Genomic DNA, 115,343 nt, shown 5'->3' on the forward strand with positions numbered 1-115,343 from the left:
CCCGGAGGAGACGGAGGAGCGGCATTCCATGCTCAGCACCCTGTCACGATCATCAATAACGGCTCGATTTGGGGCGGCGGTGGCGGCGGCGGCGGTGGTCAAGGAACAGTGAACGGATGTAGCAACGGAGGCGGTGGTGGGGCTGGGAGCATTTCTGGAGCGTTCGGAGTTGCTCGGAACGTTGTGGGGCTTTGTACTTCCTCGCAAGCCCCGGTGCCGACAGTACAAAATGGTTCGCCGGGATCGCTCACTGCTGGCGGCGCAGGCGGAAATACGCAAAATACGATAGCGCCGACCGCTGGAAATGGAGGTGGGCCTGGTCAACCTGGTCAACAGGCGGCATCGTTCACGGCACTCAGTCGCTGCCTGAGCAAAGCCGGTGGTTTAGGCGGCACGGCGGGCTACTCAGTAGTCGGCAATTCGTTCGTGACGTGGAGCACGACGGGCGACGTCCGCGGGCCGGTCAACTGATCAATGGACAAGATAGCAGTGTTGGGGCCAGCCGCCAGCACGTTTTTGGGACATGCGGCAGGTACTGACAGTTTGTAGGAAGTTGGGGGCTGAAATGTTAGTAGGGCGAGCCATTTGTGCGGGTAGCCGGAGGACCCATCATGAATTGCCGCGGGGACCGGGCTTGCCAGCTGCGAGGCCGTTATGGTCGGCACCCGGCTCAATATTTCGTGCTCTTACAGTATTCCTGTTTCTAGTCGGTGTAGCTCCGATCGATGTGGCGAGCGCGACGCAGATCATTATCACCTCGGGCACGACCTGGACGGTGCCGAACGACTGGAACAACGCGGCCAACACGATCGAGGTGATTGGCGGCGGCGGTGGAGGCGGCGGGGGCTTCAGTCCTTCGGTTGACGAGGGCGCGGGCGGTGGTGGCGGCGGTGCCTATTCGAAGATCACCAACCTGTACCTGCAGCCCGGTGCTGTCATCACCTATCAGATCGGGTCTGGCGGTTCATGGGGCAACGTGGGAAGTGCTGGCTCACCCGGTGGCGATAGTTACTTCAACGGGGCAGGCTTGAGTTGCTCGAGCCAGTCGGTCTGCGCCAAAGGCGGTGGGGGCGGCAGTATCAGCAGCGGCTACGCCGCAGCGAGCGGAGGTGCAGGCGGCGCGGCCGCCAGCGGGATTGGCAGCGTCCGCTATTCAGGCGGCGCTGGAGGCGGGTCTGGCGCAACCAGCAATGGTGGCGGCGGTGGCGGTGGCGCGGCAGGTCCAAACGGCAATGGCGGCGCAGGCGGCACCAGCGGACAAAATGGATCCGGTGCGGGCGGCGGTGGCAATGGTGGGGGATCAAGCGGCGCGGGTGGAGGAGCCGGGGGCAACAACTACGCCGGCACGGGGGGAGGGTCGGCAGGATCGGCCGGCGTGCCCGGCGGCAGCGGCAGCAATGGCGGTGGCGGCGGCGCCGGCTATTGGAATGGCAGCGCGTGGGTCAACAATGCTGGCGGCAATGGCAGCACCGGCACTGAGTGGGACGCGAGCCATGGTTCAGGCGGCGGCGCCGCCAGCGGTGCCGGCGGCGGTGGGACCACGGTCGGCGCGAATGGATCGGCGGGACTGTATGGTGGCGGCGGCGCCGGTCGGTCCGGCCTCGGCTCGGCCGGGAGTGGTGGTGCGCAGGGCATCATCGTCATTAACTACACGCCTCTTCCTCCGCCGCCGCCACCACCGCCGGGTTCTTCGCTGCAGATCTTTCTGACCAATGGCACAACGTGGACGGTGCCCAGCGACTGGAACAGCTCGAACAATACGATCGAAGTGATCGGTGGCGGTGGTGGCGGTAGTGGCGGCTCCAGCCCATCAGTCGACGAGGGGGCCGGCGGTGGTGGCGGTGGCGCCTATTCAAAGGTCAGCAATGTCTCCCTGCCATCAGGAGCGACCGTTAGCTACCAAATTGGTTTTGGAGGCTCTGGAGGCAATGTTGGAAGTGTGGGATCGACAGGCGGGGATAGCTATTTCAACGGATCTGGATCGACCTGCTCGGCGCAATCGGTATGCGCCAAAGGCGGCGCAGGCGGCGGCATCAGCAGCGGCTACGCCGCAGCGAGCGGCGGTGCCGGCGGCGCGGCTGCAAGCGGACTGGGGTCCGTCCGCTATTCCGGCGGCGCAGGTGGTGGATCCGGTGCGACCAGCAATGGTGGTGGCGGCGGTGGCGGAGCGGCAGGTCCGAATGGCAATGGAGGTGCAGGCGGGACCAGCGGGCAAAATGGCTCGGGTGCCGGCGGCGGCGGCAACGGCGGCGGATCGAACGGTGCTGGTGGAGGAGCCGGAGGCAATAACTATGCAGGTACGGGTGGGGGCGCTGCGGGCTCTGCCGGCGTAGCCGGCGGCAACGGCAGCAATGGAGGCGGCGGCGGCGCCGGCTATTGGAACGGCAGCGCGTGGGTCAACAATGCGGGCGGCAACGGCAGCACCGGCACCGAATGGGATTCGAGCCATGGCTCGGGCGGAGGAGCAGCAAGTGGTGCAGGTGGCGGTGGCACCACTTCCGGCGCAAACGGATCGGCAGGATTATACGGAGGTGGCGGTGCCGGCCGTTCCGGCCTCGGCTCGGCGGGAAGCGCTGGTGCTCAGGGTCTTATCGTCATCACCTATACGCCTGCGTCCAATTCCGGTGGCGGTGGTGGTAATCCGCCCGGTGGTGGCACGTCGATCAGCGCCACGCGCTCGTCGAGTTTTTCTTATGACCCGACCTCCGGGCAACTGACGCAGGAGGTGATTGAGCCCGGCACGCCGGCGCTGCGGCTGCAGACCGACTACATCTATGATGCCTTCGGTAACAAGCTGAGCGCCACCGCCAGCGGAGCCGATATCAGCAGCCGCGCAGCAAGCGCGGCCTATGATGCCCAAGGCCGCTTTGCGGCCAGTGCGACCAATGCGCTCGGACAAAGCGAGAGTTGGCAATACGATCCGCGTTTTGGCAAGCCGACCAGCCATACCGGACCCAACGGACTGACCACGACGTGGACCTATGACAGCCTCGGGCGCAAGATCCTGGAAGTGCGTCCCGACGGCACTCAGACCAGATGGTCCTATCAGTTCTGCAACGGCGTCAACGGCGGCACCGCGGCATGCGTGTCCGGAGCCATCTATCTGGTCGAGGCCATTCCGCTCGCAGCCGACGGTGCCACCCAGAACGGGGCAAGCAGCACTGCCTATCTCGACAGTCTCGAGCGCCCGATCGCAAGCGAGACGCAGGGCTTTGATGGCTCGCCTGTGCGGACGTCCAGGCAGTACGACAATCTCGGCCGGGTCAAGCAGCAGAGCCGGCCCTATTTCGTTGCAGGCGGTGTGGCGCAGTGGGCCACCTTCACCTACGACGTGCTCGGCCGTGTCCTGATCGAGACCGCGCCCGACACCAGCGTCACGCAGCATTCCTATCATGGCCTGGCTTCGACGATCACCAACGCGCTCGGCCAGACGCGCACCGTCAGACGGGACAGCCAGGGCCATGTCGTTGCGCTCACCGACGCGCTGAACAGGACGATCAGCTATGCCTACGGTCCGTTTGACACGCTGGCTCAGACCACCGACGCGGCTGGTAACGCCGTCAAGGCGACCTACGACACCCGCGGCCGCAAGATCGCCAGCAGCGATCCCGACATGGGCGCATGGACCTACGCTTACGATACCGCCAACCAGTTGATCAGCCAGACCGATGCCAAGAGCCAGACGACGGCACTGAGCTACGACAAGCTCGGCCGCCTGATCCAGCGGATCGAGCCGGATATGACGTCGGTCTGGACCTACGATACCGCCCCCCATGGCATCGGCATGCTGGCCTCGGCCAGCGTCACCTCCGGCCAGGGTGCAGGCTATCAGCGCGCCTACGTCTATGACGCCCTGACCCGCCCGGCGCAGGTGGCCATCACGATCGCAGGCTCGGTCTACACCATGTCAGGGTCCTACGATGCCAATGGCCGCCTCAGCACGGTGACTTATCCCTCGGGCTTCAGCGTCAGCTATGCCCACACCAGCCTTGGCGACGTCAGCGGCCTTACAGGTGTCGGCGGCCCGTCATTCTGGACGGCCAACGCCGTCGATGCAGAGATGCGGATCACCCAGCAGACCTCCGGCAACGGCGTCGTCACCCAGCAGGGGTTTGATGCCGCGACCGGCAGGCTGCTCAGCATTCAGGCCGGCTCTAGTGGCAACATCGCCAACTTCGTCTACACCTACGATGCGATCGGCAATCTCCTCAGCCGCACCGACGGTAACGCCGGTCTGGCGGAGAGCCTGGTCTATGACGGACTGAACCGGTTGACGCAGTCGACCGTGACGTTGTCGCCCACGCCGCTGGTGAAGACTTACGCCTATGATCCGATCGGCAACCTGATCACGAAATCCGACGTTGGCACCTACACCTATCCCGCGGCGGGCTCGGCCCGGCCTCATGCGGTGACCAGCGTCGGTGGAGGCGCCATCACTGCCAGCTTCAGCTATGATGCCAACGGCAACCAGACCGCAGGCCTTGGCCGGACCATTGCCTACAGCGCGGCCAACATGCCGATCCTGGTCAGCCAGGGCTCTCGCACCATAGGGTTCGGCTACGATCCAGACCATCAGCGCTTCATGCAGACCGCGCCGGAAGGCACCACGCTCTATTTCAGCGCCTTCGGCGTCCGCGCCGAGCTGCTCGCCGGAAACCAATGGACCGAATATCTGTCGGTCGGCGGCGCCCCGGTCGGCGCGCGCTTCAGCAACACTACCAGCGGCTCGGTCGCGATCCGCTACTTCCACGCCGATCACCTCGGCTCGGTCGCGGTCCTGACCAACGAGCAGGGCGCCGCAGCGGAACGCAATTCATACGACGCCTGGGGCAAGCGCCGCGCGCCCAGTGGGGCCGATGATCCCACCGGCAGCCTGACCAGCCAGACCACGCAAGGCTTCACCGGCCAGGAGCACCTCGCTAACGTTGGGCTGATCAACTTTAACGCCCGCCTGTATGACCCACTTCTCGGTCGCTTCACCAGCGCCGACAGCATCGTCCCCGATCCGTCCGACCTGCAGAGCTTTAACCGATACACCTACGTCCGTAATCGGCCGCTGTCGGTGACCGATCCTAGCGGGCACGATGACTCTGGAGCTTCTTACGTTTCGCAAATAACGATCGGCAACGAAGCTTACTTCTTCCCGCCACCGGGAATTTCGTATCTGACCGGCATCAATGCGGGTGCTTGGTACTCATATCAGGCAACCGTGTCCTACAATTCGATCGGAAATCAGATTCAATATTTGATTTGGCGACGCTCGCAACCTCCGCCCGGGCTGCAGCCAAATGGCACCTTTGTCGACGTGTCAGGAGGCGTCTTTGCTAGTCCGCTTGGGCATAGAACCGGATCGCAGCAAACGGCTGCCCCAACGGTTCCAGCTCAAGCGGTGGCGGCAGGATTCGCGATGGGAAGCAGTTCATATGGATATCTGGGAGCGGCGTCCGCGTATCGGTTCGTCACACCAGCTACAACCTTTTGGGGAGGTTTTGACGATGGCTTCAGGGCAGGATTTCTCGGTAGTTTTGATGATGCCGATACGCTGATCCATGGAACGAGATCTTCAATCACGGGTGCCGTTATCGGGAATGCTGCGGGCGGTCTCTCTGAGTTGGGCGCAGAGATACTTGGAGCAGAATTGGGAGGTGCCATTCTCGGCAAAGTTCTTGGCCGATTGCCTCAGGGTTTGAGCAGAGCTCAGTTCGTTGAGGGATCAAACTTGATAAGAATTAGGGCCGCAGAGTTAGGATTGGGCGATGATATCTTTGTGCACGGAAGTCGAGCTGCAGGAACAGCCACTGCGAGATCCGATATTGATATTGGTATTCGCGTTTCCGAAGCAGAATTTGAAGCATTCTTAAACACTCAATCTAGGCTTGCGTCGCCAAATCCCGGCTCGAGCTTGGCCCGTACCCGCGCCAATGCTGTGGAAAAAGGCATCATTCAGACGGGTGAAGCGAGATTAAAGCCAACTGCAAACGAGTTGCAGCGCATATTCGGAATGGACGTAGATCTTTCTGTTATCCGAAAAGGGGGCACATTCGATCGCGGACCCTATATACCACTAATTGGACCGTAGCTTGGAGATGCACTATGAGTGATTACGACTACTGTAAGATCTACGTGGAAGCTGACCTGTCATATGACAGTCTAAAATCGACGATTGCACGCATACTCGATGCACCGATCGAGTGGCGCTCCATAAAATCGAGCTCAATGAGTGTTGATTGCTACAAGAATCCGTTTAGCAAGGATGGAGAATCGGATTTCATCTCTTGGCCCTACTATCTTGAGGTAGAGGCGAATTCTGGCTTCACGGGACCTGGGTTTGTAAAAGATGTGCAGAAGCTCATTGAGTCACTTAAGTCAGAAGCAATGAAAGTCGCGCCCAGCTGCGACTTTGAGGATCTGTTGAAGATTTAGACCGTGGCTCATACAGCGCACCAGATGATGTTGCCCGATCGAGATCAAGTCGAGGGCCGCCTCTACATAGAACGCCGAGCGTTATCTGAGCGAAGTGCTGCACAAGAGAATGTGTTTGAGTCGCCGGCGTGTCGGCTGGGCAATATCTCGTGCTGCCGAAACCCTTTAGACTGCGCGTGTTAGTTGTAGGGTGGCCATGGCTGCTTTTGGTTGGATGGTGGCGTTGCGCGGCGGAACTCGAAAAATTCAGTTAGTAATGATTCCTATGTTGCTGGCGATGGCGTTGTCCGCGTGCCAGACGATGGAGGAGAGTACCTCGTCGTTCACTTGGGGCACGAGCGCTCTGGAGGCGGGCGCCGCAGCGCAAGCGCAGGCGGCTGTGCGATCGCCGGCTGCGAGCGCGCGCGCGGGCAAGATGTCGGGATCGCCGCTGCTCGATGACAATAGGGGCGGGCCCGCGACCATGATCGAGGGCAGCGGCCGCTTCGTCGGCGAAGCGCCGACGGGGGCGGTGGCGCGGGCGTCCGAGGATGTCGCCGACGGCATCACCATCAATCTCGTCAACGTGCCGGCGCCGCAGGCGGCGAAGACGGTGCTCGGCGATATCCTGGGCGTCAAATACACGGTCGATCCCGGCATCGAGGGGCGGATCACGATTCAGACGCCGAAGCCGGTGGCGCGGGCGGCTGTGATCGATCTGTTCCAGGCGGCGTTGAGGGCCAACAATGCGGCAGTCATCAACAACCGCGGCATCTATCGCATCGTCGCTGCGGACCAGACAGCGGTCTTGGGCACGTATCGCACGGACGACGTGGCCGATGGCGGCGAGATGGTCGGCAATGGGCTGCAGGTGGTGCAGCTGAAATATGTCTCTGCCTCCGAGATCCGGCGCGTGGTCGAGCCGATCGCGCCGCGCGGTGGGGTGGTGCGGGTCGACGACGCGCGCAATTTGATCACGCTCTCGGGCAATCGCCAGGAGATTGCGGCGATGATGGAGGCGATCGCGCTGTTCGACGTCGACACCATGAAGGGCATGTCGTTCGCGCTGATCCCGGTCAAGACCTCGGCGCCCGATGCGATCGCGACCGAGCTTAAGAGCGTGTTCGGCTCCGACCGCGGCGACGGGCCGATGGCCGGCATGGTGCAGTTCGTGCCCAACAAGCGGCTGCGCTCGATCCTGGTGATCTCGCCGCAGCTGGCCTATCTGCGCCGCGCCGAGAGCTGGATCCGCAAGCTCGACGCGCAGGCGCAAGGCTCCGAGAAGCAGCTCTTCACCTACGCCGTGCAGAACCGCCGCGCCCAGGAGCTGGTCGACGTGCTGCAGTCGATGTTCCCCACCGATACGCAGGCCGCGACGACGGCGCGGCGCACGGTCGCGCCGAACTATCAGGACGCGAGCGTGCAGTCGCAGCCGTCTTCCTCCGGCGGCGGCATGTCCGGATCGTCGTCGCCGTCCTTCACCAGCGGCCTCGGCGCGTCCAGCGGCGGCTTCGGCGGCATGCGCAATGCAGCGCCGTCGACGGCGGCGCCGAGCGTCGTGCCAGCGGCGGCACCATCGGCGCCCACCGGCCGCGACGGCGACGCCGACGGGCCGCGGCTGCGCATCGTGGCCGACGAGGCCAAGAACGCGATCCTGATCGAGGCAGCTTCGGCCGACTACAAGCGCGTGCTGCAGGTGATCGAGCGGCTCGACCAGATGCCGAACCAGGTGCTGATCGAGGCGACCATCGCCGAGGTCACCCTGAACGACGATCTGCGCTTCGGCGTGCAATGGTACATGCGCAAGAACAGCTCGAAATTCACCCTGACGGAGGCGGCCTCCGGCGCCGTCAATTCGGTGTTTCCCGGCTTCTCCTACGCGCTGACCGCGGCGAACATCGCGGCGACCATCGATACGCTGAACCAGATCACCAATGTCAACATCGTCTCCTCGCCGTCGCTGACCGTGATGGACAACAAGCCGGCGGTGCTGCAGATCGGCGACCAGGTGCCGATCACGACGCAATCGGCGACCTCGACGTTGACGACGGGCGCGCCGATCGTCAATTCCGTGAGCTACAAGGACACCGGCGTCATCCTCTCGATCATCCCGCGCATCAATGAGAGCGGCCGCGTGCTGCTCGACATCGAGCAGGAGGTGTCGAGCGTGGCGCCGACGACGTCGTCGAACATCAATTCGCCGACCATCCGGCAGCGCAAGATTCGGACATCTGTGGTCGTCAACGACAGCGACGCGCTGGTGCTGGGCGGGCTGATCCAGGACAGCCGCACCACCGGTCGCAGCCAGCTGCCGATCATCGGCGACATTCCCTTCGTCGGCAATCTCGCCGGCAGCCGCGACAACGTGATCGGCAAGACCGAGCTGATCATCCTGATCCGCCCGCATGTGATGCGCAGCCTCGACGAGGCGCGCAGCGTCACCGAGGAATATCGCCGCTACATGGCGATCGAGGGGCCGTATCGCCGCCCGCCGGCGCGCCGCCGCGCCGAGGACACCGGCCGCAGGATTCTCGACTGATGCCGCGCTTCCGCTACCAGGCTTATGGCGCTGACGGCGCGTTCGCGGAGGGGACGATCGAGGCGGCCTCGGCCGCCGCCGCCGATGCGGCGCTGTGGGCGCAGGGCCTGTCGCCGTTCCAGATGCGCAGCGTCGACGGCGGCAGCACTGCATGGTGGAACCGCGAGATCACGCTCGGCGGCGGCACGGCGCGCGGCGACCTCCTGGCCTTCACGCGCGAATTCTCGATCCTCTGCAGCGCCGAGATTCCGCTGGACGACGCGCTCAGGATCGTGCAGGTGCAGACCTCGCTGGCGCGGCTGAAGACCTTCGCCGCGGCGCTGCTCGCCGACGTGCTGAACGGCCGGCCTTTGTCGGAGGCGATGCAGGCGCAGACGCGTGTTTTTCCTGCTGATTACGTCGCGGTGGTCCGCGCTGGCGAGAGCGGCGGCCGGCTCGCGCAGGTGCTGAGCGAGCTCGCTGAGCTCCTGGAGCGGCGCGCCGAGATCCGCGCGCGCATCCAGTCGGCGCTGATCTATCCGGTGATGCTGATCGTGCTCAGCCTGGTCACGCTCGCCATCATCATCGGCGGCGTGATCCCGTCGATGGCGCCGATTTTCACCCAGAGCGGCAAGCCCGTGCCGCTGACTATCCAGGCCATGCTGACGTTGCAGGCGCACTGGCTGGAGATCGTGATCGCCAGCCTCGCCGCGCTCGTGCTGCTCGGCGGCTCCATCGTCTTCGCCATGGCCGATGCGGCGCGCCGCCGGCGGCTCGACCGGCTGCTGCTGGGGCTGCCGCTCGCCGGCAGCTTCCTGCTGCAGCAGGACACCGCGCGCTTCGCCCGCACGCTCGGCACCATGCTCTCGGCCGGCGTGCCGCTGATCCCTGCGACGCGGTCGGCGAGCGAGGTCGTCGGCAACGATCATCTCCGCGCTGGCGTGGAGCAGGCGATCGAAAAGGTGCAGCAGGGCGTGGCGCTGCATCGCGCGCTGCGCGAGACGGCGGCGCTGCCGGCCGTCGCGCTGCAGATGATCGCGGTCGGCGAGGAGGCCGGCCGGCTCGACCGCATGCTGCTGCGCGTGGCCGAGATGCTGGAGAAGCAGCTGCAGACGCGCGTGGATCGCTTCGTGGCGGCGCTGACGCCGGCGATGACCGTCGGCATCGCGCTCATCATCGGCGCGCTGATCATGCCGGTGATGACCGCCGTGCTCAGCATCAACGATCTGGCCGGGCGATGAACAGGCCGGCGACACATGAGCGGGCAGGGACGAGCGACGGATTCACGCTGGTCGAGATGCTCGCCGTGCTGGCGATCCTGGCGCTGACCGCCTCCGCAGCCGTGCCCTTGCTGTCGCGCGGCGCCGGCAGCGTCAGCCTGGATGCGGCGGCCAGCGAGATCGCCTCGGCGCTGCGCGCGACGCGGGCGGCGGCGATCCTGCAGAACCGGGTGATGACGTTGCGCATCGACGTCGACCGCCGCAGCTTCGGCTCCGAGGTGGTGCCGCCGCGCGCCTTCACCACCGGGCTTCAGGCCAAATTGACCTATGCCGCCGCCACGCGAAGCGGCGCGGCCGATGGCGGCTTCCGCTTCTTTCCGGACGGCTCGTCGACCGGCGGCGATCTCAGCCTGGAGCTGAATGGGCGGCGGCAGCGGCTGTGCGTGGAATGGCTGATGGGGACGGTGCGGATAGCCGGGACATGTTGAGGGGGAGGCGATGATGCTGGGATGGACGAAGTTCAGCGATCTGATGAAGCGGCACGGGCAGTGCCGGGCACGCACGCGCAGCGGCGGCGAAGCGGGCTTCACGCTGGTCGAGATGCTGGTCGTGATCACCATCATCGGCCTGGTGATGGGGCTCGTCGGCCCGCGCGTGCTGAGCTATCTGTCGGACTCCAAGCTCAAGACGGCGCGGATCCAGATCCGCAGCCTCGCCTCGGCGCTCGATCTCTACCATCTCGACAATGGCCGCTATCCCACCGCGGCCGAAGGCCTGGGCGCGCTGGTGCAGAAGCCGGCGACGGCGACGAGCTGGAACGGGCCCTATCTCAGCGGCACGCTGGTGCCCACGGACCCCTGGGGCCGGCCCTATGTCTACAAATTCCCGGGCCAGCACGGCGCCTATGACATCGTCTCGCTCGGCCCCGACGGCCGCGAGGACGAGACCACGGCCAACGCCAATGTAACGAGCTGGCAGCAGCCATGACCGCCGCAGCGGCAGCAATCACGCGTGCGACGGATGCCGATGAGGCCGGCTTCACGCTGGTTGAGGTCATCGTCGCACTCGCCATGCTGTCGCTCGGCCTGACCCTGGTCATGAGCCTGTTGTCGACGGGGCTGTCGCGAGCGGGAATGGCCGAGCGGCTGGCCGGCGCGGTCTCGCTGGCGCAATCGGTGCTGGCGCAGGTCGGCACCATCAGTCCGCTGCGGACCGAGACGCGCGAGGGCACGGAGCCGGGCGGCTATCGCTGGCAACTCGCGATCCAGCCCTATCGCGCAACGCCGGCCGAGGACGCGCGGATGGTGGAACTCTACCAGGTCTCCGTCCAGGTCGGCTGGATGGAAGGTCAGGAGCCGCGCTCCTACGCGCTGTCGACGCTGCGCCTCGGACCCAAAGCATCGCGTTCCGCGTCGATCACCGCGGCATCACGGTGAGACATGCTGATGACGCTGCCGCAGACATCCGAGCGTGATGAGGCCGGCTTCACCCTGGTCGAGGTGCTGGTCGCGCTCGCGCTGTTCAGCCTGCTCGCCGTCGTGCTGTTCGACGGCGTCAAGTTCGGCCTGCAGGCCTGGCGCGGCGGCAGCGCCCGCACCGAGGCGTTTCAGCGCGAGCTCGCCGCAAGGGACGTGCTGCGGCGGCTGATCGGCAATCTCTATCCGATGATGCTGGGCGAGGGCGCCGCGCAACGCCGGATCGATCTCGACGGGCAGGCCGAGAGCCTCGAATTCCTCAGCGATGCGCCGGCGGTCTCCGGCGGCGCCGGCCGCTTCCGCTTCAAGCTGCTCGCAGAGCGGCAGCGCGATCGCGTCGATCTCGTTCTGCAGTCGCGCGCGGAGCTGGCGGTCGATCAGGCGCCGGAGCGGACGCTGCTGGTGTCGAACATCGACCGGGTCGAATTCGGCTATGCGCCAAGGGGCACGGCATCGGGAGAAGCGGAGTTCAGCACCAGCTGGCAGCAGCAGATCGAGCCGCCGGGCGTGATCCGGCTGCGCGTCGTGATGCGTCCCGGCGATGGACGGAGCTGGCCGGAGCTGGTGATCGCGCCGCGCTTGCAGGCGGACGTTGCCTGCGTCTATGACGCGCTCACGATGCGCTGCCGCGGGCGTTAGCGGGGGAGAGGCGACATGCCGGTGCTGTCGGTGCTCTGGGGGCTCGCGCTGCTGATCGCGGTGTCGCTGTCGCTGTCCTGGTCGAGCAGCGTGTCGTATAGTCTGGCGCACAATGAGATCACGCAGGCCGGTCTGAGGGCGCTCGTCGAGGCCGGCGTCAACGCCGCCGTCGACGGTCTGCTCGAGCCGAGGGCCGAGCGGCGCTGGCGCGCTGATGGCCGGATCTACCGGCTCGATGTCAATGGGACGCAGCTCGCCATCCGGGTGCAGGACGAGCTCGGCCGGATCGATCTCAATCAGACCGACGAGGCCATGCTCAGCAGCCTGCTGCAATCGGCGGAGCTGGATGCGCAGGCCGCCGCACGCCTGACCGACAAGATCGTCGATTGGCGAACCGCAACGGCGCTCAAGCATCTCAACGGCGCCAAGGACCGCGACTATGCCGCGCGCGACGCCGCCTATCGGCCGCGCAACGGCCCGTTCCAGAGCGTCGACGAGTTGCGCCTGGTCATGGACATGACGCCCGAGATCTTCGCCAGAATCGCGCCGGCGCTCACGGTGCATTCGGGGCGGCAGTTCGTCGATCCGCAACTGGCGCCGCCCGAAGTGCTGCGCGCGCTGCCGGGGATGACGGCGCAGAGTGCGGAGGCGACCGTGGCTGCGCGTGCGAGCATGGACAACAGGGCAGGTCAGCTCGACGGCAACCCGATGACGGCGTTGCGCGGGCGCGCCTTCTCCATCAGGACGGAGTTCTCAGAGGCATCGCGTCGCGTCGTCGGGGACGTCGCGGTTCGGCTGACGGAAAACCCGCAGCAGCCCTATTGGGTGCTGAGCTGGAGCATGAGATGAGGGATCCCATCATGCCGGCCATCGACCACGCTGCCGCGGCCGCCGGTGCTCAGCCCTCCCTGTTCGACATCGATCGCGGCGAGCTGCTGCAGGGGTTTGGCGACTTTCTGCTGGCGGCGAACATCCTCGATCGCATGAGCCTCGATCGCGCTCGCCGGGCTGCGCTGACCACAGGCGACCGGCTGGACACCGTGCTGACCAAGCTCGGGCTCGTCTCCGAGACGGGCCTCGTCGCCGCGCTCTCGAAATATCTGGCGCTCGACCTGGTGCGCATGACCGAGCTGCCGATCGAGCCTGTCCTGCCGGAGCTGGTCGAGGCGGCGTTCGTGCGCAACAACCGCGTGCTGCCGCTCGGCAGAAGCGACGGCCGCCTGGCGGTCGGCGTGACCGATCCGTTCAATCATGATCCGGTGCGCGCGCTGGCGTTCCTGACCGGACTGCCGGTCGACATGCGCCTGTTCACGGCGGCCGATTTCGACAAAGCGTGCAGCGCGCTGTATCCGAACAATGCGAGCCAGGACGAGAGCCGGCTCGGCGGCGGCACCGAGGCCAATGAAGCGGATGTCCAGCGGCTGCGCGATCTTGCCAGCGAGGCGCCGATCATCCGCCTGGTCAATCAGGTCATCGCCCATGCCGTCGAAGCGCGGGCATCCGACATTCACATCGAGCCGAATGTCGACCAGGTGCTGGTGCGTTATCGCATCGACGGCGTGCTGCGCACGGTGCAGGTGCTCGCGGCAGATCTGCGCGCGGCGATCACCTCGCGCGTGAAGATCATGTCGAAGCTCGACATCGCCGAGCGCAGGCTGCCGCAGGATGGGCGCATCAAGATCGCGGTGCGCGGCATCGACATCGACTTCCGCGTCTCGACCATTCCGACCGCCTTCGGCGAAAGCGTCGTGCTGCGCGTGCTCGACCGCAACCGCGTCAGTCTCGACTTCGCCGAGCTCGGCTTCTCCGAGGAGCACATCGCGACGCTACAATCCCTCCTGCAGCAGCCGAACGGCATCATCCTGGTCACCGGTCCGACCGGCAGCGGCAAGACCACGACGCTCTATACGGCGCTGAAGGCGCTGAACAACGCCGAGCGCAAGATCTTCACGGTCGAGGATCCGATCGAATACCAAATGCCCGGGATCAATCAGGTCCAGGTGCAGTCGGACATCGGTCTGACCTTTCCTCATGCGCTGCGCGCGATGCTTCGGCAGGATCCGGACATCATCATGATCGGCGAGATACGCGATCTCGAGACCGCGCGCATCGCCATCCAGGCGTCGTTGACCGGGCATCTCGTGCTGTCGACGCTCCATACCAACAACGCCGCCTCCGCCATCACCCGGCTGATCGACATCGGCGTCGAGTACTATCTGCTGGCCTCGACCCTGAAGGGCGTGATCGCGCAGCGTCTGGTGCGGAAGCTCTGTATGAATTGCGCATCTCCTCATCCGCAGGCCGCGTATTGGGCCGAAAGCTTCGAGCGATCCGCCCCTGATCTGCGCGCGCACGGGGCTACTGACATCCGCCAGCCGCAGGGCTGCGAGGCTTGCGGCCATACCGGCTTCTCCGGCCGCTCGACGATCGCGGAGATGCTGGTCGTGGATGAGGAGTGTCAGTCCCTGGTCCTGGCGAAGGCGGCGGACACGGCGATCGAGCGGGCCGCCCGCGCAGGAGGCATGCAGAGCATGTACGACCTGGGCGTACGAAAAGTCTGGCGTGGCGAGACGACCATCGACGAGGTGCTGCGCGCGACGCGCATGGGATGATGGCGCGGGCGAGCTTGACAGAGGGAGCGGTGAGATGGCGGCATTGCTGAATGCGATGCGGACGGCGCGTCCGGGTGAGCTCATGCAGCGGGCCGCCAACTGGTGGTGCGCGGAATTCCTCAATCTGCTGCCGCCGCTGCTCGCAGTGATCTTGTCCGCAGCAGGCAAGCCGCGCATCGTGCTCGATCGGTGCGAGGGCACGCTGAGACTCCGGCTCACCGATCCGAGATCCGGACTGAACGCCTGCGAGACATCGTCGCTGGACGCGGAGCCGGCAGTCGCCGCGCTGCTGACGCGTCATGGACTCGACGTTCGTGATGTCGAGCTCGGACTGCGCCTGCCCGAGGCGAGCGTGTTCAGCCGCGACATCGTGCTCCCGGCGGAGGCGCGGGGCGCGATCGATGCCATCGTGCCGCAGGACCTGCTGCGCAGGACGCCGTTCAAGGCGGAGGACATCTATTCCGATCACGCTGCGGGCCGGACGAGCGACGGCCGGATCGCGGTGCGCCAATGGGTGACGCGGCGGCAGCATGTGCAGGAGGCGGCCGATCAGCTCCGGCTGCCGCTCGCGCAGTTCGGCTTCGTCGTCTTCGGCGACATGGCACCGACCATCCGTCTCGCGCGCAAATCGGCGGCGCGTCAGCCCTACCGGATCGCGCTCGCTGCGCTGTGCTGCAGCGCTGTCCTTCTTGGCGGCATGCTGGCGGGACTCACTCATGTGCGGCAGCAGGCGGCGCTCGATCAGCTCGATACCGAGATCGCCGTCGAGCGGCGCAATGCGGAGCGGGTGCGGGCTACCATGGAGCAGTTGCGGGAGCGGCGGACAGCGCTGGCGCGGCTGCGCCTGCAGCGCCGCGAGCAGCCGGGCTTGATCGATGTATGGGACGAGGCCACACGCCTGCTGCCGGCACATTCCTGGCTGACCGAGCTGAGGCTGACTGAGGAAGCCAGTGCACGCAGGGTCTCAATCACGCTCACGGGGTTCTCCGCAGCGGCACCCAGCCTCGTCGGCATCCTCGATGGCTCGAAGCTGTTCGTCGATGCCGCGCTGACCTCGCCGGTTGCGATGGATCCGATCGAAGGGCGCGAGCGCTTCTCGCTGCAGGCCAGGCTGCGTACGCCCGATCCCGCCAAGGAGGCAACGCAATGACCAGCCTGTTTCGGCTCGATGCCCAACCCGCGCGCCGCAGCCTGTTCGTTCTGGGGAACTTGGTCGCCTTGGGCTTGATCGTCTGGGGTCTGGTGATGCCGATCGCCGCCATCTTCGCCGAGCGCGATGCGCGCATCGGGGAGCAGCAACGGCTACTGGCACGGTTGAAGGCGGTGGCCGCCCAGGCCTCGCAGATCGAGGCGCTCGCGTCCGAGACGGAGACGCAGTTTCAGAGCGGAGAGTTTCTCACCGGCGCTAATGACAACGTGATCGCAGCCGATCTGCAGACGCGGCTGAAGGCAATCCTCGGCAATGCCGGCGCCCAGTCTCGCGCCATTCAATCACTGCCGGGCCGCACAGTGGATCAGATCAAGTACAGCGGCGTGCGGCTCGACTTCACCGGACCGTTCCCGGCGATGATGCGCGTGGTGCATGCCATCGAGAGCGCGAAGCCCTATCTGTTCGTGTCCAATGCCAGCGTGAAGAGCGGGCCGGCTTTGCGCCAGGGGCAGGTGGAAGAGCCGGTCCTGCAGGCGCAGCTCGACATCTACGGTGCGATCCAATGAGGCTGTCGAGATGGCGCGTGACCCCGCGGCTCGGTGTGATGGCATTCCTCGGCGCGATCAATCTGGTGCTCGGAGCGAAGCTCGCGATGCTGGCGCTGGGCGGCGGTACGGCGGGCGTGCCCCGCGCGGCCTGGGAGGCGGCGTTGCCGCAGTCGATCGCTAAACTTGCCGAGCGACCGCCGCTCGATGCCTATGCCGAGATCACGGCTCGTCCAGTGTTCTCCCGCTCGCGCCAACCCTTCCTTCCCCCGCCACCCCCTCCGCCGCGGCCGGTTGCTGCGCCAGCGGTCCTGCCGCCAATGGTCCCAGCCGATCCCGGCCTGCAGGTGGGCGGCGTCGTGATCCAAGCTGGCAGGAGCAAGGCCTATCTGCAGAGCAAGGGCGGACCGAGCGGCGGCTCCTGGGTCTCGGAGGACGAGTCGTATCAAGGCTGGCAGGTCAAGATGATCGATCCTTCCGGCGTGCGGATCGAGCAGGCCGGGCGCAGCATCGAGCTGAAGCTCTATCCCCGAGATTGAGAAATGCGTCCTTGTGGTTCCTCTGCTGCAGGCGCGCCTGATTGTAATCCCGCGATCAGATCGCGCTTTGCGAGGTGATGGTCGTCCTCGCCGAGCTGGGACCCGGTCTGGATGTCGATCAGCTCAGAGTACTCGTGGCTCAGATCGCCACTTCAAGCGAATGTCGGTATCGGTGGTTGCATCTCCCCGCAACCACTTCTGTCATAACTCACTCACCGTCCCGGTCTAACCGCCGGGACGGATTCCGGGAATGAGGGATTGCGACGGCCCGGGTCGGCTGCGCGCAGCGCTATCGTTAGGGTTCATCGAGAATGAAGGATGGACGTCCTCTCGACAGAACCTTGCCTTTACCACGAATCTGAGGGTCGGACGTTCGCATCGTTCCGGGAGCGCCAGCTAGCTCTTTCAACAATCATCGATTTCTGCATTGGCCGAAAATGACCCAGACTAAGATTTCCGTTTAGTCTGGTTTTGGTTCGGGGAAACTAGCAATTGTCTTCGCCCCACGAAGCCGTCGGGAGCTCCCGACCCAAGCTTCTTACCTACGACCTCCTCATCCGCCGTCTTCGTTTGGCCAAGAGCTTCGCTATCGCGATCGAGGCTTCCTCAGGAAGCCAGCAATGATCGAGCTTGGACTCGAACCCCCGCAATCCGATATGAGCAACAGGACGTCGATCAGCTTGGTCGATTTTGCAGGGATTTCGTCTGCGTTCGCTGGCTTTCGCCGCGCACGATCGAAGGTTTGTGAAGCCGATGCTGTCCAATCGCGGCGCGGAGACGGAGTTGCATATCAGGGAGGCCTTCCGCCTATCGCCGCGCAGAGATCGGCGCGGCGAGATGGCTTCAATGGGGTCGCAGCAGAGATGCTGCGAAAGAGGAGTCCAGTTGCTGGCCGCGCCGGGATCCGCCGCCGCCTGCTTCAATGAGGTCGCAGCAGAGATGCTGCGAAAGAGATTTGCCGTCTCACGTAGTCCGGCACGATCGATGGCGCCGCTTCAATGAGGTCGCAGCAGAGATGCTGCGAAAGAGCCACTATGAGGCGAACAAGCCGATCTACAAAGCGAGGGCAAAGCTTCAATGAGGTCGCAGCAGAGATGCTGCGAAAGAGTGGAGCAGTGAGACTCTATGGCCATTCTCGGCAATCTGCTTCAATGAGGTCGCAGCAGAGATGCTGCGAAAGAGGGGGGGCGCCCCGAAATCGCCGCCACCCGCTCCGAAGCTTCAATGAGGTCGCAGCAGAGATGCTGCGAAAGAGTGGGAAGGGCCGGAGCAGGCGGAGGGGCGGGCGGCATGCTTCAATGAGGTCGCAGCAGAGATGCTGCGAAAGAGGCGGTGGCTGCGCTGAAGGCGTCCGTCTCACAACTCACCCTGCTTCAATGAGGTCGCAGCAGAGATGCTGCGAAAGAGCTTCAGCAGCGCCGGGGCGCTGATGATGTGCGAGAACCCGCTTCAATGAGGTCGCAGCAGAGATGCTGCGAAAGAGCCCTGAAAATCGCCGAGGCGCACGAACGCACAGAACGAACGGCTTCAATGAGGTCGCAGCATAGATGCTGCGAAAGAGCTTCAAAACATCAATCAGAAACAGGATTCCATCCATGGCAGCTTCAATGAGGTCGCAGCAGAGATGCTGCGTAAGAGGACGGCATTCGATCATGGCTTCAGCCACTCTACGAGCTTCAATGAGGTCGCAGCAGAGATGCTGCGAAAGAGCCGAACTCGAACTGATAGCCCCTACAGCGCAGGTTGCTATCGCTTCAATGAGGTCGCAGCAGAGATGCTGCGAAAGAGATGCGCTTCATGTTGTCGCTCCTGGTTTTGCGAAGGTTGCTGCTTCAATGAGGTCGCAGCAGAGATGCTGCGAAAGAGCGCCTGGCCGATCTGTTTCATGGACGTGCGCCTGAAAGCTTCAATGAGGTCGCAGCAGAGATGCTGCGAAAGAGTGTCCAGGGCCCTGTCCGACCCGACCGTGCCGATCGACGCGCTTCAATGAGGTCGCAGCAGAGATGCTGCGAAAGAGTGATGCGACGGCCATCGCCCTGCGAGGCGAAGATGTTGCTTCAATGAGGTCGCAGCAGAGATGCTGCGAAAGAGGTGGTGCCATCGGCCGCGATCACCGGATGGTCGGTGTCGCTTCAATGAGGTCGCAGCAGAGATGCTGCGAAAGAGGGCGGCGTCGAGCGGCGACAGATGCGCATCGTCAGTCATCGCTTCAATGAGGTCGCAGCAGAGATGCTGCGAAAGAGTCGCCGGAGGCGTGATGCCGGTGACTTCGGCGACGGTCGTGCTTCAATGAGGTCGCAGCAGAGATGCTGCGAAAGAGGCCGCGGTTATTTCGTGACCTCGCCACCGCCATGACACGCGCTTCAATGAGGTCGCAGCAGAGATGCTGCGAAAGAGGTCGAGATCGTCGCGGCAATGCATCAGTGCAGCCTGGAAGCTTCAATGAGGTCGCAGCAGAGATGCTGCGAAAGAGTTTGGTTACTTCGTCGGCTCCTGCAACGGTTCGCGTGCTTCAATGAGGTCGCAGCAGAGATGCTGCGAAAGAGATCGTCGATATGGAGAGAGACGCAGGGGATGTTCAAGAGCTTCAATGAGGTCGCAGCAGAGATGCTGCGAAAGAGATCCCGGCGGCACCGCGTTGTACACCCGCTATCCCATGCTTCAATGAGGTCGCAGCAGAGATGCTGCGAAAGAGCCGAGCTTTCCTTGCCGAAGGCGCCGGCGATCTGGGCGCTTCAATGAGGTCGCAGCAGAGATGCTGCGAAAGAGGCTCGGCATGCTCCAGCAGCTCTCGACCTGGGATGCGTTCGGGCTTCAATGAGGTCGCAGCAGAGATGCTGCGAAAGAGAAAGCTTCTCTGCCACGACTGCGCGCCGAAGGGGACCGCTTCAATGAGGTCGCAGCAGAGATGCTGCGAAAGAGAGCGCGGCCACGGGCACGTCAATTACCTGCTTCTCGCCGTGCTTCAATGAGGTCGCAGCAGAGATGCTGCGAAAGAGAATCCTTAACGTCCACCTCTACCGTGGTGGGACGCTTCTTGCTTCAATGAGGTCGCAGCAGAGATGCTGCGAAAGAGGGGGGCAAGATTTCTTTCCAGTTTCGGCGGGAACGGGAGCTTCAATGAGGTCGCAGCAGAGATGCTGCGAAAGAGATGTCTGCGATCGCTGCAAGGGCTATTGCGGTTGCCATCCCGGCTTCAATGAGGTCGCAGCAGAGATGCTGCGAAAGAGGCAGCCGCTTCTAGCGGAGTTCATCCGCGATGAGGCGTTGCTTCAATGAGGTCGCAGCAGAGATGCTGCGAAAGAGAGCCGCCGCCCGCGCGTTTCAGCGCCGTGGCCAAGGAGCTTCAATGAGGTCGCAGCAGAGATGCTGCGAAAGAGATGCTGCGTGTCCCTTTGGCATTCGTTGAAGCGGTAAAAGCGAGGCTTCAATGAGGTCGCAGCAGAGATGCTGCGAAAGAGGGCGCGAAACCCGGTGCGACAACCGCGCGATGCAGAGTCCGCTTCAATGAGGTCGCAGCAGAGATGCTGCGAAAGAGTCGATGAACTTGATGAACTCCGGCGCCGTCGCCTCGGGATCGCTTCAATGAGGTCGCAGCAGAGATGCTGCGAAAGAGAACGGTTATGAGGTCAGCAAGACGTCCGACATCCTCTCGCTTCAATGAGGTCGCAGCAGAGATGCTGCGAAAGAGAGGTTCCTGTATCGGAGTTGCGACAACGGCACACGGGCTTCAATGAGGTCGCAGCAGAGATGCTGCGAAAGAGGATGCCAGCGGCGGGCCAGAACGACGTGCCGGAGCCGCAGCTTCAATGAGGTCGCAGCAGAGATGCTGCGAAAGAGGAGCAGCGCACTGGCCAACGGCCCGCACGCCACGACGCTTCAATGAGGTCGCAGCAGAGATGCTGCGAAAGAGGACGTCACCTTCGGCAGGCGCACGCTGCGAATGGAAAGCTTCAATGAGGTCGCAGCAGAGATGCTGCGAAAGAGCCCGGCGGTGCCAAGCACCACGCTCGCGCCGAACACCGCGCTTCAATGAGGTCGCAGCAGAGATGCTGCGAAAGAGGAAGCTGCCAAGGCCACGGTCGCCGGCGGGCGCTGCGCTTCAATGAGGTCGCAGCAGAGATGCTGCGAAAGAGCTCAACAACATGTGGTGGGTGATCGCCGGCGGCGCGCGGCGGCTTCAATGAGGTCGCAGCAGAGATGCTGCGAAAGAGTAGAGCCCGGGATGCGGGTCATCACCGGAGCCGACCGGCGCTTCAATGAGGTCGCAGCAGAGATGCTGCGAAAGAGCCGCATCGCGTGATGCCGCGCTCATTATCCCGGATGCGACGCTTCAATGAGGTCGCAGCAGAGATGCTGCGAAAGAGACCAACAGCGCGTTCCGCAGCATCTCGTCCTCGATCGCTTCAATGAGGTCGCAGCAGAGATGCTGCGAAAGAGCCCACCCCCCCAACTCTGATTGGAGAGCGCGCCATGCTTCAATGAGGTCGCAGCAGAGATGCTGCGAAAGAGGGCTCGGGGCGCAAGTTGTTCCGAATCCTGGATTTTCGGGCCGAGCTGCGAGCGCTGACGCGATAGCAGGGGCGAGCGTGTTCGTACACCGTCATCATAGGATTCACAATGTCAAACAACAGTCTGGAATCAAACAGTATTTTCGAATGCGAGCGCTTCGGCTGCGAAAGTGGGAATGTCAGCGCTCGCGGGCTGCTCGGCAACGACAGTCCGCCGCGGTCTACTTTACTGCACTCGGCGCCTGGAGGCCATCCCCGACGATTGCATTACCTGTTGCTGCCGATCTGGAGAGCGAGCCTGGCTCAACTTTCGATCCAACGGCAGGTCTCTGCAGACGGGATTGCGGTGGTCGATCTTCCCAGAAGACGTCTCGCCGTATGAGGTCAAGAAGGAGTCAAATCACGATGGCGGTGCGCTTCACGGTCTCAAAGGTCTTGCCGAGGCTCTCGACCCGAGGGTCGACGCGGTCGGCTGGCCCGAGATCGAGGATGAGGATGTGATCGTCGCGGCCGTGGATGATCTCTTCGAGCCGGCGTGACAGCTCTGCGCGACGACGGGCCGTGAGCCGGCATTGGAAGACGGACAGTTGCAGCCAACGCCCGTAGCCGTGCATCAGCTTGAACACGCGACGCCAGCGCTTCTCGTCGGAGATGTCGTAGGTGACGATGTAGAGCCGCTCCTCGATCATGCTCTCACCTCACCAGATAATGCGGATAGTCGGCGATCTCACCATCGAGATGGCGCACCAGCAGCCGGGCCTGCACCTCGAGCAGGCGCCGCATCGAGACGCGATAGCCGAACACCGGATGGGTGACCTCCTGGTCGAGCCGGCGTTCGTAGGCAGCGATGAAGGCACGCTTCGCGTGCGGCTTGAGGTTGACCGCCGGCCCTGCCGCAACGAAGCCGTCGGCCTTGACCTCGCCGTTGTTGACAACCTGGATCACCGTTGAATCAGCCAGGATGGGGCGAAACGGCTCCATCATGTCGAGTGCGAGCGCGGGCCGGCCGAAGCGCGGCTTGTGGTAGAAGCCGAGATATGGGTCGAAGCCGACCGCCGATAGGGTCGTCAGCCATGTCCGCGTGAGCAGTGCGTAGCCGAATGACAGCATGGCATTGACCGGATCGGCCGGCGGCCGGCGCGTCCGCTTGTCGAAGGAGAAGGCAGGGAAATCGCGTGCGCTGTCGCCGAACATGCTCGCGAACATCCGGAAATAGCGCGCCGCCGCCTCTCCCTCGATGCCGAGCAGCTCCGGCTCGGTCGGGGCGTGGGCGGCGCGGTCGGCGAGCCGCGACATCGCGTCCATTGCGGCGTCCCGTTCGGCCTCGTCTCCGGCCTTGAAGTTGCGGCGCAGGAAAACGCGGCTGTTGCGGATCTTGGCGACGACGAGGCTGCGGGCAAAGGCGAGGCAGCGGCGCTCGTCGAAGCCGGCGCGATACTGGGCGATGCGCACGGCGACGTTGCGATGGCCGGTGGACACGGTGTGACCCATCACCCAGCCGCCGGACGAGGCGTAGGTCACCGGGATTTCGTCTCGCAACAATGCGCCGAGGGCAGGCGTGGTGAGCGAGACCGGCCCGTGCAGCACCAACTCGGAGATGTCGCCGAGCGAGACCTCGGTCTTGCCCGCCTCGGTCTCAATCACCAGCAGCTCGCCGGATTTGCCGATTCGGGCACCGGGTTCCTGCACATACAGCGGCAGCGCCGTGTCGCCGGATGGATTGAGTGGGCGAGGCGCGAGCCCGCGCCGGAAGAACGTCACCTCGTCCGGCAGGCAGATGCCCGCCAGCGAGCAGCGCGTGCATTTCGGGCTGTCGACGAGCGGCGGCGGCATGCGACCGGCGGCCGCCGCGAGCCGTAGATCGGCGATCGCGGCGCGCGTGCGCACCCGCAGGGCCTCGTCGAGCACGATGCGCACCCGCTCGCGCGAGCCGCCATACCAGATCGCGCCCTCGCGCACCTTGTAGCCGGCATCTTCGAGAATGAGCGCCTGGGCGCAGACCTGCACGCGCTCGGGCTCATAGGCGCCCTCGGCGACGTGCGGTCGCTTGCCCTTCTTGGTGTCGACAGGCGTGACCGTGCCGTCCTCGCCTTCGATCAGATCCATCTTTCCGATGATGCCGAGCCGGTCCGAGGCGAGCGTCACCGAGCGCGCGGCGAAGTCGGGTCGGGTGTCGACGGCATCAGGCGCGGGCATCTTCCCGCCGCCGGCATCGACGCGCACATGGGCGCGCCGTCCTTCTTCCGTATCGCCGGAATCCGCCCACTCGCCATCCACCCATTCCAGAAAGGCGAGCCGCGGACAATAGACGAATTCGTTGACCATCCGCACCGGCACCAGCGGCGTCTCAGCGGTGGCCGGCGGCGCGGCAAGCTCGAAGGCGAGCTGGGCGGCGGGAAGGGGGGCTGGCTCAATCGGAGTGGACGACATACGAGGCACCTCCGCAAGACTACGTTCTGAGCGCTTCTCGGGTCTGGGCGATCGGGACCGCTCATGCGAGCGGCTGGTATCTTCCGATCGTGGTGGCCATCGACGCGATGACCAGCGAACGGGCTTCGATTCGGCTACTCCCTTGCGGCGAACAATCCGCCGCCCTGGTGGCTGTTGCGGCCGAGCATGATGGGGCCGCGGATCGCCGTGGCAAAGCGCAGGCGGGCATGGGCTGCGAGGCCGCCGCCGTTCGGCAGGCCATTGGAGCAGACGATCTCGATCTCGGCCGGCTGCGGCAGGCTGCGGCGCGCGCATTCGGCGGTGAGGTCGCCGATCAAGGCGGCCGTGGCGTCCTTGCGCCGGCCGGCGTGGCGTGTCGCGAGATAGAGCGTGCGGCTTTCCCACAGCTGCGCCGGCCCGATGATCGTGTCATGCTCGGCAGGTGCGTTCGGCCCCGCCAGCGCGATCACGCCGAGCCGGCCGGCGCGCAAGGTCTCCAGCTTCGACATGGTCGCGTCGAAACGCTCGCGCTCGCCGCGGCCGGGCCTGGTCGAGAGATCGCAGGCCCAGGGCGCTGCGACGATCAGCCGGTCGACGAAGCCGTCGCCGTCGGTATCGTCGGCGGCGATGAAGATGTGGTGGTGCTGGCCAGAGGCGGCGCGGCCGCCATCCTCGCCATGGCCGGAGAACAGCGGCGGGACCTTGTCATCGACGTCGCGCGCCAGCGCCATCAGCGCACGCCTCGCAGCATGGGTCAGTGCCGGGCCATCGGCGCAGGCAATCCTTGCGTCCGTGGGCAGCGCATACATGGCGACATCGCGCAACGCCTCGCGCTCCGGCGCCATCAGCCCGAGCCCGAGATAGCGACCGTCGCCGATCACCAGTGGGCCCGCGAGCGGTTCGGAGAAGGTCAGCTCGACATGCCACAGGCGCTCCTCGGCGAAGCGTGTTCCCGCCGCGAACTCCTCGACACGGGCGCCGCGGGCGGCGAACGGCTCGCGCTGCAGGCGCAACGTCTCCGGCGGCTGCGACAGGCCGGCATGGCGCAGCGACTGCACCAATGCAGCGGCTGCGCGGTTCTGCTCGTTGTGGCGTTCGGTTCCGGACTTGGCTTCCTTCTGCCTGGCGTCGGGATTTTCGCGCGCCGCGGCAAGCTCCTGCGCCAGCCGATGCGGATCGATGCGTCGGCGGGCCGCGCCCTCGGGCAGCGCTACGGGGGTGACGCTGCGCCAGACCCGGTAGCTGGTGTCGTCATCTGCATCGACGCCGTAGTGGCGCAGCATGGCGCGTTCCTCGGCCGGCAGCAGCCGCGTCTCGATGACTTCGCCGGTCTCGGGATCGACGTGCTCCGCGACGAGCGCGCCGGAGAACACGTCCGCGATCTCGACAGCGGAAAACGGGCAGTTCGGCGGCAGCTCGATCAGGATGCGGCGGATTGCAGGAACGACGTGGCGCGAGCCGATCGATGGCAGTGGGACGATGCGGATGCGCGCAGCCTTGTCGGCCTGGGTCGCATCGCGTCCGATGAGGATGCGATCGACGAGGCCCTCGTTCGTGGTGCGCCGCTGCTTGAGCCGCGCGGCCGCCTGATCGCGCAGATGCTCGACCAGCGCGACGGCCCGGGTCAGCGGCCAGACTCCCAGCCTTTGCTCGTCGGTCAATTCACGCAGCTCGAACAGCAGATGTTGCGGCGGGCTGGCATAGGTCACGGGGACGAAGTGCGGCCTGCTCGCCTGCGAGTAGATCTGCTGCCGTCCGCCCTTGATGCTCCTGAAGCGGCCGCCCAGTTCGACGAAGCGGCGCTCCAGGCTCGCCAGCGATCCGGATTGCGGCGATGCCAGCACGATGCCGCCTTCACCAGCGCCGGGGCGATAGATTGCGCGGCCGCGCTGCGCGAGACGCGTCTCGACCTCGTCGGCCGCGACGATCTCGCCCCAGGCCCAGGCCATGTCGACACCGCGTCCGAGCTGGTACAGCCGCTCGGCCAGCGCGCACAGCCGCTGCGCGTGCGACCTGTCATCGTCGAACGGCCACGCGTAGACGAGGTCGACTGCGGAATTGAACAGCAACGGCCTGACCAGCTTGCCGGCTCGGATTTCGGAGATCCGGCGTGGATCGCCGCCGACGGCGTCGAGATCGTTGTTGGGCACGTAGTTGGTGAAGCCGCGGCCGTCGCGCTTGACCGGCGCGGCGATCACCGGCGCCGTCAGCTGCTCCAGCCAGACCAGCGCGGCGCGGTCCTCGGCGGACAGGTGCCGGCCCGACGCCACGCCGGCCACCAGCGCCTGAAACAGCCGGGCCGGGGAGGGCGGCCATTCGGGCCGCCCGTGATAGCGGTCGTCGTGGAAGCGGACGGACAGGAGCAGCGCGTGCGGCATGACCGGCCTCAACTTGCCTTGGCTTTCTTGTCGGCTTTGCGTGCATCGTCCTTGGCTCGTTTGGCGTCGAAGGCGATCCGCTTGCTGGGTCCGCGACCGAAGGCCTCGGTTCTCGATCGCGCATAGGCCAGGACGAGGCCTTCCTCCAGGGCGACGGCGGTCCGCTCGCCGCGACGCCCGACCAGCACCCAATGTGCTGGCTTGTCGATGTCGGGAACCAGCAGGCAGCCCTGCCGGAGGAATGCATCCATCGGCTCGATCGCGGCAGCGAGCGAGAGACCGAGAATATAGCGGCGCAGCAGCTCACCCTTGTCGCCGCCGAGCCGCCGCAGCGCCACCAGATTGAGCGTGACATCGCGCACGATGGGCCCGCGTGCGACCACGCCGCCGACGACGCCGGTGGCGGGGACGTGAACGAAGCCGCGCTGCGCGAGCGGACTCTCGGCCTTGCCTTCGGCCTTCTGCTTGTCCTCCTCCGAGAACACCTCCAAGGCCGCATAGTCGAGCGCCGGGTTGTATTGTGCGGACCGCCTGAGCGGCGTCACGTCCCAGGCGCGCACGACCGATTGCACGATGCGTGGCAGCTTGGCCTGCGTGTCACGGGAATCCCATACGCCGAACACCAGCGATGTCGGTGCCAGCTTCGCAATCGCCGAGGCGTCGTTGTTGTCGAGCAGCAACCGGAATGCAGCCTGCGCCGGCTCCTGCAATTCGGTCGAACGGATCACGGCGTCGCCGAGACGATGGCCGGCGTCCAGGATGGAGAGGATCTTGTCGTTGCCGTATTCGATCTCGATCTGCGGCACCAGCGCCGACCAGGGCTCATGCTTGAAGATCGGCTCCATCCGGTTGGCCTGGCTGCCGACGCTGTCGATCGTCGCAACCCTGGTGCCGTCCGAGAGCTCGTCGATGTTGTAGCCGATATCCGCGTAGGTCGGCGGAAAGATCACGGCGCCTTCGCCTTCCACCGGGACCAGCGTCTGCTTCATGTGCAGCGCCACCGGACCTTGCGGATCATCCGCCCATTTGTCGAGTTCGCTTTCCGTCAAGCCGAGAAGCCCGGTCATACGCTCATCTCCCGTTCTGCGAAGGTGACAACCTTGTTCTTGCCGGACATGTCGAGGCTGAAGACAAATATCCGGTGTGGTATTGTGCCGAGCGAAGCGCACAAGGCGGCACGTGCGAGCATCGGCGTGAGCGGAACGCCCCAGGCCGCATAGCGGACCTTGCGCGTGTCGTATTCGTCGGGGCGCGCATGCTCGAGGCCCCAGGCCGCAAGGAATTCGACCACCGGCGAGGCTTCGACCTGATGACCCTGGTCGTTCAGGGAATAGCCGGCATCGATCGCCGTCCACGCGCCGCGCGGATCGAAGTTGAAGCTGCCTCCCATGGGCGTCACGACGTCGAACGGGCGCGCAATGAGATCGTCCTTGCGCTCCTCCCAGAGCTCGCGAATTCCCTTGGTCCTGATGTCGCCGATGGTCTGCTTCTTCTTCGGCTTTTCGCGAACGCCGAGTAGCATGGCGCGAGCGATGCTCTCTGCCGATCGGTTGCCGGCATAGAGCTTGAAGCTGTTCCGATCCGAGCCGTCGGCCCAGTGGCTCAAGTCGACGACCGGGCGATTGCCGCCACCCAGGCGGATCGGCAATGACATCCGGTCGCCCTTGGCAGCCGGAAACGTGTCGGAGGCGTCGTCGGCCGTGACATCGGCCTCGCCGTCCGCAGCATCCTCTGCACTGGCATCGTTGCTCTCGGATGTCTCGTCGACATAGTCCCTGGGCACCCGGCGCTTCGGCTCGACCTCGGCCAGGAATTCCAGCACGGCTTCGACCGGGCTGACCTCGCCATCGGCCCGAAGGCGAAAAACGATGCGGGCGGGATCGGACCAATCGAACCCGCCGGCGGCATTGCCGAGCAGGATGTCGGCGGCTTCGAGCAGGCCCATGCAGGCGAAAACCTGGCCGGGATTGTGGAGGTCGACGGGAATTGCCTGCTCGGCCATCACGCGCTTCTCGCTGTTCGTTCTTGGCCGTGCTCGACCTCGCGGCTTGCGTCGTTCTCCCGCGAGGCCTTCTGATCGGCGGCACGCAGCAGCGCCTCCCACCAGGCCAGTCCCCACGGGCCCCAGCGACGCTGCAGCCGCTCGAAACGCAAGGCGGCCTCCAGGGCCAGGGCATCGAGATCGGGGCCGGCGCCTTCGCAATTTTTGGTCGAGATCAGCGGCCGCGCCTGGCCGTGGTGTGCAGCGACGAGATGCAGCAGCAGGTCACGCAGGCCATCCGGCAGCCTTTTGACATCGTCGTTACTGTCGATCCTGATCAGGGAGCCGACTTCATGGCGATAGCCGTCGAGCAGCTTCAGCAACACCGGTCCTTCGGTCTTGGCATAGGCCACGCCGCGCGGCGCATTGAACGCGCGCTGCCAGCGCCAGACGTCCTTGCCCTCGTCATGCAGCACCGCGGCAAGCGCGATCATTTCGGCATGGGCCTGCGGCAGGCCGAGCTTTTGCGCGAAGGCGTGGGCGATCGTCCTCACGGCCTGCTGATGATCGCTCAAGGTCTGCGCCCGGATCGAGACGGCTCGCGAATCCTCGGCTTCGGATTCTGCCCGGCTTTCCTCGACGATGAGCCAGCGCTTGGGCTCCTCATCGGCGCCGATCTCCGATGCAAACCGTGAAGCACGTTTCCAGCTGGGCTCGCCGGATGACTTGCCGGCTGTCCTGTTATCTTGAGCTTCGCGGACGCGGAATGGACGCGGCGTCCATGCCTCGTCGGAATCCAGGGTGGCCGGCGGCTCGTCGGCATCGGCTGCCAGCATGCCCTGTTTCGTCAAGCCGCCGAGCTGGCTGCTGAGGACCAGCGTCCGGCCGGGCAGGCGCGCGACGAACCGCTCCTTGTCCCTGCCGTCGAGTCGCGCGAGGTCGCGCAGCGTCCACACGCCGCCGTCGACGAGCTCATCCTTCGCGTCCAGCACGAACAGCACCGCCTCGTCCTTGCCGAGCAAGGCGGGCTTGCCGGCCGTTTCCTGCTTGTCGATGGCGGCTCGCACGGCCGCGATGCGTTCGAACAGCCAGTTTGCAACCCGCGGGCGGGTATCCGCCTCCAGCATCTCGCTGAGCTGCGGCGGAGCGGCCTCGAAGAACGCGTTGATCTCGCTATCGTCGACGGCAACGACGTGCTCTCCCGATTTGCGCACCGGCAGATGTCGGCGCCAGACGATGACGCATTGCGTGTCCTCCTCATCCTCCCAGCCGCGCAGCCAAGGCTGGATCTCCGGCCGCCCGGCATGCTGCTCCAGCGAGGTCATTGACCACGCATCGACCAAAGCGCGGGTGAGGGCAGGCCGCAACGGCGGTTTGGTCTGAGCGGCGTCCAGCCGCTCTGCCGCGCTGGGAAGGGTTCTGATCGCGCCGGGGCTGGCGTCGCTGCTGCCGTCGTCCAGCCGCGGCAAAAGCTCGAACGGCGCGCGCAACCGCGTCAGCCGGTCGGGCCAGGGCTCTGCCGCCTTCGCAGCCGACTTCCTCGGCAACGCCACCACCTCGATCCGGGCCGACTTGCCGCCGCGCCGGTTGACGCGGCCGAGCCGCTGCACCATCCGCTCCCAGGCGACGAGATCGCAGACGATGTGATCGGCGTCGAGATCGATCCCGACCTCGCCGGCCGCGGTGGCGACGAGAAAGGTCGGAGCCTCCGGTGGCTGGCTGTCGCCCGAACCTCCCGTGAAGCCGTGCTGCTCGAGCCAGTGCTGAAGCCCTTCGCGCTCGTGCACGCGCCGCTGGCCGACCAGCAGCTCGGTCGCGATCCGGCTGGACTTGGCGAGCTTCTCGATCCGCTTCCGGGTCGCCTCCGCATCGTCGCGGCTGTCGCAGTACACAAGCACGCGCGCGGGCGTGCGCCCCAAGGCCCAGGCGCGTTCGGCCAGCTCATCGACGAGCGTTGCCTTGCCGTCGAACGCATCGTGGATCGTCAGCGCCTTCGCCGCCCCCAGCCGCCTGGCGACGATCGGATGATGCCGGTCATCCTCATCGAGCCGGAACGTGTCGGCGGGGGGATCATCGCCGCTCGTCGCGCCGCGGCCGCCGCTCGGGGCGCGGCTGGTGGCCGACAGCGACAGCAGCCGGAACGGCGGGATGTCGGCATCCGCTTCGCCATCCGGCCGCGGTCCGTAGCTGCGTTGATCCTGCGCAATGGCCTTCAACAGCGCCTCGAACGGAGGAGCGAGATGCGCCTCGTCGAGCACCAGCAGGGTGTCGGCGCCGAGCAGGCCGGCATGGAACGGCCGCATCCGGCGCGACACGCCATAGCCTGAGAACAACAGCCGCGATCCGATCATATCGACTGTGCCGACGACGATGGCCGGCACCGTCGGATCGGCCAGCCATTCGCGGTTGTCGGCATGCTGGCCGCGCAGCGTGGAGATCGGCAGCGACGCGGCCCCAAGTCCCAGCGCCGCTTTCAATGCGGCTGCCGGCTCGCCGGGCGCATCGAGCACGGTCCTGAAACGATCGGCCTCTGCAGTGGCCTGATCCACCACCGCGCGGCGATCGACGACATAGACCAGCCGGCGCGGCAGCTTGCGGCGGCTGGCCGCATCGGCCAGCGCGCGTGCGATCAGCCAGATCGCGATGACGGAGGTCTTGCCGAGGCCGGTCGGCAGATCGAGGGCGGACGGAATCCGTCCTGCGGCCAGTTCACCGAATAGCCGCTGCTGCCACGGAAACGGCGCCCTGCTGCTGCCTTGCAACGTGGCGAAGGCGCTGTTGAATCTCGCCGTCAGACTCGAAGGCTGCTCAGTCATGAATGACACCTGCGGGACGACGAGAGAGGAGGCCGATCAGCTGGGTGCGTCACGTCTGATGCGCTGGTCAGGCCTTGCCGAGCTTCACCCGTCATGTCGTGCCTCATCCCCGGGGATGATCGTTGGCGACGGTCGACCCTGGTCGCGTCCGTGGCAGGGACTTTGCCCCATGTCCGCTAATCGGGTGCAGAGACCGTCGAATCTGCTATGAATTCAATTGCTCAATGAACGTGATGGATCATGAAACCAGATGGTTCATAAAACTAGTCGAATGCGGCCGAAGAAGTCAAGTCCAGGTAGCAGCGCCTCGGAGTTTCGCTGGTCGGTCGAGCGGCGGCTGGCCTTCATCGAGGAGCGGCTGTTCTGGCTCGGTGAGGCCAACCGCACCGATCTGGTGCGTCAGTTCGGCGTCTCGCTGGGGCAGGCGTCGGCAGACATTGCGCGCTATTTGGCTTTGGGGCCGCGGGGCGTCGTCTACGACAGATCGGCCAAACGATATGTCGCCGAGGACGACTTCCGGCCGGTGTTCGCAACCCCGGACCCGAACCGTCTGCTCGGCGAATTGCGTCTGGCCGAACGTGGCATCGTTGCGCTCGACGACACTGTGCTTGGCGGCGCATCACCGCCATTCGATGCGACGCCTGTACCGCATCGCAAGATCGATACGTCTGTATTGCGGACCATGTTGCGTTCAGTACGCATGAACCTGGCCGTCGACTTGTTCTATCAGTCGATGAGCCGGCCCGAGCCCATCCGCCGCACGGTCGAACCGCACGCCTTCGCGTATGATGGATTCCGTTGGCATGTTCGCGCATTCGATCGTCAGAGCGGCGGCTTCCGCGACTTCGTTCTGGGACGCATCAAAAAGCCGAAGCTGGCGGGCGGCGCCGTCTCCAGCTCGCGAGAGGATGCCGATTGGCATGCTTTCGTCGACCTCGTGATTGCTCCCCATCCACGTCTCACGCCAGCGCAGACTCAGGCCATTGCGATCGACTACGAGATCCGAGGTGGGTCGACGACAATCAAGGTGCGCCGCGCGCTGTTGTTCTACGCGCTCAAGCGTCTCGGTCTCGACGTAGCGCTCGACGCTCGTCCCCCCAACGAGCAGCATATCGTTCTTTTGAATCGAATCGATGTCGATAAAGTCTTAGCTGCTGCGCGGCCGTCTCAATCCAATATCTGACGGGCGAATGGGCTGGATGTCGAGTCGATCTAATGACGCGCAGTTCAACCTACGCTGAATTTCTCGAGTTGAGATCTGGTGGCCTCCGAAGAGTCAGCTGGCAGGCGGTTGATGATAGACGACGGCCCTTGGTCCTATCTCTGACGGGGCGCGCGATAATGGAGGACGAGTGCAGGCCGGGTTGGCCGTGACGGGTTGAAAGCGTCGAGAGAGTTCCTCCGCGCCGTCGCGGAGATCCGCGATGCAGGGACGGAGAGTTGGAGCGCGCACTGGTGAGGGCCGGGCAAGTCTCTATGAGGAGATCACGAGCAAGATCATCGGCGAGCTGGAGGGCGGCCGGGTGCCGTGGGTTCAGCCATGGGGGACGCAAGCGGCGAGAGCGGCCCCGCGCCTAGCCCATGCCTCCCTCTTTCCGGCCTCTTTTGTTTCGGCCAGCACAATGAGCGCGCCCGCCAGTTCTTCAGCGGAGAGCGTGTCAGCTCCGGTTGCAATGACCAATTCTCCCAGCTGGCGCACCTTGCGGGTTTTCAGCCCGCGAGCCTTGTCCTCGCTTACCTTCAGGTCCGCATAAAAGTCCCTTGGTTTGCGCATCGTCGTCTCCATGAGCGGCAATGGAGAATGATAGCTTGGCACCCCGCACAATGCTTTAAGGTCATCAGGACGAGCTGAGACGGGATAGTCCCTCCCGAGAATTTTTCGAGGGAGGGCGCGCTTATACGTCGTTCCGACGTGCGCTTCGCTGTGCCAGTGATTGGATCGCGATGGCGATCTATCATCTTCACGTCAAGGTCATTGGCCGAAGGGCCGGGAGCAGTGCGGTGGCATCGGCCGCCTATCGCTCGGCTTCGCGGCTGCGCGACGAGCGGCTCGGCCGTGAGCAGGATTTTTCGGCCAAGCGCGGCGTCGTCCATTCCGAGGTGATGCTGCCGGAGAATGCGCCGGAGGCCTGGAGCGACCGCGAGCGGCTCTGGAATGATGTCGAAGCGTCCGAGGTCCGGAAAGATGCCCAACTGGCACGCGAGGTCGAATTTGCCCTTCCGCGCGAGCTGAGCGAGGCGCAGGGCATCGAGCTGGCCCGCGACTTCGTTCAGGGCGAGTTCGTCGGTCTCGGCATGATCGCCGATCTCAATGTGCATTGGGACAAGGCCGAGGACGGCATGCCCAAGCCGCACGCCCATGTCATGCTGACGATGCGCTCGGTCGACGAGAGCGGCTTTGGCCCAAAGGCACGGGACTGGAACCGCACCGAGCTGGTCGAGCGCTGGCGTGAACGCTGGGCCGAGCTCGCCAACGAGCGGCTGGCCGAGCTCGACATCGACGCGCGGATCGATCATCGCAGCCTGGAAGCTCAAGGCATCGCGCTGGAGCCGCAAAGCCAGATCGGCGCACCCGCCAAGCGCATCGAGGTTCGGGGCGTTGCGGGCGAAGGGACTGAGGTCGACCGTGCCGAGATGCACCGGGAGATCGCGCGGAACAATGGCGCGCGGATCATCGCCGATCCAACCCTGGGGTTGGACGCCATCACCCAACAGCAATCGACCTTCACCCGCCGCGACCTGGCAAAGTTCGCGCACCGGCATAGTGACGGGCTCGACCAGTTCAACCAGGTGGTGGGCGCCATGCAGAGAGCGCCCGATCTGGTCGAAGTTGGCGAGGACGCCCGCGGCGAGGATCGGTTCACCACCCGCGGAATGATCGAGGCGGAACAGCGCCTGCACCGGGCTGCTGAACGGATGGCGGACCGAGAGCGCCATGGGGTGCGTGACGCCGACCGCCAAGCTGCTTTGGCGCTGGCGGAAGCGCGCGGCCTCGTGCTTTCTTCCGAGCAGGCCGAGGCACTGGCGCATGTCACGGATGGACGCGATCTCGGCGTCGTTGTTGGTCATGCCGGGACGGGAAAGAGCGCGATGCTGGGGGTGGCGCGGGAGGCATGGGAAGCGGCCGGCTTTGAGGTCCGTGGCGTGGCGCTGTCCGGCATTGCGGCGGAGAACCTCGAAAGCGGATCGGGCATTGTGTCGCGCACGATCGCCAGCTTGGAGCATGGCTGGGAACAGGGGCGTGATCTGCTCAATTCGCGCGATGTGCTGGTCATCGACGAGGCGGGAATGGTCGGCACCCGCCAGCTCGAGCGCGTGCTGTCGCATGCAGCCGAGGCCGGCGCAAAGGTGGTGCTGGTCGGCGATCCGCAACAGCTGCAGGCCATCGAAGCGGGTGCTGCCTTCCGCTCGATCCATGAGCGTCACGGCGGGGCGGAGATCGGTGACGTGCGCCGTCAGCGGGAAGACTGGCAGCGCGGCGCCACGCGCGATCTGGCGACCCGCAATGTGGGCCATGCGCTCGAGGCCTACCGCTCCCGCGGCATGGTGCATGAGGCCGAGACCCGCGAGCAGGCGCGCAGCGATCTGATCGAGCGCTGGGATCGCGACCGGCAGGCATCACCGGATCGCAGCCGGATCATTCTCACCCATACCAATGATGAGGTACGGGCGCTGAACGAGGCGGCGCGGGGGCGCATGCGAGCCGCCGGTGATCTCGGTGACGAGGTGCGTGTCACGGTCGAGCGCGGCGCCAGATCCTTTGCCAGCGGAGACCGTGTCATTTTCCTGCAAAATGAGCGCGGCCTTGGCGTGAAGAACGGCACGCTTGGGACCATTGAGCTGGTCAGCGAGCAATCCATGACTGTGCAGACCGACGATCTCCGGTCCGTGCGCTTCGAGTTCAAGGATTACAACCGGATCGACCATGGCTATGCCGCGACGATCCACAAGGCGCAGGGCATGACGGTCGACCAGGTCCACGTGCTGGCGACGCCTGGCATGGATGCCCACAGCAGCTACGTCGCCCTGTCGAGGCATCGCGACGGCGTGGACCTGCATTATGGCCGCGACGATTTTGCCAACGCCGATCGGCTCACCCGGACGTTGTCACGCGATCGCGCCAAGGACATGGCGTCGGACTACGAGCGCGCTGATCCCGTCCAGAGCTACGCCGAGCGGCGCGGGATCACGTTCCGCGAGCGCATGGCCGAGATCGTGCGCAATCTCGTACCGGAGAAGCTGCGCAACATGCTCGACGGCCTTAGCGTTCCTGGAGAGGTGCCCGACCGGGATGGCGGACGACGGCCCGAGCGGGGATCACCCGAAAGAGAAAACATCGGCACGGCAGCCAACCGGCGCGAAGCCGAAGTGCCGGCAAGGACCGTGGCGCAAGATCCCGAAGCGGAAGCCCGTCGCGTGCGGACCCGGGCGCTGGTGCGGCATGCTCGCGCCGTGGATGCGATCTTCGCGGCGCGGGAGACGAGCGGCAGATCGAGCCCCGAACAGGTCAAAGAGTTGCAGACCGCCCGCCAGGCTTTCGAAAAGGTGCGTCCCTATGGCTCCCACGACGCTGAGGCCGCCTACAAGAAGAAACCCGAGCTGGCCCGGGAGGCCGCCGGCGGACGCCTCAACCGCGCCATCCGCGCGCTCCAGCTCGAGACCGAACTGCGCATCGATCCGAGCCGCCGCGCCGACCGCTTCGTGGAGTGCTGGCAGAAGCTCGACCACACCAGCCAGCGCCAGTACCAGGCCGGCGACAGGTCCGGCTATAGGGCGACGCGCGCGGCGATGGGCGACATGGCCAAAGGCCTCGAACGCGATCCACAACTGGAGTCCGTCCTCGCCAGCCGCAGGAAAGACCTCGGCATCGCCTTCGAATCAGGTGGCCGGCTCGGCCAGCAATTGGCCCTCGCTCACGGCATCGGCTTTGGAAGAGATAGAGGCCTCGAACGTTGACCCGGTCTATTTGCCGCCGTCTCTACGCCACAGCACGACGCTGTGAAAAACGCTCTTTCGCGCGCGCAACTGCTTGCTCTGTGTAGATCAGGAGCAGTCAGCGGGAGGCAGCGCAGCCATGCGCGAACCAGATCGGATCGTCCGCCTAAAAACCGTTCTTGCCCGTACCGGCCTGTCCCGATCCACCATCTACCGCAAGATCGGCGAAGGCACATTCCCAGCCCAACTCAGGATCAGCGTCAACGGCGCAGGCTGGCGGGAATCCGACATCAACCGATGGATCGCCGATCCCGCGGCGTGGCGTCCGACATGCTGTCCGTCGCCTGCACGGGCGATGTCCGCTCCGGGAGGTTTGCGGACGCCGGCCCCGGCGTGCGCGGCGCCACCGTCATGGGGCCGGCATCCGCAAACCTTCATCTAAGCGGACTTGGGCGGACTGGCACTACAAAAGGGACGTTGCTACGTCGCACTGCACAATGGCCCTAAGAGCACCATTTCTGCGGCTCTTTTTTGTGGTATTATCCCTGGCCATGGAATGCTCATTGGTCTACGCGCTTGTTAAAGACTTCGCCGCACCAGTTGCCGTGATAATCGGCTCGGGCACTGCTGGCACGATTGCTTACATTTTTCTAAGGCACAAAGGCAAATCACAGGCTCACAGCGCGACATTGCTTTCGGCAAACTCAAATTCGACTTGTTTGAGCGGCGCTACGCCATCTACTCCTCGCTGCGCGACCTCATTGGGCATGTTGTGCATGCGAACGACTTGAAAGAAATCGGACCATCGGCAGCTTGGTGCGGCCGATACAGGCATACGCGAAACTCTTCTCTTCTTCCCCGAAAACATCAACAAATTGACCACTAAAATAGGCGCCCGCATTGCGATGTTCGTTGTTCACCTAAATAGCGCGAGGACACAAACATCGATGATTCCGATGCTTGGAAACAGATTGCTGACGATCTCACCGAGACACTCTCACGTTGCTCCAACAGCATACTGAACTACCGGAGAAACTCGCATTGTCATTCGCTCGCTTTTTGAACAATTGACGAGCCGCCACTGAATCGTAGGTGGACGGGAATATGTTGCGCTGATGGGTCAATTACCAATAGTGACAACAGGACAGTCTCGGGTTGAGTATCGGGCCACTGAATGTTCTTGACGCATTGACTTTTTCCGATGGGAGACGATGGTTGTGAACGCGCGAGACAAAGAGGATCCTCCCGCCCCAGCGAAATCGCCCAGCCGCATGCTCTGGATCGATGATCAAATAGATCGTTTCGCTCCGTGGGTCGAAAGATTTAGGGAGCTGGGAACCAGTGTTGACGTCTCGCCGTCTCTGTCAGATGGATTGCGCAAACTAGAAGACAACAAGTTCGATGTAATATTGCTTGATTTGATGCTGGACCAGGAATCCTCAATGAGCCAGCTGCCCAATATTATTGAAAAAACCAAATCAACTCCGTTGTTCGTCTGCTCTTCCTACTTTTATCTACCGGGTGTACTTGAGAAATTTCAGGAGTTGCCATTTGAAGATCAGATGCGTCTTGGATTATTAGATAAAATAGACTTGCCATTTACGGACGACATCCCCGCAACCAGGCGCTTCCTCGAGGATTTGAACCAAGGGAATGTCCAGCACCTAGAGGCGATTGAGCAGCCTCAAATATCGGCCAGCGACAGAGTAGTTGCGACTGTACAAGAAAAAGCGAGGCAGTTCCGCACTCTTACCAAGCTACTTGGGACCGCGACCGTGTCGAATAAAATGGTCGAAGAAAGCTCGGTAGATCAGACGGGCACTCGCCTTGCGGAACGGTTGCGCTTACATTCTGAGCACGGAGGCCTGACTAGCGGTGAGTATGAGGCGATATGTCTGGAGGCGGTCAGCTATCTATTCAGCCCGAGCCTCTATGGATTCGAAACACAGTCCAGAACAACGGATGGAGCCCATAGATACGACTTCATTTGCCGTATTAAACCCGGGGACTCCTTTTGGGATGGACTCCGGACGGATTTCCACACAAGGTCCATTCTGTTCGAGTGCAAGAATTATTCATGTCCGATTACGGCCGATCAAATTTATTCAACCGAACGATACCTTCTTTCTGGTGCGCTGCGGATGGTTTGCTTTCTGATATCTCGGAAAGGTCCAGACGACGGGTGCAAAAATGCAGCTCAGGGTGTTTTTCGCGAGGCCCGCAAATTAATCTTGTTGCTGTCAAACGATGACCTAATCAAGATGCTTGAGTTGAAGCTGACCGGAAGCGAACCCACGATGTATCTTGATGAGAAGATATGGAAATTCACCGTCGCGTTGTCTCGGTAAAAAAACAAATCGGAGGACGGGCGACAATGATCGAGCATGCGCTTAGCCGAACTCTAATGCGTCGGGTAGGGGATGTACATTTTCAGCGTAAAGCTCATTCCCCAAACGCTGGACACCTCGAGCTTGCCACCGTGAGCCTCGCAGGCTGCCTGGATGATTGACAGCCCCAAACCCATTCCGCCTCCAAGAGAGAAAAATGGGTCGCTTACCCGTTCGATATGCTCGGGAGCAACGCCAGGCCCATTGTCCTCTACAAAGATTTCGACATATTCGTAAGGTAGGCGGGATGTTGTGCCGATGACGTGGTGACCGACGGCGATCTCTCTTCGCACGTGGGTCTTTCTCCCAAGGTGTTGCATGGAATTTCTTACGGCGTTATCAATTGCCCGGAATATACTGCGTCGGATCGCGATCAACTGAAATGAACTATCGCATTTGTTTCTAAAAATGATTTTTTGATAATTCATCTCGCGCTCATACTTCAGACGAACGGTCTCCACCAAATCACGCAAGTTTATTTCGTTCAGCCTCTCTCGGGCTGCCCGACTTTTTATGGCATCCGTTTCAATTGAGTTGGTATTGAAGAACCAATGAAGGTCACGTGCAGCATCTATTACGCTCTTCAAACTGCCCATCGCTGTCGAAAGCGCTAGCCGTTCTGTCCCACTGCGTGGTGCTATCATCCCCAGTTGAGCTCGCGCCGTTACAAGGTCCTCCACCGCGTCATGCATCGTGTCGGCGACGAGGAGAGATCGCTTCGTCAGATTATAGAGTCTCCTAGCTTCTCGCCTTTGGCTAGCCAAGCTTAAGTGCCCATAGTGAAGGCTTGATAGGCGAGCAATCGTGGTAACTATCTCTTCAACCACTTCAGAAATTGCATTATTTTCTGCGAAGTAGCACCCTATAACCCGATAGCAATCCGTTCCGTGAAAGATGGGGACAAAAATGCAGGAGCCATATTCATCAGCAGACAATATCGTTGCCATGGGGCGAGCGCGAGGCGCAAAATCTGCAATCGAATTGACAGTAATTGATTTGCAGGATCGAAAGCATTCGCTCACTGGGTCGATCCCCAGCGGAGCTGACAGGTCGGCTCCTTTTGTTGAAAAAACGACGCCATATTGGGGGCGTGATGGGTGAAAGGCGAAGACACGAGTCTCGGCCGGATTTATCGAATTTTGAATAGCGCCGCCGATCAGACTATCCAGAGAATCAAATCTCTCGCTATTTGTGAACAGAACTTTTCGGTATTGCGCGAGTGCAGCTAATTCGCCTTTACACCAAACCAAAGATTCGACTGCGTCAAATAGGAGATTAAAGTCTCGGAAGGTGATGCCTTTCATGGAAATTAGAGAGAGTATACCGGCATGTACGTTGCGCCCGACGGCAAGCGAGCAGGTCAATATTGTGTACTCAGCAACCTTGGAGCGCAGAATCGGTGGCCGGTTGGTCTGAGCTTGATATGAATCCAAAGATCGAAGGCATTCCGCACGCACCGTTTCGGAGACAGGCCTACGAAAGCGCGACCGAGAGAACGACTGATCGGGCGTTTCACCATGCAAAGGCACAAGCATGAAGCTATATCCTTCGCAGACATTGATGTGCATCAAGTAGTCAAGCCAACCGGCAAGTAGATCGGCGGCCGGAATGTCAGGAATATCGTATGGAGGGTTAGCGCGCATTCTCGAAGCCAAATCGCAATATATCGCGGTCGTTGATCTTGTCTGAGTTGCTTTGGTTGTGCCTTCGGGATGGTGGCCCTGTGTCGGATTGCACAAGCCAGAACGCGATCTCGAAATCGATTCTAAACTATTCTCGTCACGTTAGGGCTGAGGCATTGGTGCAGAAAGCATGGAGAGCAACGGCCGAAAATAAGAATGGCACATTTTTTCCCCGTCTAGCATACGGCTAATCTATCACTCAGAGATTGCAGTGGGAAGCCCACAACTACTGAAATGTAGACCCACGAAAAAGGGGCACACGTCAAGGTGTGAAAGCATCCTCGTCACAGTGGCCAAGTACCTGGACTGGGGCAAGTTCATCTGGCTCTTGGCATCGTCGGGCGCGGTGCCGATCTCAGCCGCCGAAGCGCAGCCACGGCAGGAGAACTTCTTCGGCACTGTCTCGATCACTTTCCACTGACCCTGTATCGATTCCGACGACCGGGGCGCCTCTTCCGAGCTTGCACGGCAATTGCCGGCCGCGGCATTCATGCACCGTTGGCGGATCGATCACACGCGCCTGCGAAGAAGATCTGAGAGGGGCATTGGCGAACTGGGCACGCACGGCCCTGGATATAGCTGGATCAAACGATTCCGGCCCTGAGACAATCATTGCCTTTTAGCGGCGAGCTGATGGTAGTCGTGGTAAAGAGCATGAGAGCCGTGTGCTCGCCTTAACCGCCCTCAAGGAATCTCTGCTTCTTGAAATGGGATGCGAGAAAGGGACAAAGCAGACATTGCTTTAGTCGCATCACGCAGCAGGGTTTATGGGTACACGGCCTGGCCGTGAGTGAAAACCGGATATCCATTGACGTAACGAATCGACCGTGATTCGATTCGCGGCACTGGCCGCTACAGGCCAGGCAAGCGGCCCGCACAGGTGCTAGGAACACCTGCACGAGCCTAACCCTCAACATGGAGCTACCCATGTCTCAGGCTGATTCTGCCTATACCACGAGTCGTTTAATCTTTCCTGCCGGCCCTGCCGTTCAGCGCCGGCAGTTCGTCACTGGCAGCGCCGCCATCCTGGCCGGGGTCATCACGCCCTCGCGCGCTGAAAGCGTTGGCGTTTCGACCGCTCCCGACCCGGTCCTTGATGCCATCGAGGGCCACCGACGAGCCTTTGAGGAACTGGGGCGCCTGCTCGCCGAGCAGGATGCTGCCGAGCGCGAGCTGCGCCGTGCGCCCTGCAACAGGCGGGCCGAGCTGGAGGCCAAGTTAAGTGGCCTCTGCGAGGCTGAAGGCGCACTCGGCCGGGCTGAGATGAAGGCCTCGCGTGAGCTCGCCAGTATCGTGCCGGGAAGCCTCAAAGGAGCGGCCGCGGCGTTAAAGTATGTGCGCGAGTGTTACGAAGCTCGCCAGTACCCTCTTTACGACGAGGATGGCTACCGGTTGCTACTGCTCTCAACTGAACGCGCGATTTGCGCGGCCGTTGGTCTCGCTATTCCGAATCGTGGTGTTGATCCTCGATAACGATTGCGCGCCTTCCTACGAGCGGGATGTGGACACGAAGGCCTGGTCGAACCGCTAAGGCACCGCCAGACGAAAGCTGGGGAACGGATATCTCTGACCTACGACCATCGTGCCACATCTCAGCTCCGCAAAAGGCCCAAGAACAAAGATCGACGTAAAGGCTATCCGGGTACGCCTGGACATGACGCAGCAAGAGTTCGCGGGACGCTTCGGACTCTGCGCTCAACACGCTATACTATTCGGAGCAAGGTCGCGACAGCCGGAAGGGCCGACACGCATTTATCTTCTCGCGACCGATCGCGCCCCAAAGGCAGTGCAGAAGGCTTTGCAGGCTGTGATGCGTTCGAAATCTACGCCAAAACGGCCGTTCGCAAGTATCTGCGCGCTCTCGTACGATGGCAGGATTTTTGGTCTTCTGTTCCTGAATTCGTCGCCGCTTGATGGTCGTTTGACTTCACCAATCGGGCGAGCGACTGCATGGCAGATGACACAGAACTGGAGCTGGACGACGTCAGACCGGCCAACGACAATCAGGGTCCGGAGGGTGGAACGAGCAAGGCGGATCATAAGACGCGGCGACAGTTGGAGCAGGTGACGTTGACCATTGCCCGGCTGATCGGACGCCGGATTGCACGGAAACAGTTTGCGGCGCTCAGCGCCGCCAATGATAACAGGCCTCAAGCCACGAACGATGCCGAGGACGAGGCCGGCAAGGATTAGACAGAACGGAGTCCGTCATGCCCCGCGTTGTGCTTTACGCCCGCTACTCGTCCGACAACCAGAGCGAAAACTCGATCGAGGATCAGTTTCGGCTTTGCCGACAGCACGCCAAGCGTGAGCAATGGAAGGTCACGAGCACCTATCACGACGCCGCCATTTCGGGCGCGAGCATGATCCTGCGGCCCGGCATCCAGTTGTTGTTGCAGGATGCGCAGCGAGGCCTGTTCGATGTCGTGCTCGGCGAAGCGCTGGACCGTATCTCTCGTGACCAGGCGGATGTCGCCACGCTGTTCAAGCATCTGCGCTTCGCGGGCGTCTCCATAGTGACCCTCGCCGAAGGCGAGATCAGCGAGCTTCACGTTGGCCTCAAGGGCACTATGAATGCCCTGTTCCTCAAGGATCTTGCCCTGAAGACCCATCGCGGTTTGCGCGGCCGGGTGGAGAAGGGCAAAGCCGGCGGCGGCCTCTGCTACGGCTACAACGTCGTGAAGAAGCTCAACGCCAACGGTGAGCCGATCCGGGGCGATCGCGAAATCATCGTGGAGGAGGCCAGGATCATCCGGCGCATTTTCCGCGACTTTGCCGCCGGCAAGAGCCCGAAGGCCATCGCGGTCGAACTGAACAAGGACGGCATTCCCGGCCCGCTCGGCAGAGCCTGGGGCGACACCAGCATCCGAGGCCACGTCTCGCGCGGTACCGGCATTCTCAACAACGAACTCTATGCTGGCGTCCTGGTCTGGAATAGGCAGCGTTTCGTCAAGGATCCGGCGACCGGCAAGCGCGTGTCACGGCCGAACCCGGAAAGCCAGTGGATCAGGACCGAGGTGCCGCATCTCAGGATAGTGGAAGATGAACTGTGGCAGGCCGCGCGGTCGCGGCAGCAGCAAATCTCGGCCCTCTTTGGCCCCAACCCGGCCAATACGCGGGAGGGCAGGGCCAAGCGGCTGCACCTCGCTAACCGGCCCGTCTCCCTCCTTTCCGGTCTTCTCACCTGTGGATGCTGCGGCGGCAGGATCGGCATCCTGACGCCGAACCGCTACGGCTGCCTCAATCACCATCGTCGCGGCACTTGTGGCAACAACCGCACCGTCATGCGCGACAAGATCGAGGCGCGGGTGCTGGCGGGACTGAAGGATCGCCTCGTATCCTCCGAGGCGGTCGCAGAAGCGGTGCGTGCCTATGCCGAGGAGATGAACCGCCTCAACCACGACCGGCGGGCACAGGCGGAGACAGACCAGCGTGCGCTTCAGAAGATCGAGCGGGCGCTTGCCGGCATCATGGCGGCAATCGAGGATGGTCTCTACCAGCCGTCGATGAAGGCGCGGATGGATGAACTTGAACGGCAGAAGGCGAAGATCACAGCGCGCCTGTCACAGGCTGCCGCCGACGTTCCCGACATGCATCCCAACATCGCCAATGTCTATCGCAAGAACGTGGCCCGGTTCACCGAGGCGCTCACCGATCCGGATGGCGGGCGCGAGGCAGCCGAGGCGCTGCGCTCGCTCATCGGCGAGATCGTACTCAATCCCGGCAAGAAGCGTGGCGAGGTCCATGCTGAGCTGCGTGGCGAGCTGATGGGTATCCTTGAATTCTCGAATACCCAGGAAAATCAAAGAAGTAGTCTTGTTATGCCAGCAGTGGCTGCACCTCCCCGCAACCAACGACACTCCCGTAGCCTTCGAGGCTGCGGGAGTTTTCGTTTGGGCTCCGTTTTCCCGGCCGCACGTCGCCGCTCGATGGATGCGCGCGGTCGACGGCTCCGGTTTGAGTGGCACCGCCTGTGAGCGCGCCATGCGTGTTTGCGACGGGCGCTTCGGCTGAGGACGACGTCCCCGCTCACGATCAGGGAATGGCAGCGGCGCCTGGGTCGCGCCACGTCTGCGCCTCGCGCATGAATCGGCCGAAACGCAGCGCCAGCGTCGGCAGCACCAGGAGGTTCAGCGCCATCGAGGTCGACAGGCCGCCGAGGATGACGATGGCCATCGGGCCCTCGATCTCGCGGCCGGGTTCGCCTGCGCCGAGCGCGAGCGGCAGCAGGCCGAGGCCGGTGACGAGCGAGGTCATCAGGATCGGCACGAGACGGTCGGCGGCGCCGGCGATCGCCGTCGCCAGGCTCCAGTCGCGGCCCTCGACGACGACCAGATGCTCGTAATGCGAGATCATCAGGATCGAGTTGCGCAGCGCGATCCCGAACAGCGTGACGAAGCCGACCATCGAGCCCAGCGACAGCACGCCGCCGGTCAGCGCCACGGCGATGACGCCGCCGACGAAGGCGAAGGGCAGGTTGATCAGCACCAGCACCAGGTTGCGCCAGTGCCCGGTGACGAGCGACAGCAGCAGCACGATGCCGATCGTCGCCAGCAGCGAGTTCAGTAGCAGATCGCGCCGCGACCGCGCCTGCGCCTCGGCGGCGCCGGTGAACTCGACATGTGCGCCCGGCGGCAGCTTGACCTCCTTGGCGATCTTTCTCTTGGCTGCGGCCACGAAGGATTCCAGATCGCGCCCGGCGACATTGGCGGTCACCGTCTGCACGCGCTGGCCGTTGCGATGGAGCACGACGTAGCGCCCCGCCGTGCCGTACACGTCGGCCACCTGCTTCAGCAGAATATAAGCGCCGCTCGAGGTCCGGATCGGCATGTTGCCGATCTCCGTCGGACGGGCGCTCGCGTCGGGATCGAGCTTGACGATGACGTTGAAGACGACGTTGCCTTCATAGGCCTGGCCGACCACGTCGCCCTGATACGCGGTGCGGATCAGTTCGAGCACTTCCACCGCGTCGAGGCCCCAGGATTGCAGATCGGTCGGGCGCAAGGTGACGTTGACCTGCGGCATGCCCGGCGGCGACTGCTGCTGGATGTCGATCGCGCCCCAGACCTCGCCGAGCTCGCGCCCGATGTCGCGTGCCGCGCGTTCGAGATCGTCGAGGTCGGGACCGAACACGTTGATGACCACGGCGGCATTGTAGCCTGACAGCGTCTCCTCGATGCGTTCGGTCAAATAGGTCTTGATCGAGACGTTGATGCCGGCGAAGTCCGCGAGGGCCGCGCGGATGCGCTGCTCGGCCCGTTCCTGTTCTGCGCCGGACAGGCCAGGCTTCAGATCGACTTCGATCTCGCTGGAATGGGTGCCCGCGGTGTCGACGCCGGCTTCGGCGCGGCCGGTATGCTGGGCCACGCTGCGCACCTCCGGCACATTGCGCAGGGCGGCTGCGATCAAGCTGCCGAGCCGCAGCGATTCGTCGAGCGAGGTGCCCGGAAGCGTCGAGACATGGACGATCAGATGACCCTCCCGCAGGTCGGGCAGGAAGGTGCCGCCGAACAACGGTACCAGGCCGGCGCCTCCGACCGTCACGAGCGCTGCGGCGGCCATGACCAATTTCGGAAATCGGCCGAGCCGCTGCAGCAGCCGCGCATAGTGGCGGCGTGACCAGCGCACCAGCGGCGGCTCGCGCTCGCCGCGCGGCTGTCGGCCGGTCAGCAGCATCATCGACAGCGCCGGCGTGACCGTCAGCGCGACGAGCAGCGAGGCCAGGACGGCGAGGATATAGGCGGTGCCGAGCGGACCGAACAGCCGGCCGGCGAGGCCCGGCAGCGCCAGGATCGGAACGAACACCAGCAGCACCGCGAACGTCGCGTAGGCGACGGCGCCGCGGACCTCGAGCATGGCGTCGTAGACCACGCGCGCCTCGCTGCGCGGCAGGGGCAGGCTGCGGTTCTCGCGCAGCCGGCGCACCACGTTCTCGACCCCGATGACGGCATCGTCGACCACCTCGCCGATCGCGATCGCAAGGCCGCCGAGCGTCATCGTGTCCAGGCTCTGCCCCATCCATTGCAGTGCCAGCACCGCCGAGAACAGCGACAGCGGGATCGCGGTGCAGCTGATCAGCGAGGTGCGCCAGTCGTAGAGGAACAGGAACAGGACGATGATGACCAGCGCGCCGCCGATCAAGAGCGCGACCAGCACGTTCTGCGTCGCGGTGTCGATGAAGGTTGCGGGCCGGAACAGGTCGGCATGCAGCTTGACCTTCTCGCTCTCCAGCGCCGGGCGCAGCTCCTGCAGCGCGGCCTCGACGCGCGCCGCGACGTTGCGCGTATTGGCGCCGTATTGCTGGCTGATCATCATCATGATGCCGGGCTGGCCGTCGATCAGCGCGCCGCCGATCGGCGGCTCCGGCGCGTTCACGATGGTGGCGACGTCGCCGAGCCCGACGCTGGCGCCGCCCTGGTGCAGCAGCACCGTGCGCGCGAGCTGCTCGGGTGTCAGCGACTGGCCCTGCGTCTGCAGGATGACGCGCTGATTGGCGGTGTCGACGAAGCCGGCTCCGCGGACGCCGGTGGCCTTGCGCGCGGCCGCCACGACGTCGTTCATGCCGACACCGAAGCGGACCAAATCGTCGGAGCGCACCTGGACCTGCAGCGACCGGATGTCCCGACCGTAGGTCGTGACCTGCGCCACGCCGGGCACCGCGAGCAGGCGGCGGCTCAGGGTCCAGTCGGCGATGGTGCGCAGATCCATTAGCGAGCGCTGCCCGGAGGTCAGCCCGATCACCAGCACCGTGCCTGCCGCCGGCACCAGCGGCGTCATCGAAGGCGCCCGCACGCCCAGCGGCAGGCTGCCGGTGATCACGGCGAGCCGCTCCGTCACCAACTGTCGCGCCCGGTACACGTCGGTGCCGGGCTGGAAGATCACCGAGACCACGGACAGGCCCTGGATCGAGGAGGAGCGCATGCTCTCGACGCCGGCGAGACCATTGATCGTGGTCTCGATCGGTTGCGTGACCAGCACCTCGACCTGCTCCGGACTGAGGCCGGGGGCCTCGGTCTGGATCGACACCTGAGGCGGCGCGAATTCGGGGAAGACGGCGTATTTGGCGCTGCCGAGCGAGTAGATCCCGTGACCAAGGATGGTGCAGGCGAGCGCCAGCATCATGCCGCGAAAGCGGATGGCGAACGAGACCAGCGCGGCCTGCGGGCCCGTGGCCACGCGACGAGCGTCAGTCATCGTCGCCGCCGCCGCGAAGCTCGCTCTTGGCCTCTTCGGACAACAGCACCTGCGCGCCGCGCAGTACGATCTCGGAGCCCGGCGGAATGTCCTGCACGACATAGTCGTCGTCGGACACCGGCTGGTCGGTGCGGATCGGATGCCGCCTGAAGGTCTCGGGGCCGGCGCGCAGATAGACCCAGGCGCGGCCCTGCCATTGCACGATCGCGGTGTCCTCGACGAACACGCCGTCATAGAACTTGCCGGACGGCACATAGGCAATGGTGTTCATGCCCGGCAGCAGCCCGCTGTCGCCGGCTGCGACGAAGTAATAGCTCACGCCCTGGATGCGGGGGTCCGTTCGCGGGGCGGGGGACAGATAGCGCAGATCGATGTTGGCGCTGCGCGTCGGCGCCTGCGCGAGCGCCGAGCGCGGCGGCTCGGCCAAGGTGACGCCCGGCGGCAGCGTGACCTGCACCAGCAGCTGCTCGCGTTCGATCAGCTGCACCACCTGGGGCGCGCGCTCGACGATTCCCCTCCCGATCACCGCGCCCCATTCCTGCCGCGCCGTCGCCATCAGGGTCTTCACCTGCGAGTCCGCGGCGGCAAGCGCAGCCTGGTCGGTCCGGAACGTGCCCTCGGCGGCTTCGGCATCCTTCTTCGGCATCGCCGCCGACTGGACCAAATCGCGCGCACGCTCGAAGGCGAGCCTTGCAACATCGAGCCTCGCCTGCGCGGTCTGCAACTGGGCCTGGGCGTTGGCATAGCTGTTGGTGAGCTCGGTCAGCCGGGCGACGTCCAGAACCGTGCCGTAGGCGCGGAATTGCTCTGGGTGGGATTCCGCTGCCAGCATCGCGGTCTGCAGCCCGACCTGCTTTTGTTGCGTTGCGGAAAGCTTGACGGTGGCCGGCTCGCGCCCTGCCGTGCCGGCATTTTCAGCCTGCGCGTGACCGCACCAGGGTGGGGAGCTCAGCGTCAACAGGATCGCACCGCATGCGGCCACAGCTCTCATCGGATGCCAAACCATGCAGTGCCGGCCCGTCGATCGGGGATCGTCTGGACGACGTTATCGTCATTGCAACAACAGCTACTTCAGCTCTTGCGGCGTTTCAAGCAGCGCCCGGCCGGGGCGCCAACGCCCGACTGCGGCGCACCACGGCGCGGGAATTGCGGCAGCTTGCTTTCCGGCCGGCCGCAGGCGCGGCACGTCGATGGCCGAACCTTGGCTGGAGCCGTGCCGCGGCATGGGGATTGGGTGGCGCGCGCACGTCCGCGGATTTCGTCTCGAGCGTTAGAAGTATTCTTAGACATGTTCTACCGTATTCGTCAGCAAGACGTACACGCTGCGCGTGTTGAAGTCGCTGCTGAACAAAAAGCCAAGACGAGCCAGCCCTTACGCGCGATTTTCATCATCGTGTAGTTCGGGATTTTTTCCCGATTCCCCCGCGGGATAGAGAATCGTCACATTCGTCTACCTGTCGGGTCATTGATGTGACCTACCTTCGCCACAAGCCTCCGCAACGAGTCGGATGTTCCATCGACGTTGCAGCGAGGAAAGCTTGTCCAGACCGAACCCACTCTCCGATCGGCCGGCGCGCAATGATCACGGGCAGGGTCATCCTCGTCGGCCAGCCACGCGCCGAGCCGGAGCCGGCGTTGCGGCCGAGCCGGGAAGGGGAGTTGCACGATGAGTCATCCGGTGCACGTACGGCCGAATGAGGCCACACCGATCGACCGCGCCGCGTCGCACGGACTCGCCGATCATGGCATGCGGCGGCTCGGGGCGCTCGGTTCGTCCGGCGCCGCGGCACCCGAGAACGAGGCCCCGCCGGAGTCCTGGGGGACGCAGGGCAGCGAAATGTTCGGCACCGGGGCGGCCGTCGAGCCGCTGCAGGACGTGCTCGGCAGCCTCACCGAAATCATCCGCTCCGACCGATCGTCCGCCGAACGCCAGCCGGATCATGCGCTCGTCGAGGATCGCGGCTTCGCTCTCGACCGCGAGGAGCTGGAGAGCCTGCCGGGCGTGGTGCTGAACACGTTCGACGTCGACGGTCCGGTGTGGCTCGCCGTGGAGGCGCTCGCGGCGACCGAGCCTCCGGCCGTCGAAGCCGATCTCGACATCTGGGTCGAGCCGTCGTCCGATCCGGACCGCAAGCCGTCGCCACGCGAGAGCATTCTGGTCACGGTCGACGAGATCGAGAAGAACCGCCTCACCTTTGCCCGTCACGCGCGGCCCGAGGACTTCTCTCCGGCTGCGGCCCTCGGCGCCTGGACCGGACGGCTGCGCCTGGAGCAGCGCCCGGATCTCGTCCAGCGGATCGAGCGCTATGTCGACGGGGCCTGGACCGAATGGGCCGACACCGAACGCACCCGCCGCCGCACGATGGCGATCCATCAGCGGCTGCGCGACATGGCCGCGGTGATCCGCGCCGATCAGGCCATGGAGATCATGTGGGGCATGGCGCTGTCGTCGTGGCGGCACGGCGGGCGCGAGTATGAGCTGCCGCTGTTCGAGCGGCCGGTCGAGATCGAGATCATCGAACGTCCGGATGCCGAGGTCCGGCTCCGGCCCCGTTTCATCGGTGCGACCGTCAATCTCAGGGCGCTGGATGCCGTCGCCCCAGACGCGGCGCCCGCCTCGCGCGACATGTCCGATCGCCTGATCGATGCGCTCGAGGAGCGCGCCGAACTGTCGCCATTCGTGCCGATCGGACTCGAACAGATCCTGAGCGCCGCAGGCGCGCAGCCCGGCCGCAAGCCATCGCGCGCCACTGACGGCGCGGACAGCGGTGAGGTGGAAATCGCGACAGGTCGCTGGGTGATATCGGCGCGGCGACGGGCGGAGAGCCTCGCGCTGCGCGACATCGAATGCCTCAGGTCTGCGATCGCTCATGCGCCGCAAAGCGAATGCTGCGTATCGGCGGCGGTGAGCGCTCTGTTGGCCGAGCCGGACGGACGGGGGCACGCCAGCGCGCGCCGGCATCTCTCCGGCATCGTCGGCGGTCCGATCGACATTGCGCCAGCGCCGAAGCCTGCGGTCGTCGAGCATGGCGATCTGTTCTTCCCGCTGCCGGCCGCAGCTGAGGATGCGGAGATCGTGCGCGAGCTCTCCCGGTTGGATGGCCTGGTGGTTCAGTCGGGCACCCTCGACGATCGGATTACGGCCCTCGTCAATGTCGTGTGCCATCATCTCGCGCTCGGCGCGCGCGTCCTGGTCGTGTCCAGGGACGAGACCGCGCTCTCGCAGCTGCACCAGAAGCTGCCGTCCGGCATTCGCGAACTGACGGTCAGTTCGACCGGCTCCGACAAGCACGTGCTGAGAAAGGCCGAAGCGCTGGCGGGCCGACTGCAGTCGATCGTCGACACGACGAACCTGCGCGATCATGTCGGTCAGATCGGCCGGCTGGAACGCGACATCATCTCGAAGCGCACGCAGATCGCCTCGCTCGACGACGAGATCGCCGAGATCGTCAGGCGCAATCTGCGGCTGGCCGGCGGCCTGCCGGAGCTGCCGTTCGAGCTGTTCGGGGGGCTGGTCGGCGAGCACGACGCCCATGCCTGGTTCACCGATCGTCCGAAGCGCCTGCTCGACGGGACCGATCCCTTGGTCGCGGCGGTCGACGCGGCGCGCGAAGCCCGGCTTCGGCTCGGGGGACGTCTCGCGCATATCGACGACGCGTTGCCGGAGGCCTCGGCGCTGCCTGATGCGGCCACGATCCTGCGCTTGCACGAGGATCTGCGGCAGCAGGCAGGACTGACGCCCGACGACGGCCGTGACGAAGATCTCGCGCTCGACGCCATCGCGACCTTCGGGCTGGACGCAACCAACCGCCTGGCGGCCGATCTCGACGCGCTGGTCGCCGGCCATCGCGCCATGGCCCGCGACACCTGGCTCGCGCGGCTGTCGCCGCTCGGGGCCGGAAAGACCGATGTCCCGGCCGTCCTCGACAAGGTCGTGGGATGGGCGAGGGACGCCTCGTTCCAGCTGTCGCGGAGCGTGGAGTTCGCGAAGCGGCAGGTGCAGGCGCCGGTCGAAGCCTTCATCAGGAAGGATGCGATCCGCGTCGTCGAACGGCTTGCGGCCGGCGAGAAGCCGTTCGCGCGGTTTACGCCGTCGCGGCGCGCCTTGAAGGCTGCCGTCGACGCCGTCACGCTGGACGGGGTTGCGCCGTCGACGCCGTCCGACTGGCGATATGTCGGCCGCTTCCTGCTGTGGCGGCACGAGCTGCATTCACTGCGTTCGCGCTGGACGTCGATCGCGACGAAGATCGACGCGCCGGCGATCCAGCTCGAATCCGCGCGCGCATTCGACGACCTCGAGCGCATCGTCAAAGCTGTCGAGGCCGCGATCGTGACGGCGGCGCTCGCCGTCCGCAACGTGGTCGATGCGTGCCGCAAGCTTTCGATGCTGGACGGCGAGGTCAGCGCGATGCTGGCCGACGTGCAGCGGCCGGCGGCGTTCAGCGCAGCCATCCGTAGCATCATGAACAGGGTCTCGGGGCCGCTGGTCGAACTGGCGCGGCTCGGCGAATTGTTCGGCGGCGGCTCGCTCGCCGCCGCCGTGCAGGCCGATGTGCTCTCACGGGTCGGCGACGCCGAGGCCGATGCCGCCGAGCTCGCAGCGTGCTGGACCGGCACGCTCGCAACGCTGGACGACATCCGCGCGGCCCGCGCGGACTACGAGCTGATCAGGACGGCTTGCCGGCTGGCGGTCGCAGCAGGCGCGCCGAATCTGGCTCATCTTCTGCGGTCGGCGCCGGCGGCGCATGATGCCAGTGACGCGGCGAAGCTCTCGGAGTGGATGACGGCCTGGAATTGGGCCGTGCTGATGCGGATCGAAAATCCCGAGGAGCGGCAGCTGCTGCACGATCTCGCGGCGCAGCGCCTGCGACTGGAGAAGCGGACACTGGCGCTGTTCGAAACCGTGATCAGCGCCCGCATGTCGCTCGGAATTGCGCAGAACGCGAGCGGCGCCGTCAGGCAGTCGCTGAAGCGGTTCAGGGATACGATGCAGAAGATGGCGTCGGCCTGCTCCGGACCTGCCGCGCGCCGTCTTCGCCTCGCCGCGCGCAGGTCGCTGGATGGCTGGCTCGCGGAGGTCCCCTGCCACGTGATGCCGGCGTGGCGGGTCGCCGAATTGCTGCCGGCAAGGATCGGCACCTTCGACCTGCTGGTCGTCGACCAGGCATCGCGTTCCGACCTTCGCGAGCTGACGGCGATGCTGCGGGCCCGCAAGGTTCTGGTCAGCGACGGGCGTCGCGACGCCATGCTGACAGCGGCGGGCCGCATCGCTGCTGCCATCGGCCGCAGCGATTCCAGGATGCCGCGTGCCATTCCGTCGGCGCTGCGCCGGCTGCTGCTGCCCGATGCCTCGTTGCGCGATCTCGCCGAGATCCTGTTCCCGGATCGCATCGTCGAGCTGCGCCCGCGGCCTGCCGATGTCGATGCGGCTTCTGTCGTGGCTCCCGTTTTGTCGGAGATCTCCAAGCCAGCCGATGCGCGGGTCGCCGAACTGCCGAAGGCGGCGCGGTTGCCCGCCGCCGCGCCGAAGCGACAGCCGGCGCCGCGGCAGGTGAGCGCGATGCATACGATCGAGGAGGAGATCGCCACCGTTGCGAAATATCTCTCGATGGCCCGCCGCTCCGGCGCAGATGGCGGCAGCGCGGCGGTGAGCGCGCAACGATTGGCGAGCCGTGCGGCGGCGCCGGGTGTCTCGCCCGAGATCCGCGTTCTGCGCCGGCGTCCGCCGCGTGCGCCTGCCGCCGACACCGTCGTCGGTCCTGCTCCTCCGCCACTGCCGCCCGAGCAGCCCCGCGCCGTGCAACCGGCCGGCCCCGAACAGGCCGGGCCGCGCGCGATGGCCGTGGGCGAGGCGCCGCTGGTCGTCGTCGACAAGCTGGAGCAGCTCCCGCAGCGTCCTGCCGAAGAGAAGACGACGGCGGTGGCCGAAGTGACGTCCGCAAACCCCGAGCCGGCGAAGCCTGGCGCAGCCGTGACCCCCGCAGCTCCCGCAGCGCCGGTGGAGGAGGTCAAGATCCATTCGACCCTGGTCGAGATGGCCTTCAAGTCTGCGGAAAACATCGCCGTGCCGCGCCGACGCCTGCCGAGCCGGCGCGTGATGGCCGTCGCTGCGGCCGGACTGCTCGCGATCGCCGGCGCGGCCGTTTCGTGGGAGCGCGCTTCGGAATGGCTGCAGCCATCATTGAGCGGTGCGACGGCGGCCGCTTTGCCCAGCGAGCCGGGCCCCCGCAAGGTCGACGCCGAACGGATCGTGCCTGACAGCCAGCCGGTGGTTGCCGCTTCGGCCGAAGAGCATGCCACGGTCGGGATGAGCGTGCCGGTCAGCGCGCCCGCGCAGGCCTATCTCTATCATGAGGATCCGCAGGATCCGAAGGGCAAGCGCTTTCCCGGCAAGGTCACGTGGTCGGTCGAGCAGAGCAAGGGGCCGCGGATCGATGCTTCGTCCTCGATCAAGGGTGAGATCGAGATCGAGAACGGCACCAAGGTCACGGTCTCGCTGCGGCGGAACACCGAGCTGGAGCTGCCGGCGAGCCATGTCATGGAGCTGAGATTCGACTGGGCGGATCAGGCCGTGACCGGGCTGGCCAGCATGAGAGGCATCGGCCTGAAGGGCGAAGAGGCGGAGCGGGGCACCGCGCTGGTGACGCAGACTGCAAAGGTCACGCCGAAGTTCTTCATGGTCGCGCTGTCCGCCAACGAGGTCGACGTGAAGCGCAACATCATGCTGCTCAAGGGCAAGCAGTGGTTCGACATTCCGATCGTCTATGAGGGCGGCAGCCGGGCGCTGTTGTCGATCGAGAAGGGCGCCGAGGGCGACCGCGTGTTCAAGGACGCGTTCGCGAACTGGGGGCAGTAACGGGATCGGTGGGCTTTCACCAGGCGAGGACGGCATGAGCGAGAGTTCGGCGTTGCAATGGCTGCGGGCACCCAGGCTCGCCGAGGATACCTTGCCGGTGGATTCCCACGCGGTCGCCTGCCGGCGTTGCGGCCGAACCGTGCAGGTGTCGCTCAGTCCGATGCGTCCGCCGAGCTTCCTGAGCGTCGAGGATCAGGTCGAGTGCCCCGAGGTGCAGGAGCGCTGGTCCGGCACCAGTGAAGGCGGGTTGCTGCTGATGATGTGCGGCGCGCTCGAGCAGTCGCTGGAAGGCGATTGGGACACGGGCGATGTCGATGCGGCAGCCCGGCACGAGCCACCGCCGATCATTCCGTCTGCGCGTCCGCGCGCTGTGCGTCAGGCGGTCGATCCCTCGCCGGAGCGGTGGGAAGATGGCGACGACGACGATGGCGAGGAGGCCGCAGCGGCCGGCTGGTGGCGTTCGCTGCTGGCAAGATCGGCAGGGCTCAGCAAGACGCTGGTGCGCGCCACGATTGGCTTCCTGGTCGTGAGTATCGTCTTCCTCGGCGGGGTGTTGCTGCCGCTGCGCGAGATCAAGCTGCTGATCCAGTCGCCCCCGGGACTGATGGGCTCCTCCGGCCCTCAGCGCGAGGCTCTCACCGTGGCGCCGCCCTCGCCGCGACGGGTGCTGCTGGAAAGCGCGACGGCGCCATCGGATGTGCAGCCGGGCTCACGCCCGCCGGCCAGCGGCTTCGTCGCACCGCGCCAGGTTGCGAGCGTCGAGGTGGCGCCGCCGGCCGCCGAGCCCGCGCCGCGCGCTGCGCCCGAGCCCGAGCCGAAGCTGCGCGTGCCCGATATGGTCGCGATCGCCGGCGGCACTTTTGCGATGGGCGGCGACGACGATTCCGAGCAGCCGGCGCATCAGGTCAGCATCCGGCCGTTCTCGCTCGGCAAGCATCCCGTCACCGTCGGCGAGTGGAAGAGTTGCGTGGCGGCGGCAGCCTGTCCCGACATCGCCGCCGGTGCCGACGATCGCCCGGTCATCAATGTCAGCTACGAGGACGCGCAGGCCTATCTGGCATGGCTCTCCAGGGCGACCGGCAGGACGTTCCGGCTGCCGACCGAAGCCGAATGGGAATATGCCGCCCGCGGCGGTCAGCGCACCCGCTACTGGTGGGGCGACCGCATGCGTCCGGGCATGGCCAGTTGCAAGGGCTGCAACGGCAGCAGCGATGCCGACACCGACCAGCCGCCGAAGATCGGCAGCGTGCAGGCCAATCCGTTCGGCCTGTTCGACATGGGCGGCGGCGTCGGCCAGTGGGTCGCGGACAACTGGCACAAGAACTACAAGGGCGGGCCCGCCGACGGAGCGGCCTGGCTCGAAGAGGGCAGCTACGCCCGCGTCATCCGCTCGGGGTCGTGGAAGAACGGGCCGGCCGAAGCGCGCGCCGGCAGTCGCGATCGCTACGATGGCCGCATCAGGCACCCGACCCTGGGCTTCCGCGTCGCGTCATCACCATAGGAGATTGGAATGTTGCGGACCACGTCTGGGCTAGTCTGTCTCATCCTGACCATGTCGCTCGCGCCGTCGCTGTTGTCGGCCAAGGGCACCAAGTCTCCGAAAGACGCCCGCGTCTACTTCATCTCGCCGGCAGACGGAGAGACCGTGACCGGCGCGTTCATCTGCCGGTTTGGCCTGCGCAACATGGGCGTAACCCATGCAGGCGATGATTTCGCCGGCAGCGGCCATCATCACCTGCTGGTCGACGTCGATGAGACCATGCAAGCTGGCGACGCGATCCCGCGCGACAAGAAGCACATCCACTATGCGGCCGGCGAGACCGAGGCGCGGATCGAGTTGCCGCCCGGCAAGCACACGCTGCAGTTGGTGGTGGGCGACACCAAGCACTTCAACTTCGATCCGCCGGTGATCTCGGAGAAGATCATGATCACGGTGGGCAAGCCGAATGCGGGGGAAGAGCAGGCGCGCGCGACCAGGAGCACCAATGAGCGGCGCAAGCTGATGGAGCGGGCGGCTGCCCCGTCGGAGCCGCTGCCGCCCGCGGTGACGCCAGAGATGACGAAGTCGCCCGAGAGCTCGGACTTCATCAGCCGCGTGTTCTCCGGAAACAAGTGACGATCTCGACGCGCAGTGTCCTGCGCGCCGACGTGCGGCCCTCCGTGCGCGGATGTCGTCCGGCGCGCCTGCCGGCCGGTATCCTTCCATCAAACATCTTTCATGATCGCGCATACCGATTCAGAGCGTCGCGGCGGCCGTTCGCGAGCGGCTCCGCGCGGCAACGTCGCCGTTCGCACGGATGTGCGCTGAGCGGCGGCTGATCAGTCGCCGGCGCCCGCAAAGCGGACTCTTCCCCATCGATCCGACTTGCGAGAAAATCGCCGGGCTTCGGATTTTTTTTCTGAGGCCTAAGGTCGCAGTTTACGGCCGTCGGCTTCTTTCTCGCCTCATCGCCGTCACAGCTGCAATCAGGCAGGAGTGTGGTGTTCGGCGCATCGGCCGCGCGGTGTCGCGTGGGCGTGGAGCGCGGTCGTCGCGTTTCTCGGGTGATACTTGCTTGCGAATCAATATCACTTGCAAGCGACCGGAACCCCGCGAGGCCGACGACACCGGAAATGATCAGCAGCTTGCCGACATGGTTCGATCCCAGCTGGAGCGAACTTGCGCCCGCGCGCCAGCAACATTGCGGCGGCATGCTGACGAGTCCGGCTGCGCATGCGTGTCGGAGGCCCGCCGCCGCCGCAGACGACGTCCAAGTTTCGTTGAAATCTCCCTCCCCTTTGTAGCTCGCGCATCGAGCGCGCGTGGCGCCCGACGGCGCAGTCTTTGAGGAGGATTGATAGTGAAGGTCATCAAGATCGCGGTCGTTGCCCTCGCGGCGAGTTTCGTATCCGGCTCGGCGGCGCTTGCCGACGGCTACAAGGATTGCACCAAGCTCGACAAGGCATCGTGGAAGACCGTGGCCGACGCCGAAGCCAAGGCGAAGGCCGCCGGCTACGAGGTCCGCCAGACCAAGATCGAGGGCACCTGCTACGAGGTCTATGGCGTGAAGGGCGGCAAGCTGTTCGAGCTGTTCTACAGCCCCGAGGACCTCGCGCTGAAGCATACGAAGGCGAAGTGATCTGACGATCATGCGTGACGCAGGACAGGCACACCGCAGCGGCGCGTCCGAGACCCCGGCGCACCCGCGTCCGGACACCGTCGCGGTCTGGGATTTTCCGTTGCGCGTTTGGCACTGGGCTCTCGCGGCCTCCGTGCTCGTCGCCTGCGTCACGCCCAACACGTTCGACCGACTGCATCGGACGGCGGGCTATGCCGTCATCGGCCTGCTCGCCTTCCGGCTGATCTGGGGGCTGATCGGCAGCCGCCATTCGCAGTTCGCGCGGATCAGTCTCAAGCTGCGCGCGGCGCCCCAGTTCATCGTGAGCATGTTGCGCGGAGAGACCGGGCGCTATCTCGGCCTGAATCCGGCGGGCGCGGCGATGCTCGTCGTGATGCTCGCTCTCCTGATCGTCTCGGCCCTCAGCGGCGTCATGCAGGTCTCGGTCCGGTTCTTCGGCGTCGGATGGATCGAACAGGCGCACGCGCTGTCGTCCAATGCCATCATCGCCCTGATCGCCTTGCACGTGCTCGGGACGTTGTGGATGAGCGTGCTGCAGCGGGAAAACCTGGCCCGCGCGATGTTCACGGGCGTCAAGCGCGTGCCGGGAATCATTCGCGCGGCACCCGCCGCGCCGCATCCGAGCGCGAGACAAAGTTCGGATCCCGAACAAATCGTCGAGCATGTTTCGGTCGTGCCGGATCTGCCGCCGCCGCGCGCGAATCCGCCGGTTGTCGCCAAGCCGTCTGGCCCGGCGCGCATGCCGCGGGCGCTCAGCATTCATGACAAACGACTCGGTGTCGGCCGATGACTCGTTGCGGGCCGGCCGCGTGCGCTGGTCGGCAGAATGAACGGACGGAGACGCGTTCGATCCATTGTTCGTGCGTGCCGCGGCAACGATCGTGTGTCTCATATCAGTACAGCCGCACGGCGAACTAAGTCGCTTCGTGCCTCGACGTCGAGTTCAGCGATCAAGCCGGCCTTTTCACCGCGTGCGACGCGTCCGGCCGAACGCGGCACATCGGTCGTGCGGCACGTCGGCGATACGAAGCAATGACGTCAGCGCGCTTTTTCGCAAGCAGCGAGTTTGTCAAATTCGACACGGCAAATTGCCGCATTCGGAAGTTTATAGTTGTTCTACGAAGTGCCGGCGCCTTGTCGAAAAAAGGCAGCGGAGAAGACATCCGGCACACGGGTGAATTCGGGACAGGGACATAGGTCATGATTCTCTTTGATAAAGTATGGAGTGCAGGAGCCGCGGCGCTACTGATCACGGTGTTCGCGCTGCCGGCTGGCGCGGCCGAGACCACCATCGAGATCTCGGTGAAGGACAACAAGTTTCAGCCGGCCGAGATGAAGGCGCCGGCCGATACGCCGATCGTGTTCAAGGTCAAGAACCTGGATGCCGCGCCGGTCGAGTTCGAGAGCGAGCCTTTGCAATTCGAAACGGTGATCAAGCCGAACATGGAGGGCGTCGTGAAGATCAAGGCGCAGAAGCCGGGGCGCTACGAGTTCTTCGACGACTTCCACCAGGGCAACAAGGGCACGCTGATCATCGAGTGAGTCCGATCGTCGGCCTTCGCGGCGTCGTGGCGCGAAAGCGTTGTCGCGTCACCGCGGGCGCCGTGCCTTGCATGTTGCCGAACGCGACGGAGACGGTGCTTTTTGGAACGGGCAGGACGAGAGGCGCGCATTCCCAGACGTCGCACCGGTGGCGACGTCTCGCGGTGTCAGGAGGAGGCGGTGGCGATCACCGTTCTGCTCGTGACATTGTGCGGGGTCTCGCCATCCCATGGCCAGACCGTCGTCCCAGGTACTCAGGCCAGGGCCTATGCCGATCCGGGGACCACCGAGGGTGGGCCGGTGGTGATCGTTCCCGGGCGCCGCCGCCAGCCGGCGAGGCCCGCGAACGGCAACGGGCCGCTCGTCATTCCCCAGGTGATCGTGTCGCCGGGCGGCGACGATGCGGACCCCAAGCCCCCGGTGCAAGCTGAGGAGCGCCCGCAGCCGCGCTCACGCTCTCCGATCGACCCCGGCGCCGGCGCGCTTCCGCAAGCCGCGCGCCGCGAGGCCGCGCCGCGTCTGGCTCCGGTGCGCAACGGCTTCTTCGGGACGCCGTCAGCCGGGCTCCTGGTCGGCGGCTGCCTGTCGACGCCGGGCCGGCTGTCGACGACGAACGTTCCGAACCGCTGCCTCGACGCGCTCGCCTTTGCCGTCAGTCCGCCTCCCGCCACCCGGGGCGTGCTGCCGCGCAACCTGCCGCCGATTCCGCGGCAGGATGCGCAGCCGATTCCGCCCGTTCTCGCCGACAAGCCCAAGATGCGGCTGCCGCCGGTGAACAAGGGACAGAAGCCGCAGGAGCCGCAGCAGGCGCCGCCGATGATGGAGGAGGATCCCTACGAGCCCAAGGGCATCACGGTGGGAAACTTCATCCTGAAGCCTGCGTTCGAAATGTCGTCGGGCTTCGACAGCAACCCCGGACGCGTGCCGCAAGGCAAGGGCTCGGCCTTCGTCAGCGTTGCGCCGGTCCTGCTCGTCCGCTCTCAGTTCGAGCGGCATCTGCTCAACGCCGATGTGCGCGTCGGCTACGTCGACTATGCCAAGCTCCGGCAGCTCTCGAGGCCCACCGTCGACGCCAAGGTGAATGGGCGCTACGACATCACCGATACGTTTGCGCTCAACGGCGAGGGGCACGTTGCGGTCGACGCCGATGATCCCGGCACGCCGCGCTTCACCGGCCGCTTCGCGCGCATTCCGCTGGCCTCGACCGTCGGCGGCTCGGCCGGCGTCACCAAGCGGTTCGAGGATTTCGAGGTCTCGACCAAGGCGGCGATCGACCGTGTGGCGTTCCAGAACGCGCCGCTCGTCGACGGCCAGATCGTCAGCAATGCCGATCGCAACTTCGTCCAATACGGCTCGCAGAGCCGCGTCACCTACAATCTGACACCGGAGATCCGGCCCTTCGTCGACGTGGCCGTCGACCGCCGGGTGCACGACATCGCCGTCGACGCCGAAGGCTTTCGCCGCGACTCCACCGGCACGGCCGTCGAGGCGGGCGTGACCTTCAACTATGCCGACAAGCTGACCGGCGACGTCGCGGTCGGCTATCTCAATCGCCGCTATCAGGATGCGATGCTGAAGCCCGTCAACGGCTTCATTGCCGACGCCAATCTCACCTGGCAGTTCGCCAAGGAGACGGCGATCGCGCTCGGCGCCAAGTCGCAGGTGGTGGAGATCACCGAGCCCGGCATCTCCGGCGTGCTCAAGCGCGACGTCACCGTCGGTGTCGAGCACCAGTTTCAGCCCTGGCTCATCGGCACGTTTCTCGCCGGCTTCGGTCAGGACGCCTTCACCGGCACGAATCGGGTCGACGACCGCTATCTGGTCGAGCTCGGGATGCTCTACAAGTTCTCGCGGCTGCTTCAGCTCAGGGCGAGCGTCCGGCGCGAAGAGACGCGCTCCAACGTCAAGGAGAACAATCTCTCGGCGACGGTCGTGCAGGTCGGCGCCCGGGTGCAGTACTGATCCGCCGCGTGCGGACATCCGGGCACGCCGCTTTCGCGAACGCGCGCATCCGCAAGCACACCGCACCCGTCCTTACGAAAAACAGCGCCCGCGAGATCGCGGACGCTGTCAAGTCTTGGAAAATGCACGCGCCATCCGGCGCGCGACTACTTCTTCTGATTGAAGTTCACGTCGAGGCTGAAGCTGAACTGATCGTCGGTCAGCCCGGACGGCGGCGCCGGCACCGGATCGGAGCGATGGATCATCTGCAGCGCCGCCTGGTCGAACATCGAGTCGCCGGATGACTGCATCACGGAGGCCGACATCACCTTGCCGGCGCGGCTCAGCACCAGCGCGACCTTGACCGTGCCGTTGTGCTTCTTGCCGTCCGGATAGCGCTTGTGCAGCTCGAAATAGGCGCTGATCTTGCGGCCCCAGTCGCTGGTCAGTTTCTGCTTGTCCTTGCCCATGCCAGGATTGGGCGCCTTCGCTGTCTCGGCCGGAGGCGCAGCCTCATCCAGGGCCTTCCGGGCTGATTCCTCCTGGGCGGCCGATGCGACGGAGGCCTCGGCCTGCTGCTGGGCCTGCTGCTGCTCCTCCTTCTCGGGCTTCTTCGGATCGTTCATGGTGACGACCCGGTCGGCCTCCTCCTCGGTCTCGGTCGGCTTGTCCTTGACCGCGTCCGACTCCTTGACCTCCGCGGTCTGCTGCATCTGCTCGGGCGCCGCTTCAGCCGCATCGCTGTCGGGACCAGGTGGAAGATCGTTGTCTTCCACCTGCGGTGAGGCCATCTCGAGTGCGAACTCGGCGCCGGCGGCACCCAGACCGCCCTCGGTCTCCTGTCCGCTGAGATGGACGACCGCGAGCGCAGCTCCGCCACCATGCAGCATCAGCGCCCCGATCGCGGCTGAGATCCACAAGCGGCGGGTCGCTCCTTGATACTTGTGTTCGACCATTCGTCTATGTCCGTCGTTGCACTGGTTTCAATGGGCGGCCGGTGCGGCAGCCTGTGAGACGCCTTCGACCGTGACGAGCTTGATCTTCGGATAGCCCCCGGTTCGTAACAGCTCCATCACGTCCATCAGTTCGCCATAGGCCACCCCGCGGTCGGCGCGCAGGAAGATGAACTTGTCCTTGGCGGCTTCGGGTATGTGTTCGAGCGTGCTCACGAGGCTCGCCCGCTTCACCTGCTCCTCGCCGACGAACAGCGTCAGGTCCGGCTTGATGCTGACATAGATCGGCTTGTCCGGCTTCTTCTGCGGCGTGGCGCTCGAGGTCGGAAGGTCGACCGGCACGTCGACGGTCGAGAGCGGCGCCGCCACCATGAAGATGATCAGCAGCACCAGGATCACGTCGATGAACGGCGTGACGTTGATGTCGCTGGACTCGCCGAGATCATCGTCGCCATCGGCTTCGGATAGAGAGACCGCCATGAGCTACTCCGCTGCCAGCGCCATCGGAGGCGCAGAGTGGACGTGGATCGGCTCGAAGCTCTGGCCGTGCGGGTTGTGGTGGCTCTGGCCGCGATCGAGATCGCGCGACAGCATGCGGGCGGTGGCGCCGGAGGAGCGGCTGACGAGCTCCATGTAGCCCTTCGTCACGCGCGTGAAGTGATTGTAGATGATCACCGCGGGGATCGCAGCCACGAGGCCGATCGCGGTTGCGAGCAGCGCTTCGGCGATGCCCGGCGCCACGACGGCGAGGTTCGTGGTCTGCGACTTCGAGATGCCGATGAAGCTGTTCATGATGCCCCAGACCGTGCCGAACAGGCCGACGAAGGGCGAGATCGAGCCGATCGTGGCGAGCAGGCCCATGCCGGTGCGGCAGCGCCGGCCCTCGGCGCGCACGATCTCGGAGAAACGCGACGCGGCGCGCTCGTTGACGCCGTGCGGTGGCAGCTCCGACGACATCCTGATCTCCTGCATGGCGGCGTCGATGAGTGCGGTCATCACGCTCTGCCGTGAACCGAGCGCGAGCTTGGCTTCGGACAGCCAGCGCACGTCGTCGACCTTGCGCAGCGCGCCGCTCAGCCGCCGCCGCAGCGCGCCGAATTCGATGGTCTTGGCGATCAGCACGGTCCAGGTCGCGAGCGACGCCAGCGCCAGGCCGATCATCACGGACTTCACCAGGATGTCGGCGGCGAGGAACATCGACCATGGCGACAGATCATGCGGCACGTGAGAAGCGGCCTGCGCTCCGCCTTGCGCGGCGGACTGGCCCTTGTCCGCCTGATCCTTCTTGTCGGTGGCGGCCGCGTCGCTGACCGCTTCGGTGGCGGTCGACGTCTGGGCGTCGCTCGGTGCGGCCGCAGTGCCGGTGGGCGCCGGAGCGGTTGCTGTCGGAGCGGACGCTGCCGGGGGAGGGGCAGTAGCTGCGGGCGCAGGTGTTGCGGCCTGCGGTGCGGCTGCGGCGGCCTGGGCAACGGCCGGGCCGGTCGGTGCTTGTCCGGTCGTCACCGGCCTCGGTGCCGCGCTCTGAGCCGGCGCGCCCGTCGCCGCGGCGGTGTTGATGGAAACGGGTGCGGGTGCCGCCGCAGTTGAACTCTGAACGCCCTTCGCTCCAACTGCGCTCGACGGAGACGTCGCTGTGGTCTGCGGCGCCGTCACAGCCTGGCCAGGTCTCGGCGAGGCAGCCGGCTGCTCGGCATGCGCCATGGCGCCGGCCGCAACGGCGGCGATCACCGCTCCTACATGAAGAACGATCCTGAACATGTTGCTGCACACCCCTCGGTAGTTAACTTGTCTGTAATGCTTCTAGTCGCAACCGGGCTGTTTTGAGACGGCGCGTTGACTCAAAGCGGAAACATCGATGTCGGGCATCAACGCGTGAGTGCGATGCCACATGTAAAATCGAGACATGCGGCCAGCTCATCCGCCTTGGAATCCGATGGTTCCGTCCTAACTCCCTGAAAGTCCTGATGCGAGATGGTGCGGGTGGTGAACGCGGACGCCAACGCCGCCGTCTGTCACGCAATTGCCGCCGTTCGGTCTTCCATCAATTCTAATTAGTCGGGGCCGGCGCAGCTCTCGGCACCCACGGCCTGCGCGCGATGGATGCGGTCCGGAACGCTGGAACAGCAGTGCAATGCGAATCAACGATCGCATCAGTCCGCCGTCATCTCAGATGTAGGGACTGGTCCGCGACCCGACTGCGGGCCGTGATCATCGCAGACCACGATGCGCGGTGGCCTGCAGGTTCGCGAAGCGCACGCTGATCGCACGCTGTAGGCACGTAATCGACGTTGGAGGTGCGCTGCTCGTCATCGTCTGCATGTGCTGCGGGCAAGCCGTGACGGATTTGCAGGCACGCGGTCCGCGGGCTGCATCGTCGAATACAACTCGGCTCGTCTTCGACGCAGGTGAATGACCGATACGGGTGAGCGGCCGGACAGCGAAGAGAAGAAGGCGTGCCGGCGCGCGGCGGTCGCAGGGGGCGCGCGAAGCGGCTGATCAGGTCGCCGCCCAGTAGCGGATCAGGTTGTGATAGAGGCCCGTCAGGCGCACCAGTTCCGGATCATCGCGGCCCATCCGCTGCGACAAGCCTTGGATCGTGGTGTCGAGATCGAAGATCATGCTGCGCGCCAGGGGATCGCGGATCATGCTCTGCAGCCAGAAGAACGACGCCACGCGGGTGCCGCGCGTCACCGGCGTGACCATGTGCAGGCTGGAGGCGGGATACAGCACGAGGTCGCCGGCCGGCAGCTTCACCTCGTGCGAGCCGTAGAGATCCTCGATGACCAGCTCGCCGCCATCGTAGTCTTCGGGCTCGGAAAGAAACAGCGTCACCGACAGATCGGTCCGGATGCGCAGGCCGGTGAGCTTGTCGCCGCGCACGGCGTTGTCGACGTGAATGCCGAAATGATGCCCGGACTCGGCGCTGTAGCGATTGAACAGCGGCGGGAAGATCTGCTGTGGAATGGCGGCGGCGAGGAAGCGCGGATTAGCGGTCATCGCGGAAATGATGCGGTGGCCGAGCTTGCGGGCGACCTCGCTGTCGGGCGGCAATTGCTCGTTGCGCTTGACCATGGCCGACTGGGCGCCGGCGGTCGAGCGGCCGTCTTCCCAGTCGCTGGAGTCCATGATGTGGCGGAACTCCGCCACATCGTCTTTGCTCAAAATTCCGGAGACACAGACCAGCATGAACTCATCAACTCGATGTATGCTCCCGGAGTGGGGCGCTTGCGATCAGAACCGTCCAGAGACGACGATCGATGCGCTTCTTCCCGGTCCGACGAGCGTGAACGGCGTGGCACTCTGATAGAATGCGTCGTAGTAGAGCTTGTCGAAGATGTTGGCAACGAACACCTTCGCCGTCCAGTTCTTGTTGAGCTTGGCTTCCGCGAAGGCATCGAAGCGCCAGTAGCTCGGCAACTCCGTGCCCTGGTTCGCCGCCAGCCAGGTCCCGCCGAAGATCTTGGAACGGTACACGGCCTGGCCGCCGATCTCCCAGGTGTCGTTGATCTGGTACTTCGTCAGCAGGCTGAACGACTGGTGCGCGGTGTTGGCGAGCTGCAGGCCGACATTGCTGGCGAACAGCGCCGTATTGGCCGGCAGGATGTTCGACTTGGTCACCTCGGACTGCATCAGCACGATGCCGCCGAAGATGCTCCATTTGTCGGTCAGCTTGCCGCCCGCTTGCAGGTCGATGCCGCGGATGCGGTAGGCTGCGCCGGCCGAGAGACACGGCACGTTGCCGGTGGTGGCGTTATAGGGGCAGGCCGCCGTCGCGGTCTTGGCGCTGGTGACGTTGAAGGATTCGCGGGCATTCTCCTTCTCGGTCTGGAACAGCGCTCCCGTGACCAGCAGCCGTCCGTCGAGCAGCTCCCACTTGGTGCCGATCTCGATCGAGGTGTTCTTCTCCGGCCCGAACACCTGGTTGGCCCCGCCATTGGTGACTGCCGAGATGCCGCCATACTGCGCGCTGAGGCCATCGAACTCGGCGCCGACCGGGTTGGATGAGGTGGCATAGGCGGCGTAGAAGCTGGCATAGGGCACCGGCTTCAAGGTCAGGCCAAGGTTGAAGTTCGGCATGCCGCTGGAGGCGGCCGTCGAGCCCGGCGTGTTGGCGACGCCGTTGACGGTGCCGAAACCGTCGACGCGGACGTCGTATTTGTCGTAGCGGACACCGCCGTTGAGGATGACGAAGTCACGATAATTGACGCTGTCGAGCGCATAGACGCTTGCGGTGTCGATCTTGATGTTGGTGGGAAACTGGCTCAGCGAGGGGATGCCGAACGGCAGATCCGTGAACTGCGGGTTGAAAACGCTCACGCCCGACAGCGAGCCGGCTCCCGAGAACGGCAGGCCCTGCTGCTCGGAGGTCAGGCCGGTGTAGCTGTTGATGATGGCCTTTTCCTGCGAGACTTCGAGGCCGGCGACCAGGGTGTGCTTGAAGGCGCCGGTGTCGAACTTCCAGGTCGCATCGAGCTGGTTGGCGAGCACGTCGGTTTGCTGGAAGCGGCTCTGCGGGTTGGCACGGATCACCGCGGCGGATGGCGGATTGATGTTGGTGGCGCCCTCCGGCAGCGTGCCGATGTAGTTCAGGACCGAGCGCGACACCCTGACCTTGTCGGAGACCGTCAGGTCGGGCGTGATCTTCACCTCGGCGTTGAACGTGCCGATATCCTGTCCGATCCGCTGGAAGTCGCGATTTAGGAAGCCATACCAGGCGTTGCGCGGCGAGCCGACCTCCGGGAACGGCGCACCGGGCGTCAGGTTGCCGGCCTGGCGATAATACGGCACGCCGAAGTCCGGACGGCCGGAGACCTCGGTGTGGATGTAGTTGGTCACCAGCGTCACGCTGTCGAGCGGCGTCCATTTGGTGGCGATGAAGCCGCCATTGCGCTTGTCGGTGACGAAGTCGCGCCCCGCCACGCCGGCGTCCTGGAACAGGCCGCCCACGCGCGCGGCGAAGGTCGGCGTGATCTTCTGGTTGACGTCGATGACCACGCGCTTGGTCTGATCGGTCCCGAGCGTGGTGTCGATGTTGTAGAAGCTGTTCTCCGGCGTGGCCTGCTTGGTCACGATGTTGATCGCGCCGCCGGTGGTGCCGCGGCCGGCGAAGGACGAGGCCGGGCCGCGCAGGATCTCGACCTGTTCGGTGAAGAAGTTCTCACGCACGGAGACGCCGGCGTCACGCACGCCGTCGATGAAGACGTCGTTGCGGGCGTCGAAGCCGCGGATGAAGAAGCGGTCGCCGAACGCGTTGCCGCCTTCGCCGGTGCCGAGCGTGACGCCCGCGGTCGAGAGCACGGCGGATTTCAGGCTGGTGGAGTTCTTGTCCGCCAGGATCTCCTTGCTCAGCACCGTGACGGTCTTCGGCGTGTTGAGCAGCTTCTCCGGGAACTTGCCGGAGGCCTGCAGCCGCTCGCCCTTGTAGTCCGAAGCGGGGCTGGAATAGGGGTTGCGGTCGGGCGGCAGGTTGCTCACCGGTGCGGCGGCCTGCTGTTGCTGCTGGCGGGCGGCGCGGCGCATGGCGTCGCGAGCGCGGACCTGGTCTGCGGTCGGGCGGGAGGCCGCCGGCTTCGGTCGCGCGACCGGGGCTTCGACGTTGACGGAAGGCAGCGGCGCCTGCTGGGCTTCGGCACTGGAGAAGGATGCGACCGCGATCAGGCTCGCGACCGCCGAGACCTTCACGCCGGACATGTCGGTTGATGGATCCCACTCGTGCTGGCTTGCCGCACGCAAGCTTCTTGGAAAGATTGCTTTACCCATACTCGACCACCCCATTCGCTACGCAGAACTTCAGACTTGGGTTCGTTGAACGCACGCAACTGGCGTTACCTGTTGCGAATGCAAGTCAAGAAGCGAGGGAAAGCGGTCCAAAGCTGGTTCCGCTCATGGCCGGAATGCGAAAAGTTTCAATGCGTGTCTGACAATGACAATTGATCGCAAGATGTCGCGTCACGGCAACACTCGAAACCTCCTGGGTTGAGTAGACATCGATCGTTCAATTGCTAATAAGAGAAAGCCTGATCCTGATACCGTCTTCGGCATGGGAACGATGCGTCGAATGCCTCAGCTGACATGGTGGGTGTGGGGGGCGTCTCCCGCCGCATCGTGAGAAGCGGCGGGAATCCGGCGGTATTGTTTCCTGACCGGGGCGTGGCGCCGATTCAGAACTTCGCGGTCGTGATCAGGTAGAAGGCCCGTCCGGGCGCGACCTGGGTGAAGGGCACGTTGCTGCGATAGAAGGTGTCGTAATAGAGCTGGTTGGTGAGGTTCTGGGCGTAGACCTTCATGCTCCAGTTCTTGTCGATCTGCTTCTCCACGAACGCATCGAAACGCCAGTAGCTCGGCAACTCGTTGCCGGTGTTGGCCGCGAAGGTGCCGCCGAACACTTTCGAGCGATACACCGCCTGGCCGCCGATCTCCCAGCCGTCGTCGAACTTGTACTTGGTAAGTACGCTCAGCGACTGGTGCGCGATGTTGGCGAGCTGCAGGCCGTTGTTGGAGGCGACGCCGCTCTGCGTCACCTTCGACTGCATCAGCACCAGGCCGCCGAAAATGCTCCAGCGATCCGTCAGCTTGCCTTCCGCCTCGATGTCGATGCCCTGGATGCGGTAGGCGGCACCGGACGTCAGCAGGCCGTTGACGGTCTCGCGCGCATTCTCCTTGACGGTCTGGAACAGCGCGCCGGTGACCAGCAGATGACGGTCGACCAGCTCCCATTTGGTGCCGACCTCGGCGCCCTTGTTGCGTTCCGGTCCGAGAATGATGGTGCTGTTCGGCGGAATGCCGCCGTAATCCGTCGCGGTGCCGTCGAGCTCGGAGCCGAACGGGTTGGCGGAGGTCGCATAGGCCGCATACAGGCTGCCGATCGGCAGCGGCTTGTAGACCAGGCCGACATTGTAGTTGATCAGGTCGGAGTCGACCGTCGCCGAGGCCGTGTTGTTCGACGAGCGCATCGCATAGCCGTCATAGCGCAGGCCGCCGGTGAGGATGATCACGTCGCGCCAGTTCGCGGTGTCGATCACATACGCGCTCTTGCTGTCGACGTCGTAGCGCGTCGGGTTTCCGGTCAAATAGGGCACCGTCGTGAACGGCAGGTAGGTATAGGCCGGGCTGAACATGTTCTGGTTCTGCAGGCCGCCTCCGGTGGTGCCCTGCGAGCCGAACGCCTCCGAGGTCAGGCCCGCATAGCGGTCGATCGAGATGTTCTCCTTGGAGAACTCGGTGCCGACAACCGTCGTGTGCTTGACCGGACCGGTATCGAACTTGAGCGTGAGGTCGTTCTGGTTGGCCCAGTTGTCGACGGTCTGATAGCGGCTCTGCGCGCTCGCATTGAAGAACCATTTGGTCGGATCGGCGTTCGCCGTTCCCGCCACGCTCGCATTGGGCAGGGTGCCGATGTAGTTGAGCTCGGAATGCTCGCCGCGCAGCTTGCTCGTGAAGGTGACGCTGTCGCTGAGCTTCAACTCGCCCGCCAGCGTGCCGAAATCCTGCCGCGCCGCCTGGAAGTCGCGGTTGAGGAAGCCGTACCAATTGTTGCGCGGGATGCCGGCCGATGTCGCGGGGATGTTGCCCTGCTTGTAGAACGGCACGCCGAAATCCGGATAGCCGGAGAGGTCGGTGTGGACGTAGTTGGTCGTGACCTTCAGCGAATCGGTCGGCGTCCATTTGGTCGAGATGAAGCCGCCCCAGCGATCGTCGGTAACGTGGTCGCGCCCCGCCACATTGGCATCCTGGAACAGGCCGCCGGTGCGCACCGCGAAGGTCGGCGAGATCGTCTGGTTGACGTCGAGCGTGACGCGCTTGGTCTGGTCGGTGCCGAGCGTGGACTCGGCATTGTAGAAATTGCGGTCGCCGGCCTGCTTGGTGATGATGTTGATGGCGCCGCCGGCGGTGCCGCGTCCGGCATAGGCCGAGGCAGGCCCGCGCAGGATCTCGACCTGCTCGGTGAAGAAGTTCTCGCGCACGGACACGGCAGGATCGCGGATGCCGTCGATGAAGATGTCGTTGCGCGCGTCGAAGCCGCGGATGAAGAAGCGGTCGCCGAACGCGTTGCCGCCCTCGCCGGAGCCGAGCGTGACGCCCGCGGTCGAGCGGCCGACCTCCTTCAGGGTGGTGATGTGCTTGTCCTCCATCACCTCCTTGCTCATCACGGTGATGGTCTTCGGCGTGTTGACCAGCTTCTCGGTGAACTTGCCGGAGGCGACGCGGTCGACCTTGTAGGGCGCGGCCGCATCCGCATAGGGGTTGGCGTCCGGCGGCGTCTGCGGTCCGGTCGGCGCCGGCGGCTGTTGCGGCTGGCGGGCGGCGCGGCGCAGCGCGCTGCGGGCGCGGACCTGGTCGGCCGTGGGCCGCGACGCGGCCGGCTTGGCGCGTGCGGTCGGTGCCTCCACGGTGACCGAGGGCAGCGGCGCCTGCTGTGCCTCGGCGCTGGAGAACGATGCCACCACGATCAGGCCGGCGACGGCCGACACCTTCTTGCCGGAGATATCAGCGGAGGAATCCCCCCGATGCGCGATGTCCCCGCGCAGGCTTGCTGGAAAGACGGCTTGACCCATACTCGACCACCCCATGACACCAAGAACTGAACTTTTGCTTCGTTGGTTCGGCAATCAGCCCGTTCCAATTGCGAACGGCTGTCAACAAGTCTCCGAATTTCGACCAAAGCTGGTTCCGCCGATGGCTTGACTGGGAAGATCGCACCTCATGCATGTGATAATCAGTCGCATGTGGTACAACGGTCACGCTGAACGGTCTTTAAGTACCTTATCCTGCGCACCAAGGACCGCCGGCCCGCGCGTCGGCAGGAGCGCCCTTGCGATATTATTTTACCGATAGACTCAGCTGCGCTCGGCGATGACGGCCACGGGGCCGCCGCCGTCGGGACCCTGGTGCTCGGCGCCGCCGGAGACGAACAGGTCGGTGAAGCCGAACAGCCCCGCCAGCGCGCCGCCGACGAAGGCGCGGGCGTGACGGGTCGAGGAGACGTCGCTGTCGTCCAGCATGGTGTGGCGACGTCCGCGCACCTTGCCGCTCTGCGCCGCTTCCGCCTTGGCCAGCACCGCAGCGATCCGGCCGCGATCGGCCGCAGCCACCTGTCCGGCCACGGCGAGGCCGAGCCGCGCCAGCGCGGCCCGCGCCGGCTCGATGTCGATGGCGTCACGCATCACGGCGTGGTCGATCGCCAGCGGCCCGGTCCAGTCAGCCGACATGCCGGCCACCATGATCTCGTGGTCGAGCAGCTCGACGCCGCCGGAGGTCGCTGCACGCTCGCTGTAGCGGGCGTAGTCCGCGCAGATCACCGCCTCGGACAGATCGGCGAGCGCGATCTCTCCGAGCGCGACCGCGACGCCGAGCGCCGAGGCGCCGCGGGAAAACCCCATCGACTTCAGCGTGTCGCGCACGGCGGTGCGCTGGCCTCGCGCCTCCGCCGCCTCGATCCGCTCCATCGTCAGCAGCGGGCATTTCACCTGGACGTAATGGACGTCGGCGGCATCGGCGATGCCGGCATCGGCGATCGCGGCCCTGACGCCTGCGGCGACCAGCTCGACCTGCTGCAGCCGGCCGAGGTGCTCGCTCGGCAGCGCCGGCGTGCGCGCCCGGCCGAACGCGAGTGATTGGGCGAACGCGCGCGGCGGGTTCTCGCGGTCCAAGCGCGCCTCGAACACAATCATGTGCGGCGACAGCGCCCCTTCGGTGCCGCCCGACATCACCATCGCGATCTGACGCACGGCCTCGGCCGGCAGATGCTGGCCTAGCACGGCTTCCAACGAGCGCACCGCGAAGGCGCGGGTGAAGTCGTTGACACAGCCATTGCCCTCGGTCTTGCCGAGAATGGCGACGATGCCGGCCGGGTCGATCATGCCTTGCGCGATCGCGGCCGCGAGCGCGCCAATATCGTCCGGGCTCCGCATCGGCAGGCGGTGGACGTAAGCGCGGCGCATGGCGGTCGGCATTTTCCGGAGCTCCCATTGTGGTGTCGGGAGAGTAGGCAATCACGACGCGGTGCGCGACGCTGTTGCGGGATGGCCGCCATGCTATCCTTGTCGGCGATGACGTCCGACTGACGGTGACCCATGCCTCTCTGGACCTGCTCTCAATGCGGCGCGCAGTTTCCCGACACGCCCGCACCGCCCCCAAGCTGCGTCGTCTGCGAGGACGAGCGGCAATATGTGAACTGGAAAGGCCAGAGCTTTATCAGCCGCGACGAACTGGCCGCACGGCACCAGGTCGTCTGGCGCGAGGATGACGGCCTGACCGGGCTGGCGCTGGAGCCGAGCTTTGCGATCGGCCAGCGCGCGCTGCTGGTTCCCGAGCCGGACGGCTGCGTGATGTGGGACTGCATCCCCCTGGCGACGGAGGCGGCGATCGCCCATGTCCGCTCGCTCGGCGGACTGAAGGCCATCTCGGTGTCTCATCCGCACTATTATGGCGCGGTCGCCGACTGGAGCGCGGCCTTCGGCAACGCGCCCATCTATCTGCATGGTGACGATGCCGCCTTCGTCACCCGCCCGCACCCGGCCATCGTGCCATGGACCGGCGATCGCCTCGCCATCTCGGATGACGTCGTGCTGCTGCGGACCGCCGGTCATTTCGCCGGCGCCACCATCCTGCATTGGCGAAGGGGCGCAGGCGGCAAGGGCGCGCTCTTGACCGGCGACATCGCGATGGTCGCGATGGATCGCCGCCACGTCAGCTTCATGTACTCCTATCCGAACTACATCCCGCTCGGCGCCGCCGCGGTGCGCCGGATCGCCGATGCGGTGGCGCCGCTGGCCTTCGAGCGCATCTATGGCGCATGGTGGCAGAAGAACATCGCAACCGACGCAAAGGCGGCGTTCGAGCGTTCTGTGGCCCGCTATCTAACGGCCATCGCCTGAGCGTCGGCCGTGGACCCCGTAAAATAACGGAGCATTAGCCACAACCAGAACGGACAAGCAGCCCGTGTTGCAGTTTCATGTCGAATGGTATCGAAGTGTTTCCGGTGGGCCGGGGTACCTCGATGTTTCTGCTGTTCTCCTCGCCGGGCGTGCCTGCGGCGGCCGGTGCGGTCACGCGCCCGGATGCCATGTCAGCTTCCACGAACCCGGCGACCTCGGCTTCCCGCGGCATGATTCGGCTATGGGCACTGTCGGCGCTGGCGCTGGCCGTCGTGCTGGCGGTGCCGTTCCTGCTGGTCGACGTGCCGCCGGTGCTCGACTATCCCAACCATCTGGCGCGCCTGTTCGTGCTCGCGCATCCGGACGATCCGGTGCTGTCGCAGATGTATGCGCCGAACTGGCGCATCCTGCCCAATCTCGGCATGGACGTGATCGGCGTCGCGCTGCTGCGGTTCACCGACGTCCATGTCGGCGGCCGCCTGCTGCTCGCGCTCAGCCTGTTCGCGCCGCTCGCCGGCGTCGTCGCCTATCACCGCGCGGCGTTCGGACGGGTTTCGCTGTGGCCGCTGGCGGCCGGCATCATCGGCTATAACGGCGCCTTTCTGCTCGGCTTCATGAATTTCCAGCTCTCGCTCGGGTTCGCCCTTGGCGGTGCCGCGGGCTGGGTGACGCTGCGCCGTCAGGATGGCTGGCTGCTCTCGATCGGGTGGGGCGCGCTCGCCGCGGCGGTCTGCTTCCTGTGCCATATCTTCGGCCTCGTGTTCTTCGCAATCCTCGTCGGCGCCAGCGAAGCCGATCGGCTGTGGCGGCTGCGCCGGTCGCCGCGCCTTGCGCGCGAGTTGGCCATCGTCGCCTGTGCGCTCGGGATCACGCTCAGCCCGGCCATGCTGCTCTACGGGCTCTGCCCCTTGGGAGACGGCGGGCTGCAGCTCGGCGCCTGGGTCGGACCTCACAAGCCGTGGCGCATCATGACGCCGTTCCTCACCACCAGCGCCAACCTGACCGTGGTCACGGCCATTGCGGTGGTGTCGCTGCTCGTTCTCGTCCGCCGCCAGTTCGTCGTCGCGCCCGGCATTCCGCTGGCGCTGGCGGTGCTGTTCGTTGCCTTCGTGGCGGCGCCATGGAAAGCGCTGGGTGGAACGTTCATCGACATGCGCCTTGCCGCGATGGGCGGCCTGCTGCTGTTCGCCGGCCTGCAACCGGTCATGTCGGACCGGACGGCGGTACTGGCCGGGATCTTCCTTGCTGCGCTGATGCTCGTTCGTGTCGCGGATATCGCCTCGGCCTGGATCGATCATCGGAGCGACCTGGCCGAGTTGCGCGCGGCGATCGCGCATGTGCAGCCGGGGGCGCGCGTGATCGCCGCACGTGGTGGTGAGAGCCCGGCCTCCAGCCGGCGCGGGCGAACACTGCCCGGCTTTCGCGATGTCGATTCCCATCTGGCGGCGCTGCTGGTGCTCGAAAGGCGGGCATTCTGGCCGCTGATGTTTGCTCATCCGAGCCAGCAGCCCGTCGTCGTCCGTCCCGCCTTCCTTGGTCTGGCCGCCGGTTCCTGGGCCGAACCCGCGGCGTGGCGCTGGCTGCAGCCCGACACACCGCCTGCCGACGCATTGCTGTTCGCCCGCTATCTGGCGAACTGGCAATTGAATTTCGATGCCGTTCTGCTCATCGATCCGCCGGCCACCGAACAGCCGGTTGCGGGTCTCACGCCGCTCTATCTCGGCAGTTACGTCCAGCTGTTCGGCATCGGGCAGGGCGGTGGCGGCCGCACGGCGGAGCAGGAGCCTGCGCCTGCACCAAAGGCGGCCGACGCGCGCGTTGCGGCGCAATAGGACGATGCCGACGACGGCCGGATCACCTCGCGCGTGGTCGGCCCCGTTCGAGCACGCGCCGGGCACCCGGCACTGTTCGTTGATCCAATCGCTGGTCGTGATCGTATAGCATGTCGGCGTCAGTCGACTGCTCGCGCAGCCGGCCAGCCTTGCCACGACCGATCTCATCCTCACGACGCCGGGGGAATGCCATGCGACGGTTGATGAAGTTCCTGCACACGATGGGCGCGATCGGCATGATGGGCGCGATGGCGTGCCTCGTGGTGCTGCTCGGCATGATCCCGCAGCCCTCGGTGTCGCTGTCGCATTATGCCGAGATGCGTGCGGCGATGGGCGCCATCGTGCGCTACGTGTTCTTCCCCTCGCTCGGCCTGACCCTGATCGCCGGCCTGCTCGCTATCGCCGTCAACCGCGCGTTGCACAGCGCCGGCTGGGCGCTCGCCAAGCTGGCCTCGGGCATCCTGGTCTTCGAATGGGGTTTTGCGGCCGTGCAGGGGCCGATGCAGGAAGCGGCGGAGGAGGCCGCGCGCGCCGTCGCCGGCCAGATCGATCCCGCCACCATCACCGCGAATTTCGGCACCGAACAGGGCGCCATCTGGGTCATGCTCGGCGTCGCCACGGTGAACGTCATCCTCGGTGTCTGGCGCCCGCGGTTCACGAACCTGCCGGATTGAGGCGGGGGCAATGGTGGGCTCCGAACACGATCATAGGCGGATGCTGAGAGCAAAGTTTGGTCGTGCCTCAGTTTGAGAAAGACGCGGCAATGAAATGTGTCAATCGGTCACTCGGCTACTTGTGGTCGAGTTGCAAATCGGCGACATTATCACTGAAATTTGAAATTGAACTTTTCTTAACGACAGGGTGGCTTAATAATCGCGTCAGGAAGCCTCGGTGCCATCTTCCACGGACAGAATCCTTGAAGGTCACGGCCTTTATACCTCGCGCGCTGCCTACCACACTTTCGTGGTATGCCCCGATACGGGCGATAATTGGCGATGCCACGGGTCATTTTATCCCCCAACCCCGCAACCTCTATGCAGCGGTCTTGGAAATCCCAAGTTGGCTCAATGCATTGAGGGTGGTGATCACGCCGGCATTTTTTACCTTCGTACTGGCGTCTGTCATCAGGCCTCCAACCGAATTCTGGCGGCGGCGAACGTCACAATTCCGCTCACCTCCGATCCCCAGGTTGCGGCGATGTGGCTATCTTGGAGTACCTACGGAAGAAATCGGCCCTTTGTTCCGGCCCATTGCCGATGGCCTGAACGTATGCTGCTATGCAGCAAGCAAGGAGCTTTCGAGGATGCAGGGAGTTTGGAAGTTACCCAGCTATCCGGTGGGATTATCAGTTCCATGACCCGCACTATACCACACGAGCCAGATTCGGGCGCAGAACTCTCCTCCCTTATCAGGGCAACTTTGGGCCGTCCAATAGATAGCCGAAAATTTGCAGCTTTGATTTCTTTACGCGATCATCTTCAAAACCAGATCGATCAACTCAGCGACGAGCTGATGGAAAAGGAGATAACACCGAATGAGTATTTGGAGCGGCTGGACCATACTCTGATCGAAGCCTCTCGAACAGGAGAGGAAATTCTCGGCTACGCCGACTTTCATAAGGTTTTTGGAGAGCTTAGAGTCAATAAGCTTGGAGATGCCGAGCTGTTCCTTGAGCAATATTACAAGGGGCATTGATGCCCAAGTCTCCAAAATTGAGCAGCGCCAAGCCGATATCGTTCGGAACGCCTGCTGATCGGCGGGATCGCAACCGCCTAGATTGAAGATGCGCCCAGTAGAGCGCTCAATCGGGCCAAGGTCGGTTCGGTGCTGCTCCATTGAAGCGACCGCCGCCGTGGCTAAGCGATGGGACGTAGTTACAGCAATCTCTCGAGCAGCGTCCGCAACTCTCCACTTTGTCCACTACTTGGCTCGCATCAGCCTACCTGAACCTTCTCTGCCACGTGGCGGCCCTAGGTCGCGCCGATGTCCCTGACATAATCAGCGTTGGCCATCTGCATGTCGAAGCTGGTGTCGCTGATCAAGACACCCTGATCGGCCGCGGCGCCCGTCGCCGCCAGCGCCCTCGCTAGCATGCTGGGATGCGGCTTCGGCGGCGCCATATCGGCCGCCTTAATGGTGCTGAACCAGTCGCGTCAGGCGAGCGCCTCCAACGCCGGGACGACGGCTTTCGACGCATGCCTCCGGCGCAATGCCAAGCCAAGTGCCGGACCTGCGGCTAAGTCGCAGCATTGCTGCCGTGTCGGCGAACGGCGATTCGGCAAAACGCGGATCGGCGCAGCTGCGGCAGCACCCGGCTACAGCCTCTCGTTCGATCACCTCTGAGCCAGCCTGCGTCAAACGAAGCTCTGCGCCTGCGGACTCCCGCTCCCGAACCCCTCCCGCAGCGGAACGGGAGCGCACCACCGTTGCCGCCAGCACTCGGCCTTGATCAGGCGCTAAAAAGCAGCTGCGCAATCCCTCTTTTTCCCTTTTACCGAAATTTGTCTTGCCATTTTTCCGAAATCATGTTTATCTTCCCTCCATCCCGCCTCGAGCAGAGGGACGGACGCGTCGTCACGAACGTGAGGTGGGCTGCGATGGACGTGGTGGCTGTGCCAGACGAGCACAGGCCGGCACGGACGGCGAAGTCGTGTGGTCCTGGCCTCTCGACGCTGAGGTCAAGTTCGCGAGTGATGCTGTGACGGCTCGCGCGGACGACGGGGGCAAGAACGCCGATCCCCGGGGAGAGCACGAAGGACACCGTAACACCATTGCGCGGGGGAGGCCGTCTGGTGGCCCGACCTGTGGTGACTGCCGCCTGCTTTCCTTGTTGCAGGCGGGCCATGGGCCGCGGTCAGCACCCGGCCTTCCCCGCGCCCTCTCGTTCTTCGAGGGCTGACGGCCGAATCACCCGGACACGTCGTGTCGCGGGATCGCGAGCGCGCATGCCCAATGTCTTCACTGCCAAATATCTTGACTGCCAAGCCGACCATCGACCTTGCGAGATCGCGGACATGACCCTTCATCACGCGAGCGTAGACGATGACAGCGCCGATGCGGCGCTGTCATCGGTTGTCTCTGTGTCCTCAGAGCTGCGTGGCGCGCAGCTCGATCGTGATCGGCGTGGCTGTGCGCCGGGTCGCCGGGGCCGCCGGCATCTGCACGACGCGGGCGCGCTGGCCGGCAGCGAGGTCGGTGACCTTGACGATGCGGCCATTGGCGAATTCGAGTGCGTCGTGGTGTTCGGTCGGCTTGTTGGTGTCGACCTGGCGGAAGCGGGCCAGCTGCGCGCCGACCTTGCGGCGGAAGAAGATGCCCTTGATGCGGACATCGTCCTCGAAGGCGAGTTCGGTGCCCGGCCTCAGGCACACGGCCGTCAACGGATCGTCCTTGGTGCAGAAACCGCGGGTCTCCGTGCCGGGAAAGCGACAGGAGACCAGCACGTCCTCGGTCTTGGCATCACGCGAAGCAACAGTATGGAGGCTGTAGTCACACATGGGAAGCTCCTGAAGGCCGCCAGCACTGAGGCCGCAACGGCGCAGCAGGGAAGTCGTTCCACGCGGTCATGGGCCGCGTGGAGTTCCATCGCCCGCGCGGGCGGTGGCCACGCGTCGGCCGCTTCAGGTGAGGTGCGCAGCCTCCTCGGCGTCGGCGTCATCGGCCACGGCGCCCCAATGCGATGCGTCCTTGATGGTCGGGTCGATCAGCTCGCCGCGCAGCAGCGCCAGCGGCGATTTCCAATACAGCGCGATGTTGTGCAACGGGTCGGTCAGCACCTTGAACGCCCAGATCAGGCCGGTGGCGATATCCTGCGTCGCAAACAGCTGGATCACGCGAAACAGGCCGCCGCCGACGCCGACGGCGAGCCACAGCAGCCCGACGTGACGCACGAAGTCCATCCGGCTCGCAGGCTCGGCGAACAGGCCGAACAAGGTCGGGACCGCGAACAGGGCCACCGGCACCAGGCCCCACACCGTGAGCAGCACGATCTTGCGGGTCTGATTGTAGCCGACCTTGACCGCTTCCTTGTAGTCGTTGCTGACGCCGTTGACGTGGTCATAGCCGTTCGGTTCGAAGAAGAAGTGCCCGGTCTGCCGCGTCAGCATCGCCAGCCAGCCGACCAGTCCGGCCATCGCCGGGTCCCTGAACAGCAGCGCGTAGGCGACGAGGAAGATGACGGCGCTGATGAGGTGAAGCGTCTGATTGATCCGGCTCTGGTGGTAGTAGCGATAGTCGTCGAAGCGCTGCGTCTGCAGGATCTTGTAGTAGCGCGGCATGCGAATCCCCGTAGCTGTGTGGAACGGGAGCGAGACGTAGAGCGCTTCAATGAAGGTGGCGTGACATGATGATGTTGTCACAATGAATGCGCCCGGTTCGGATCTGGACTTCCTGCAGAAGCAGCGAACGGCCGACGTGCTGCGTCGGGCGCATCGCGTCACATGCGCCGGGCCGGCGGCCGCGGTCATTGATCCCGGTCAAATGCAGCCGATGGTCCGGACCAGCGAACAGGGGTCCAGAACGGGTCCATCGAACGGGGGCGTCCGAAATCGGATTTGTCGAATACCGGCTTCGTGGTCGCCGCGCCGCAGGTGCGCTCCCCCCCCCCAACGGCAGGGCTATCGCATTTGACGATCGACGTGTTGCACCCGTCTCCCTCCACGTCGTCATGGCCGGGCTCCGTCCCGGCCATCCACGTCGTCCGGCATGCTGAGAACGACGTGGATGCCCGGGACGGAGCCCGGGCATGACGATGAGGGGACATTTTGCGACAAACTCAGATTGGCCATATGCGATAGCCCTGCCCCAAACGGGGCAGCCGGCGCCGGGCAATCGGCGGGGAGCGGAGGTCGACGCCCGCCGAGGATGCCCTCGATGCCGCCATCAACCCGGCCCTCAACTCTTGATCACGGCGACGTCAACGCTATATCGACGGTCTCTCCTCAACCGCCGTTTGTCCTGGAAGACGCATGACGATGACCGACACCGCCACCGTATCCCATCCGTTTCAGGCCGAAGTCTCCGAGCTGCTGCATCTGATGGTGCATTCGGTCTATTCCGAGACCGACATTTTCTTGCGCGAATTGATTTCGAATGCCTCCGATGCCTGTGACAAGCTGCGTTACGAGGCGATCGCCAGGCCCGAACTGATCGGTGACGGCGAGGCGCCGCAGATCCGGATCATCCCGAACAAGGCGGCGAATACCCTGACGATCGCCGACAGCGGCATCGGCATGGACCGCCAGGAACTGATCGATCATCTCGGCACCATCGCCCGCTCCGGCACCAAGGCCTTCGTGCAGAAGCTGTCGGAGGCCAAGGACGGCACCGGCCTGATCGGCCAGTTCGGCGTCGGCTTCTATTCCGCCTTCATGGTCGCCGACCGCATCCATGTGATCAGCCGCCGCGCCGGCGGCAGCGAGGTCTGGACCTGGACCTCCTCGGGCGGCGCCGGCTTCGAGGTCGCATCGGCGTCCGAGGAGGATGCCACGCGGGTGGCGCGCGGCACCGAGATCGTGCTGCACCTCAAGGACGACGCCAAGAAATATCTCGAAGCCTTCGAGATCGAGCGCATCGTCACGGCCTATTCCGACAACATCCAGTTTCCGATCATGCTGGTGCCGGAGGAAGGCGAGCCGCGCCAGATCAATTCGGCGAGCGCGCTGTGGCAGCGCTCCAAGTCGGAGCTTTCGCCGGAGGACTATGCCAAGGCCTACAAGTCGATCGCCAACGCCTTCGACGAGCCGGCGATGACGCTGCACTACCGCGCGGAGGGCCGCTATTCCTACGCCGTGCTGCTGTTCGCGCCTTCGACCAAGCCGTTCGACCTGTTCGAGCCGGCGCGCAAGGGCAAGGTCAAGCTCTACGTCCGCCGCGTCTTCATCACCGACGATGCCGATCTGATGCCGGCCTATCTGCGCTTCATCCGCGGCGTCATCGACAGCGAGGACCTGCCGCTCAATCTGTCGCGCGAGATGCTGCAGAACAATCCGCAGCTGTCGCAGATCCGCAAGGCCGTGACGACGCGGGTGATCAGCGAGCTGGAGCAGCTCGCCGACAAGGACGCCGAGAATTTCGACAAGGTCTGGGAGTCCTTCGGCGCCGTCATCAAGGAAGGGCTCTACGAGGATTTCGAGCGCCGCGACAAGCTGCTGGCGCTGGCGCGCTTCACCACGACATCGGGCGAGAAGCGCTCGCTGAAGCAGTATGTCGAGGGCCTCAAGGAGAACCAGACCGAGATCTACTTCCTGGTCGGCGACAGCATCGATCGCCTGAAGTCCAATCCGCGGCTCGAGGCGGCCAAGGCGCGCGGCGTCGAGGTGCTGCTGCTGACCGATCCGGTCGATGCGTTCTGGACTTCGGCGCGGCTCGAGTATGACGGCAAGCCGCTGAAGTCGCTGAGCCAGGGCGACATCAATTTCGATCCGATCCCGGTCACCGAGCCCAAGGCCGAGGACGAGGCGCAGCCGGCGGCCGACGAGGCCAATACGATTGCGCTGATCAAGGCGAGCCTGGGCGAGCACGTCACCGACGTGAAGGTCTCGACCCGGCTCACCAGCAGCGCTTCCTGTCTCGTCGCCGGCAGCCATGGGCCGGATCGCGAGCTGGAGCGGATCCTGTCGCAGCAGGCGCGCGGTGCCCGCACCAAGCCGATCCTGGAGATCAATCTGCGCCATCCGCTGGTCGTGGCGGTCGCCAGGGCCGCGGCCGACAAGGCCAAGGTCGACGATTTGTCGTTCCTGCTGCTCGAGCAGGCGCAGATCCTCGATGGCGAATTGCCGGAGAATCCGGCCGCCTTCGCGGCGCGGCTCAATCGCCTGGTGCTGCAGGGCGTGGCTGCCTGAGGCTGGCCGGTGTGGGCGCGCGGGTCAGTTCTTCGCGCTCACCTGCGGCACCAGTTTGCGCCAGTGCATGACCTCGGCGCGGAATGTTGCCGCGTAGACGCCGGCGTCTCCGGTGATGGGGGTGGCGCCGATCTCGTCGAAGTGCTGCCTGATCTCCGGATCGGCCAGCGCTGCGTTGATCTCGCGGTTGAGCAGGTCGACGATCGGTTTCGGCGTGCCCCGTGGCGCGTCGACGCCGTAGAAGCCGGAGGTCTCGAACGCGGGCAGAATCTCGGCGACCGCCGGCAGATCGGGGAAGGCCTGAGCGCGCTCGCGCGTCGACACTGCGAGCGCCCTGACCTTGCCGCTGCGCAGGAGGTCGACGGCAACGGCCGTGTTGTCGAACATGGCGTGGATGTGGCCGGAGGTGAGGTCCGTCAGCGCCGGGCCCGAGCCGCGATACTGGACGACGGACCAGGTAATCCCGCCGAGCATCCGGAACAATTCGGCCGACAGCAACTGGACGGTGCCAGGACCGGCCGAGCCGACACTGAGCTTGCCTGTGTTAGCCCTGGCATAGGCGAGGAATTCGGCCAGCGTCTTTGCCGGGAGATTCTTGTTGATCAGCAGCAGGAGGGGCATCCGCGCTATGCCGGCGACGTGGACGAGGTCGCCGCTGCCGTCGGCGCCGGGCGCGGAGTCGAGCGAGGCGCTGATGATGTTGGCGGTCGACGTCGCCAGGATCGTGTAGCCGTCGGGCGCGGCGCTCGCGACGCTGCGGGTCGCGGTGGCGCCGCCCGCACCCGGCCGGTGATCGAGCACGAAGGCCTGGCCGAGCCGCCGCGACAGCCGGTCGCAGATCAGGACCGACAGGCGGCCCGTCGCGCCGCCCGGCGCAAACGGAATGACCCAGGTGACCGGGTGGTTCGGATAGGGGGCCTCGCCTCCAGCCGCCGCAGCGGCCCGAGGCACTGCGACAAGGCCGCTCCAGGCGGCGCATTGCAGCAACCCACGTCGTGTGATCGTCATGTCCTTGGGCATGCCGGCCTTCGCGTTGGCATGTTCTGGGATCGTCAGCCTAACCGCTATTTGCGAGCACTTCGTAAAGGATCGCGTTTTCATCGGCATCGGCAGGCTCTGCGCGGGTTAACCGTGCCGGTTAACGGCTGGGCAGGCGGCACCGCTTATAAGCGACGCCGAACTCGAAGCGGTGGCAGCCATGACAACCGAGCGCGCGGACCGATCTGCGGAACCCATCACGCCCGGTTCCAAGCTGTCGCCGGCGAAGATCTGGCTGAAGGCGATCGAGCTGACCTCGCGCATCGAGGCGGAACCGGCGCGGCTGTTTGCCGACATCATCGACGACTGGGCGGCAAAACAACCCGAGCGGTCGGCGCTGATCTCCGATCGCGAGACGCTCAGCTATGCCGCGCTGACCGCACGCACCAACCAATATGCCCGCTGGGCACTGGAGAACGGCATCGGTTCCGGCGAGACGGTCGCCCTGATGATGCCGAACTGCCCCGACTATCTGGCGGCGTGGTTCGGGATCAGCCGCGTCGGCGGGGTCGTGGCGCTCATCAACACCAATCTGGTCGGACCGTCGCTGGCGCATTGCATCAACGTCGCCATGCCGTCTCACGTCATTGTCGCGGCCGAGTTCCGCCAATCCCATGCGGAGGCCGCGCCGCTGATCTCAGGCGCGCCGCGGGTCTGGCACGCGGGGGGCGGCGAACTGGACGCCGCGCTCGCCGCGATCGACACGCGCGCACTCGCCCCGGCCGAACGACCCGCCGTCTCGATCAACGACCGTGCGCTGCTGATCTACACCTCCGGCACGACGGGCCTGCCCAAGGCCGCCAGCATCAGCCATCGCCGCATCCTGAACTGGGGCGGCTGGTTCGCGGGCCTCACCGGAGCCGGCCCCGACGATCGCCTCTACGACTGTCTGCCGGTCTATCATTCCGTCGGCGGCATCGTCGCGCCCTGCAGCATGCTGCGGGCCGGCGGCGCGGCCGTGCTCGCCGCGAAGTTCTCGGCGCGCCGGTTCTGGCGCGACATCGTCCGCCACGACTGCACGCTGGTGCAATATATCGGCGAACTCTGCCGCTATCTGCTGGCGGCGCCGCCGTCGGAGTTCGACCGCGCGCACCGGCTGCGGCTGGCCTGCGGCAACGGGCTGCGCGGTGACGTCTGGGAGGCGTTCCAGACACGCTTCGCGATCCCGCGGGTGCTGGAGTTCTACGCGGCCACCGAAGGCAATTTCTCCCTCTACAATGTTGAAGGCCGGGTCGGCTCGATCGGCCGCGTGCCGTCGCTGCTCGCGCATCGCTTTCCGGCCGCGATCATCCAGCTCGATGCGGAGCAGCGGATGCCGCTGCGCGGGTCCGACGGGCTGTGCCAGCCCTGCGCCCGCGGCGAAGTGGGGGAGGCGGTGGGCCGCATCGGCAAGGCCGACGACGGCGGCGGCCGCTTCGAGGGCTACACCGACGGGGCCGAGACCGACAAGAAAATCCTGCGCGACGTCTTCGCCACCGGCGATGCCTGGTTTCGCACCGGCGACCTGATGCGCCAGGACGAGCAGGGCTTCTTCTATTTCGTCGACCGCGTCGGCGACACCTTCCGCTGGAAGGGCGAGAACGTCGCGACCAGTGAAGTCAACGAAGCGATCCTGCAATGTCCGGGCGTCGCGGAAGCCTCGACCTATGGCGTCGCCGTGCCGGGAGCGGACGGGCGTGCCGGCATGGCTGCGCTCGTCGTTAACGAGGATTTCGATCCGGCGGCGCTGGCGTCAGAACTGGCGCGCCGGCTGCCGGCCTACGCACAGCCGGTTGTGCTCCGCATCACCGCGTCGCTGCAGTCGACCGAGACCTTCAAACAGAAGAAGCAGCAGTTGATGCGCGAGGGCTTCGATCCCATGAGCATATCCGACCCGCTCTACGTCCGAGACGCCGCGACCGGCGTCTACCGCGCGCTCGATCCCGAACTCCATGCGCGCATAGCGGCCGGCGAGATCCGCTTGTAGATGATTTTAATCATGGTCCATGACGGACGTTTACCAACGCGCCCGAAAGATACCGCGAAAGTCCGGGTTCCTTCACCGTCTCGCTCTAGGCTCGCCTGCATCGTTTGACCAGGGACGGATTTCAACATGCCGGTACGTTTGAGAATCATTGCAGCGATCAAGCAGATTGCGGAGGAGCAGAGGGTCAAGCTGCCGCCGCTGACCGACGAACTGACCTTGCACGAAACCGGCTTCGACTCGCTCGCCTTCGCCATCCTGGTCGCTCGCCTCGAGGACGACCTCGGCGTCGATCCCTTCACGCTGTCCGAGGACGTCACGTTCCCCAACACGATCGGTGACTTCATCAGGGCCTATGAGAATGTCCCCGCGTGAGGTCTTTGCGCTGCGCGACCATCTCGGGACCGCGCTGAGCGAGCGGACGATGTCCGATCCGCGCCATACGGTGTCGCTGGCGCGGCTGACGACGGACAGCTGCCTGGATGGGCGCCGCGGCGAGCTCGACGGACGTTCGGTGCTGCTCGCAACGTCGGGCCAGTTGCTCGCCGGCCTGGCGCTGATCGAGATCGATGGCATCGCCCGGCGCATGCTGCTGTGCCCGCCTGATCTGAACAGCGAGCATCTCGACTCCCTCATCGCCGATGCGGAGATCGATGCGATTGTGACCGACGAGCCCGGGCGCTTCGCTGGCTGCGGCGTCGATCTCGTCGTCACGCTCGGCTTGCCGCAACCCGTGACCCGCATCGCGCAGACGACACGCGCGACCGAGTGGCTGATGCTGACCTCCGGCACGTCAGGCGTGCCCAAGATCGTCGGCCATACGCTGGAAGGCCTGTGCGGCGCCATCATCGGCGACACGCCGGCGCCCGGCGCGGCGATCCCGGTGTGGGCGACGTTCTACGACATCCGCCGCTATGGCGGCCTGCAGATCTTCCTGCGCGCCATCGTCGGCGGCGGCTCCATGGTGCTGTCCGATCCGGGCGAAGCGCTGGCCGATCACATCGCGCGCCTCACGTCGCGCGGCGTCACCCACATCTCCGGAACACCGTCGCACTGGCGCAAGCTGCTGATGAGCGGATCGGTCACCGGCTTCGCTCCGCGCTATGTCCGGCTCTCCGGCGAGATCGCCGATCAGGCGGTGCTCGACGGTCTGAAACAGGCGTTCCCGAACGCCTCGATCGGCCATGCCTATGCCTCGACCGAGGCGGGCGTCGGCTTTGCCGTCAATGACGGGCTGGAAGGCTTTCCCGCGACGCTGCTCGGCGAAGGCCGCGGCGCCGTCGACATGAAGGTCGTCGACGGATCGCTGCGCATTCGATCGCGGCGGGCAGCGCATGCCTATGTCGGGCGCGCCGCCGCGGCGCTGACGGACGATGACGGCTATGTCGACACCGGCGACATGGTCGAGCTGCGCGGCGAGCGCTACTACTTCGCCGGCCGCCGCAACGGCATCATCAATGTCGGCGGCCTGAAGGTGCATCCCGAAGAGATCGAAGCGGTCATCAACGCTCATGCCGAGGTGCGGATGTCCCGCGCCAAATCGCGACGCAGCCCGATCACCGGCGGCATCGTCGTGGCCGAGGTGGTGCTGACGGCGGATGCCGATCCGGCGCGAGCCGATGCCGTGCGCAACGAGATCCTCAGCCAATGCCGCGCGCGGCTCGCCGCTCACAAGGTTCCTGCGATGATCCGCTTCGTCCCGGCGCTCGACGTCACCCCGGCCGGCAAGCTGGCGCGCGCCGATGCATAACGTCCTCGTCACCGGCGGCAGCCGCGGCATCGGGCTCGCCATCGCGCGCAGGCTCGCCAATGCCGGCTATGACGTGATTGCGGTGGCGCGCCGCGAGAGCGAGGAATTGCGCGCGGCGATCGCAGAGTTCAGCGCCAGCAGTGCGGGCATCCATTTCCGCGCCTGCGACCTCAGCGTCGTCGGCGCGATCCCGGCCTTCGTGAAGTCGGTGCGCGAGGAGTTCGGTCAGATCTACGGCCTCGTCAACAATGCCGGCATCGGCACCGAGCGCCTGCTCGCGACCATGCACAATTCCGAGATCGAGGGATTGGTGCGGCTCAACGTGCTCGCACCAATGATCCTGACCAAATACATCGTGCGCCACATGATGGCGGCGGGCGAGGGCCGCATCGTCAACATCTCCTCGATCATCGCCAGCACCGGCTACAACGGGCTGTCGGTCTATGGTGCGACCAAGGCAGCCGCGAACGGCTTCACCCGTTCGCTGGCGCGCGAGGTCGGCAAGGTCGGCATCACCGTGAATGCGGTCGCGCCGGGCTTCATCGCGACCGAACTGACGCAGAGCATGGACGACGCGCAGCAGCAGCGCATCGCCGGTCGCAGCGCGCTGCGCCGGCTGCCGGAGACCGGCGACGTCGCCGCGATGGTCGAGTTCCTGCTCGGCGAGGGCGGCCGCAACGTCACCGGCACGGTGCTGACGGTCGATGCCGGCAATACGGCCTGAGGCGATTGCGTCCGGATTGCAGAGCTTGCCGCGTGCTGGTTGATTTCGCTCAAGCGCAGCCGGGGCTGCAGCGGCGATAGTGCCGCCGCAACCCGGAACCAGCGCCATGTTCGAACGCATCCTGCGATGGAGCCTCGTCGCAATCGCCGTCGCAGGCCTCGCCGCGGGCGGCCTCGGTTATGCGCTCGGTCGCGCCGATCTCGCTGGCTATGCTTTCACCGCCTCGACCATTCCGGTCATCGCCGGCCTGGTCGTCTCGATCGTCCGCGACGTCCTGGCCGGACGCATCGGCGTCGACGCGATCGCGCTGGTCTCGATGAGCGCAGCGATCGTGCTCGGCGAGCCGCTGGCCGGCGCAGTGGTGGCGCTGATGTATTCCGGCGGCAACGTGCTCGAAGACATCGCGGTCGCCCGCGCCGAGCACGATCTGCGTGCACTGGTGGATCGGGCGCCGCGCATGGCGCATCGCGCGCGTGAGGATCGGATCGAGGATGTTCCGGTGGCCGACATCGCCGTCGGCGACCGCCTCATGGTTCGCGCCGGCGAGATCGTTCCGGTCGATGGCGTGGTGGAAACGGCTGTGGCCGTGGTCGACGAGTCGGCGCTCACCGGTGAGCCGATTCCGGTGACCAGGACACGCGGCATGGCGATCCTTTCCGGCTCGTTGAACGCCGGCGACACCTTCGAGATGTCGGTTACGGCGACGGCGGGCGAGAGCACCTATGCCGGCATCGTCAAGCTGGTGACGACGGCGCAGACCGCGAAGGCGCCGTTCGTGCGGCTGGCCGATCGCTATGCGCTGATCTTCCTGCCGGTCAGCCTGGTCATCGCGGCTGCGGCCTACTACGCCTCCGGCGACCTGATCCGCAGCCTTGCCGTGCTGGTCGCGGCGACGCCCTGTCCGTTGATCCTGGCAGCGCCCGTGGCCTTCATTGCCGGCGTGGCGCAGGCGGCGCGCAGCGGCATCCTGGTCAAGGGCGGCGGCAAGCTGGAGGCGCTGGCGCGGGCGCACACGGTGCTGTTCGACAAGACCGGCACGCTGACCGTCGGCGGCGCCCGGCTGCTGTCGGTCGAGGCCGCACCGGGCGAGGATGCCGACACCGTGCTGCTGCTCGGCGCCTCGCTGGAGCAGGCCTCCCACCACGTGCTCGCGCATGCCATCGTCGAGGCCGGCCGGGCCCGCGGATTCCAGCTCATGGTGCCCGAGCAGGTGAGGGAGACGATGGGCTCCGGCCTCGCAGGCATCATCGACGGCCGCCGCATCAGTGCCGGCTCGCCGGACCTGATCCTCGGCAATCATGCGCCACCGACCTGGGCGGGGCGCGCCATCCGCCGTGCGTCCTGGCGCTCGGCGCTGATCGTGTTCGTGGCGGTGGAAGGACGCCCGATCGGGGCGCTGCTGCTGGCCGATGAATTGCGCGCCGACACGCCGCGCGCCATCCGCTGGCTGCGCGAGGCCGGCATCGTGCGCATGGTGATGGTGACGGGGGACCGCGCCGCGGCGGCGCAGGCGATCGGCGCCGCGCTCGACCTCGATGCCGTGCTCGCCGATCGCGTGCCGTCCGACAAGGTCGATGCGGTCAGGAGCGAGCAGCGGCTGCATCCGACCATCATGGTCGGCGACGGCATCAACGATGCGCCGGCGCTGGCTTCCGCCGATGTCGGCATCGCGCTCGGCGCCCGCGGCGCCAGCGCCTCGTCGGAGGCGGCCGACGTCGTGATCCTCGCCGATCGGCTCGACCGCGTCGGCGAGGCGATCGTGATCGCGCAGCGGGCCCGGCGCATTGCGCTGGAGAGCATCATCGCCGGCATGGCGCTGTCGTTCATCGCGATGGGGGCGGCGGCCTTCGGCCTGCTGCAGCCGGTGCCCGCGGCGCTCGTGCAGGAGGCGATCGACGTCGCCGTCATTCTGAACGCGTTGCGGGCGCTGCTGCCGGCCGGCCGCGGCAAGGCCGGCCAGATCACGGCCGAGGACGGCCGCGGGCTCCGGCACAATCACCAGGCGCTGCTGCGCGGCCTCGATCGGCTGCGCGCGATCGTCGATGCGCTCGACGAGGCGTCGCCGGAGCGGGCGCCCGGCCTGATCGTCGAGGCCAACGCCCTGGTGCAGGACCAGGTCGTGGCGCACGAACGCGACGACGAAGGCTCGGTCTATCCGCGGCTGGCGCGGCTGCTGCAGGACAGCCACGGCCTATCGGCGATGAGCCGCGCGCACCGCGAGATCCTGCATCTGGCACGCCTGCTCGGACGCGTGGTCGAGGACCTGCCGTCCGAAAAGGTCGACCGCTATCTGATCCGCGACGCCCAGCGCGTCATCGAGGCGATCGAGACCCTGGTCCGCATGCACACCGCGCAGGAGGACGACATCTACGAAGCCGTGGCGGCGCGTTCGGCCGCCTGACCTAGGCTGGATGTTTCGGCAGGTCGATCCGTGCGGCGGCAAATTCGGGCGGGCCCTCGATCAGGCGGCGAATCCGGCGCTCGCGCTCATCCGCCGGCAGGCCCGGATCCAGCATCTGGTCGATCTGCCGGATCGCAATCTGTTCGATCGCCACCGAATCCCTGATTCTGGGTCGTGACGGCGCGGCCGGCCGGGATGCGTGCAGGCCGATCGCCAGCAACCGGCTGATCGCGTCCGACCGTGTGATCTCATGCGTTTCTGCCCACGCATCGATCTCGGCGGTGAGCGCCTGAGACAGCTTCACCGCGCTTACCGCGTCCTGTCCCAGTCGGACGGCAGGACTATGATCACTTCGCCTGCCGGACAAGGACGTCATCTGCCTGTTGATCATGTCAGCCTAAAATGGGCATGAGGAATTGGGATTTGATTTCGGTCAAGGACGGCCTAAGAAAACGGCCTTCTCGCGGCGATCCGTCCCTTTGAGGCCATGAATGTGTCCGCCGCCCCGCAGGCGCCGGAGCGTGATACCGAAGACACCCTCTCCCATGCGATTCCTGCACACTTTCCAGCTCTATGATTTCGCCGACACCCTGGTCAGCCTGTTCACGGCCTTCGTGCTCGGCACGCTGATCGGCGCCGAGCGGCAATACCGGCAGCGCAGCGCCGGCCTGCGCACCAACGTCCTGGTCGCGGTCGGCGCGGCCGCCTTCGTCGATATCGGCAACCGGCTCACCGGCGCCGAGGGCGCGGTGCGGATCATCGCCTATGTGGTCTCGGGCATCGGCTTTCTCGGCGCCGGCACGATCATGAAGGAGGGCATGAATGTCCGCGGGCTCAACACCGCCGCGACGTTGTGGGCGTCCGCGGCGGTCGGCGCCTGCGCCGGCGCCGATCTCATCGCCCAGTCGATGGCGCTGACCTTGTTCGTGCTGGCCGGCAACACGCTGCTGCGGCCGCTGGTGAACGCGATCGATCGCATCCCGCTGAACGCACGGACCTCGGAGGCCAACTACAGGATCGTCGTGACCACCGATGTCCTGCATGCCGCCGAACTGCGCGAGACGCTCGACGAGCGGCTGGAGGCGGCCAAATATCCGGTGCGGGAGACCGATGTCGCCTATCGCTCCGAGGACGTCGTCGAAATCGTCGCGAGGCTGGTGCCGCTTGCCGTGGAGGCCGCCGAGCTCGACCGCGTCGTGTCGGAGCTCGCGAAGCTGTCCGGCGTCCGTCATGCGACCTGGAACGTCAGCACGCTGGAGTGACGAGGCCGGCATCCGAGTTGGCCGGCATCGTCGCGGCGCGACGCCCGATGATTGCCCGCGTTCGTCATCTTGGTTTGCCCCCATGCTTTCCACCGAGCATGCCGGCAGTGTTCCATCCGGCGGCTGAACCCGAGCTGAATGCAGGGAACCCGCGGCGCTGGCGGCGCGTACAAGAATCCGGTCAATGGCCGCCGCGGGCGAAGATCTCGTAGAAGCCGAGCACGATCTCGCAGGCGATCAGGATGACGACGATGATCTCCAGGCGCAGCGAGCGCTTGGTGTCGATGATGTCGGCGAGCGCCGTCGCGGTCTCGGCGATCACGGCGAGCTTCCGGTTCAGCGTGTCCTCGCGCTCCTTGAGTTCGTATTCGTCCTCGAGCCGGGCATAGAGCCGTTCGAGATCGGGCCGGTCCCACAGCACGTCGGGCTTCTCGCCGACGGCGACGCGCCCGGAGACCCGGTGCTGCACCAGCAGCGCCGCGCCGAGCAGCTTGAGCATCGCGACCCGGCTCTTCGACGTCCGCCCCAGCATCGCCAACTCGCTGGCGAACGGCTCGATCGTGTCGAACACATTGGCGATCTCGCGCTCGCTGCGGCCGAGCACGACGCTCTTGGCGAGCGCGTCGGCGACGATCAGCAGGCGCTCCAACGACATTTCCTTGACCAGGATCGGACCGCCGGCCGGAATCGGCTCCTCGGATTCGCGCGCGACATGGATCCGTGCGGTTTCCTCGTCATGCGGCGTGATCGGGCCGAACAGCCGCGAGCCGAGCCGGTCGAGGACACTGGTCTCCTCGGCAGCCGAAAGCCCGATGAAGACGACGACACCGTAGCGGAGGATCACCGCGATTCCGGTCTCGCCGATGCGGAGGGCGAGCGGCGTCGCCGACAGCATTTGGCCTTCGAAGCCTGCGGTATTGATGCGGTCCGCGATCTGCAGTGCGCGGGCGGCAAGTTGCGGGACAGGCGGGGTGTCGGCATTCATGGCGACACGCTAGCACGTCAATACCGACGGTTCGATAACGCGGCGCAGCCCGCGCGGCGGGCAGGTCGCTGGCCGGCGCCTGAACCCGCTTGACACGGCTGTTCGTAGCTCGCCATTGAGGGGGCCCTCCGGCCGGATGACCTTGCGATGTCGAAGACCAGCGCTGCGGACTACTATGCCTCGATCCCGGTGTTTCGCGGCTTCGCGCGGCTGATGGAGCCGCAACTCTACAAGCCCGTGCCGGATGATTGGATGATCGGCATGGCCGATATCGTCGAATCCACCAAGGCGATCGCCGACAGGCGCTACAAGGCGGTCAACATGGCCGGAGCGGCGATCATCGCCGCCGTCACCAATGCGCTGGAGGGGCGGGAATTCCCGTTCGTTTTCGGCGGCGACGGCGCGAGCTTCGCGGTGGGTCCGGAGGACGTCGCCGCCGCACGCGAAGCGCTTGCCGCGACCGCAACCTGGGTCGGCGAGGATCTCGGACTCTCGATGCGCATCGCGCTGGTGCCGGTGACGGCCATCCGCGCGCAGGGCCTCGACGTGCGCGTGGCGCGTTACGGCCCCTCGGCCAATCTATCCTATGCGATGTTCGCAGGCGGCGGATTGGGCTGGGCCGAGGCGGCGATGAAGCGCGGCGAGTTTGCGATTGCGCCGGCCCCTTCGGGGGCGCAGCCCGATCTCTCCGGACTGTCATGCCGGTTCGAGCAGATCCCGTCGTCGCGTGGTCTCATCCTGTCGGTGCTGGTGCTGCCGGGCTCGGGTGCGGATGCCCAGGCCTATCGCAAGGTCATCGAGGACATCATCACGCTCACTGAGCGCAGCCCGGATGCCGGGCGGCCGGTGCCGGCCGGCGGGCCGGCGTTGCGATGGCCGCCGCAAGGCTTCGGCTACGAGGTCCGCGCGTCGCGCGGTCCACGGGTCGCGCGCTGGGTTCGCGTACTCGGGCGTACGCTGTTCGTCTATGCCGTGATGCGCTTCAGCCTCCGGATCGGCGGTTTCGTTCCGGATGTCTACATGCAGCAGATCGTGGAAAATTCCGACTTCCGGAAATACGACGACGCCCTGCGCATGATCCTCGACTGTACCGAGGAACTGGCGCAGGAGCTCGAACGGCGGCTCGGCGCAGCGGCCTCGGGCGGCATCGTCCGCTATGGCCTGCATCGGCAAGAGGCGGCGATGATGACCTGCTTCACGCCGTCGGCGATCCGGCCCGATCACGTCCATTTCATCGATGGTGCGCAGGGCGGCTACGCGTCGGCGGCGACCGCGCTGAAAGCTGCGGTCGCCTGACGACGGATCAGCGCGCGCGCGTCCAGGTCTCGCCGCCGCACAGCGTGCCGACGCAACCTTCGACCTTCAGCGTATCCGGGCCGGACACCGAGATATGGCTGACATAGCTCTGGCCATCATCGGCGTTGTAGATCTTGCCGGACCATTTGTTCGGTCCTTCGGGGTGAACGCCTTCGAACAGCTGCAGGCCGATGATCGGACGGTTGGCCAGCGCGCGATTGGGATTCTTGTTGTCGACCGCCGGCTTGCCGGTGTCGGTGTCCATCGGCTCCTTGAGCCAGATGACGGTGCCGCACAGATTGGCGCCGCATTTGGCGACCTTGATCCTGGCGTCGCCGGCCTGGGTCAGCCAGGTGCCGCTCGGGTCGTCGGCCGCCAGTGCCGGCTGCGCGAGTCCCAGCGCAACGAACGCAACAGCTACCAAACGCAATTTGCAAATCATCTTAACCCCCGGTTGAAGACGAGCTTCCATAACAGCAAACCAAGCCGATGCAATCGTCCGACGGCCGTTGTCCAACGCCTGATCATCACGATCAGGTGCGGCCCGCACCGCGCGTCTCAGTCTCTTGCGCGATTGTCTCACCGCCTCGCGTGCGGGCATCACCACGGCAGTCCGCACAGGTCGATCGTGCCGCGCGTCGGCGCCGTGCGCTTGACGTCGTGCACCAGCGTCGACAACGCATCGAAGCGGATGCGGCCCTTGTCGGGCTGCTCGGCGTAGACGTCGCCGTCGAACGCAATGAAGCCTCGCGTCGTGTAGAAGGGAATGCGGTCGGATGCGCAGAACAGCACGGCGTAATTGATGGAGTCTTCGTGCCGCAGCGTCTGGATCGCGGCATTCAGCCCCACGGTGGCGAGCCCGCGATTGCGCATGTCGGCGCGCGTCAGGACGCCGCCGATGCCGCCGACATTCACCTTCTGCCCGTTCCACGTCACGACGCGGCGATGGATCCCGACGTGGCAGAGCACCTCGCCGGTTTCGTCCTGCACCAGGACGCGCAGGTCGGCATGCGCAAAGCTGATACCGGCCCAGGGTAACGCGGCGAGCACCTCCGGCGGCCAGACCGCGTCATAGAGCGGCTTGACCTGCGTCCAGGCGGCGTCGCCATTCAGGACCTCGATTTCGATGCTCATCAAAACGGCTCGCTTTTTCCAGAATCACAGTGTTTAGGAGTTCGGAACCTTCTATAAGGAGGTCCCGTTTAATCCCGTCTTCCCACAAGTTGCGGAACCGAGCCCATGACCTTTACGCTTCCCCCCCTGCCTTACGCCTATGACGCCCTCGGCGCCTACATGTCCAAGGAGACGCTCGAGTACCATCACGACAAGCATCACCAGGCCTATGTGACGAACGGCAACAATCTGATCAAGGGGACCGAATTCGAAGGCAAGTCCCTTGAGGAGATCGTCAAGGGCTCGTTCGGCAAGAATGCCCCGATCTTCAACAATGCCGGCCAGCACTACAATCACATTCACTTCTGGTCGTGGATGAAGCCGAATGGCGGCGGAACCAAGCTGCCGGGCGCGCTGGCGAAGAAGATCGACGAGGATCTCGGCGGCTACGAGAAGTTCAAGGCGGACTTCATCGCCGCGGGTGTCGGCCAGTTCGGTTCGGGCTGGGCCTGGCTGTCGGTCAAGAACGGCAAGCTGGAAATCTCCAAGACCGCCAACGGCGAAAGTCCGCTGGTCCATGGCGCGACCCCGATCCTCGGCGTCGACGTCTGGGAGCACTCCTACTACATCGACTACCGCAACCGCCGCCCCGACTATCTGAAGGCCTTCGTCGAAAATCTCATCAACTGGGAATACGTCGAAGAGCTGTACGGCAAGGCCGGCTGATCGATCGCGATCGATCAAGAAGGGCGGTGAGCTTGGGCTCGCCGCCCTTTTTCATGACACGAGTTTAATGAGAGCGATCCTTGCAAGCGAAGATGCATTTCGGCAAGAATTTTGCCCGTGATGTCCAGAGGGCAGGGCATTCGTTGTCCCGGCGCCGTGTGCAAGGTCAGGTCCCGTGAATCAGCTGTTCGGCTATCTTCTCGTCTTCTTCGGTGGCGGCTGCGGCGCCTCGATCCGGCACGCCGTCAACATGGCGAGCGCCCGGGCGCTCGGCACCGATTTTCCGTATGGCACCTTCATCATCAACATCACCGGCTCCGCCGTGATGGGCCTGATCGCCGGCTACCTGACGTTCAAGGGCGGCGCCACCCAGCACTGGCGGCTGTTCCTGATGACCGGCATTCTCGGCGGCTACACGACGTTCTCGGCGTTCTCGCTCGACACCGCGCTGCTGTATGAGCGGGGCGCCTTGGGTCTCGCCGCGCTCTACGTGCTCGGATCGGTGGGCATCTCCATCGCCGGCCTGTTCGCCGGCCTGGCCCTGGTGCGGGTCTTGAGCTGAAGTCCACGGCTTCCGCTCGCGCTACGGCCCGGAGATATTCCGGGCCTCATGGTTCGAGACGGCGCTGCGCGCCTCCTCACCATGAGGGGCAAGAGCCGGCGGCTCTGCACACCGACCATGAACACGCCGAGAGGCGTGTTCATGGAGAGGGTTTCGCGTCGAAGGCGGCGGCGCGGCACATTCATTTTCGGGGCACACCTTCGCTCCTCACCCTGAGAGGGTGTGAATCTTTCTCAAAGATTTCGGGTTTGCCAGGGGATGACCGGTGTGATTCGCTGTCAATCGTAGCGGTGGTGGGCGGGCCATGGGTGACGAGCAATTGTTCGAGAACTTGCCTGAGCAGGATAAGTCTCAGCCCGGCGGGCGCGGTTCGGTTCGGCTGCGGGTGCCGGAGCGTAGCCAGATCGCCATGCAGGTAGCGGCATTGGATGATCTGATTGCAGAGGATCATCCGGTGCGTTCGGTCTGGGCGTTCGTCGAGGGTCTGGACCTGTCGCATCTGTACGACCTCGTCAAAGCCCGGGAAGGTCACCCCGGACATCCTCCGGCAGCGCCGGAACTGATGGTTGCGCTTTGGCTGTGGGCGACGGTCGAAGGTGTGGGCAGCGCCCGTCAGTTGGATCGGCTGTGCCGCGATCACTTGGTCTACCGCTGGCTCTGCGGCGGCGTATCGATGAACTACCATACGCTGTCGAGCTTCCGGATTGCCCACATGGCGGTTCTGGAGCGGCTCCTGGCGCAGGGCGTCGCCGCGATGGTCCAGGCAGGATTGGTGTCGGCCGACACTCTGGCGCAGGATGGCTTGCGGGTTCGCGCGGGTGCTGGCGCCGGATCGTTCCGGCGGCATGAGCGACTTGATAAGCTGCTCGCCGCGGCACAGGAGCGTGTGGAACGCCTGCGTGCGGAGGTCGAGACGGATCCAGCTGCCGGGGATCGGCGACAGCGCGCGGCAAAGGAGCGGGGCGCTCGCGAGCGCGAGGCGCGGATCAAAGCGGCCCAAGAGCGAATGAAGGAGCTGGAGGCCGAACGGGAGCGGCGGGAAAAGACCAACAAGAAGGAAGTGGCCAAGCAAAAGGAGCCACGCGCTTCCACCACCGACGCCGAGGCACGGGTCATCAAGATGGCGGATGGCGGCTGGCGCCCCTCCTACAATATGCAGATCATATCGGCGCCCGCGTATCAGGTAATCGTCGCCGTCGACATCGACACCACCGGTTCGGATCGAGGTCTGGGCCGGCCAGGGATCGAGACCGTGCAGGCCCAGGGTTACAATCCCCGCAACTATCTGGTCGACGGCGGCTTCACCAAAAAGGACGACATCGAGTGGGCACATGCCAACGGCATAAAAATGTGGTGCCCGCCGGGGCAGACTAAGCACGGAAGCGACCCTTATGCTCCGAAGAAGGATGATGGTGTCGGCGTTGCGGACTGGCGAGAACGCATGAAGGCCGAGCAAGGGAAGAAAGACGAGGCGCTCTATCGGCTGCGTGCTCAGCACGAATGCATCAACGCCCAAGCCCGCCGCATGGGCCTTCGGCAGCTGTCCCTCCGCGGCCGGGTCAAGGCTCGGATACAGTTGCTCTGGTTTGCGATCGCTCACAACATGATGCGTCTCTTTGCCTTGAGCGCGGAAGCAACGGCATGACAGCGGAAACGAATGCCAAAAGCGCAAACCAAGCATCCCACCACCTCGTTCCACGAGGCATGCTGCCTCGCAACCCGCTTGACCGAGAGTTTCTTGGAAAACCCCACCCAACAGTCGCAAACTGGTGGAAACGACAAAACATTCTCACACTCTGAGGAGCCCGCCGCAGGCGGGCGTCTCGAAGGGCGAGGCCTGCGCTCGCGCGTCGAAGGGACGGCCCGGCGCCACGCCGCTGGTGGACAGAGGTGATGTTATAATGTAACATTATGACGACATGACCCAGTCCGTCATCCATAGCCACGCCCATCCTCATGCGCATGGGCATAGCCACAGCCATGCCCATGGCCCCGCCGCGCCGCATCCGGCGCAGCCGGCGCGGTGGTCGATCCTGCGCATGCCGGTGACCACCCGGCTTGGCGCCGCGCTGGCGGCCAGCGCGGTGCTGTGGGTGATCGTCATCCTGGCGATGCGGTGATGACGGCGATGGCGCAGTTGCAATTCCGCGACGTCACGCTGGGCTATGACCGCCACCCGGCCGTGCACCACCTTTCGGGCGATGTCGCGCCGGGCGCGCTGCTCGCGGTGGTCGGGCCCAACGGCGCCGGCAAGTCGACCCTGTTTCGCGGCATCGTCGGCCTGCTGAAGCCACTCGCCGGCTCGATCGCGGCGGCCGGCCTCAAGCCGCGCGAGATCGCCTATCTGCCGCAGATCGCCGACATCGACCGCAGCTTCCCGATCTCGGTGTTCGACTTCGTCAGCACCGGGCTGTGGCGCAGCGTCGGCATCTTCGGCGGCATCGGCGCCGCCGCGCGCGAGAAGATCGCCCACGCCATCGCAGCCGTCGGCCTGACCGGCTTCGAGGGCCGCGGCATCGGCACGCTGTCGGGCGGCCAGATGCAGCGCATGCTGTTCGCCCGCGTGCTGCTGCAGGACGCCCGCGTGATCGTGCTCGACGAGCCGTTCAATGCGATGGATTCCAAGACCTCGGCCGACCTCCTGCAACTGATCGAACATTGGCATGGCGAGCAGCGCACCGTGCTGGCGGCGCTGCACGACATGGACATGGTCCGCGCGCACTTCCCGCAGACGCTGCTGCTGGCGCGCGAGGCGGTGGCCTGGGGGCCGACGGCGGAAGTGCTGACCGTGGACAATCTCCTGGCTGCGCGCCGGATGTGCGAAGCGTTCGACGACGCGGCGGCGCCCTGCGGCCCCGCGCCAGCCTCGAAGGCGGCGTGATGCTGCGCGAGGTGCTGATCGCTCCGTTCTCGGATTTCGAATTCATGCGCCGCGCGCTCGCGGCCGTGATCGCGCTGTCGCTCGGCTCCGGCCCGATCGGCGTGTTCCTGATGCTCCGGCGCATGAGCCTGGTCGGCGACGCCATGGCGCATGCGATCCTGCCGGGGGCTGCGATCGGCTTCCTGCTGTCCGGGCTCAATCTGTTCGCGATGACCACCGGCGGCCTGATCGCAGGCTTCGCCGTGGCGCTGCTGTCGGGCCTGGTGTCGCGCTCGACCGGGCTCAAGGAGGACGCTTCGCTCGCGACCTTCTATCTCGCCTCGCTCGCGATCGGCGTCACCATCGTCTCGGTCAAGGGCACCAATGTCGACCTGCTGCACGTGCTGTTCGGCAACATCCTGGCGATGGATGACCCGACCTTGCTGATGGTCGCGACCAACGCCACCATCACACTCGTCGTGCTCGCCGTGATCTACCGCCCGCTGGTGGTCGAAAGCGTCGATCCCTTGTTTCTGCGGACGGTGAGCCGGGCCGGCGCGCCGGCACATCTGGTCTTCCTCGGCCTGATCGTGGTCAATCTCGTCAACGGTTTTCAGGCGCTCGGCACCTTGCTCGCGGTCGGCCTGATGATCCTGCCCGCGGGCATCGCGCGGTTCTGGTCGCGCGACGTCACGCCGATGATCTGCATCGCGGTCGCCGCGGCGATCGTCGCCGGCTATGTTGGCCTGGTGCTGTCGTTCCAGACCCGCATTCCGTCCGGCCCGGCCATCATCCTGGTCGCGTCGCTGCTCTATCTCGGCTCGGTGCTGTTCGGACGCGTGGGCGGCGTGCTTCCGCAACTGTTTCCGGGGCGCCACCTCGAAGCCTGACATTCATAGCCGATGAAACGCCTGATCCCCATCCTCAGCCTGCTGCTCGCGCTGTTGCCCAGCATTCCCGCATCAGCCCAAACCAAGCTGAACGTCGTCACCAGCTTTTCCATCCTGGCCGATTTCGCCCGCCAGGTCGGCGGCGACAAGGTCAGCGTCGCCTCGCTGGTCGGGCCGGACAGCGACGTGCACGTCTACACGCCGACGCCGCATGACGCGAAGGATGTCGGCGCGGCGCGGCTCCTGATCGTCAACGGCCTCGGGCTCGAGGGCTGGCTACCGCGCCTGCAGCAGGCCTCCGGCAGCAAGGCGCCGATCGTCACGGCCACCCAGGGCATCAGTCCACGCAAGCGCGGCTCCGACGCCGACCCGCATGCCTGGCAGTCGGTCGGCAATGCCATGGTCTATGTGAAGAACATCCGCGATGCCCTGATGGCGGCCGATCCCGCCGACGCCGACGCCTTCAAGGCCAATGCCGATCGCTATCTGGCCGAACTCGTAACGCTCGACCGCGACGTCCGCAGCGAGATCGAGAAGATACCGCCCGAGCGGCGCAAGGTGATCTCGACCCATGACGCCTTCGGCTATTTCGCCGACGCCTACGGCATCGCCTTCATCGCTCCCTTGGGCGTCTCCACCGAGACCGAGCCGTCCGCCCGTGACGTCGCCGAGATCATCGCCCAGGTCCGAAAAGCCAGGATTCCGGCCGTTTTCCTGGAGAATTTCAACGATGACCGGCTGGTCGGCCGGATCGCGGCCGAGACCGGCGCCAAGATCGGTGGCACGCTGTATTCGGACGCCTTGAGCGCGGAAAACGGCCCTGTCCCCACTTACATTGCCATGGTCCGGCACAATATAAGGGCCCTGACGGGCGCGCTCGTCCGCTAGGTCCGATCCGGCCTCGCGGAGCGGCGCGCCATGAGCCATTTTCGACGCGATCTTATTCGACGCGATCTTAGTTTTTCGGAGTGAGCATGTCCGACGCGAGCAAGATACCAGTGACGGTCCTGACCGGCTATCTCGGGGCCGGCAAGACCACGCTTCTGAACCGCATCCTCTCGGAAGACCACGGCAAGAAATACGCCGTCATCGTCAACGAATTCGGCGAGATCGGCATCGACAACGACCTCATCGTCGGCGCCGACGAGGAAGTGTTCGAGATGAACAACGGCTGCATCTGCTGCACCGTGCGCGGCGATCTCGTGCGCATCATCTCCGGCCTGATGCGGCGCAAGGGCAAGTTCGACGCCATCATCGTCGAGACCACGGGCCTGGCCGATCCGGCGCCGGTGGCGCAGACCTTCTTCGTCGACGAGGACGTGCAGAAGAATGCGCGGCTCGACGCCGTGGTGACGGTCGCCGACGCGAAGTGGCTGTCGGACCGCCTCAAGGACGCGCCCGAGGCCAAGAACCAGATCGCGTTTGCCGACGTGATCGTTCTCAACAAGACCGATCTCGTCACCAAGCCGGAGCTGGCCGAGGTCGAGGCGCGCATCCGCGCCATCAATCCCTATGCGCGGCTGCATCGCACCGAGCGCTGCCAGATCGCGATCTCGGACGTGCTGGAGCGCGGCGCGTTCGATCTCGACCGCATCCTGGAGATCGAGCCGGAATTCTTGAACGCCGGCGAAGACCACGATCATCATCACCATGATCACGACCACGGCCATGATCACCACCACCATCATGATCACGGCCTGAAGCACTATCACGACGAGGACATGCAGTCGCTGTCGCTGCGCTCCGACAAGCCGCTCGATCCGTCGCGCTTCATGCCGTGGCTGCAGAACCTGGTCCAGACCGAGGGCGGCAAGATCCTGCGCTCCAAGGGCATCCTGGCGTTCCAGGACGATGACGACCGCTACGTTTTCCAGGGCGTGCACATGATGCTGGAAGGCGATCACCAGCGGAAGTGGAAGCCCGACGAGGCGCGGCAGAGCCGTGTCGTCTTCATCGGCCGCGAGCTCCCGGAAGAAGCCATTCGCGAAGGCTTCGAGCGCTGCATCGTATCCTGATGAGCTCGTTTGATTCGAGCGGCGAGACCGCATCCATCGTCTCCGTCACCGACAAGGTGAAGCCGGTCAGGCTCGGCATGGCCGTGACAGCCGTGCACTATCTCGGCGATCGCGCGGCCTTCGTCGGCACCGAGGAGAGCGTCGCCATCGTCGATGCCGAGGGCGAAATCGCCAAGGTCGACGTCACCGGCGGCGGCATCCTGTCGGCGGTGGCGGACGGATCGCGCATCGTGTTCGGCGGCGATGACGGCAAGGTCACGGCGCTCGACAAGGCGGGCGCGGTGTCGGTGCTAGCAACCGATCCGAAGCGGCGCTGGATCGACAATGTCGCGGTTCATCCCGATGGCGCGATCGCCTGGTCGGTCGGCAAGACCGCGTTCGTGCGCGCGCCGAAGGGCGAGGAGAAGTCGCTCGAAGTGCCCTCGACGGCCGGAGGCCTTGCGTTTGCGCCGAAGGGTCTGCGACTCGCGATCGCGCATTACAACGGCGCCACGTTGTGGTTTCCGAACATGGCGGGCGAGCCGGAATTTCTCGGCTGGGCCGGCTCGCATCACGCCGTCACCTTCAGCCCCGACAACAAGTTCCTGGTCACCGCGATGCACGAGCCGGCGCTGCATGGCTGGCGGCTTGCGGATTCCAGGCACATGCGGATGACCGGCTACCCCTCGCGGGTGAAGTCGATGTCCTGGGGCAGCGGCGGCCGTTTCCTGGCCACCTCGGGGGCCGACATGGTCATCCTCTGGCCGTTCGTCGGCAAGGACGGCCCGATGGGCAAGGAGCCGGCGATGCTGGCTCCGATGAAGTCCAAGGTCACCGCAGTCGCCTGTCATCCCAAGCAGGACATCCTGGCCTGTGGCTACGAGGACGGCACCGTGCTGATGGTGCGGATGCAGGACGGCGCCGAGATCCTGGTGCGGCGGAACGAAACCCCGCCGATCACGGCGATCGGCTGGAACGCCGCGGGAACCTGGCTCGCGTTCTCCGACGAGAGCGGCGAGGCCGGCCTGCTGCGGCTCTGATTCCCCGGAGACCCGATCGTAGGACATTCGGGCGCAGCCGCGGCACGGAACCGCCCCGGCTGTCGATCGTTGTTCCGCATTCAATTATGGTGCGGATGACAGCCAATGGCCTCGATCAACAGCAAACAGACGTTGCGCCGGGACCTGCTGCTCGCAGCCGGACTGCTCTTTCTGGGCGCGCTCGTGGCGATCATCTCGCTGACCGAGATCAAGGCCGGTCATTCGCAGCTCGCGCAGGCAGCGCCGGAGTCGTCGGCCCCGCCGGCCGAATCCAAGCCCGGCGGCACACGCCCGACGACGCCGGCGCCCGAACCCGCGCGTCCCGACATCGAAGCCCAGAAGGAAGGCGCCAAGCCGGCGCTGCCGCCAGCTCCGGCGGAGAAGATCGCGCCGACGATGGAGCGGAAGTAGCTGGATTTGCCCGGACGCCGCCACAAATTCCGCTGTCGTCCCGGCGAACGCCGGGACCCATAGCCACCGGCCGTCATGAGGCAGGCCGCTGACAGTTCCGTGCCCTCGATAGTATCCGCGGTATGGGTCCCTGCGTTCGCAGGGACGACAGCGGAGTGTTTGGCAAACGTGTGCCCCACTACAGGTGTCGTCCCTGCGAACGCAGGGACCCATAACCACAGGGTGCAATGTGAGGCAGGCTCGTAGCTCCACCCCGCGCCCCACGCACGCCACGGCGTATGGTCCCGGGTCAGCGCCACGACGGCGTTGCCGTCGCGGCTTGCTCGGGACGACGGCCGGAGGTTTACCGCACCAGGATGTTGCGGAACTGCCAAGGATCGCTCGTGTCGATGTCCTCTGGGAACAGGCCGGGGCGGTCGGTCAGCGGGGTCCAGTCGGTGTAGTAGCCCTTCACCGGGCCGAGATACGGCGTCTGGATTTCGAGACAACGGCGGAAGTCGAGTTCGTCGGCTTCGACGATGCCGGCGGTCGGGTTTTCCAGCGCCCACACCATGCCGGCGAGCACGGCTGACGACACCTGCAGGCCGGTTGCGTTCTGATAGGGCGCGATGCGGCGGGTCTCCTCGATCGACAGCTGCGAGCCGTACCAATAGGCGTTCTTGCCGTGGCCGTAGAGCAGCACGCCGAGCTCGTCGATGCCGTCGACGATCTCGTTTTCGTCCAAGATGTGCCACTTCTCCTGCATCTTGCCGGTGGCGCCGAAGATCTCGTGCAGCGACAGCACCGCGTCATTGGCTGGGTGATAGGCGTAGTGGCAGGTCGGGCGGTACACCACCTTGTCGCCGTCGCGCACCGAGAAGTAGTCGGCGATCGAGATCGACTCGTTGTGGGTCACCAGGAAGCCGTATTGCGCGCCCGGCGTCGGGCACCAGGAGCGCACGCGGGTGTTGGCGCCCGGCTGCAGCAGGTAGATCGCAGCGCCACAGCCTTCGGGATGGCAACGGCCGTTCTGCGGCATCCACGTCTCGTGCGTGCCCCAGCCGAGCTCGGCCGGCTGCATGCCCTCGGAGACGAAGCCTTCGACCGACCAGGTGTTGACGAACACGTTCATCGGCTTCGGGTTCTTCGACCGCTGGGTGTCGCGCTCGGCGATGTGGACGCCCTTGACGCCGAGCTTCTGCATCAGCTGCGCCCAGCCCTCGCGGCTCTTCGGCTCGTTGATGTCAGTGCCGGTGTCGCGGGCGATGTCGAGCAGGGCCTGCTTGACGAACCAGGACACCATGCCGGGATTGGCGCCGCAGGTGGAGACGGCGGTGGTGCCGCCCGGGCTCTTGCGGCGGGCCGCCAGCAGCGTCTCGCGCAGCGCATAGTTCGAGCGCTGCTCGACGCCCATATTCTTGTCGAAATAGAAGCCGGCCCACGGCTCGACGACGGTGTCGATGTAGAGCGCGCCGATCTCGCGGCACATGGTCATGAGGTCGACCGAGGAGGTGTCGACCGAGAGGTTGACGCAGAAGCCCTGGCCGCCGCCTTCCGTGAGCAGCGGCACCAGCAGATCGCGGTAATTGTCGCGGGTCACCGCCTGCTGGATGAAGCGCACGCCGTGCTTCTTGGCCAGCGCGCCGTCGTCATGCGGATCGATGATGACGAAGCGGTCCTTGTCATAGGCGAAGTGGCGTTCGATCAAGGGCAGTGTGCCCTTGCCGATCGAGCCGAAGCCGATCATGACGATGGGGCCGGAAATCTTGGCGTGGATCTGCGAACTCATAATAGGTCTCTCTTCTCGGACGAGTGCTGCGCCGAGGCGCAAGTGTGGCAGACGGTAGCGATCAGGCGCTGCGCCGCTTGGCGGTGACTTCGATCTCGACCTTCATCTCGGGCTTGAGCAGGCCGGCGACGACCACCATGGTGGCGGCGGGACGGATGTCGCCGAGGACTTCGCCACAGACCGCGAAATGCGCGTCGGCGTCGTTGACGTCGGTGAGGTAGTAGGTCGCGCGGACGATGTCGGCCATCTCGAAGCCGCCCTCCTGCAGGGCGGCGGCGATGGTCTTGAAGCAGTTGCGTGACTGGCTCGTGACATCGGCCGGCATCGTCATCGTGGCGTAGTCGTAGCCGGTGGTGCCGGCGACGAAGGCGAAATCGCCGTCGACCACGGCACGGCTGTAGCCGAAGCTTTTCTCGAACGGTGATCCGGTAGAGATCAGGCGGCGGGGCATTTTGGACCTCGTCGTGGGGGATTTTCCGCGGTTAAAGAGCTTTTGCTGCACCTGCGCAACCCCTGGCGGGGCAGGTCGGGCGCCGGCTGCCCGAATGCCTAACGCAGCCGCGTGACGTCGGGTCCGGCTGGCGGCGCGCTGCTCCAGCGGCGGACCACGATGTCGCGGACGATCATGATGCCCAGCAGAAGCAGCAGCAGCGTCGGCAGCCATGTCCGCCGCCGCGGCGCGTGCCCGTTGCGGGCGGTTACGCCGCGCATGAGACCATCCGCTCCTTGCGGCCGCGGCGGGCCTTTCGCTCCGGCGTTCCGGTGGCCACGATCAGGCCGGCGGCGCCGTCCAATGCGCCCTCGACCAGTTCCAGGCCGAGCAGGCGCGCACGCTCGAACGGGCCGGGCAGCCCCAGCTCTCGTGTCTTATCCGCCGAGAAGCCGAAGCGGGCGTAATAGGGCGCATCGCCGAGCAGCACCACGGCGCCATGGCCGCGCGACGCCGCGATCATCAGCGCTGCGTTCATCAGCGCCGCGCCGACGCCGAGGCTGCGCGCCTCCGTGGCGACGGCCAGCGGCCCCAGCATCAAGGCACGGCGTCCGCCGGCGCTGACGTGCCACAACCGCAGCGTTCCCACCAGGACGCCGCCGCGCACCGCCGACAAAGCGAGGCCCGCGGCGGGCGCGCGTCCGTCGCGCAGGCGCTGACAGGTGCGCTCATGGCGATCGTCGCCAAAGCAGGCATCGAGCAGCGTCTCGCGCGCGGCGACGTCGGATGCTCGCTCAGCTCGGATCACGAACGGAGCAGCAGTCCGAACAGGCGCCGTGGTTGGGATGCGGAAAGCGGTCATGGCACGTCAGTCCCCGGCCTGCGCGGCGGGCTTTCGCTCGCGCGCAAACACGTGATGTCAGGTTGAAGGTGACGGTCTATCGCTCCCTCCCCCGCTTGCGGGGGAGGGTCGGGGTGGGGGCAGCCCCACCCGGGCTTCTGATCGCCTCACCGCGCGGGTGAGGCAGCAAGCCTGATCAGATGTGATACGTCTTCAGCGGGGGGATGCCGTTGAAGGCCACCGACGAGTAGGTCGACGTATAGGCCCCGGTCCCCTCGATCAGCACCTTGTCGCCGATCGAGAGCGTCACCGGCAGCGGATACGGCAGCTTCTCGTACATCACGTCGGCCGAATCGCAGGTCGGGCCGGCGAGCACGCACGGGGTCGTGTCCGCGCCCTCGTGCGGGGTGCGGATGGCGTAGCGGATCGACTCGTCCATCGTCTCGGCGAGACCGCCGAACTTGCCGATGTCGAGATAGACCCAGCGCAGCTCGTCCTCATCGCTCTTCTTCGAGATCAGCACCACTTCCGACTCGATGATCCCGGCATTGCCGACCATGCCGCGGCCCGGCTCGATGATCGTCTCCGGGATCTGATTGCCGAAATGCTTGCGCAGCGCACGGAAGATCGAGCGGCCGTACTGCACGACCGGCGGCACGTCTTTGAGGTACTTGGTCGGGAAGCCCCCGCCCATGTTCACCATGGTCAGGTTGATGCCGCGCTCGGCGCAGTCGCGGAACACCGTCGAGGCCATCGCCAGCGCGCGGTCCCACGCCTTCACCTTGCGCTGCTGCGAGCCGACATGGAACGAGATGCCGCACGGCTCCAGGCCCAGCCGCTTGGCGAGGTCAAGCACGTCCACCGCCATCTCCGGATCACAGCCGAACTTGCGCGACAGCGGCCACTCGGCGCCGGCGCAATCGTACAGGATGCGGCAGAACACCTTCGCGCCGGGCGCGGCGCGCGCGATCTTCTCGACCTCGGCGGCGCAGTCGACCGCGAACAGCCGGATGCCGAGCGCATGCGCGCGCGCGATATCCCGCTCCTTCTTGATGGTGTTGCCATAGGAGATGCGGTCCGGCGTCGCGCCGGCCGCCAGCGCCATCTCGATCTCCGCCACCGTTGCGGTGTCGAAGGACGAGCCCAGCGAGGCGAGCAGCGACAGCACTTCCGGCGCCGGATTGGCCTTCACCGCATAGAACACGCGGCTGTCCGGCAGCGCCTTGGCGAAGCTCATGTAGTTGTCGCGCACGATTTCGAGGTCGACGACGAGACAGGGCTCGTGGTCCAGACCTTCCTCGCGGCGGTTGCGCAGGAATTCCCGGATACGTTCGGTCATAGCACCCTCCAAACGGCCCCAGCGACGGAGACCCGTTCAAAATGATCTCGACACGGGTGCCTTGGCGTTGCCGCCCGATGGAAAGGCGACAAAACCTCGAACCCGTAGCCGAATTGTGCTGCCGTGGATTGGTTGGGAATTTCCCGCCCGCACACCTGGCAATGAAGGACAAGCCTTTTCAGTAGCCCGCGCCGGCTTTGGACTGCCGGTAGAGACCAAAAAAGCCCGATCCGTCGTTGCTTTAAGTCGCGTCCCCCGTTGAGAGCGGGGTGCGCCGGTTCGCCTCCGGCTGCCAGTCACGGTTGCAAAAGATGAGGTGACCTTCAGCGGCATCTCTTGAGAGAGATGCTGGGCTCCTGGAGCATGACGATCTCGATCGAACTGATCTTGATCGCAACGATCCGAGCGCCCCTCGGTTCCTCATCCCTTGGCGGCTGTCCGGCCTCTTGTCCGGATACCTACCGACTGACACACGACCACAGGCACGTGCGAAATTGGGCAGAAGCGGAAATAAGCGTTTTGAATTTCGTTCGCAAGGCATTTTTCGGCGCCGGGAAAGATTTCCCTAACCTGTGCTTACACGACACAGGCGCGGCGTCATTGTCTGAACGAACGTTAAGCGAGCTTAAAGCTTCGTAACGTTTTCGCGCTTGCTGGACAGTGTTTTCGTGAACTCAGCCGCGCCTGGTGAACGGCTCGATGCGCTGTGCGCCGCGGATGAAGCCGACCATCACGAACACGCCGATCGCGAACAGCACGGCCTGCAGGATGCGCGCGCCCTGATCGCCGAGCCCGAACAGAATCGCGAGCGCCCAGCCGCCGGCGAAGGCCGCGCCGAACACTTCGGCACCGATCAGGATCGCCGCCGAGATGACGGTGATCACGCTCTGCCAGGCGATCTGGCGCGATGCGGTGGAGGTGGGCTGCTGGCTCATGGTCCGGGTCCTCTGAAGAGCGCGCAATCTCTCCGAAATGGCCCCGCCCTTCAAGGGGAAATGACCCAAAAAGGACCGCCTCCGTGATATGAGGGGCGCCTGAATAGTCCGGGGAGCATGAGCCGATGTCCGACACGACCGCCACGACCGACGCCCAGATCAATCCGCTGCTCGTGGCCTGGGAGACCCCGCACCAGACACCGCCCTTCGACGCGATCAGGCCGGAGCATTTCCTGCCGGCCTTCGAGCGCGCCTTCGCCGATCACACCGCGGAAATCACGGCGATTACCCACGATCCGGCCGAGCCGGACTTCGCCAATACGATCACGGCGCTGGAGCGCTCGGGCAAGCTGCTGTCGAAAGTGGCCGCGGTGTTCTACGACCTCGTCTCGGCGCATTCCAACCCGGCGATCCTGGAGATCGACAAGGACGTGTCGCTGCGGATGGCGCGGCACTGGAACCCGATCATGATGAATGCCGTGCTGTTTGGCCGCATCGCGCTGCTCTACGACAAGCGCAAGAGCCTGACGCTCACGGCTGAGGAGCAGCGGCTGCTGGAGCGCACCTACACCCGCTTCCGCCGTGCCGGCGCCGGCCTCGACGACGACGCCAAGGCGCGCATGGCCACGATCAACGAGCAGCTCGCCCAGCTCGGCACCACCTTCAGCCACCACGTGCTCGCCGACGAGCAGGGCTGGTTCCTGGAGCTCGGCGAGGACGACCGCGCCGGCCTCTCCGACAGCTTCGTCGCCGCCGCCAAGGCGGCCGCCGACGAGCGTGGCATGCCCGGCAAGGCGATCGTGACCCTGTCGCGTTCCTCGGTCGAGCCGTTCCTGCAGAGCTCCGCCCGCCGCGACCTGCGCGAGAAGGTGTTCAAGGCCTTCACCGCGCGCGGTGACAACGGCAACGCCAACGACAACAACGCCGTCATCGGCGAGATCCTGGCGCTGCGCGAGCAGGCAGCTCAGATCATGGGCTTTGCCAATTTCGCCGCCTATCGCCTGGAAGACTCGATGGCGAAGACGCCGGAGGCGGTGCGAGGCCTCTTGGAGCGGGTCTGGAAGCCGGCGCGCGCCAAGGCGCTGGCCGATCGCGACCAGCTGCAGGCGCTGATCACGGAGGAGGGCGGCAACTTCCAGCTCGAAGCCTGGGACTGGCGCTATTACGCCGAGAAGCTGCGCCAGGCGAAGGCGAATTTCGACGATGCCGCGATCAAGCCGTATCTGGCGCTCGACAACATGATCGCCGCCGCCTTCGACTGCGCGACGCGCCTGTTCGGCATCACCTTCGCCGAGCGCAAGGACATCCCGGTCTGGCATCCGGACGTTCGGGTCTGGGAGATCACGGACGCGCAGGGCCGGCACAAGGCGCTGTTCTATGGCGACTACTTCGCGCGGCCGTCGAAGCGCTCCGGCGCCTGGATGACCTCGCTGCGCGACCAGCAGAAGCTCGACGGCGACACCGCGCCGCTGATCATCAACGTCTGCAACTTCGCGAAAGGCGCGGACGGCCAGCCGTCGCTGCTGTCGCCGGATGATGCCCGCACCCTGTTCCACGAGTTCGGCCACGGCCTGCACGGCATCCTCTCCAACGTGACCTATCCGTCGCTGTCGGGCACCGCCGTGTTCACCGATTTCGTCGAGCTGCCGTCGCAGCTCTACGAGCACTGGCAGGAGCGTCCCGAGGTGCTGCAGACCTTCGCGCGCCACGCCGAGACCGGCGAGCCGCTGCCGCAGGACCTGCTCGAGCGCTTCCTGGCGGCGCGCCGCTTCAACCAGGGCTTTGCCACTGTCGAGTTCGTGTCGTCGGCGCTGATCGATCTCGAATTCCACACCCAGCCGGCGGCGGCGTCCAAGGACGTGCGGGCGTTCGAGCAGGCGGAGCTGGAGAAGATCGGCATGCCCAGGGAGATCGCGCTGCGCCACCGGCCGACTCAATTCGGCCATATCTTCTCGGGAGACCATTATGCGGCGGGCTATTACAGCTACATGTGGTCGGAGGTGATGGATGCGGATGCCTTCGGCGCCTTCGAGGAGGCCGGCAACATCTTCGATCCCGTGGTCGCCAAGCGGCTTCACGACAACGTCTATTCCTCCGGCGGCTCGCTGGATCCGGAAGCGGCCTATGTCGCCTTCCGCGGCCGCGAGCCGGAGCCGGACGCGCTGCTGCGCCGGCGCGGCCTGCTCGATGTCCCCAAGGCGGCGTGAGATCGCGGCGACGAGCCTGAGGTGATGACGATGCTGCGCTCTTTCCTCGCCATGCTGGCGCTCGTGCTTGGCGCGAGTGCCGCTCACGCCCATCCGCATGTCTGGGTCACCGCGACCAGCGAGCTGCTCTATGCGGCCGACGGCACGCTGACCGGCGTGCGCCACGCCTGGACCTTCGACGACATGTTTGCGACCTACGCGCTGCAGGGTCTCGAGACCAAGCAGAAGGGCGTCTACACCCGCGAGGAACTGGCGCCGCTGGCGCAGACCAATGCCGAGTCGCTGAAGGAATATGCCTATTTCACCTTCATCAAGGCTGACGGCCGCAAGCAGAAGCTGGTCGATCCCGTCGACTATTATCTCGAATACAAGGACACCAAGCTGACCCTGCACTTCACCCTGCCGCTGAAGGCGCCGGTGAAGTCCAGGGAGCTGCAGGTCGAGGTCTACGATCCCAGCTATTTCATCGATTTCCAGATGGCGGAGAAGGATCCCGTCAAGCTGGTCAGCGCTCCCGCAGGCTGCAAGTTCGGCCTGGTCAGACCGAGCGACGGCGGATCCGTCGCGCAGACCATGAACGAACAGACATTCCTGAGCGGCGGGGCGAACGCCAATTTCGGAATGAATTTTGCCAACAAGATCTCAGTGGAATGTCCATGACGCACCGTCGCCCCGTCGCCCGACCGCTCCTCGTCTGCGCTGCGATCCTCGCCGCGTTGATGGCCGCAGACGCGGCCGCGCATGTGCTGCTCGCCAAATCGCCGTTCGGCGCCCCGGCGGAGCCACAGGTCGGCGGCATCGTCGGCTGGCTGCTCGCCAAGCAGTCGGAGTTCTATCGCCAAATGTCGGGCGCGATCCGCGCCGCCAAGCAGGACGGCTCGGCAGTGTGGTGGCTGCTCGCGATCTCCTTCGCGTACGGCATCTTCCATGCCGCCGGTCCCGGCCACGGCAAGGCGGTCATCGCGTCCTATCTCGTCGCCAACCAGGAGACGGCCAAGCGCGGCATCGTGCTGTCGTTTGCCTCGGGCCTGATGCAGGCGCTGGTCGCCGTCGCCATCGTGGGCATCGGCGCCGTCGTGCTCAATGCCACCGCGGCCACGATGTGCAGCGCCGAGAAGGTGGTCGAGATCGCAAGCTACGGCCTGATCGCGCTGCTCGGCGCGCGTCTGGTCTGGGTCAAGGGCGCGGCCTTCCTGCGCACCTGGCAGCCGCCGGCTCCGGCGCTCGCGCTGGCCGGCGCGCCCGCCGCCGCGGTGGCGCATGATCATGGCCATGCGCATGACCACCAGCATCGCGCGCATCATCATGATCACCATGATCACGACCACCATGGGCACGATCATCATGGCCATGACCACCACGGCCACGATCATCACCACGGCCAGGCGCACGCGGCGGCGCAGGCGCATGTTCATCACGACCACGCCCACCATGATCACGCCCACCACGATCACGTCCATGGCGACGATTGCGGCTGCGGCCATTCCCACGGGCCCGCGCCGAGCGAACTCGCCGGCCCCGGCGGCTGGCAGCGCGGTTTCCAGGCGCTCTTCGCCGCCGGCATCCGCCCCTGCTCGGGCGCGATCCTGGTGCTGGTGTTCGCTCTCGCCCAGGGCATGTTCTGGGCCGGCGTCGCAGCCACCATCGTGATGGGCATGGGCACGGCGGTGACCGTCGCCACCATCGCCGTCATCGCGGTCGCCGCCAAGGACGTCGCCCGCCGCCTCAGCGCCGGCCGCGACGGCGGCGGCGCCCTGATCATGCGCGGCCTCGAATTCGGCGCCGCCGGATTGGTGCTGCTGTTCGGCGCCGGTTTGTTGCTGGGCTACATGGCCGCGGAACGCACCACCTGCTTTTAAAGGTAGAAGGGAAGCCCTGCCCGAAAGGAAGGCGGTCGTGAGCCCCATGTAATGATGGGGCCAGGATTGCATCCGTATTTTTGGTGCACCAATGCGCAAAGCTATCCGAAGATGGATCAATCTATACCACCGAACCCGGACGCTCTTGTCTTGGACCCGCGATCACATCTTCAATATGCGCTGCAATAAGATGGTTTCGCGAATCCGATTAGGGCCTGATGGGCTGCGTAAACTAAGCGCATCAATACCAGATCAATTTAAAACTCCAGACGGACAGACAGAGGCGTTGGCACTAGCAACCGGCGTGTTGCGGGTGTTCTTGGGAAGTGAATGGGTTGAGAGGCACGTCATATCTGACAATTCGAAAAAAGGATTTCTCTCAGTCAAAGAGGATGACCCCATCCGACGAGAGATTTCCTTCTTCAGGCTGATGGACCTTGCAGAGATGCTCTGGAATCTGCAGCGAATACCAGGTTTCGACGAGTGCATATGGAGAATGCGAAACGGCGACATAGAAGGAACTCTGGCAGAGTTAAATGTCGGCAGAATGCTTTACCTCAACAAGATTCCTTTTCGATTCGTGATTCCTCAAGGTGTGAAGAAGAAGGACTACGATTTCGACATCATATGCCCCAACGGGCAAGTCGTCTGTGCCGACGCAAAATGCAAGATTGACGAGACGAGCTTCAGCGAAGGAGGAATAAGAGAAGCCTTCCGCGTTGCGAGAGGACAGCTACCGAACGACAAGCCCGGAATCATATTTGTTAAGGTCCCCGAACATTACCTTTCCGATCCGTCGTTTCAGGATAAGTCTATCGAACTCGCTCAGCGATTTCTTGGCGGCGCGAGCCGGATTGCTTCAGTCAAATATTACGTTGAGCCAATACGTTTTTCCGCTAACGTGATGCGCATAGATCTTGCCTATAAAGAGGTGTCAAACCCGCGCACAGATTTTGGCATTGACGTAGATTGGAATCTGTTCCGAAAGCACTATCTGCCGCCACAAGCTTACGGGATGCCTCCGCATTACCAGCGAATCATTCTCAGTCGATTCCGAATAGGGCCGCCAAATGGGCAAGGATGATAAGTACGACGCCGCCGAAGCTCAGGAGAGATTGGAGGCTGGGTTACGTGGCGGACTCAACACCACACCGCAGCCTCTCAAAGCAAAAACTAAGTCGAGAGCTAAACATAAGACTTGCCCCGAGTGCGGACACGTTTTTCGAGGGAACGGCTGGGATGGAATCGACGCGCATTGGCGCGCACGGCATGAAGATAAAATGCCGTATGAAGATGCTTGGCCGTTGATTGCGGCTGGTAAGTACGAGAGGTAGAATATTGAGAGACGGGATTGCTGTCCCGCCTCGATCTGGAGTCGTCAGTAGGGTGGCGCTATTTCAGCGGCAAGAACAGCTCCACGAGCGCCTCGTGCTCCGGCACCTCCGGGAAGAAGCTCAGCCGCTGGCAATAGACCGGGAAGTCGCGGGCGTCCTCGCCGCTGGCCGGGAGCCAGTCGCGATACAAGAAGAGCGCGGCCGGCTCCAGATTGTGGGTGTGGCCGACGACGCGCAGCACGGCGCAGCGGCCGCCGGGAATCTCGCCGGCCTTGACCAGCTCATCATCCGCGGCGATCGGTCGGTCGGTGCCGACGCAGAGATCCACGCTGTAGTCGGCAGGCGAGGCGGGGCGCCGCTCGGAGCGCCAGACGTTGAAGGTGGGACTTGTGCTGGGGTGAAGTCCGGCAGCCTTGCGCCAGGCGATGAAGCGCTGGATCGTGGCGCCGAGCGTCGCCGGATCGCCGCGATGCTCGATGATCGCCACCGGCGTCGGCGGCACGTCACGGATCGTCACGTCGTCATTGGTAAAGGTCTTCTGCATCAGCTTGCTCCTCGCATCGTCGAGAGGCCCGAGGGCCGTAAGCCACGGCTCCCAATCGGGAGAGGTGCGGAACGATGACGGCGATTGCCCGAACCGTTGCCGGAAGGCGCGGGCGAAGGCGTCCGGTGCGTCGTAGCCGGCATCCATCGCGATGTCCGTGACGCTTTGGTCGTCCCCATAAGCGAGCCGGTGGGACGCGCGCTTCAGGCGGGCGAGCTGGACATAGCGATGCACCGACAGCCCGAACGTCGCCGTGAACTGCCGATGGAAATGATACTTCGAGTAGGCGGTCACGCCGCTCAGCGCGTCCAGGTCCAAATCGTCGTCGAGATGCCGGTCGATGTGATCCAGCACCCGCTGCATCCGGGCATGGTAGGTTCGAAGCGCCGCCGTCATCGTTGGGTCTCCGTGGCGGCCCCAGCTAGCCGCATGCGGACAGGGTGTGCTCGACCGATCTTGCGATTCTGTCACGGGCGCCGGCGATCGCCAAATCCGCACCGCGCGGCCGGCCGGGGCAACTCGTCATCGACAGGAGTTTCCGTAAAAAATAATTAGCTTGCTATTTTTCGGAATTCATGATTTTATCCGCGCATCCCGTCCTCATGCAGAGGGGCGTACGCGTCGTCACGATACGTTGAGGCGGGGAGCGGTGGCCGCAGGCCTGTCAGGTGCTTTTGCGCTGGACGATTGGCAGCTTGCGGACGGTCAAGCCGTGTGGTCCTGGCGCCCCGATGCTGGCGCCAAGCCTTGGTGGCATGACGTGTCATCAGGCGACGGGGGCAAACAAGCCGGTCCCCGGGGAGAGCACGGAGCAGCCGTGAAGACCATCGCGCAGGGAAGGCCGGGCGTGTCCGGCTGCACCTGTGGTACCTGCCGCCTGCATTCTTTTTCGCAGGCGGGCCGCAGGCGTCAGCCGACGCCTGGCCTTCCCTGCGCCCTTTGCATTGTCGAGGGGCACCGTGATCGCAAACCTCGGGCGCCATCCGCCGCGAGAATGTGCCGTCACGTCCATCGATTGAGTTGGTGCCGTTTGATCCAACGCTGCTCGAGATATGAAGCCGGCCTCTACCCAATGTCGTCCCGGGCAAGCCGTGACTGCGCGCAGCGCAGTCGCGGCGCCGACCCGGGACCCATACGCCGCGGCGGTTGTGATGGACGAAGTGCCAACCACGCGCCGAGCGGCGCTCCATCGCTGCCGCATGATTCTATGCTGCGCGATACTGCGCCCTCTCCCCTTGTGGGAGAGGGCATGTACGGCCCATCCGCGAACGCGGTTGGGTGAGGGGTCTCTCTCAACGGGCGCAACTCGCGGAGAGCGACCCCTCACCCAACCGAACTTGCCGAACCTTCCTGCATGCCCTCTCCCACAGGGGGAGAGGGCGCATTCATGGGCACCGCGCGGAGGCGGTTCGTTGTTAGTTGCGACTCTGCCGTGCCACCACCTGAGCCTGCCCATGCCCCTGCGGCCGCAGCGCGCGGCCCAAGGCCATCAGGGGGAAGTAATGCCGGTACATGCCGTAGCGCAGCATGAAGGCGCGGGACAGTTCAGGGCCCTGCATCAGCCGTTCCGACAACGCGGGGTCGTTGAGCTTGATGGTCTGGCCGACGCCGTAGCCGGGGAAGCCGGTGCCGGTGAATTCCGGCTCGTCCCAGGTGCCGGCCGACTGGCGCTCGACCAGCCACATGCAGCCGCGC

Annotated in this window: 85 protein-coding genes, 3 pseudogenes and 1 CRISPR repeat array (1 of these 89 running past the window's edge); of the genes and pseudogenes, 55 read left to right on the plus strand and 33 right to left on the minus strand. The window is 65.1% G+C overall.

Going from position 1 to position 115,343, the window contains the following annotated elements; translation table 11 throughout:
- The first annotated feature begins 634 nt into the window (after positions 1-634).
- The 13 genes from ACQR1B_RS28475 to ACQR1B_RS28535 all read left to right on the plus strand — a co-directional run bounded on the left by ACQR1B_RS28475 (position 635) and on the right by ACQR1B_RS28535 (position 17,100).
- The gene (locus tag ACQR1B_RS28475; RefSeq protein WP_434835707.1) at positions 635-6,079 is read left to right on the plus strand and encodes an RHS repeat-associated core domain-containing protein; all 5,445 of its coding nucleotides are present in this window, start codon (positions 635-637) and stop codon (positions 6,077-6,079) included.
- Between the two features lie 14 nt (positions 6,080-6,093).
- Positions 6,094-6,423 carry a hypothetical protein gene (locus ACQR1B_RS28480; protein WP_434835708.1) on the plus strand — a complete coding sequence of 110 codons (330 nt, stop codon included), beginning with the start codon at positions 6,094-6,096 and terminating at the stop codon, positions 6,421-6,423.
- A gap of 301 nt (positions 6,424-6,724) precedes the next feature.
- Entirely contained in the window at positions 6,725-8,941 is a 2,217-nt protein-coding gene (gspD, locus tag ACQR1B_RS28485; RefSeq protein WP_434835709.1) for a type II secretion system secretin GspD, read from the plus strand.
- On the plus strand, positions 8,941-10,161 hold the full coding sequence (locus tag ACQR1B_RS28490; RefSeq protein ID WP_434835710.1) for a type II secretion system F family protein: 1,221 nt from the start codon (positions 8,941-8,943) through the stop codon (positions 10,159-10,161). The genes gspD and ACQR1B_RS28490 overlap by 1 nt, the downstream gene beginning before the upstream one ends.
- Positions 10,158-10,628, plus strand: a complete 471-nt coding sequence (locus ACQR1B_RS28495; protein WP_434835711.1) for a pilus assembly FimT family protein — start codon at positions 10,158-10,160, stop codon at positions 10,626-10,628. Before ACQR1B_RS28490 ends, ACQR1B_RS28495 begins: the two co-directional genes overlap by 4 nt.
- 10 nt (positions 10,629-10,638) lie before the next feature.
- Positions 10,639-11,127, plus strand: a complete 489-nt coding sequence (gene gspG, locus ACQR1B_RS28500; RefSeq protein WP_434835712.1) for a type II secretion system major pseudopilin GspG — start codon at positions 10,639-10,641, stop codon at positions 11,125-11,127.
- Positions 11,124-11,576 (plus strand): type II secretion system protein, encoded by a 453-nt coding sequence (locus tag ACQR1B_RS28505; RefSeq protein ID WP_434835713.1) that lies wholly within the window; start codon positions 11,124-11,126, stop codon positions 11,574-11,576. Before gspG ends, ACQR1B_RS28505 begins: the two co-directional genes overlap by 4 nt.
- 9 nt (positions 11,577-11,585) lie before the next feature.
- On the plus strand, positions 11,586-12,254 hold the full coding sequence (locus tag ACQR1B_RS28510; protein ID WP_434835714.1) for a PulJ/GspJ family protein: 669 nt from the start codon (positions 11,586-11,588) through the stop codon (positions 12,252-12,254).
- 15 nt (positions 12,255-12,269) lie between these two features.
- Positions 12,270-13,103: a general secretion pathway protein GspK gene (locus ACQR1B_RS28515; RefSeq protein ID WP_434835715.1), complete on the plus strand. Its 834-nt coding sequence runs from the start codon at positions 12,270-12,272 to the stop codon at positions 13,101-13,103.
- A complete protein-coding gene (locus ACQR1B_RS28520; RefSeq protein WP_434835716.1) occupies positions 13,100-14,866 on the plus strand; it encodes a GspE/PulE family protein in 1,767 nt (588 codons plus the stop codon). Before ACQR1B_RS28515 ends, ACQR1B_RS28520 begins: the two co-directional genes overlap by 4 nt.
- Before the next feature lie 34 nt (positions 14,867-14,900).
- Positions 14,901-16,016 carry a PilN domain-containing protein gene (locus ACQR1B_RS28525; protein WP_434835717.1) on the plus strand — a complete coding sequence of 372 codons (1,116 nt, stop codon included), beginning with the start codon at positions 14,901-14,903 and terminating at the stop codon, positions 16,014-16,016.
- Entirely contained in the window at positions 16,013-16,582 is a 570-nt protein-coding gene (gene gspM, locus ACQR1B_RS28530) for a type II secretion system protein GspM (protein ID WP_434835718.1), read from the plus strand. The genes ACQR1B_RS28525 and gspM overlap by 4 nt, the downstream gene beginning before the upstream one ends.
- Positions 16,583-16,599: 17 nt before the next feature.
- Complete coding sequence (locus ACQR1B_RS28535; protein WP_434835719.1) at positions 16,600-17,100, plus strand: hypothetical protein; 501 nt, start codon at positions 16,600-16,602, stop codon at positions 17,098-17,100.
- 840 nt (positions 17,101-17,940) lie between these two features.
- Positions 17,941-21,612: direct repeats of the CRISPR family, unit length 37 nt; unit sequence GCTTCAATGAGGTCGCAGCAGAGATGCTGCGAAAGAG.
- A 394-nt stretch (positions 21,613-22,006) separates the two neighbouring features.
- Here ACQR1B_RS28535 and cas2 read toward each other — a convergent pair.
- The 6 genes from cas2 to cas3g all read right to left on the minus strand — a co-directional run bounded on the left by cas2 (position 22,007) and on the right by cas3g (position 31,216).
- A complete protein-coding gene (cas2, locus tag ACQR1B_RS28540) occupies positions 22,007-22,300 on the minus strand; it encodes a CRISPR-associated endonuclease Cas2 (RefSeq protein ID WP_434835720.1) in 294 nt (97 codons plus the stop codon).
- A gap of 4 nt (positions 22,301-22,304) precedes the next feature.
- Positions 22,305-24,041 carry a CRISPR-associated endonuclease Cas4g/Cas1g gene (gene cas4g/cas1g, locus ACQR1B_RS28545; protein ID WP_434835721.1) on the minus strand — a complete coding sequence of 579 codons (1,737 nt, stop codon included), beginning with the start codon at positions 24,039-24,041 and terminating at the stop codon, positions 22,305-22,307.
- Positions 24,042-24,175: 134 nt separating this feature from the next.
- Positions 24,176-26,419 (minus strand): type I-G CRISPR-associated protein Csb2, encoded by a 2,244-nt coding sequence (csb2, locus tag ACQR1B_RS28550; RefSeq protein WP_434835722.1) that lies wholly within the window; start codon positions 26,417-26,419, stop codon positions 24,176-24,178.
- Positions 26,420-26,427: 8 nt separating this feature from the next.
- Positions 26,428-27,486, minus strand: coding sequence for a type I-G CRISPR-associated RAMP protein Csb1/Cas7g (cas7g, locus tag ACQR1B_RS28555; protein WP_434835723.1), 1,059 nt, complete (start codon positions 27,484-27,486; stop codon positions 26,428-26,430).
- The gene (gene cas8g2, locus ACQR1B_RS28560) at positions 27,483-28,421 is read right to left on the minus strand and encodes a type I-G CRISPR-associated protein Cas8g2 (RefSeq protein WP_434835724.1); all 939 of its coding nucleotides are present in this window, start codon (positions 28,419-28,421) and stop codon (positions 27,483-27,485) included. Before cas8g2 ends, cas7g begins: the two co-directional genes overlap by 4 nt.
- Positions 28,421-31,216, minus strand: a complete 2,796-nt coding sequence (gene cas3g / locus ACQR1B_RS28565) for a type I-G CRISPR-associated helicase/endonuclease Cas3g (RefSeq protein ID WP_434835725.1) — start codon at positions 31,214-31,216, stop codon at positions 28,421-28,423. The genes cas8g2 and cas3g overlap by 1 nt, the downstream gene beginning before the upstream one ends.
- 271 nt (positions 31,217-31,487) lie before the next feature.
- Between cas3g and ACQR1B_RS28570 the strand changes: the two genes are divergently transcribed.
- Together ACQR1B_RS28570 and ACQR1B_RS28575 are read left to right on the plus strand one after the other, a co-directional pair.
- Positions 31,488-32,399 (plus strand): WYL domain-containing protein, encoded by a 912-nt coding sequence (locus ACQR1B_RS28570; RefSeq protein ID WP_434835726.1) that lies wholly within the window; start codon positions 31,488-31,490, stop codon positions 32,397-32,399.
- A 241-nt stretch (positions 32,400-32,640) separates the two neighbouring features.
- A pseudogene (locus tag ACQR1B_RS28575) lies at positions 32,641-32,781 on the plus strand (ArdC-like ssDNA-binding domain-containing protein); the annotation flags it as partial.
- Here ACQR1B_RS28575 and ACQR1B_RS28580 read toward each other — a convergent pair.
- Positions 32,778-32,990: pseudogene (locus ACQR1B_RS28580) on the minus strand (conjugal transfer protein TraD); the annotation flags it as partial. The pseudogenes ACQR1B_RS28575 and ACQR1B_RS28580 sit on opposite strands and share 4 nt — an antisense overlap.
- A 170-nt stretch (positions 32,991-33,160) precedes the next feature.
- Here ACQR1B_RS28580 and traA point away from each other — a divergent pair.
- The 3 genes and pseudogenes from traA to ACQR1B_RS28595 all read left to right on the plus strand — a co-directional run bounded on the left by traA (position 33,161) and on the right by ACQR1B_RS28595 (position 38,499).
- Entirely contained in the window at positions 33,161-36,172 is a 3,012-nt protein-coding gene (traA, locus tag ACQR1B_RS28585) for a Ti-type conjugative transfer relaxase TraA (RefSeq protein WP_434835727.1), read from the plus strand.
- A 118-nt stretch (positions 36,173-36,290) separates the two neighbouring features.
- Positions 36,291-36,479, plus strand: a pseudogene (locus ACQR1B_RS28590) (helix-turn-helix transcriptional regulator); the annotation flags it as partial.
- 883 nt (positions 36,480-37,362) lie between these two features.
- Positions 37,363-38,499: a hypothetical protein gene (locus tag ACQR1B_RS28595; protein WP_434835728.1), complete on the plus strand. Its 1,137-nt coding sequence runs from the start codon at positions 37,363-37,365 to the stop codon at positions 38,497-38,499.
- A 53-nt stretch (positions 38,500-38,552) separates the two neighbouring features.
- Here the strand turns inward: ACQR1B_RS28595 and ACQR1B_RS28600 are convergent, their stop codons facing one another.
- Entirely contained in the window at positions 38,553-40,181 is a 1,629-nt protein-coding gene (locus ACQR1B_RS28600) for a GAF domain-containing sensor histidine kinase (protein WP_434835729.1), read from the minus strand.
- 328 nt (positions 40,182-40,509) lie between these two features.
- On the opposite strand from ACQR1B_RS28600, the gene ACQR1B_RS28605 reads away from it, so the two are divergent.
- The 4 genes from ACQR1B_RS28605 to ACQR1B_RS28620 all read left to right on the plus strand — a co-directional run bounded on the left by ACQR1B_RS28605 (position 40,510) and on the right by ACQR1B_RS28620 (position 44,197).
- The gene (locus ACQR1B_RS28605) at positions 40,510-40,641 is read left to right on the plus strand and encodes a hypothetical protein (RefSeq protein ID WP_434835730.1); all 132 of its coding nucleotides are present in this window, start codon (positions 40,510-40,512) and stop codon (positions 40,639-40,641) included.
- A gap of 506 nt (positions 40,642-41,147) precedes the next feature.
- Positions 41,148-41,693, plus strand: a complete 546-nt coding sequence (locus ACQR1B_RS28610; RefSeq protein ID WP_434835731.1) for a hypothetical protein — start codon at positions 41,148-41,150, stop codon at positions 41,691-41,693.
- Between the two features lie 477 nt (positions 41,694-42,170).
- Positions 42,171-42,413, plus strand: coding sequence for a hypothetical protein (locus tag ACQR1B_RS28615; protein ID WP_434835732.1), 243 nt, complete (start codon positions 42,171-42,173; stop codon positions 42,411-42,413).
- 17 nt (positions 42,414-42,430) lie between these two features.
- Entirely contained in the window at positions 42,431-44,197 is a 1,767-nt protein-coding gene (locus tag ACQR1B_RS28620; RefSeq protein WP_434835733.1) for a recombinase family protein, read from the plus strand.
- Positions 44,198-44,255: 58 nt separating this feature from the next.
- On the opposite strand, the gene ACQR1B_RS28625 is transcribed toward ACQR1B_RS28620, so the two are convergent.
- Together ACQR1B_RS28625 and ACQR1B_RS28630 are read right to left on the minus strand one after the other, a co-directional pair.
- Positions 44,256-47,414, minus strand: a complete 3,159-nt coding sequence (locus tag ACQR1B_RS28625) for an efflux RND transporter permease subunit (RefSeq protein ID WP_434835734.1) — start codon at positions 47,412-47,414, stop codon at positions 44,256-44,258.
- Positions 47,407-48,420 carry an efflux RND transporter periplasmic adaptor subunit gene (locus ACQR1B_RS28630; protein ID WP_434835735.1) on the minus strand — a complete coding sequence of 338 codons (1,014 nt, stop codon included), beginning with the start codon at positions 48,418-48,420 and terminating at the stop codon, positions 47,407-47,409. The genes ACQR1B_RS28625 and ACQR1B_RS28630 overlap by 8 nt, the downstream gene beginning before the upstream one ends.
- 660 nt (positions 48,421-49,080) lie before the next feature.
- Here ACQR1B_RS28630 and ACQR1B_RS28635 point away from each other — a divergent pair.
- The 7 genes from ACQR1B_RS28635 (at position 49,081) to ACQR1B_RS28665 (ending at position 60,893) form a co-directional block, all read left to right on the plus strand.
- Positions 49,081-54,270, plus strand: coding sequence for an AAA family ATPase (locus ACQR1B_RS28635; RefSeq protein ID WP_434835736.1), 5,190 nt, complete (start codon positions 49,081-49,083; stop codon positions 54,268-54,270).
- A gap of 34 nt (positions 54,271-54,304) precedes the next feature.
- Positions 54,305-55,771 carry a formylglycine-generating enzyme family protein gene (locus tag ACQR1B_RS28640; protein WP_434835737.1) on the plus strand — a complete coding sequence of 489 codons (1,467 nt, stop codon included), beginning with the start codon at positions 54,305-54,307 and terminating at the stop codon, positions 55,769-55,771.
- 9 nt (positions 55,772-55,780) lie between these two features.
- Complete coding sequence (locus tag ACQR1B_RS28645) at positions 55,781-56,386, plus strand: DUF4399 domain-containing protein (protein WP_434835738.1); 606 nt, start codon at positions 55,781-55,783, stop codon at positions 56,384-56,386.
- A gap of 724 nt (positions 56,387-57,110) precedes the next feature.
- Entirely contained in the window at positions 57,111-57,389 is a 279-nt protein-coding gene (locus tag ACQR1B_RS28650) for a PepSY domain-containing protein (protein ID WP_434835739.1), read from the plus strand.
- A 10-nt stretch (positions 57,390-57,399) separates the two neighbouring features.
- Positions 57,400-58,179 (plus strand): cytochrome b/b6 domain-containing protein, encoded by a 780-nt coding sequence (locus tag ACQR1B_RS28655; protein ID WP_434835740.1) that lies wholly within the window; start codon positions 57,400-57,402, stop codon positions 58,177-58,179.
- Positions 58,180-58,589: 410 nt separating this feature from the next.
- A complete protein-coding gene (locus tag ACQR1B_RS28660) occupies positions 58,590-58,931 on the plus strand; it encodes a cupredoxin domain-containing protein (protein WP_434835741.1) in 342 nt (113 codons plus the stop codon).
- A 102-nt stretch (positions 58,932-59,033) separates the two neighbouring features.
- Positions 59,034-60,893, plus strand: a complete 1,860-nt coding sequence (locus ACQR1B_RS28665) for an outer membrane beta-barrel protein (RefSeq protein ID WP_434835742.1) — start codon at positions 59,034-59,036, stop codon at positions 60,891-60,893.
- Between the two features lie 146 nt (positions 60,894-61,039).
- On the opposite strand, the gene ACQR1B_RS28670 is transcribed toward ACQR1B_RS28665, so the two are convergent.
- The 7 genes from ACQR1B_RS28670 to ACQR1B_RS28700 all read right to left on the minus strand — a co-directional run bounded on the left by ACQR1B_RS28670 (position 61,040) and on the right by ACQR1B_RS28700 (position 71,778).
- A complete protein-coding gene (locus tag ACQR1B_RS28670; protein ID WP_434835743.1) occupies positions 61,040-61,828 on the minus strand; it encodes a TonB family protein in 789 nt (262 codons plus the stop codon).
- Positions 61,829-61,855: 27 nt separating this feature from the next.
- Positions 61,856-62,305 (minus strand): TonB system transport protein ExbD, encoded by a 450-nt coding sequence (gene exbD, locus ACQR1B_RS28675; protein ID WP_434835744.1) that lies wholly within the window; start codon positions 62,303-62,305, stop codon positions 61,856-61,858.
- Between the two features lie 3 nt (positions 62,306-62,308).
- Complete coding sequence (gene exbB, locus ACQR1B_RS28680) at positions 62,309-63,583, minus strand: tonB-system energizer ExbB (protein ID WP_434835745.1); 1,275 nt, start codon at positions 63,581-63,583, stop codon at positions 62,309-62,311.
- 738 nt (positions 63,584-64,321) lie between these two features.
- Positions 64,322-65,011: a Fe2+-dependent dioxygenase gene (locus tag ACQR1B_RS28685; RefSeq protein WP_434835746.1), complete on the minus strand. Its 690-nt coding sequence runs from the start codon at positions 65,009-65,011 to the stop codon at positions 64,322-64,324.
- A gap of 45 nt (positions 65,012-65,056) precedes the next feature.
- A complete protein-coding gene (locus tag ACQR1B_RS28690) occupies positions 65,057-67,585 on the minus strand; it encodes a TonB-dependent receptor (RefSeq protein WP_434835747.1) in 2,529 nt (842 codons plus the stop codon).
- Between the two features lie 401 nt (positions 67,586-67,986).
- The gene (locus ACQR1B_RS28695; RefSeq protein ID WP_434835748.1) at positions 67,987-70,380 is read right to left on the minus strand and encodes a TonB-dependent siderophore receptor; all 2,394 of its coding nucleotides are present in this window, start codon (positions 70,378-70,380) and stop codon (positions 67,987-67,989) included.
- Between the two features lie 282 nt (positions 70,381-70,662).
- Positions 70,663-71,778 carry a ring-opening amidohydrolase gene (locus tag ACQR1B_RS28700; protein WP_434835749.1) on the minus strand — a complete coding sequence of 372 codons (1,116 nt, stop codon included), beginning with the start codon at positions 71,776-71,778 and terminating at the stop codon, positions 70,663-70,665.
- Positions 71,779-71,898: 120 nt separating this feature from the next.
- On the opposite strand from ACQR1B_RS28700, the gene ACQR1B_RS28705 reads away from it, so the two are divergent.
- The 4 genes from ACQR1B_RS28705 to ACQR1B_RS28720 all read left to right on the plus strand — a co-directional run bounded on the left by ACQR1B_RS28705 (position 71,899) and on the right by ACQR1B_RS28720 (position 76,229).
- Positions 71,899-72,702, plus strand: a complete 804-nt coding sequence (locus tag ACQR1B_RS28705; protein WP_434835750.1) for an MBL fold metallo-hydrolase — start codon at positions 71,899-71,901, stop codon at positions 72,700-72,702.
- A gap of 122 nt (positions 72,703-72,824) precedes the next feature.
- The gene (locus ACQR1B_RS28710) at positions 72,825-74,534 is read left to right on the plus strand and encodes a hypothetical protein (RefSeq protein ID WP_434835751.1); all 1,710 of its coding nucleotides are present in this window, start codon (positions 72,825-72,827) and stop codon (positions 74,532-74,534) included.
- A gap of 191 nt (positions 74,535-74,725) precedes the next feature.
- Positions 74,726-75,208: a hypothetical protein gene (locus ACQR1B_RS28715; protein ID WP_434835752.1), complete on the plus strand. Its 483-nt coding sequence runs from the start codon at positions 74,726-74,728 to the stop codon at positions 75,206-75,208.
- Between the two features lie 385 nt (positions 75,209-75,593).
- Positions 75,594-76,229 (plus strand): hypothetical protein, encoded by a 636-nt coding sequence (locus ACQR1B_RS28720; protein ID WP_434835753.1) that lies wholly within the window; start codon positions 75,594-75,596, stop codon positions 76,227-76,229.
- 275 nt (positions 76,230-76,504) lie between these two features.
- Here ACQR1B_RS28720 and ACQR1B_RS28725 read toward each other — a convergent pair whose 3' ends face one another.
- From ACQR1B_RS28725 to ACQR1B_RS28735, 3 genes are all read right to left on the minus strand, one after another.
- Complete coding sequence (locus ACQR1B_RS28725; protein WP_434835844.1) at positions 76,505-76,669, minus strand: HAD hydrolase-like protein; 165 nt, start codon at positions 76,667-76,669, stop codon at positions 76,505-76,507.
- 951 nt (positions 76,670-77,620) lie between these two features.
- Positions 77,621-78,031, minus strand: coding sequence for a hypothetical protein (locus ACQR1B_RS28730; RefSeq protein WP_434835754.1), 411 nt, complete (start codon positions 78,029-78,031; stop codon positions 77,621-77,623).
- Positions 78,032-78,154: 123 nt separating this feature from the next.
- Positions 78,155-78,811, minus strand: a complete 657-nt coding sequence (locus ACQR1B_RS28735; RefSeq protein WP_434835755.1) for a hypothetical protein — start codon at positions 78,809-78,811, stop codon at positions 78,155-78,157.
- A gap of 690 nt (positions 78,812-79,501) precedes the next feature.
- On the opposite strand from ACQR1B_RS28735, the gene htpG reads away from it, so the two are divergent.
- On the plus strand, positions 79,502-81,376 hold the full coding sequence (htpG, locus tag ACQR1B_RS28740) for a molecular chaperone HtpG (RefSeq protein WP_434835756.1): 1,875 nt from the start codon (positions 79,502-79,504) through the stop codon (positions 81,374-81,376).
- Between the two features lie 24 nt (positions 81,377-81,400).
- On the opposite strand, the gene ACQR1B_RS28745 is transcribed toward htpG, so the two are convergent.
- Entirely contained in the window at positions 81,401-82,396 is a 996-nt protein-coding gene (locus ACQR1B_RS28745; RefSeq protein ID WP_434835757.1) for a Bug family tripartite tricarboxylate transporter substrate binding protein, read from the minus strand.
- 178 nt (positions 82,397-82,574) lie between these two features.
- Between ACQR1B_RS28745 and ACQR1B_RS28750 the strand changes: the two genes are divergently transcribed.
- The 5 genes from ACQR1B_RS28750 (at position 82,575) to ACQR1B_RS28770 (ending at position 89,252) form a co-directional block, all read left to right on the plus strand.
- Positions 82,575-84,380, plus strand: coding sequence for a long-chain-acyl-CoA synthetase (locus tag ACQR1B_RS28750; protein ID WP_434835758.1), 1,806 nt, complete (start codon positions 82,575-82,577; stop codon positions 84,378-84,380).
- A gap of 126 nt (positions 84,381-84,506) precedes the next feature.
- Positions 84,507-84,752 carry a phosphopantetheine-binding protein gene (locus ACQR1B_RS28755; protein ID WP_434835759.1) on the plus strand — a complete coding sequence of 82 codons (246 nt, stop codon included), beginning with the start codon at positions 84,507-84,509 and terminating at the stop codon, positions 84,750-84,752.
- The gene (locus ACQR1B_RS28760; RefSeq protein ID WP_434835760.1) at positions 84,739-86,127 is read left to right on the plus strand and encodes an AMP-binding protein; all 1,389 of its coding nucleotides are present in this window, start codon (positions 84,739-84,741) and stop codon (positions 86,125-86,127) included. Before ACQR1B_RS28755 ends, ACQR1B_RS28760 begins: the two co-directional genes overlap by 14 nt.
- Positions 86,120-86,851, plus strand: coding sequence for an SDR family NAD(P)-dependent oxidoreductase (locus ACQR1B_RS28765; protein WP_434835761.1), 732 nt, complete (start codon positions 86,120-86,122; stop codon positions 86,849-86,851). The genes ACQR1B_RS28760 and ACQR1B_RS28765 overlap by 8 nt, the downstream gene beginning before the upstream one ends.
- A 106-nt stretch (positions 86,852-86,957) precedes the next feature.
- Positions 86,958-89,252 (plus strand): heavy metal translocating P-type ATPase, encoded by a 2,295-nt coding sequence (locus ACQR1B_RS28770; protein WP_434835762.1) that lies wholly within the window; start codon positions 86,958-86,960, stop codon positions 89,250-89,252.
- A 1-nt stretch (position 89,253) separates the two neighbouring features.
- On the opposite strand, the gene ACQR1B_RS28775 is transcribed toward ACQR1B_RS28770, so the two are convergent.
- Positions 89,254-89,643, minus strand: a complete 390-nt coding sequence (locus tag ACQR1B_RS28775; protein ID WP_434835763.1) for a hypothetical protein — start codon at positions 89,641-89,643, stop codon at positions 89,254-89,256.
- Positions 89,644-89,797: 154 nt separating this feature from the next.
- Between ACQR1B_RS28775 and ACQR1B_RS28780 the strand changes: the two genes are divergently transcribed.
- Positions 89,798-90,514 carry an MgtC/SapB family protein gene (locus ACQR1B_RS28780; RefSeq protein ID WP_434835764.1) on the plus strand — a complete coding sequence of 239 codons (717 nt, stop codon included), beginning with the start codon at positions 89,798-89,800 and terminating at the stop codon, positions 90,512-90,514.
- A gap of 181 nt (positions 90,515-90,695) precedes the next feature.
- On the opposite strand, the gene ACQR1B_RS28785 is transcribed toward ACQR1B_RS28780, so the two are convergent.
- Complete coding sequence (locus tag ACQR1B_RS28785; RefSeq protein ID WP_434835765.1) at positions 90,696-91,499, minus strand: RMD1 family protein; 804 nt, start codon at positions 91,497-91,499, stop codon at positions 90,696-90,698.
- A 147-nt stretch (positions 91,500-91,646) separates the two neighbouring features.
- On the opposite strand from ACQR1B_RS28785, the gene ACQR1B_RS28790 reads away from it, so the two are divergent.
- Entirely contained in the window at positions 91,647-92,795 is a 1,149-nt protein-coding gene (locus ACQR1B_RS28790; protein ID WP_434835766.1) for a DUF3095 domain-containing protein, read from the plus strand.
- A gap of 7 nt (positions 92,796-92,802) precedes the next feature.
- Here the strand turns inward: ACQR1B_RS28790 and ACQR1B_RS28795 are convergent, their stop codons facing one another.
- A complete protein-coding gene (locus ACQR1B_RS28795; RefSeq protein ID WP_434835767.1) occupies positions 92,803-93,237 on the minus strand; it encodes a DUF2147 domain-containing protein in 435 nt (144 codons plus the stop codon).
- A gap of 158 nt (positions 93,238-93,395) precedes the next feature.
- Positions 93,396-93,929, minus strand: a complete 534-nt coding sequence (locus ACQR1B_RS28800; RefSeq protein WP_434835768.1) for a GNAT family N-acetyltransferase — start codon at positions 93,927-93,929, stop codon at positions 93,396-93,398.
- Positions 93,930-94,034: 105 nt separating this feature from the next.
- On the opposite strand from ACQR1B_RS28800, the gene ACQR1B_RS28805 reads away from it, so the two are divergent.
- From ACQR1B_RS28805 to ACQR1B_RS28850, 10 genes are all read left to right on the plus strand, one after another.
- A complete protein-coding gene (locus tag ACQR1B_RS28805) occupies positions 94,035-94,634 on the plus strand; it encodes a superoxide dismutase (protein WP_434835769.1) in 600 nt (199 codons plus the stop codon).
- A gap of 175 nt (positions 94,635-94,809) precedes the next feature.
- Positions 94,810-95,196, plus strand: coding sequence for a fluoride efflux transporter CrcB (crcB, locus tag ACQR1B_RS28810; protein ID WP_434835770.1), 387 nt, complete (start codon positions 94,810-94,812; stop codon positions 95,194-95,196).
- A 304-nt stretch (positions 95,197-95,500) separates the two neighbouring features.
- Complete coding sequence (locus ACQR1B_RS28815) at positions 95,501-96,841, plus strand: IS1182 family transposase (protein WP_434831192.1); 1,341 nt, start codon at positions 95,501-95,503, stop codon at positions 96,839-96,841.
- 274 nt (positions 96,842-97,115) lie between these two features.
- Positions 97,116-97,316 (plus strand): hypothetical protein, encoded by a 201-nt coding sequence (locus ACQR1B_RS28820; protein WP_434835771.1) that lies wholly within the window; start codon positions 97,116-97,118, stop codon positions 97,314-97,316.
- Positions 97,316-98,077 (plus strand): metal ABC transporter ATP-binding protein, encoded by a 762-nt coding sequence (locus tag ACQR1B_RS28825; RefSeq protein WP_434835772.1) that lies wholly within the window; start codon positions 97,316-97,318, stop codon positions 98,075-98,077. The genes ACQR1B_RS28820 and ACQR1B_RS28825 overlap by 1 nt, the downstream gene beginning before the upstream one ends.
- Entirely contained in the window at positions 98,077-98,946 is an 870-nt protein-coding gene (locus ACQR1B_RS28830) for a metal ABC transporter permease (protein ID WP_434835845.1), read from the plus strand. The genes ACQR1B_RS28825 and ACQR1B_RS28830 overlap by 1 nt, the downstream gene beginning before the upstream one ends.
- Before the next feature lie 12 nt (positions 98,947-98,958).
- Entirely contained in the window at positions 98,959-99,834 is an 876-nt protein-coding gene (locus tag ACQR1B_RS28835; RefSeq protein WP_434835773.1) for a metal ABC transporter solute-binding protein, Zn/Mn family, read from the plus strand.
- Positions 99,835-99,920: 86 nt separating this feature from the next.
- A complete protein-coding gene (locus ACQR1B_RS28840) occupies positions 99,921-100,961 on the plus strand; it encodes a CobW family GTP-binding protein (protein WP_434835774.1) in 1,041 nt (346 codons plus the stop codon).
- Positions 100,961-101,980 (plus strand): WD40 repeat domain-containing protein, encoded by a 1,020-nt coding sequence (locus ACQR1B_RS28845; RefSeq protein ID WP_434835775.1) that lies wholly within the window; start codon positions 100,961-100,963, stop codon positions 101,978-101,980. Before ACQR1B_RS28840 ends, ACQR1B_RS28845 begins: the two co-directional genes overlap by 1 nt.
- Before the next feature lie 105 nt (positions 101,981-102,085).
- Positions 102,086-102,391, plus strand: a complete 306-nt coding sequence (locus tag ACQR1B_RS28850; RefSeq protein WP_434835776.1) for a hypothetical protein — start codon at positions 102,086-102,088, stop codon at positions 102,389-102,391.
- Between the two features lie 343 nt (positions 102,392-102,734).
- On the opposite strand, the gene ACQR1B_RS28855 is transcribed toward ACQR1B_RS28850, so the two are convergent.
- The 6 genes from ACQR1B_RS28855 to ACQR1B_RS28880 form a co-directional block, all read right to left on the minus strand.
- The gene (locus ACQR1B_RS28855; protein WP_434835777.1) at positions 102,735-104,159 is read right to left on the minus strand and encodes a homospermidine synthase; all 1,425 of its coding nucleotides are present in this window, start codon (positions 104,157-104,159) and stop codon (positions 102,735-102,737) included.
- A gap of 61 nt (positions 104,160-104,220) precedes the next feature.
- Positions 104,221-104,610 carry a RidA family protein gene (locus tag ACQR1B_RS28860; RefSeq protein ID WP_434835778.1) on the minus strand — a complete coding sequence of 130 codons (390 nt, stop codon included), beginning with the start codon at positions 104,608-104,610 and terminating at the stop codon, positions 104,221-104,223.
- A 98-nt stretch (positions 104,611-104,708) separates the two neighbouring features.
- A complete protein-coding gene (locus tag ACQR1B_RS28865) occupies positions 104,709-104,870 on the minus strand; it encodes a hypothetical protein (protein WP_434835779.1) in 162 nt (53 codons plus the stop codon).
- The gene (locus tag ACQR1B_RS28870; RefSeq protein ID WP_434835780.1) at positions 104,858-105,451 is read right to left on the minus strand and encodes a GNAT family N-acetyltransferase; all 594 of its coding nucleotides are present in this window, start codon (positions 105,449-105,451) and stop codon (positions 104,858-104,860) included. Before ACQR1B_RS28870 ends, ACQR1B_RS28865 begins: the two co-directional genes overlap by 13 nt.
- Positions 105,452-105,626: 175 nt before the next feature.
- Positions 105,627-106,769 carry a type III PLP-dependent enzyme gene (locus ACQR1B_RS28875; protein ID WP_434835781.1) on the minus strand — a complete coding sequence of 381 codons (1,143 nt, stop codon included), beginning with the start codon at positions 106,767-106,769 and terminating at the stop codon, positions 105,627-105,629.
- A 674-nt stretch (positions 106,770-107,443) separates the two neighbouring features.
- The gene (locus ACQR1B_RS28880; RefSeq protein WP_434835782.1) at positions 107,444-107,704 is read right to left on the minus strand and encodes a hypothetical protein; all 261 of its coding nucleotides are present in this window, start codon (positions 107,702-107,704) and stop codon (positions 107,444-107,446) included.
- A 125-nt stretch (positions 107,705-107,829) separates the two neighbouring features.
- On the opposite strand from ACQR1B_RS28880, the gene ACQR1B_RS28885 reads away from it, so the two are divergent.
- From ACQR1B_RS28885 to ACQR1B_RS28900, 4 genes are all read left to right on the plus strand, one after another.
- The gene (locus ACQR1B_RS28885; RefSeq protein ID WP_434835783.1) at positions 107,830-109,911 is read left to right on the plus strand and encodes a M3 family metallopeptidase; all 2,082 of its coding nucleotides are present in this window, start codon (positions 107,830-107,832) and stop codon (positions 109,909-109,911) included.
- 30 nt (positions 109,912-109,941) lie between these two features.
- Positions 109,942-110,571, plus strand: coding sequence for a DUF1007 family protein (locus ACQR1B_RS28890; RefSeq protein WP_434835784.1), 630 nt, complete (start codon positions 109,942-109,944; stop codon positions 110,569-110,571).
- Positions 110,568-111,770, plus strand: a complete 1,203-nt coding sequence (locus ACQR1B_RS28895; RefSeq protein WP_434835785.1) for a nickel/cobalt transporter — start codon at positions 110,568-110,570, stop codon at positions 111,768-111,770. Before ACQR1B_RS28890 ends, ACQR1B_RS28895 begins: the two co-directional genes overlap by 4 nt.
- Positions 111,771-111,861: 91 nt before the next feature.
- Positions 111,862-112,854 (plus strand): hypothetical protein, encoded by a 993-nt coding sequence (locus tag ACQR1B_RS28900; RefSeq protein ID WP_434835786.1) that lies wholly within the window; start codon positions 111,862-111,864, stop codon positions 112,852-112,854.
- A gap of 308 nt (positions 112,855-113,162) precedes the next feature.
- Here ACQR1B_RS28900 and ACQR1B_RS28905 read toward each other — a convergent pair whose 3' ends face one another.
- Positions 113,163-114,044, minus strand: coding sequence for an AraC family transcriptional regulator (locus ACQR1B_RS28905; RefSeq protein WP_434835787.1), 882 nt, complete (start codon positions 114,042-114,044; stop codon positions 113,163-113,165).
- Positions 114,045-115,063: 1,019 nt separating this feature from the next.
- Positions 115,064-115,343 carry the 3' end of a squalene--hopene cyclase gene (gene shc / locus ACQR1B_RS28910; RefSeq protein ID WP_434835788.1) on the minus strand. Its footprint extends 1,808 nt past the window's final position, so 280 of the gene's 2,088 nt are visible here — the last part of the coding sequence; its start codon lies off the right edge, out of view — the gene reads right to left on this strand; the stop codon is at positions 115,064-115,066.

This window comes from Bradyrhizobium oligotrophicum (genome assembly GCF_051168495.1).
In the GTDB taxonomy this organism is placed as follows: domain Bacteria; phylum Pseudomonadota; class Alphaproteobacteria; order Rhizobiales; family Xanthobacteraceae; genus Bradyrhizobium; species Bradyrhizobium oligotrophicum_A.

What these genes read in the sequence shown, in the direction of transcription:
- ACQR1B_RS28480 (WP_434835708.1), top strand. Translation starts at nt 6,094, where the DNA reads ATGAGTGATTACGACTACTGTAAGATCTACGTGGAAGCTGACCTGTCA.
- gspD (WP_434835709.1), top strand. Translation starts at nt 6,725, where the DNA reads ATGGAGGAGAGTACCTCGTCGTTCACTTGGGGCACGAGCGCTCTGGAG.
- ACQR1B_RS28490 (WP_434835710.1), top strand. Translation starts at nt 8,941, where the DNA reads ATGCCGCGCTTCCGCTACCAGGCTTATGGCGCTGACGGCGCGTTCGCG.
- ACQR1B_RS28495 (WP_434835711.1), top strand. Translation starts at nt 10,158, where the DNA reads ATGAACAGGCCGGCGACACATGAGCGGGCAGGGACGAGCGACGGATTC.
- gspG (WP_434835712.1), top strand. Translation starts at nt 10,639, where the DNA reads ATGATGCTGGGATGGACGAAGTTCAGCGATCTGATGAAGCGGCACGGG.
- ACQR1B_RS28505 (WP_434835713.1), top strand. Translation starts at nt 11,124, where the DNA reads ATGACCGCCGCAGCGGCAGCAATCACGCGTGCGACGGATGCCGATGAG.
- ACQR1B_RS28510 (WP_434835714.1), top strand. Translation starts at nt 11,586, where the DNA reads ATGACGCTGCCGCAGACATCCGAGCGTGATGAGGCCGGCTTCACCCTG.
- ACQR1B_RS28515 (WP_434835715.1), top strand. Translation starts at nt 12,270, where the DNA reads ATGCCGGTGCTGTCGGTGCTCTGGGGGCTCGCGCTGCTGATCGCGGTG.
- ACQR1B_RS28520 (WP_434835716.1), top strand. Translation starts at nt 13,100, where the DNA reads ATGAGGGATCCCATCATGCCGGCCATCGACCACGCTGCCGCGGCCGCC.
- ACQR1B_RS28525 (WP_434835717.1), top strand. Translation starts at nt 14,901, where the DNA reads ATGGCGGCATTGCTGAATGCGATGCGGACGGCGCGTCCGGGTGAGCTC.
- gspM (WP_434835718.1), top strand. Translation starts at nt 16,013, where the DNA reads ATGACCAGCCTGTTTCGGCTCGATGCCCAACCCGCGCGCCGCAGCCTG.
- cas2 (WP_434835720.1), bottom strand. Translation starts at nt 22,300, where the DNA reads ATGATCGAGGAGCGGCTCTACATCGTCACCTACGACATCTCCGACGAG.
- cas4g/cas1g (WP_434835721.1), bottom strand. Translation starts at nt 24,041, where the DNA reads ATGTCGTCCACTCCGATTGAGCCAGCCCCCCTTCCCGCCGCCCAGCTC.
- csb2 (WP_434835722.1), bottom strand. Translation starts at nt 26,419, where the DNA reads ATGCCGCACGCGCTGCTCCTGTCCGTCCGCTTCCACGACGACCGCTAT.
- cas7g (WP_434835723.1), bottom strand. Translation starts at nt 27,486, where the DNA reads ATGACCGGGCTTCTCGGCTTGACGGAAAGCGAACTCGACAAATGGGCG.
- cas8g2 (WP_434835724.1), bottom strand. Translation starts at nt 28,421, where the DNA reads ATGGCCGAGCAGGCAATTCCCGTCGACCTCCACAATCCCGGCCAGGTT.
- cas3g (WP_434835725.1), bottom strand. Translation starts at nt 31,216, where the DNA reads ATGACTGAGCAGCCTTCGAGTCTGACGGCGAGATTCAACAGCGCCTTC.
- ACQR1B_RS28570 (WP_434835726.1), top strand. Translation starts at nt 31,488, where the DNA reads ATGCGGCCGAAGAAGTCAAGTCCAGGTAGCAGCGCCTCGGAGTTTCGC.
- traA (WP_434835727.1), top strand. Translation starts at nt 33,161, where the DNA reads ATGGCGATCTATCATCTTCACGTCAAGGTCATTGGCCGAAGGGCCGGG.
- ACQR1B_RS28595 (WP_434835728.1), top strand. Translation starts at nt 37,363, where the DNA reads ATGGTTGTGAACGCGCGAGACAAAGAGGATCCTCCCGCCCCAGCGAAA.
- ACQR1B_RS28600 (WP_434835729.1), bottom strand. Translation starts at nt 40,181, where the DNA reads ATGCGCGCTAACCCTCCATACGATATTCCTGACATTCCGGCCGCCGAT.
- ACQR1B_RS28610 (WP_434835731.1), top strand. Translation starts at nt 41,148, where the DNA reads ATGTCTCAGGCTGATTCTGCCTATACCACGAGTCGTTTAATCTTTCCT.
- ACQR1B_RS28615 (WP_434835732.1), top strand. Translation starts at nt 42,171, where the DNA reads ATGGCAGATGACACAGAACTGGAGCTGGACGACGTCAGACCGGCCAAC.
- ACQR1B_RS28620 (WP_434835733.1), top strand. Translation starts at nt 42,431, where the DNA reads ATGCCCCGCGTTGTGCTTTACGCCCGCTACTCGTCCGACAACCAGAGC.
- ACQR1B_RS28625 (WP_434835734.1), bottom strand. Translation starts at nt 47,414, where the DNA reads ATGACTGACGCTCGTCGCGTGGCCACGGGCCCGCAGGCCGCGCTGGTC.
- ACQR1B_RS28630 (WP_434835735.1), bottom strand. Translation starts at nt 48,420, where the DNA reads ATGGTTTGGCATCCGATGAGAGCTGTGGCCGCATGCGGTGCGATCCTG.
- ACQR1B_RS28635 (WP_434835736.1), top strand. Translation starts at nt 49,081, where the DNA reads ATGAGTCATCCGGTGCACGTACGGCCGAATGAGGCCACACCGATCGAC.
- ACQR1B_RS28640 (WP_434835737.1), top strand. Translation starts at nt 54,305, where the DNA reads ATGAGCGAGAGTTCGGCGTTGCAATGGCTGCGGGCACCCAGGCTCGCC.
- ACQR1B_RS28645 (WP_434835738.1), top strand. Translation starts at nt 55,781, where the DNA reads ATGTTGCGGACCACGTCTGGGCTAGTCTGTCTCATCCTGACCATGTCG.
- ACQR1B_RS28655 (WP_434835740.1), top strand. Translation starts at nt 57,400, where the DNA reads ATGCGTGACGCAGGACAGGCACACCGCAGCGGCGCGTCCGAGACCCCG.
- ACQR1B_RS28660 (WP_434835741.1), top strand. Translation starts at nt 58,590, where the DNA reads ATGATTCTCTTTGATAAAGTATGGAGTGCAGGAGCCGCGGCGCTACTG.
- ACQR1B_RS28670 (WP_434835743.1), bottom strand. Translation starts at nt 61,828, where the DNA reads ATGGTCGAACACAAGTATCAAGGAGCGACCCGCCGCTTGTGGATCTCA.
- exbD (WP_434835744.1), bottom strand. Translation starts at nt 62,305, where the DNA reads ATGGCGGTCTCTCTATCCGAAGCCGATGGCGACGATGATCTCGGCGAG.
- exbB (WP_434835745.1), bottom strand. Translation starts at nt 63,583, where the DNA reads ATGTTCAGGATCGTTCTTCATGTAGGAGCGGTGATCGCCGCCGTTGCG.
- ACQR1B_RS28685 (WP_434835746.1), bottom strand. Translation starts at nt 65,011, where the DNA reads ATGCTGGTCTGTGTCTCCGGAATTTTGAGCAAAGACGATGTGGCGGAG.
- ACQR1B_RS28690 (WP_434835747.1), bottom strand. Translation starts at nt 67,585, where the DNA reads ATGGGTAAAGCAATCTTTCCAAGAAGCTTGCGTGCGGCAAGCCAGCAC.
- ACQR1B_RS28695 (WP_434835748.1), bottom strand. Translation starts at nt 70,380, where the DNA reads ATGGGTCAAGCCGTCTTTCCAGCAAGCCTGCGCGGGGACATCGCGCAT.
- ACQR1B_RS28700 (WP_434835749.1), bottom strand. Translation starts at nt 71,778, where the DNA reads ATGCCGACCGCCATGCGCCGCGCTTACGTCCACCGCCTGCCGATGCGG.
- ACQR1B_RS28705 (WP_434835750.1), top strand. Translation starts at nt 71,899, where the DNA reads ATGCCTCTCTGGACCTGCTCTCAATGCGGCGCGCAGTTTCCCGACACG.
- ACQR1B_RS28710 (WP_434835751.1), top strand. Translation starts at nt 72,825, where the DNA reads ATGTTTCTGCTGTTCTCCTCGCCGGGCGTGCCTGCGGCGGCCGGTGCG.
- ACQR1B_RS28715 (WP_434835752.1), top strand. Translation starts at nt 74,726, where the DNA reads ATGCGACGGTTGATGAAGTTCCTGCACACGATGGGCGCGATCGGCATG.
- ACQR1B_RS28730 (WP_434835754.1), bottom strand. Translation starts at nt 78,031, where the DNA reads ATGTGTGACTACAGCCTCCATACTGTTGCTTCGCGTGATGCCAAGACC.
- ACQR1B_RS28735 (WP_434835755.1), bottom strand. Translation starts at nt 78,811, where the DNA reads ATGCCGCGCTACTACAAGATCCTGCAGACGCAGCGCTTCGACGACTAT.
- htpG (WP_434835756.1), top strand. Translation starts at nt 79,502, where the DNA reads ATGACGATGACCGACACCGCCACCGTATCCCATCCGTTTCAGGCCGAA.
- ACQR1B_RS28745 (WP_434835757.1), bottom strand. Translation starts at nt 82,396, where the DNA reads ATGCCCAAGGACATGACGATCACACGACGTGGGTTGCTGCAATGCGCC.
- ACQR1B_RS28750 (WP_434835758.1), top strand. Translation starts at nt 82,575, where the DNA reads ATGACAACCGAGCGCGCGGACCGATCTGCGGAACCCATCACGCCCGGT.
- ACQR1B_RS28755 (WP_434835759.1), top strand. Translation starts at nt 84,507, where the DNA reads ATGCCGGTACGTTTGAGAATCATTGCAGCGATCAAGCAGATTGCGGAG.
- ACQR1B_RS28760 (WP_434835760.1), top strand. Translation starts at nt 84,739, where the DNA reads ATGTCCCCGCGTGAGGTCTTTGCGCTGCGCGACCATCTCGGGACCGCG.
- ACQR1B_RS28765 (WP_434835761.1), top strand. Translation starts at nt 86,120, where the DNA reads ATGCATAACGTCCTCGTCACCGGCGGCAGCCGCGGCATCGGGCTCGCC.
- ACQR1B_RS28770 (WP_434835762.1), top strand. Translation starts at nt 86,958, where the DNA reads ATGTTCGAACGCATCCTGCGATGGAGCCTCGTCGCAATCGCCGTCGCA.
- ACQR1B_RS28775 (WP_434835763.1), bottom strand. Translation starts at nt 89,643, where the DNA reads ATGATCAACAGGCAGATGACGTCCTTGTCCGGCAGGCGAAGTGATCAT.
- ACQR1B_RS28780 (WP_434835764.1), top strand. Translation starts at nt 89,798, where the DNA reads ATGCGATTCCTGCACACTTTCCAGCTCTATGATTTCGCCGACACCCTG.
- ACQR1B_RS28785 (WP_434835765.1), bottom strand. Translation starts at nt 91,499, where the DNA reads ATGAATGCCGACACCCCGCCTGTCCCGCAACTTGCCGCCCGCGCACTG.
- ACQR1B_RS28790 (WP_434835766.1), top strand. Translation starts at nt 91,647, where the DNA reads ATGTCGAAGACCAGCGCTGCGGACTACTATGCCTCGATCCCGGTGTTT.
- ACQR1B_RS28795 (WP_434835767.1), bottom strand. Translation starts at nt 93,237, where the DNA reads ATGATTTGCAAATTGCGTTTGGTAGCTGTTGCGTTCGTTGCGCTGGGA.
- ACQR1B_RS28800 (WP_434835768.1), bottom strand. Translation starts at nt 93,929, where the DNA reads ATGAGCATCGAAATCGAGGTCCTGAATGGCGACGCCGCCTGGACGCAG.
- ACQR1B_RS28805 (WP_434835769.1), top strand. Translation starts at nt 94,035, where the DNA reads ATGACCTTTACGCTTCCCCCCCTGCCTTACGCCTATGACGCCCTCGGC.
- ACQR1B_RS28815 (WP_434831192.1), top strand. Translation starts at nt 95,501, where the DNA reads ATGGGTGACGAGCAATTGTTCGAGAACTTGCCTGAGCAGGATAAGTCT.
- ACQR1B_RS28820 (WP_434835771.1), top strand. Translation starts at nt 97,116, where the DNA reads ATGACCCAGTCCGTCATCCATAGCCACGCCCATCCTCATGCGCATGGG.
- ACQR1B_RS28825 (WP_434835772.1), top strand. Translation starts at nt 97,316, where the DNA reads ATGACGGCGATGGCGCAGTTGCAATTCCGCGACGTCACGCTGGGCTAT.
- ACQR1B_RS28830 (WP_434835845.1), top strand. Translation starts at nt 98,077, where the DNA reads ATGCTGCGCGAGGTGCTGATCGCTCCGTTCTCGGATTTCGAATTCATG.
- ACQR1B_RS28835 (WP_434835773.1), top strand. Translation starts at nt 98,959, where the DNA reads ATGAAACGCCTGATCCCCATCCTCAGCCTGCTGCTCGCGCTGTTGCCC.
- ACQR1B_RS28840 (WP_434835774.1), top strand. Translation starts at nt 99,921, where the DNA reads ATGTCCGACGCGAGCAAGATACCAGTGACGGTCCTGACCGGCTATCTC.
- ACQR1B_RS28845 (WP_434835775.1), top strand. Translation starts at nt 100,961, where the DNA reads ATGAGCTCGTTTGATTCGAGCGGCGAGACCGCATCCATCGTCTCCGTC.
- ACQR1B_RS28850 (WP_434835776.1), top strand. Translation starts at nt 102,086, where the DNA reads ATGGCCTCGATCAACAGCAAACAGACGTTGCGCCGGGACCTGCTGCTC.
- ACQR1B_RS28855 (WP_434835777.1), bottom strand. Translation starts at nt 104,159, where the DNA reads ATGAGTTCGCAGATCCACGCCAAGATTTCCGGCCCCATCGTCATGATC.
- ACQR1B_RS28860 (WP_434835778.1), bottom strand. Translation starts at nt 104,610, where the DNA reads ATGCCCCGCCGCCTGATCTCTACCGGATCACCGTTCGAGAAAAGCTTC.
- ACQR1B_RS28865 (WP_434835779.1), bottom strand. Translation starts at nt 104,870, where the DNA reads ATGCGCGGCGTAACCGCCCGCAACGGGCACGCGCCGCGGCGGCGGACA.
- ACQR1B_RS28870 (WP_434835780.1), bottom strand. Translation starts at nt 105,451, where the DNA reads ATGACCGCTTTCCGCATCCCAACCACGGCGCCTGTTCGGACTGCTGCT.
- ACQR1B_RS28875 (WP_434835781.1), bottom strand. Translation starts at nt 106,769, where the DNA reads ATGACCGAACGTATCCGGGAATTCCTGCGCAACCGCCGCGAGGAAGGT.
- ACQR1B_RS28880 (WP_434835782.1), bottom strand. Translation starts at nt 107,704, where the DNA reads ATGAGCCAGCAGCCCACCTCCACCGCATCGCGCCAGATCGCCTGGCAG.
- ACQR1B_RS28885 (WP_434835783.1), top strand. Translation starts at nt 107,830, where the DNA reads ATGTCCGACACGACCGCCACGACCGACGCCCAGATCAATCCGCTGCTC.
- ACQR1B_RS28890 (WP_434835784.1), top strand. Translation starts at nt 109,942, where the DNA reads ATGCTGCGCTCTTTCCTCGCCATGCTGGCGCTCGTGCTTGGCGCGAGT.
- ACQR1B_RS28895 (WP_434835785.1), top strand. Translation starts at nt 110,568, where the DNA reads ATGACGCACCGTCGCCCCGTCGCCCGACCGCTCCTCGTCTGCGCTGCG.
- ACQR1B_RS28900 (WP_434835786.1), top strand. Translation starts at nt 111,862, where the DNA reads ATGCGCAAAGCTATCCGAAGATGGATCAATCTATACCACCGAACCCGG.
- ACQR1B_RS28905 (WP_434835787.1), bottom strand. Translation starts at nt 114,044, where the DNA reads ATGACGGCGGCGCTTCGAACCTACCATGCCCGGATGCAGCGGGTGCTG.